Annotated in this window: 110 protein-coding genes and 1 tRNA gene (2 of these 111 only partly in view); 35 read left to right on the top strand and 76 right to left on the bottom strand. The window is 71.1% G+C overall.

The window, feature by feature from the left end; all coding sequences use genetic code 11:
• From KV394_RS09100 to KV394_RS09060, 9 genes are all read right to left on the bottom strand, one after another.
• Positions 1-17, bottom strand: partial view of a bile acid:sodium symporter family protein gene (locus tag KV394_RS09100; protein WP_240744573.1) — the 5' end (the start) only. The gene continues 868 nt to the left of window position 1, outside the view; 17 of the gene's 885 nt are visible here — the first part of the coding sequence; the start codon lies at positions 15-17; the stop codon falls past the left edge of the window.
• A 105-nt stretch (positions 18-122) separates the two neighbouring features.
• Positions 123-207, bottom strand: a tRNA-Tyr gene (locus KV394_RS09095).
• An 86-nt stretch (positions 208-293) separates the two neighbouring features.
• The gene (locus KV394_RS09090) at positions 294-1,223 is read right to left on the bottom strand and encodes a PfkB family carbohydrate kinase (RefSeq protein ID WP_247981283.1); all 930 of its coding nucleotides are present in this window, start codon (positions 1,221-1,223) and stop codon (positions 294-296) included.
• Between the two features lie 203 nt (positions 1,224-1,426).
• A complete protein-coding gene (gene rpoC, locus KV394_RS09085; RefSeq protein WP_136045924.1) occupies positions 1,427-5,302 on the bottom strand; it encodes a DNA-directed RNA polymerase subunit beta' in 3,876 nt (1,291 codons plus the stop codon).
• Positions 5,303-5,383: 81 nt separating this feature from the next.
• Positions 5,384-8,887 carry a DNA-directed RNA polymerase subunit beta gene (gene rpoB, locus KV394_RS09080; protein ID WP_136031622.1) on the bottom strand — a complete coding sequence of 1,168 codons (3,504 nt, stop codon included), beginning with the start codon at positions 8,885-8,887 and terminating at the stop codon, positions 5,384-5,386.
• A gap of 208 nt (positions 8,888-9,095) precedes the next feature.
• Entirely contained in the window at positions 9,096-10,799 is a 1,704-nt protein-coding gene (locus KV394_RS09075) for an ABC transporter ATP-binding protein (protein ID WP_136035907.1), read from the bottom strand.
• Complete coding sequence (locus KV394_RS09070; protein ID WP_136031619.1) at positions 10,796-11,758, bottom strand: ABC transporter permease; 963 nt, start codon at positions 11,756-11,758, stop codon at positions 10,796-10,798. Before KV394_RS09070 ends, KV394_RS09075 begins: the two co-directional genes overlap by 4 nt.
• A 34-nt stretch (positions 11,759-11,792) precedes the next feature.
• A complete protein-coding gene (locus KV394_RS09065; protein WP_136035908.1) occupies positions 11,793-12,797 on the bottom strand; it encodes an ABC transporter permease in 1,005 nt (334 codons plus the stop codon).
• A 130-nt stretch (positions 12,798-12,927) separates the two neighbouring features.
• Positions 12,928-14,601 (bottom strand): ABC transporter substrate-binding protein, encoded by a 1,674-nt coding sequence (locus KV394_RS09060; RefSeq protein WP_136032298.1) that lies wholly within the window; start codon positions 14,599-14,601, stop codon positions 12,928-12,930.
• A 167-nt stretch (positions 14,602-14,768) separates the two neighbouring features.
• On the opposite strand from KV394_RS09060, the gene KV394_RS09055 reads away from it, so the two are divergent.
• Positions 14,769-15,692: a sugar kinase gene (locus KV394_RS09055; RefSeq protein WP_247981282.1), complete on the top strand. Its 924-nt coding sequence runs from the start codon at positions 14,769-14,771 to the stop codon at positions 15,690-15,692.
• Positions 15,693-15,713: 21 nt separating this feature from the next.
• On the opposite strand, the gene KV394_RS09050 is transcribed toward KV394_RS09055, so the two are convergent.
• From KV394_RS09050 to KV394_RS09030, 5 genes are read right to left on the bottom strand one after another with little or no spacing between them, the layout of a single operon-like run.
• A complete protein-coding gene (locus KV394_RS09050) occupies positions 15,714-16,586 on the bottom strand; it encodes a MurR/RpiR family transcriptional regulator (RefSeq protein WP_247981281.1) in 873 nt (290 codons plus the stop codon).
• 14 nt (positions 16,587-16,600) lie between these two features.
• On the bottom strand, positions 16,601-18,121 hold the full coding sequence (locus KV394_RS09045; protein WP_247981280.1) for a glycoside hydrolase family 3 protein: 1,521 nt from the start codon (positions 18,119-18,121) through the stop codon (positions 16,601-16,603).
• Positions 18,118-18,951 (bottom strand): carbohydrate ABC transporter permease, encoded by an 834-nt coding sequence (locus tag KV394_RS09040; RefSeq protein ID WP_136032291.1) that lies wholly within the window; start codon positions 18,949-18,951, stop codon positions 18,118-18,120. The genes KV394_RS09045 and KV394_RS09040 overlap by 4 nt, the downstream gene beginning before the upstream one ends.
• Positions 18,948-19,922: a carbohydrate ABC transporter permease gene (locus KV394_RS09035; protein WP_136032289.1), complete on the bottom strand. Its 975-nt coding sequence runs from the start codon at positions 19,920-19,922 to the stop codon at positions 18,948-18,950. The genes KV394_RS09040 and KV394_RS09035 overlap by 4 nt, the downstream gene beginning before the upstream one ends.
• Before the next feature lie 15 nt (positions 19,923-19,937).
• Positions 19,938-21,227 carry a sugar ABC transporter substrate-binding protein gene (locus KV394_RS09030; RefSeq protein ID WP_136032286.1) on the bottom strand — a complete coding sequence of 430 codons (1,290 nt, stop codon included), beginning with the start codon at positions 21,225-21,227 and terminating at the stop codon, positions 19,938-19,940.
• A 151-nt stretch (positions 21,228-21,378) separates the two neighbouring features.
• Between KV394_RS09030 and KV394_RS09025 the strand changes: the two genes are divergently transcribed.
• The 4 genes from KV394_RS09025 (at position 21,379) to KV394_RS09010 (ending at position 24,670) form a co-directional block, all read left to right on the top strand.
• On the top strand, positions 21,379-22,638 hold the full coding sequence (locus KV394_RS09025) for an LCP family protein (RefSeq protein WP_247981279.1): 1,260 nt from the start codon (positions 21,379-21,381) through the stop codon (positions 22,636-22,638).
• A 29-nt stretch (positions 22,639-22,667) separates the two neighbouring features.
• A complete protein-coding gene (locus tag KV394_RS09020; protein ID WP_136032281.1) occupies positions 22,668-23,528 on the top strand; it encodes a spermidine synthase in 861 nt (286 codons plus the stop codon).
• An 82-nt stretch (positions 23,529-23,610) separates the two neighbouring features.
• The gene (locus KV394_RS09015; protein WP_136032279.1) at positions 23,611-24,138 is read left to right on the top strand and encodes a hypothetical protein; all 528 of its coding nucleotides are present in this window, start codon (positions 23,611-23,613) and stop codon (positions 24,136-24,138) included.
• A gap of 43 nt (positions 24,139-24,181) precedes the next feature.
• Positions 24,182-24,670, top strand: coding sequence for a SprT-like domain-containing protein (locus KV394_RS09010; protein WP_136045618.1), 489 nt, complete (start codon positions 24,182-24,184; stop codon positions 24,668-24,670).
• Between the two features lie 60 nt (positions 24,671-24,730).
• On the opposite strand, the gene KV394_RS09005 is transcribed toward KV394_RS09010, so the two are convergent.
• From KV394_RS09005 to KV394_RS08955, 11 genes are all read right to left on the bottom strand, one after another.
• Positions 24,731-25,252, bottom strand: coding sequence for a DUF3054 domain-containing protein (locus KV394_RS09005; RefSeq protein ID WP_247981278.1), 522 nt, complete (start codon positions 25,250-25,252; stop codon positions 24,731-24,733).
• Positions 25,253-25,329: 77 nt separating this feature from the next.
• Positions 25,330-25,989 (bottom strand): 2-phosphosulfolactate phosphatase, encoded by a 660-nt coding sequence (locus KV394_RS09000; RefSeq protein ID WP_247981277.1) that lies wholly within the window; start codon positions 25,987-25,989, stop codon positions 25,330-25,332.
• A gap of 18 nt (positions 25,990-26,007) precedes the next feature.
• Positions 26,008-27,468 (bottom strand): ABC transporter permease, encoded by a 1,461-nt coding sequence (locus tag KV394_RS08995; protein WP_247638390.1) that lies wholly within the window; start codon positions 27,466-27,468, stop codon positions 26,008-26,010.
• On the bottom strand, positions 27,465-28,226 hold the full coding sequence (locus KV394_RS08990) for an ABC transporter ATP-binding protein (RefSeq protein ID WP_136029774.1): 762 nt from the start codon (positions 28,224-28,226) through the stop codon (positions 27,465-27,467). Before KV394_RS08990 ends, KV394_RS08995 begins: the two co-directional genes overlap by 4 nt.
• Positions 28,227-28,323: 97 nt before the next feature.
• Entirely contained in the window at positions 28,324-28,959 is a 636-nt protein-coding gene (locus KV394_RS08985) for a response regulator (protein ID WP_136029771.1), read from the bottom strand.
• The gene (locus KV394_RS08980; protein WP_247981276.1) at positions 28,956-30,137 is read right to left on the bottom strand and encodes a sensor histidine kinase; all 1,182 of its coding nucleotides are present in this window, start codon (positions 30,135-30,137) and stop codon (positions 28,956-28,958) included. The genes KV394_RS08985 and KV394_RS08980 overlap by 4 nt, the downstream gene beginning before the upstream one ends.
• Before the next feature lie 58 nt (positions 30,138-30,195).
• Entirely contained in the window at positions 30,196-30,987 is a 792-nt protein-coding gene (locus KV394_RS08975) for a class I SAM-dependent methyltransferase (RefSeq protein ID WP_247981275.1), read from the bottom strand.
• Between the two features lie 37 nt (positions 30,988-31,024).
• Positions 31,025-32,179, bottom strand: coding sequence for an AMP-binding protein (locus KV394_RS08970; RefSeq protein ID WP_205812773.1), 1,155 nt, complete (start codon positions 32,177-32,179; stop codon positions 31,025-31,027).
• A 23-nt stretch (positions 32,180-32,202) separates the two neighbouring features.
• Complete coding sequence (locus KV394_RS08965; protein ID WP_247981274.1) at positions 32,203-33,123, bottom strand: 1,4-dihydroxy-2-naphthoyl-CoA synthase; 921 nt, start codon at positions 33,121-33,123, stop codon at positions 32,203-32,205.
• A 74-nt stretch (positions 33,124-33,197) separates the two neighbouring features.
• Entirely contained in the window at positions 33,198-34,175 is a 978-nt protein-coding gene (locus KV394_RS08960; protein WP_247981273.1) for a permease prefix domain 1-containing protein, read from the bottom strand.
• Between the two features lies 1 nt (position 34,176).
• A complete protein-coding gene (locus KV394_RS08955; protein ID WP_136029762.1) occupies positions 34,177-34,509 on the bottom strand; it encodes a PadR family transcriptional regulator in 333 nt (110 codons plus the stop codon).
• Between the two features lie 119 nt (positions 34,510-34,628).
• On the opposite strand from KV394_RS08955, the gene KV394_RS08950 reads away from it, so the two are divergent.
• A complete protein-coding gene (locus KV394_RS08950) occupies positions 34,629-35,615 on the top strand; it encodes an o-succinylbenzoate synthase (protein ID WP_247981272.1) in 987 nt (328 codons plus the stop codon).
• On the opposite strand, the gene KV394_RS08945 is transcribed toward KV394_RS08950, so the two are convergent.
• Positions 35,612-36,235, bottom strand: coding sequence for a TetR/AcrR family transcriptional regulator (locus KV394_RS08945; RefSeq protein ID WP_136029756.1), 624 nt, complete (start codon positions 36,233-36,235; stop codon positions 35,612-35,614). The two genes, KV394_RS08950 and KV394_RS08945, sit on opposite strands and share 4 nt — an antisense overlap.
• A 131-nt stretch (positions 36,236-36,366) precedes the next feature.
• Here KV394_RS08945 and KV394_RS08940 point away from each other — a divergent pair, with 131 nt between their 5' ends.
• On the top strand, positions 36,367-39,201 hold the full coding sequence (locus KV394_RS08940) for an efflux RND transporter permease subunit (protein ID WP_247981271.1): 2,835 nt from the start codon (positions 36,367-36,369) through the stop codon (positions 39,199-39,201).
• Positions 39,198-41,171: a YhgE/Pip domain-containing protein gene (locus tag KV394_RS08935; protein ID WP_247981270.1), complete on the top strand. Its 1,974-nt coding sequence runs from the start codon at positions 39,198-39,200 to the stop codon at positions 41,169-41,171. The genes KV394_RS08940 and KV394_RS08935 overlap by 4 nt, the downstream gene beginning before the upstream one ends.
• 88 nt (positions 41,172-41,259) lie before the next feature.
• Here the strand turns inward: KV394_RS08935 and ccsB are convergent, their stop codons facing one another.
• From ccsB to KV394_RS08910, 5 genes are read right to left on the bottom strand one after another with little or no spacing between them, the layout of a single operon-like run.
• Entirely contained in the window at positions 41,260-42,240 is a 981-nt protein-coding gene (gene ccsB / locus KV394_RS08930; RefSeq protein WP_136029750.1) for a c-type cytochrome biogenesis protein CcsB, read from the bottom strand.
• Between the two features lie 4 nt (positions 42,241-42,244).
• Positions 42,245-44,011: a cytochrome c biogenesis protein ResB gene (resB, locus tag KV394_RS08925; protein ID WP_136029748.1), complete on the bottom strand. Its 1,767-nt coding sequence runs from the start codon at positions 44,009-44,011 to the stop codon at positions 42,245-42,247.
• A 37-nt stretch (positions 44,012-44,048) separates the two neighbouring features.
• Positions 44,049-44,807: a cytochrome c biogenesis CcdA family protein gene (locus KV394_RS08920; protein WP_136029746.1), complete on the bottom strand. Its 759-nt coding sequence runs from the start codon at positions 44,805-44,807 to the stop codon at positions 44,049-44,051.
• 16 nt (positions 44,808-44,823) lie between these two features.
• Positions 44,824-45,474, bottom strand: coding sequence for a TlpA family protein disulfide reductase (locus KV394_RS08915; protein ID WP_136029744.1), 651 nt, complete (start codon positions 45,472-45,474; stop codon positions 44,824-44,826).
• Between the two features lie 56 nt (positions 45,475-45,530).
• A complete protein-coding gene (locus KV394_RS08910; protein ID WP_136029742.1) occupies positions 45,531-45,935 on the bottom strand; it encodes a MerR family transcriptional regulator in 405 nt (134 codons plus the stop codon).
• A 52-nt stretch (positions 45,936-45,987) separates the two neighbouring features.
• Between KV394_RS08910 and KV394_RS08905 the strand changes: the two genes are divergently transcribed.
• Entirely contained in the window at positions 45,988-46,893 is a 906-nt protein-coding gene (locus tag KV394_RS08905; protein WP_247981269.1) for an NAD(P)/FAD-dependent oxidoreductase, read from the top strand.
• A gap of 35 nt (positions 46,894-46,928) precedes the next feature.
• Here KV394_RS08905 and KV394_RS08900 read toward each other — a convergent pair whose 3' ends face one another.
• Positions 46,929-47,570, bottom strand: a complete 642-nt coding sequence (locus KV394_RS08900) for a histidine phosphatase family protein (RefSeq protein ID WP_136029737.1) — start codon at positions 47,568-47,570, stop codon at positions 46,929-46,931.
• 1 nt (position 47,571) lies between these two features.
• Positions 47,572-47,970, bottom strand: a complete 399-nt coding sequence (locus tag KV394_RS08895) for a DUF5684 domain-containing protein (protein ID WP_240745361.1) — start codon at positions 47,968-47,970, stop codon at positions 47,572-47,574.
• A 117-nt stretch (positions 47,971-48,087) separates the two neighbouring features.
• On the opposite strand from KV394_RS08895, the gene aspS reads away from it, so the two are divergent.
• Positions 48,088-49,869 carry an aspartate--tRNA ligase gene (gene aspS, locus KV394_RS08890; RefSeq protein WP_206251732.1) on the top strand — a complete coding sequence of 594 codons (1,782 nt, stop codon included), beginning with the start codon at positions 48,088-48,090 and terminating at the stop codon, positions 49,867-49,869.
• 92 nt (positions 49,870-49,961) lie between these two features.
• Here aspS and KV394_RS08885 read toward each other — a convergent pair whose 3' ends face one another.
• Entirely contained in the window at positions 49,962-50,744 is a 783-nt protein-coding gene (locus KV394_RS08885) for a sulfite exporter TauE/SafE family protein (protein ID WP_136036377.1), read from the bottom strand.
• Between the two features lie 107 nt (positions 50,745-50,851).
• Between KV394_RS08885 and KV394_RS08880 the strand changes: the two genes are divergently transcribed.
• The 5 genes from KV394_RS08880 to KV394_RS08860 all read left to right on the top strand — a co-directional run bounded on the left by KV394_RS08880 (position 50,852) and on the right by KV394_RS08860 (position 55,480).
• Positions 50,852-51,364 carry a GNAT family N-acetyltransferase gene (locus tag KV394_RS08880; RefSeq protein ID WP_136045354.1) on the top strand — a complete coding sequence of 171 codons (513 nt, stop codon included), beginning with the start codon at positions 50,852-50,854 and terminating at the stop codon, positions 51,362-51,364.
• A gap of 159 nt (positions 51,365-51,523) precedes the next feature.
• On the top strand, positions 51,524-52,669 hold the full coding sequence (locus tag KV394_RS08875) for an ABC transporter substrate-binding protein (protein WP_247981268.1): 1,146 nt from the start codon (positions 51,524-51,526) through the stop codon (positions 52,667-52,669).
• Positions 52,666-53,604, top strand: coding sequence for an ABC transporter permease (locus KV394_RS08870; protein WP_407665434.1), 939 nt, complete (start codon positions 52,666-52,668; stop codon positions 53,602-53,604). Before KV394_RS08875 ends, KV394_RS08870 begins: the two co-directional genes overlap by 4 nt.
• On the top strand, positions 53,601-54,392 hold the full coding sequence (locus KV394_RS08865; protein ID WP_247981267.1) for an ABC transporter permease: 792 nt from the start codon (positions 53,601-53,603) through the stop codon (positions 54,390-54,392). Before KV394_RS08870 ends, KV394_RS08865 begins: the two co-directional genes overlap by 4 nt.
• On the top strand, positions 54,389-55,480 hold the full coding sequence (locus KV394_RS08860) for an ABC transporter ATP-binding protein (protein WP_247981266.1): 1,092 nt from the start codon (positions 54,389-54,391) through the stop codon (positions 55,478-55,480). Before KV394_RS08865 ends, KV394_RS08860 begins: the two co-directional genes overlap by 4 nt.
• Positions 55,481-55,553: 73 nt before the next feature.
• Here KV394_RS08860 and KV394_RS08855 read toward each other — a convergent pair whose 3' ends face one another.
• The 12 genes from KV394_RS08855 to KV394_RS08800 all read right to left on the bottom strand — a co-directional run bounded on the left by KV394_RS08855 (position 55,554) and on the right by KV394_RS08800 (position 62,964).
• On the bottom strand, positions 55,554-55,922 hold the full coding sequence (locus KV394_RS08855; protein WP_136032011.1) for a hypothetical protein: 369 nt from the start codon (positions 55,920-55,922) through the stop codon (positions 55,554-55,556).
• A 578-nt stretch (positions 55,923-56,500) separates the two neighbouring features.
• Positions 56,501-57,256 carry an amino acid ABC transporter ATP-binding protein gene (locus KV394_RS08850; protein WP_136031965.1) on the bottom strand — a complete coding sequence of 252 codons (756 nt, stop codon included), beginning with the start codon at positions 57,254-57,256 and terminating at the stop codon, positions 56,501-56,503.
• Positions 57,253-58,050, bottom strand: a complete 798-nt coding sequence (locus KV394_RS08845; protein ID WP_136031967.1) for an amino acid ABC transporter permease — start codon at positions 58,048-58,050, stop codon at positions 57,253-57,255. Before KV394_RS08845 ends, KV394_RS08850 begins: the two co-directional genes overlap by 4 nt.
• A gap of 34 nt (positions 58,051-58,084) precedes the next feature.
• Positions 58,085-58,897: a basic amino acid ABC transporter substrate-binding protein gene (locus KV394_RS08840; RefSeq protein WP_247981265.1), complete on the bottom strand. Its 813-nt coding sequence runs from the start codon at positions 58,895-58,897 to the stop codon at positions 58,085-58,087.
• A 217-nt stretch (positions 58,898-59,114) separates the two neighbouring features.
• Positions 59,115-59,312 carry a hypothetical protein gene (locus KV394_RS08835; protein WP_247981264.1) on the bottom strand — a complete coding sequence of 66 codons (198 nt, stop codon included), beginning with the start codon at positions 59,310-59,312 and terminating at the stop codon, positions 59,115-59,117.
• A 297-nt stretch (positions 59,313-59,609) separates the two neighbouring features.
• A complete protein-coding gene (locus KV394_RS08830; RefSeq protein ID WP_247981263.1) occupies positions 59,610-59,912 on the bottom strand; it encodes a Dabb family protein in 303 nt (100 codons plus the stop codon).
• A complete protein-coding gene (locus KV394_RS08825; RefSeq protein ID WP_136031972.1) occupies positions 59,909-60,205 on the bottom strand; it encodes a glutaredoxin family protein in 297 nt (98 codons plus the stop codon). The genes KV394_RS08830 and KV394_RS08825 overlap by 4 nt, the downstream gene beginning before the upstream one ends.
• Entirely contained in the window at positions 60,202-60,504 is a 303-nt protein-coding gene (locus tag KV394_RS08820) for a rhodanese-like domain-containing protein (RefSeq protein WP_136035875.1), read from the bottom strand. Before KV394_RS08820 ends, KV394_RS08825 begins: the two co-directional genes overlap by 4 nt.
• Positions 60,505-60,579: 75 nt before the next feature.
• On the bottom strand, positions 60,580-60,678 hold the full coding sequence (locus KV394_RS08815) for a 30S ribosomal protein bS22 (RefSeq protein WP_003792170.1): 99 nt from the start codon (positions 60,676-60,678) through the stop codon (positions 60,580-60,582).
• 118 nt (positions 60,679-60,796) lie between these two features.
• A complete protein-coding gene (locus KV394_RS08810; RefSeq protein WP_116242548.1) occupies positions 60,797-60,988 on the bottom strand; it encodes a helix-turn-helix domain-containing protein in 192 nt (63 codons plus the stop codon).
• A gap of 75 nt (positions 60,989-61,063) precedes the next feature.
• Positions 61,064-61,993, bottom strand: coding sequence for a cyclase family protein (locus tag KV394_RS08805; RefSeq protein WP_136045437.1), 930 nt, complete (start codon positions 61,991-61,993; stop codon positions 61,064-61,066).
• Positions 61,994-62,031: 38 nt separating this feature from the next.
• Positions 62,032-62,964, bottom strand: a complete 933-nt coding sequence (locus KV394_RS08800) for a TetR/AcrR family transcriptional regulator (protein WP_136031978.1) — start codon at positions 62,962-62,964, stop codon at positions 62,032-62,034.
• Between the two features lie 101 nt (positions 62,965-63,065).
• Between KV394_RS08800 and KV394_RS08795 the strand changes: the two genes are divergently transcribed.
• Both KV394_RS08795 and KV394_RS08790 read left to right on the top strand, forming a co-directional pair.
• A complete protein-coding gene (locus KV394_RS08795) occupies positions 63,066-63,992 on the top strand; it encodes an ATP-binding cassette domain-containing protein (RefSeq protein ID WP_168387252.1) in 927 nt (308 codons plus the stop codon).
• Positions 63,989-64,813: an ABC transporter permease gene (locus KV394_RS08790; RefSeq protein WP_240744584.1), complete on the top strand. Its 825-nt coding sequence runs from the start codon at positions 63,989-63,991 to the stop codon at positions 64,811-64,813. Before KV394_RS08795 ends, KV394_RS08790 begins: the two co-directional genes overlap by 4 nt.
• A gap of 186 nt (positions 64,814-64,999) precedes the next feature.
• Here KV394_RS08790 and KV394_RS08785 read toward each other — a convergent pair whose 3' ends face one another.
• The gene (locus KV394_RS08785) at positions 65,000-65,413 is read right to left on the bottom strand and encodes an ArsR/SmtB family transcription factor (protein WP_136031980.1); all 414 of its coding nucleotides are present in this window, start codon (positions 65,411-65,413) and stop codon (positions 65,000-65,002) included.
• Positions 65,414-65,505: 92 nt separating this feature from the next.
• On the opposite strand from KV394_RS08785, the gene KV394_RS08780 reads away from it, so the two are divergent.
• The 4 genes from KV394_RS08780 to KV394_RS08765 all read left to right on the top strand — a co-directional run bounded on the left by KV394_RS08780 (position 65,506) and on the right by KV394_RS08765 (position 70,020).
• Positions 65,506-66,936, top strand: coding sequence for a TrkH family potassium uptake protein (locus tag KV394_RS08780; RefSeq protein WP_136031982.1), 1,431 nt, complete (start codon positions 65,506-65,508; stop codon positions 66,934-66,936).
• Complete coding sequence (locus KV394_RS08775) at positions 66,929-67,600, top strand: potassium channel family protein (protein ID WP_136031985.1); 672 nt, start codon at positions 66,929-66,931, stop codon at positions 67,598-67,600. The genes KV394_RS08780 and KV394_RS08775 overlap by 8 nt, the downstream gene beginning before the upstream one ends.
• Positions 67,601-67,669: 69 nt before the next feature.
• Complete coding sequence (locus tag KV394_RS08770) at positions 67,670-68,446, top strand: ABC transporter ATP-binding protein (RefSeq protein WP_247981262.1); 777 nt, start codon at positions 67,670-67,672, stop codon at positions 68,444-68,446.
• Positions 68,428-70,020, top strand: coding sequence for a hypothetical protein (locus KV394_RS08765; protein ID WP_247981261.1), 1,593 nt, complete (start codon positions 68,428-68,430; stop codon positions 70,018-70,020). Before KV394_RS08770 ends, KV394_RS08765 begins: the two co-directional genes overlap by 19 nt.
• 12 nt (positions 70,021-70,032) lie before the next feature.
• On the opposite strand, the gene KV394_RS08760 is transcribed toward KV394_RS08765, so the two are convergent.
• Together KV394_RS08760 and proC are read right to left on the bottom strand one after the other, a co-directional pair.
• A complete protein-coding gene (locus KV394_RS08760) occupies positions 70,033-70,320 on the bottom strand; it encodes a DUF1905 domain-containing protein (RefSeq protein WP_247981260.1) in 288 nt (95 codons plus the stop codon).
• Position 70,321: 1 nt separating this feature from the next.
• Complete coding sequence (proC, locus tag KV394_RS08755) at positions 70,322-71,161, bottom strand: pyrroline-5-carboxylate reductase (RefSeq protein WP_136031994.1); 840 nt, start codon at positions 71,159-71,161, stop codon at positions 70,322-70,324.
• A 59-nt stretch (positions 71,162-71,220) separates the two neighbouring features.
• Here proC and KV394_RS08750 point away from each other — a divergent pair, with 59 nt between their 5' ends.
• Positions 71,221-72,192 (top strand): cation diffusion facilitator family transporter, encoded by a 972-nt coding sequence (locus KV394_RS08750; RefSeq protein ID WP_136031996.1) that lies wholly within the window; start codon positions 71,221-71,223, stop codon positions 72,190-72,192.
• Positions 72,193-72,226: 34 nt separating this feature from the next.
• Here the strand turns inward: KV394_RS08750 and KV394_RS08745 are convergent, their stop codons facing one another.
• Positions 72,227-72,682, bottom strand: coding sequence for a nucleoside deaminase (locus tag KV394_RS08745; RefSeq protein WP_247981259.1), 456 nt, complete (start codon positions 72,680-72,682; stop codon positions 72,227-72,229).
• 80 nt (positions 72,683-72,762) lie between these two features.
• Between KV394_RS08745 and upp the strand changes: the two genes are divergently transcribed.
• On the top strand, positions 72,763-73,395 hold the full coding sequence (gene upp / locus KV394_RS08740; RefSeq protein ID WP_136032000.1) for a uracil phosphoribosyltransferase: 633 nt from the start codon (positions 72,763-72,765) through the stop codon (positions 73,393-73,395).
• A 172-nt stretch (positions 73,396-73,567) separates the two neighbouring features.
• Here upp and KV394_RS08735 read toward each other — a convergent pair whose 3' ends face one another.
• The 3 genes from KV394_RS08735 to nadE all read right to left on the bottom strand — a co-directional run bounded on the left by KV394_RS08735 (position 73,568) and on the right by nadE (position 78,755).
• Entirely contained in the window at positions 73,568-74,371 is an 804-nt protein-coding gene (locus tag KV394_RS08735; protein WP_247982822.1) for a GNAT family N-acetyltransferase, read from the bottom strand.
• Entirely contained in the window at positions 74,368-77,847 is a 3,480-nt protein-coding gene (locus KV394_RS08730) for a TM0106 family RecB-like putative nuclease (RefSeq protein ID WP_247982821.1), read from the bottom strand. Before KV394_RS08730 ends, KV394_RS08735 begins: the two co-directional genes overlap by 4 nt.
• A gap of 89 nt (positions 77,848-77,936) precedes the next feature.
• Positions 77,937-78,755 (bottom strand): ammonia-dependent NAD(+) synthetase, encoded by an 819-nt coding sequence (gene nadE / locus KV394_RS08725; protein ID WP_136045442.1) that lies wholly within the window; start codon positions 78,753-78,755, stop codon positions 77,937-77,939.
• A gap of 109 nt (positions 78,756-78,864) precedes the next feature.
• Between nadE and KV394_RS08720 the strand changes: the two genes are divergently transcribed.
• Positions 78,865-79,422, top strand: coding sequence for a phosphorylase family protein (locus KV394_RS08720; RefSeq protein ID WP_136032007.1), 558 nt, complete (start codon positions 78,865-78,867; stop codon positions 79,420-79,422).
• 6 nt (positions 79,423-79,428) lie between these two features.
• On the opposite strand, the gene KV394_RS17385 is transcribed toward KV394_RS08720, so the two are convergent.
• The 3 genes from KV394_RS17385 to KV394_RS08700 form a co-directional block, all read right to left on the bottom strand.
• Entirely contained in the window at positions 79,429-82,425 is a 2,997-nt protein-coding gene (locus KV394_RS17385; RefSeq protein ID WP_282187157.1) for an AAA family ATPase, read from the bottom strand.
• Positions 82,426-83,595 (bottom strand): exonuclease SbcCD subunit D, encoded by a 1,170-nt coding sequence (locus KV394_RS08705; RefSeq protein WP_247982820.1) that lies wholly within the window; start codon positions 83,593-83,595, stop codon positions 82,426-82,428.
• Between the two features lie 110 nt (positions 83,596-83,705).
• Positions 83,706-84,014 carry a GNAT family N-acetyltransferase gene (locus tag KV394_RS08700; protein ID WP_136030613.1) on the bottom strand — a complete coding sequence of 103 codons (309 nt, stop codon included), beginning with the start codon at positions 84,012-84,014 and terminating at the stop codon, positions 83,706-83,708.
• Between the two features lie 330 nt (positions 84,015-84,344).
• On the opposite strand from KV394_RS08700, the gene KV394_RS08695 reads away from it, so the two are divergent.
• The 3 genes from KV394_RS08695 (at position 84,345) to KV394_RS08685 (ending at position 86,360) form a co-directional block, all read left to right on the top strand.
• A complete protein-coding gene (locus tag KV394_RS08695) occupies positions 84,345-85,052 on the top strand; it encodes a winged helix-turn-helix domain-containing protein (protein WP_136030611.1) in 708 nt (235 codons plus the stop codon).
• A gap of 100 nt (positions 85,053-85,152) precedes the next feature.
• On the top strand, positions 85,153-86,112 hold the full coding sequence (locus tag KV394_RS08690) for a DNA-3-methyladenine glycosylase family protein (protein ID WP_247982819.1): 960 nt from the start codon (positions 85,153-85,155) through the stop codon (positions 86,110-86,112).
• Between the two features lie 50 nt (positions 86,113-86,162).
• Positions 86,163-86,360: a hypothetical protein gene (locus KV394_RS08685; protein WP_136030607.1), complete on the top strand. Its 198-nt coding sequence runs from the start codon at positions 86,163-86,165 to the stop codon at positions 86,358-86,360.
• Here the strand turns inward: KV394_RS08685 and KV394_RS08680 are convergent.
• Genes KV394_RS08680 through KV394_RS08665 form a run of 4 tightly spaced genes read right to left on the bottom strand, consistent with a single transcriptional unit; the run spans position 86,357 to position 90,177 of the window.
• Positions 86,357-87,112, bottom strand: coding sequence for an iron ABC transporter ATP-binding protein (locus tag KV394_RS08680; protein ID WP_136030605.1), 756 nt, complete (start codon positions 87,110-87,112; stop codon positions 86,357-86,359). The two genes, KV394_RS08685 and KV394_RS08680, sit on opposite strands and share 4 nt — an antisense overlap.
• Positions 87,109-88,152 (bottom strand): iron chelate uptake ABC transporter family permease subunit, encoded by a 1,044-nt coding sequence (locus KV394_RS08675; RefSeq protein WP_247982818.1) that lies wholly within the window; start codon positions 88,150-88,152, stop codon positions 87,109-87,111. Before KV394_RS08675 ends, KV394_RS08680 begins: the two co-directional genes overlap by 4 nt.
• A complete protein-coding gene (locus KV394_RS08670; RefSeq protein WP_247982817.1) occupies positions 88,145-89,131 on the bottom strand; it encodes an iron chelate uptake ABC transporter family permease subunit in 987 nt (328 codons plus the stop codon). Before KV394_RS08670 ends, KV394_RS08675 begins: the two co-directional genes overlap by 8 nt.
• Positions 89,132-89,181: 50 nt before the next feature.
• On the bottom strand, positions 89,182-90,177 hold the full coding sequence (locus tag KV394_RS08665) for a siderophore ABC transporter substrate-binding protein (RefSeq protein ID WP_136045930.1): 996 nt from the start codon (positions 90,175-90,177) through the stop codon (positions 89,182-89,184).
• 105 nt (positions 90,178-90,282) lie between these two features.
• Between KV394_RS08665 and KV394_RS08660 the strand changes: the two genes are divergently transcribed.
• The 3 genes from KV394_RS08660 (at position 90,283) to KV394_RS08650 (ending at position 91,935) form a co-directional block, all read left to right on the top strand.
• Positions 90,283-91,050, top strand: coding sequence for a siderophore-interacting protein (locus KV394_RS08660; protein ID WP_136045929.1), 768 nt, complete (start codon positions 90,283-90,285; stop codon positions 91,048-91,050).
• A gap of 31 nt (positions 91,051-91,081) precedes the next feature.
• Positions 91,082-91,483: a VOC family protein gene (locus KV394_RS08655; protein WP_136030594.1), complete on the top strand. Its 402-nt coding sequence runs from the start codon at positions 91,082-91,084 to the stop codon at positions 91,481-91,483.
• A 140-nt stretch (positions 91,484-91,623) separates the two neighbouring features.
• The gene (locus tag KV394_RS08650) at positions 91,624-91,935 is read left to right on the top strand and encodes a hypothetical protein (RefSeq protein ID WP_136045928.1); all 312 of its coding nucleotides are present in this window, start codon (positions 91,624-91,626) and stop codon (positions 91,933-91,935) included.
• A 38-nt stretch (positions 91,936-91,973) separates the two neighbouring features.
• On the opposite strand, the gene KV394_RS08645 is transcribed toward KV394_RS08650, so the two are convergent.
• The 3 genes from KV394_RS08645 to sigJ are packed head-to-tail and all read right to left on the bottom strand — an operon-like array spanning position 91,974 to position 95,741.
• Positions 91,974-93,437 carry an MFS transporter gene (locus KV394_RS08645; protein ID WP_136030589.1) on the bottom strand — a complete coding sequence of 488 codons (1,464 nt, stop codon included), beginning with the start codon at positions 93,435-93,437 and terminating at the stop codon, positions 91,974-91,976.
• Between the two features lie 55 nt (positions 93,438-93,492).
• Complete coding sequence (locus KV394_RS08640; RefSeq protein WP_407665465.1) at positions 93,493-94,833, bottom strand: M20/M25/M40 family metallo-hydrolase; 1,341 nt, start codon at positions 94,831-94,833, stop codon at positions 93,493-93,495.
• A 5-nt stretch (positions 94,834-94,838) separates the two neighbouring features.
• Positions 94,839-95,741 carry an RNA polymerase sigma factor SigJ gene (sigJ, locus tag KV394_RS08635; protein ID WP_247982815.1) on the bottom strand — a complete coding sequence of 301 codons (903 nt, stop codon included), beginning with the start codon at positions 95,739-95,741 and terminating at the stop codon, positions 94,839-94,841.
• A gap of 124 nt (positions 95,742-95,865) precedes the next feature.
• Here sigJ and KV394_RS08630 point away from each other — a divergent pair, with 124 nt between their 5' ends.
• Both KV394_RS08630 and KV394_RS08625 read left to right on the top strand, forming a co-directional pair.
• Positions 95,866-96,615, top strand: a complete 750-nt coding sequence (locus KV394_RS08630) for an SDR family oxidoreductase (RefSeq protein ID WP_247982814.1) — start codon at positions 95,866-95,868, stop codon at positions 96,613-96,615.
• Between the two features lie 135 nt (positions 96,616-96,750).
• The gene (locus tag KV394_RS08625; RefSeq protein WP_247982813.1) at positions 96,751-97,161 is read left to right on the top strand and encodes a VOC family protein; all 411 of its coding nucleotides are present in this window, start codon (positions 96,751-96,753) and stop codon (positions 97,159-97,161) included.
• Positions 97,162-97,173: 12 nt separating this feature from the next.
• Here KV394_RS08625 and KV394_RS08620 read toward each other — a convergent pair whose 3' ends face one another.
• The 13 genes from KV394_RS08620 to KV394_RS08560 form a co-directional block, all read right to left on the bottom strand.
• The gene (locus KV394_RS08620) at positions 97,174-98,688 is read right to left on the bottom strand and encodes a helix-turn-helix domain-containing protein (protein WP_247982812.1); all 1,515 of its coding nucleotides are present in this window, start codon (positions 98,686-98,688) and stop codon (positions 97,174-97,176) included.
• Complete coding sequence (locus KV394_RS08615) at positions 98,685-99,713, bottom strand: S-methyl thiohydantoin desulfurase domain-containing protein (protein WP_136031746.1); 1,029 nt, start codon at positions 99,711-99,713, stop codon at positions 98,685-98,687. Before KV394_RS08615 ends, KV394_RS08620 begins: the two co-directional genes overlap by 4 nt.
• Positions 99,714-99,723: 10 nt before the next feature.
• The gene (locus KV394_RS08610) at positions 99,724-100,824 is read right to left on the bottom strand and encodes a DUF917 domain-containing protein (protein ID WP_247982811.1); all 1,101 of its coding nucleotides are present in this window, start codon (positions 100,822-100,824) and stop codon (positions 99,724-99,726) included.
• The gene (locus KV394_RS08605; protein ID WP_247982810.1) at positions 100,821-101,921 is read right to left on the bottom strand and encodes a DUF917 domain-containing protein; all 1,101 of its coding nucleotides are present in this window, start codon (positions 101,919-101,921) and stop codon (positions 100,821-100,823) included. Before KV394_RS08605 ends, KV394_RS08610 begins: the two co-directional genes overlap by 4 nt.
• A gap of 1 nt (position 101,922) precedes the next feature.
• A complete protein-coding gene (locus KV394_RS08600; RefSeq protein ID WP_241115047.1) occupies positions 101,923-103,470 on the bottom strand; it encodes a hydantoinase/oxoprolinase family protein in 1,548 nt (515 codons plus the stop codon).
• 39 nt (positions 103,471-103,509) lie between these two features.
• Positions 103,510-104,850, bottom strand: a complete 1,341-nt coding sequence (locus tag KV394_RS08595; RefSeq protein ID WP_136031737.1) for a purine-cytosine permease family protein — start codon at positions 104,848-104,850, stop codon at positions 103,510-103,512.
• Positions 104,851-104,967: 117 nt separating this feature from the next.
• Positions 104,968-105,558 (bottom strand): TetR/AcrR family transcriptional regulator, encoded by a 591-nt coding sequence (locus KV394_RS08590; RefSeq protein WP_247982809.1) that lies wholly within the window; start codon positions 105,556-105,558, stop codon positions 104,968-104,970.
• Between the two features lie 3 nt (positions 105,559-105,561).
• Positions 105,562-106,845 carry an ABC transporter permease gene (locus KV394_RS08585; protein WP_247982808.1) on the bottom strand — a complete coding sequence of 428 codons (1,284 nt, stop codon included), beginning with the start codon at positions 106,843-106,845 and terminating at the stop codon, positions 105,562-105,564.
• Positions 106,842-107,555, bottom strand: a complete 714-nt coding sequence (locus tag KV394_RS08580) for an ABC transporter ATP-binding protein (protein ID WP_247982807.1) — start codon at positions 107,553-107,555, stop codon at positions 106,842-106,844. Before KV394_RS08580 ends, KV394_RS08585 begins: the two co-directional genes overlap by 4 nt.
• 112 nt (positions 107,556-107,667) lie before the next feature.
• On the bottom strand, positions 107,668-109,071 hold the full coding sequence (gene thrC, locus KV394_RS08575; protein WP_247982806.1) for a threonine synthase: 1,404 nt from the start codon (positions 109,069-109,071) through the stop codon (positions 107,668-107,670).
• Positions 109,072-109,161: 90 nt separating this feature from the next.
• Positions 109,162-109,941, bottom strand: a complete 780-nt coding sequence (gene erm / locus KV394_RS08570) for a 23S ribosomal RNA methyltransferase Erm (RefSeq protein WP_247982805.1) — start codon at positions 109,939-109,941, stop codon at positions 109,162-109,164.
• Between the two features lie 221 nt (positions 109,942-110,162).
• The gene (locus KV394_RS08565) at positions 110,163-110,765 is read right to left on the bottom strand and encodes a response regulator transcription factor (protein ID WP_136031725.1); all 603 of its coding nucleotides are present in this window, start codon (positions 110,763-110,765) and stop codon (positions 110,163-110,165) included.
• Entirely contained in the window at positions 110,762-111,979 is a 1,218-nt protein-coding gene (locus KV394_RS08560; protein WP_247982804.1) for a sensor histidine kinase, read from the bottom strand. Before KV394_RS08560 ends, KV394_RS08565 begins: the two co-directional genes overlap by 4 nt.
• A gap of 158 nt (positions 111,980-112,137) precedes the next feature.
• Here KV394_RS08560 and KV394_RS08555 point away from each other — a divergent pair, with 158 nt between their 5' ends.
• The 3 genes from KV394_RS08555 to KV394_RS08545 all read left to right on the top strand — a co-directional run.
• Positions 112,138-112,689, top strand: coding sequence for a small multidrug efflux protein (locus tag KV394_RS08555; RefSeq protein ID WP_136045289.1), 552 nt, complete (start codon positions 112,138-112,140; stop codon positions 112,687-112,689).
• 84 nt (positions 112,690-112,773) lie between these two features.
• The gene (locus KV394_RS08550) at positions 112,774-113,109 is read left to right on the top strand and encodes an ArsR/SmtB family transcription factor (RefSeq protein WP_136031719.1); all 336 of its coding nucleotides are present in this window, start codon (positions 112,774-112,776) and stop codon (positions 113,107-113,109) included.
• On the top strand, positions 113,109-113,673 hold the 5' portion of the coding sequence (locus KV394_RS08545) for a cation transporter (protein WP_247982803.1). The gene runs 119 nt beyond the window's last position; only the first 565 of its 684 coding nucleotides appear in the window; the start codon lies at positions 113,109-113,111; the stop codon falls past the right edge of the window. Before KV394_RS08550 ends, KV394_RS08545 begins: the two co-directional genes overlap by 1 nt.

Here is a 113,673-nt window from a genome sequence, read left to right as displayed (position 1 = left end):
AGTCCGATGGTGGTCAACGCTGATCCCATGGCACTCAGTGTGGCGGACGGAGGGCCTCGGTGTCACGGGTTCGTGAGACGCGCGCCGAAACGGAAGAAGCCCCCGACGAGCGGGGGCTTCCGTGGTGGCGAGTGAGGGATTCGAACCCCCGAAGTCGAAGACGGCTGATTTACAGTCAGATCCCTTTGGCCACTTGGGTAACTCGCCAGAGCGCACCCGTCCGACTTCAACAGCCAACCGGGGGCACGAAGATCCATCATACCCGCACGATGCGGGGTCGAGAAATCGAGGCGTCAGCTGCCGTGCACCCCGCGGTCGGACTCGGCGAGCGACTCGGGCGTGCGCAGCAGACCGCCCTCGGCCCTGCACGTCGCGGCCGCGATGTCCATGGCCCGTCGCAGCAGGGCGTCCCACTCCCCTGCGGCCTGCGGAGCAGCGGCGACCAGACCGGCCGCGACGGCGGCGAGCGTCGCATCGCCCGCCCCCACGGTGTCGACGAGGCGCCCGGGCAGCGCGGAGATCGGGGCCGTCGAGGTGCCGGCGTCGGACTCGAGCACCGCGCCGTCCGCACCCGCGGTGGCCAGCACCGCGCGCACGCCGAGCCCCCGGAGACGGGAGCGCAGCGCGTCGAGGTCGCCGTCGTAGAGCACCGCCGCGTCGTCGGCGCCGACCTTCACGACCTCGGCCTGCGCGGCCAGACGCTCGAAGCCGCGCACGAACTCGTCGCGGTCGCTCAGCATGCCCGTGCGCGGGTTCGGATCGATCGCGAGGCGCGCACCGTCCAGGGCGGCCGCGAGCGCGTCGACCTCGGCGGGTGCGTCGAACGGGAAGCAGCTGACGACCGCGAGGTCGGCGTCCGCGATCGCGGCCACCGCCTCGTCCGAGTAGCGGATCGTGCGCTCCTGGGCGGCACGGTTGAAGACGTAGCTCGGCTCGCCGTTCGCGGCCCGGGTCACGACGGCGCGCGACGACCCGTGCGGCGCCGCGCTCGCGATCAGGCGCACGCCGTGGTCCGCCACATACTCGCGGATGTGCGCGCCTGCGACGTCTTCTCCGACCATCGCGATGAGCGTCGTGGGGATTCCGAGCCGCCGCAGACCCACCGCCACGTTCAGGGCGGCTCCGCCGACGAACTCGCGGACGCCGCTGTCATCCCGGATCTCGTCGATCAGGGCGTCTCCGATGACGACGGCCGAGCCGCCGGGGGAAGTCTCAGTGCTCACTCGCCGACCCTACCGCGCCCGCCCGCGCTCCGGAGCGCTGCCGAATTGCGCGCACAACTCAGGAGATCTCCGTCCCCACGCTTCTGCAAGCGCACGAAGGCGGCCTGCCGCCCCGGATCTCCTGAGTCGCGCACACCCGCACGCGCCGAGGGACGACGAAGGCCCCGGGCGATGCCCGGGGCCTTCGTTCACTCAGTCACACCTCAGTTGTAGGTACCGGGGGTGATGTCGTCCGTCGAGAACGCGTCGAAGTCGACGTAGCCGAAGTCGCCGTCCGCGTACGCGCCGTCGGATGCGAAGATCCGGTTCGGGTAGCGCTCGCTCTTGGCTTCCTCGGTGGCCTCGACCGTGACGTCGCGGTACTTCGAGAGACCGGTTCCGGCGGGGATGAGCTTACCGATGATGACGTTCTCCTTGAGACCGACCAGCGGGTCGCGCTTGCCCTCCATGGCGGCCTGCGTGAGCACGCGGGTCGTCTCCTGGAAGGACGCGGCGGACAGCCACGACTCGGTCGCGAGCGACGCCTTCGTGATACCCATCAGCTCCGGGCGACCCGACGCGGGGCGCTTGCCCTCGGCCACGGCCTCGCGGTTGATCTGCTGGTAGCGCTTCAGGTCGACCATCTCACCCGGCAGGAGGGTCGTGTCGGCGTGGTCGACGACGGTGACCTTGCGGAGCATCTGGCGGACGATGACCTCGATGTGCTTGTCGTGGATCGGCACACCCTGCGAGCGGTACACGCCCTGCACGCCGCCGACGAGGTACTTCTGCACCTCGCGGGCACCCATGACGCGCATGACCTCCTTGGGGTCGAGCGTGCCGACCTGCAGGGGCTGACCGACCGAGACATGCTGGCCGTCCTCGACGAGGAGCGTCGCACGCTTCAGCACCGGGTAGACGACGGGCTCGTCGCCGTTGTCGGGCGTCAGGATGACCTTCTTGGCCTTGTCGGTCTCGTCGATCGTGATGCGGCCGTCGGCCTCGGCGATCGGCGACGCACCCTTGGGGGTACGAGCCTCGAACAGCTCCTGCACACGGGGCAGACCCTGCGTGATGTCGTCGGCCGACGCGGAACCACCGGTGTGGAAGGTACGCATCGTCAGCTGGGTACCGGGCTCACCGATCGACTGGGCCGCGATGATGCCGACGGCCTCGCCGATGTCGACCGTCTTGCCGGTCGCGAGCGAACGGCCGTAGCACTGCGCGCACACGCCGACGGCGGAGTCGCAGGTCAGGACCGAGCGGACCTTGATGGTCTCGACACCCGCAGCGACCAGCTTGTCGATGAGCACGTCGCCCACGTCGTCGCCGGCCGAGGCGAGGACCTCGCCCGCCGCGTTCACGACGTCGGAGGCCAGCGTCCGGGCGAACACCGAGTTCTCGACGTTCGCGTCGCGCACCAGCTCACCCTGCGAGTTCGGCGCGGCGATCGGGAGCTCGAGGCCCTTCGACGTGCCACAGTCCTCTTCGCGGATGATGACGTCCTGCGAGACGTCCACCAGACGACGGGTCAGGTAACCCGAGTCGGCGGTACGCAGAGCGGTGTCGGCCAGACCCTTACGGGTACCGTGCGTCGCGATGAAGTACTCCGCCACCGACAGACCCTCGCGGTACGAGGAGATGATCGGACGCGGGATGATCTCACCCTTGGGGTTGTTCACCAGACCACGCATACCGGCGATGTTCCGGATCTGCAGCCAGTTACCACGGGCGCCCGAGGACACCATGCGGTTGATGGTGTTGTCCTCCGGGAAGTGCGCCTTCATCGCGGCCTGCACCTCGTCGGTCGCCTCGGTCCAGATCTTGATGAGCTCCTGACGACGCTCGGCGTCGGTCGTGAGGCCCTTCTCGTACTGGGACTGGACCTTCGCGGCCTGCTTCTCGTAGCCCGCGACGATCTCCGCCTTGTTCGGCGGGGTGAGGATGTCGCTCAGCGCGACGGTGACACCCGAACGGGTCGCCCAGTAGAAGCCGGCATCCTTGATGCGGTCCAGCGTGGCGGCCGTCTCGACCTTGGGGTACTCCTCGGCCAGCTTGTTGACGATCTGCGACAGCTTGCCCTTGTCGGCCTGCTCGCGGACGAAGGGGTAGCCCTTCGGCAGCGCGTCGTTGAAGATCGCCTGACCGAGCGACGCGTCGACCAGACCGTGCTTCTCGTAGCCCTCGGGAGCCTCGCCCTCCAGGAAGGCCAGACCCGGGATGCGGATGCGGACCTTCGCCTGCAGGTCGAGCGTGCCCTCGTCGTACGCGAGCTGCGCCTCACCGACGGAGCCGAACGCACGGCCCTCGCCCTTGGCGCCGGCCTTGACCGTGGTCAGGTGGTGCAGACCGATGATCATGTCCTGCGAGGGCAGGGTCACCGGACGGCCGTCCGACGGCTTGAGGATGTTGTTCGACGCGAGCATCAGCACGCGGGCCTCGGCCTGAGCCTCGACCGACAGCGGCAGGTGCACGGCCATCTGGTCACCGTCGAAGTCGGCGTTGAACGCCGCGCAGACGAGCGGGTGCAGCTGGATGGCCTTGCCCTCCACGAGCTGCGGCTCGAACGCCTGGATGCCCAGACGGTGCAGGGTGGGTGCACGGTTGAGCAGCACCGGACGCTCGCGGATGATCTCCTCGAGCACGTCCCAGACCTCGGGACGCGTGCGCTCGACCGCGCGCTTCGCGGCCTTGATGTTCTGCGAGTGACCGAGGTCGATCAGGCGCTTGATGACGAACGGCTTGAACAGCTCGAGCGCCATCTGCTTGGGCAGACCGCACTGGTGCAGCTTGAGCTGCGGGCCGACCACGATGACCGAACGGCCCGAGTAGTCGACACGCTTGCCGAGCAGGTTCTGACGGAAACGACCCTGCTTTCCCTTGAGCATGTCGCTCAGGGACTTCAGTGCACGGTTGCCGGTACCGGTGACGGGGCGACCACGGCGGCCGTTGTCGAACAGCGCGTCGACGGCCTCCTGCAGCATCCGCTTCTCGTTGTTGACGATGATCTCGGGGGCGCCGAGGTCGATCAGGCGACGGAGACGGTTGTTGCGGTTGATCACGCGGCGGTACAGGTCGTTCAGGTCGGAGGTCGCGAAGCGGCCACCGTCGAGCTGCACCATCGGACGCAGCTCCGGCGGGATCACCGGAACGACGTCGAGCACCATCGCGGCCGGGCTCATGCCGGTCTCGAGGAACGAGTTGACGACCTTGAGGCGCTTGATCGCACGGATCTTGCGCTGGCCCTTGCCCTCCGAGATCTGCAGGTGCAGGCTCTCGGCCTCGGCGGTCAGGTCGAACGCGGCCAGGCGACGCTGGATCGCCTCGGCACCCATGTAGGCCTCGAAGTACTGGCCGAAGCGGTCCTGCAGCTCGTGGAAGACGTCGTCCTCCGGGCGCAGGGCACCGACCTCGAGCGTGCGGAAGTCCTCCCACACGCGCTCCAGCTTCAGGATCGCCTCGTCGGCACCCTTGCGGATGAGCGACATCTCCTTCTCGGCGGCGTCCTTGACCTTCTTCTTGGCGTCGGCCTTGGCACCCTCGGCCTCGAGAGCCGCGAGCTCCTCCTCCAGCTTGGCCAGGCGCTCCGCGATCTTGGCGTCGCGGCGGTCGCCGAGCGTCTTCAGCTCGAGGCGGATGTTGTTCTCCTGCGTGCCCAGGTCGCGGTGACGAGCATCCTCGTCGACCGAGATGACCATGTAGGCGGCGAAGTAGATGACCTTCTCGAGGTCCTTCGGCGCCATGTCGAGCAGGTAGCCGAGGCGCGAGGGCACGCCCTTGAAGTACCAGATGTGGGTGACGGGAGCGGCGAGCTCGATGTGACCCATGCGCTCACGGCGGACGGAGCTCTTGGTGACCTCCACGCCACAGCGCTCACAGACGATGCCCTTGAAGCGGACGCGCTTGTACTTGCCGCAGGCGCACTCCCAGTCACGGGACGGGCCGAAGATCTGCTCTCCGAAGAGACCGTCCTTCTCCGGCTTGAGGGTGCGGTAGTTGATGGTTTCGGGCTTCTTGACCTCGCCGTAGGACCACGCGCGGATGTGGTCTGCGGTCGCCAGGCCGATGCGAAGCTCATCGAAGGTTGTGGACTCGAGCACTAGTTCTCCTGTGTCGGAAATTCTGTTTGAGAAGTCTGCTTCGGTGAGCCGGGGACACGGCGGTCCCCGGCTCCCGAAGGATTAGATCTCGTCGATCGAGGCGGCCTCGAAGCGGCTGGAGATGTTGATACCGAGTTCCTCTGCGGCACGGAACGCCTCGTCGTCGGTGTCGCGGAGGTTGACCAGCGTGCCGTCGGCCGAGAGGACCTCGACATTCAGGCAGAGCGACTGCATCTCCTTCATGAGCACCTTGAACGACTCCGGGATGCCGGGCTCCTGGATGTTCTCGCCCTTGACGATCGCCTCGTACACCTTGACGCGGCCGAGGATGTCGTCGGACTTGATCGTGAGGAGCTCCTGGAGGGCGTACGCGGCGCCGTAGGCCTCGAGGGCCCACACCTCCATCTCACCGAAGCGCTGTCCACCGAACTGCGCCTTACCACCGAGCGGCTGCTGGGTGATCATCGAGTACGGACCGGTGGAGCGGGCGTGGATCTTGTCGTCCACCAGGTGGTGGAGCTTCAGGATGTACATGTAGCCCACGGAGATCGGCGCCGGGAACGGCTCGCCGGAGCGGCCGTCGAACAGCTGCGTCTTGCCGCTCGAGTCGATCAGGCGCAGGCCGTCCCGCGTCGGGAGCGTCGAGTCGAGCAGACCGGCGATCTCCTCCTCGCTGGCGCCGTCGAACACCGGGGTCGCGACCTTCGTGCCGGGGGCGGCCTCGAAGGCCTGCTCCGGCAGCTTGGCGGCCCACTCCGGGGTGCCCTCGACCTTCCAGCCCTGCTTCGCGATCCACCCGAGGTGGGTCTCGAGCACCTGGCCGAAGTTCATTCGACCCGGAATGCCCAGCGGGTTGAGGACGATGTCGACCGGCGTGCCGTCCGAGAGGAACGGCATGTCCTCGACGGGCAGGATCTTCGCGATGACACCCTTGTTGCCGTGACGGCCGGCGAGCTTGTCACCCTCGGTGATCTTGCGCTTCTGGGCGATGTAGACCACGACGCGGCGGTTCACGCCGGAGCCGAGCTCGTCGTCGCCGTCCTCGGCGTTGAACTCCTTGACGGCGATGATCGTGCCCTGCTCACCGTGCGGCACCTTCAGCGACGTGTCGCGGACCTCGCGGCTCTTCTCGTTGAAGATCGCGCGGAGCAGGCGCTCCTCGGCCGACAGCTCGGTCTCACCCTTCGGCGTGACCTTGCCGACGAGGATGTCGCCGGGGCGGACCTCGGCACCGATGCGGATGATGCCGCGCTCGTCGAGATCCTTCAGCAGCTCGGGGCTGACGTTGGGGAGGTCACGGGTGATCTCCTCCTTGCCGAGCTTGGTGTCGCGGGCGTCGACCTCGTACTCCTCGATGTGGATCGACGAGAGGGTGTCGTCCTTCACCAGGTCCTGGCTCAGGATGATGGCGTCCTCGAAGTTGTAGCCCTCCCACGTCATGAACGCGACGAGGAGGTTCTTGCCGAGGGCCAGCTCGCCGTTCTCGGTGGCGGGGCCGTCGGCGATGACCTCGCCGACCTCGACGCGCTCACCGGCCGACACGACGACCTTCTGGTTGTAGGAGGTGCCCTGGTTCGAGCGGTCGAACTTGCGCAGGTGGTACTCCTGCGTGCCGCCCTCGTCGAGCATGACCACGACGCGGTCGGCGGAGACCTCGGAGACGACACCGGCCTTCTCGGCGGTGATCACGTCGCCCGCGTCGATGGCGGTGTAACCCTCCATACCGGTGCCGACGAGCGGCGAGTCGCTGCGCAGCAGCGGCACGGCCTGGCGCTGCATGTTGGCGCCCATGAGCGCGCGCTGCGCGTCGTCGTGCTCGAGGAAGGGCACGAGCGAGGTCGCGACCGACACCATCTGGCGCGGCGAGACGTCGATGTAGCCGATCTCCTCCGGCAGGAACAGGTCGACCTCACCGCTACCGCCCTTGGGGCGCGCGAGCACGTGGCTCTCGCGGAAGCGACCCTTCGCATCGAGCGGCGCGTTGGCCTGCGCGATGTTGAAGTCGACCTCCTCGGACGCCGTGAGGTAGTCGATCTGCTCGGTCACGACACCGTCGACGACCTTGCGGTACGGGGTCTCGATGAAGCCGAACGAGTTGATGCGCGCGAAGGTCGCCAGCGCACCGATCAGGCCGATGTTCGGGCCTTCCGGTGTCTCGATCGGGCACATGCGGCCGTAGTGCGAGGGGTGGACGTCACGGACCTCGACGCCGGCGCGGTCGCGGCTCAGACCACCGGGGCCGAGGGCCGAGAGGCGGCGCTTGTTGGTCAGACCCGCGAGCGGGTTGTTCTGGTCCATGAACTGCGACAGCTGCGAGGTTCCGAAGAACTCCTTGATCGCGGCGACGACGGGGCGCACGTTGATCAGCGTCTGCGGCGTGATGGCCTCGATGTCCTGCGTGGTCATGCGCTCGCGGACGACGCGCTCCATGCGGGACAGACCCGTGCGGACCTGGTTCTGGATCAGCTCGCCGACCGCGCGGATGCGACGGTTGCCGAAGTTGTCGATGTCGTCGGTCGCGAGACGGATCTCCGTCTTCTTGCCGCCGCGGATGCCCTCGAAGGTCTCCTCGGTGCCGGCGTGCAGACGCACCAGGTACTTGATGGTCGCGACGATGTCCTGCACCGTCAGCACCGACTCCGTCAGCGGGGTGTCGAGACCCAGCTTGTGGTTGATCTTGTACCGGCCGACCTTGGCGAGGTCGTAGCGCTTCGGGTTGAAGTAGAAGTTGTCGAGCAGCGCGCGGGCGGCCTCGGCGGCCACCTGCTCGCCCGGACGCAGCTTGCGGTAGATGTCGCGCAGCGCGTCTTCCTTGGTGACGATCGTGTCCTTCGCGAGCGTCTCCTCGATGGAGGTGTAGCCGGCGAACTCGGCCAGGATCTCCTCGCTGGTCATGCCCAGCGCCTTGAGGAAGACCGTGACGGACTGCTTGCGCTTGCGGTCGACGCGCACGCCCACCTGGTCGCGCTTGTCGATCTCGAACTCGAGCCAGGCACCGCGGCTCGGGATGACGCGCGCCGAGACGATGTCCTTGTCGGAGGTCTTGTCGGGCGTCTTGTCGAAGTAGACACCGGGCGAGCGGACGAGCTGCGACACGACGACGCGCTCGGAGCCGTTGATGATGAACGTGCCCTTGTCGGTCTGCAGGGGGAAGTCGCCCATGAAGACCGTCTGCGTCTTGATCTCACCCGTGAGGTGGTTCATGAACTCGGCCTCGACGTACAGCGGCGCGGCGTAGGTCTTGCCACGCTCCTTGCACTCCTCGATCGAGTACTTCTCCGGCTCGAGGTACGGGTTCGTGAACGACAGCTGCATCGTCTCGCCGAGGTCCTCGATCGGGGAGATCTCCTCGAAGATCTCGCCCAGACCGCTGTTCTCGTTCACGTCGGTGCGACCGGCGGCCTTCGCCTCGGCCACGCGCGCCTTCCAGGCGTCGTTGCCGACGAGCCAACCGAAGGACTCGGTCTGCAGAGCGAGAAGGTCGGGGACCGTCAGCGTGTCGGAGATCTTGGCGAACGAAAGACGGGAAGCTCCGCGTCCGTTCTTGGTGGTGGTGGATGTGGATGCGTTGGGAGCAGCAGCCAAGGGAATAACCTCCGTGAGCCCCGCAGGGCTTCTCGATTCCTTTGTCGTCAGGTGGAGTTCGCGCTCGAGAGCTCAACGGATGCCGACCACCATATGAGGGCAGGGAGGAGCGAGCGCAACTACCAACTATACCCACGATTCCGCGACATGGCAAGCACAGTCCTTGACCAATCTCAGAACCTGCGGTATTGGCGCTCGCTCCCCCGTGTCAGGACGCGATGCCGAGCTCGTTGCCCGGGATCGAGGCGAGCAGGCGCCGCGTATAGGGGTCGCGCGGATTCGTGAAGATCTCCTCCGACGTCGCCGCCTCGACCAGCTTCCCGTCCTTCATCACGCACACGTAGTCGCTGATGAGCCGCACCACCGCGAGGTCGTGCGAGATGAACAGGTAGCTCAGGCCGTACTCCCGCTGCAGGTCGCCGAGCAGCCGCAGGATCTGGTCCTGCACCAGCACGTCGAGCGCCGACACCGGCTCGTCGCACACGATGAGGTCGGGCGAGAGCGCGAGCGCCCGGGCGATCGCGACGCGCTGCCGCTGACCGCCCGACAGCTCCGACGGGTAGCGGCGCAGCATCGACTGCGGCAGCGCCACGTCGTCGAGCAGCTGCCGCACGCGCTTGCGACGGTCGGCGCCACTCCCCCGCCGATAGAACTCCAGGGGCTCGGCGATCAAACGCTCGATCGTGAACATCGGGTTCAGGCTCGAGTACGGGTCCTGGAAGATCGGCTGCACGCGCTGCCGGAACTCCTTCGTCTCCGCCCTGCTGAGCGTCGAGACGTCCTTGCCCTCGTAGCGGATGAGTCCGCTGGTGGGCTCGATCAGCTTGAGCAGCATGCGGGCGGTCGTCGTCTTGCCCGAGCCGGACTCCCCGACGATCGCGACCGTCTCGCCGCGCGGGATCGCCAGCGACACGTCATCGACGGCCACGAAGTCCTCGTGCTTGCCCCGCACCGGATACACCTTCGTGAGGTTCTCGATCTCGACGATGTGGTCGCGCGGCTTCTCCTCCGCTGCGGGCAGCTCGGCGGCGGACGTGTCGCGCACGAACGCCTCCGGCCGCAGCCGGGCGACCGCGACCGAGGGCGCCGCCTTCACGAGCGACTGCGTGTACGGGTGCTGCGGGTCCTCCAGGATCTGCCGCGCCGGCCCCTGCTCGACCACCTTGCCGCGGTGCATCACCACGACCCGCTCCGCCCGCTCGGCCGCGAGACCGAGGTCGTGCGTGATGAGCAGCACCGCCGTGCCGAGCTCGCGCGTCATCTCGCCGATCTGGTCGAGGATGGTCTGCTGCACCGTGACGTCGAGCGCGCTGGTGGGCTCGTCGGCGATCAGCAGCCGCGGCTTGCACGCCAGCCCGATCGCGATCAGCGCGCGCTGGCGCATACCGCCGGAGAACTCGTGCGGATACTGCTTGGCGCGGCGCTCCGGATCGGGCAGGCCCGCGGCCGTGAGCGCCTCGACGACCTTCCCCTGCACGTTCTGCCGCGTGGCCAGGCCATGCGCGAGCAGCGTCTCGGCGACCTGCGTGCCGATCTTGGCGACCGGGTTGAGGTTCGACATCGGGTCTTGCGGGACCAGGCCGATGTCGCGCCCCCGGATCGTGCGCAGCTCGTTCTCCGAGGCGTGCGCGATCTCGCGGCCGTCCAGGCGGATACTGCCCGCCGCGACCTTCCCGCCCCCGGCGAGCAGCCCGATGATGGCCATCGCGGTGGTGGACTTGCCCGACCCGGACTCGCCCACGATCGCGACCGTCTCGCCCGGTCGGATCTCCAGGTCGACGCCCTCGACCGCGTGCACGACGCCGTCCATGGTGGCGAAGTCGACCGCCAGTCCCTCGACCGACAGCAGCGGCTCGTCCGACATGCGGTCCTCCCTCGCGGCGCGCGCGGCGCCCTCGTCTCGCGTGTTCATCGTGCCCTCGTCCTCGGGTCCATGGCCTCGCGCAGCGCCTCACCCAGCAGGGTGAAGCCGAGCGCGGTGACCGCGATGCAGATGCCGGGCAGGAACGCCAGCCACGGCGCGATCGCCAGCTCCGCCTGGGCGTAGGTGAGCATGCGCCCCCACTCGGCGGTCTCGGGGCGGCCGCCGCCGAGCCCGAGGAACGACAGCGCCGCCGCGTCGATCACCGCGGTCGCCAGCGTCAGCGTGCCCTGCACGATCACGGGGCCGATCGCATTGGGGAGCACGTGCGACATCGTGATCCGGCCGCGGCCGAGGCCCAGCGTCTGCGCCGAGAGCACGTAGTCGCTGGAGCGCTGCTGCAGCATCGACGCCCGCAGCAGCCGCGCGAAGATCGGCACCTGCGAGGCACCGATCGCGATCATGACCGCGAACGGCGTCTGGCCGAGGATCGCCGCGATCGACACCGCCAGCAGCAGGTTCGGCACGGACAGGATGATGTCGACCACGCGCATGATGACCGTGTCGACCCAGCCGCCGAACGTGCCGGCGATGAGCCCGAGCAGCATGCCGCCGACGAGCCCCATCGCGGTCGAGACGACACCGATGAGCAGCGACGCCTGCGCGCCCCAGATCAGCTTCGAGAGCACGTCGCCGCCGAAGCGGTCGAGCCCGAGCGGGAACTCCGGCAGCTCGCCCGGTCCGGGGATGTGCGTCGGGGTGATGAACTTCGCGCCGGGGAGCGCGGTCTCCGGATACGGGGCGATCACCGGTGCCAGCAGGGCGATCGCCAGGAAGACGAGCACGATGACCGCGCCGATCCATGCGGTCGGGTTGCGGCGGAGTCGACGGAACACGTCGCTCCAGAAGCCGCCGCCGTTCTTCAGATCGGCCTGGGCGATCGCGACGGTGTCGATGCTTCCCCCGCTCTCGGCGGAGGGTCCCTGTGCGGGTGGGAGGGCGATGCTCATGCGACCGCCTCCTTTCGGACGATGAGGAGAGACATCACTGCACCCTCACTCTCGGGTCGATGAAGCTGTAGGAGACGTCCACCGCCAGGTTGATCAGCGCGTACGCGATCGCGATGAAGATGATGAAGCCCTGGAGCACCGGGAAGTCCCGCGTGAAGATGGCCCGCGCCAGGAACGAGCCGATGCCGGGGAACGCGAACACCGTCTCGGTGAGCACCGCCCCCGAGATCAGCAGTCCCGTCTGCAGACCGATCGTGGTGATCACCGGCAGCATGGCGTTGCGCAGGATGAAGCGGCTGCGCAGCGTCGACGAGCCGACGCCCTTCGCGCGCCCGGTGCGGACGTAGTCGGCGTTCTGCACCTCGAGCACGCTCGCCCTCGTGATGCGCACGATGATCGCCAGCGGGATCGTGCCGAGCGCGAGCGCCGGGAGGATGAGGTGCAGGATGGCGTCCCACGCCGCGTCGAACTCGCCGGTGATGATGCCGTCCCACACGTAGAACCCGGTGGGATGCGTCGCGTCTATCCGCGGGTTCTGCCGCCCGTCGGACGGCAGCCAGCCCAGCTGCACCGCGAAGACGTACTTGAGGATGAACGCCAGGAAGAACACCGGGATGGTGATGCCGATCAGGCTCAGCACGACCGAGGCGTGATCGGTGAACTTGCCGTGTCGCCGCGCGGCCCAGTAGCCGAGCGGGATGCCGACGCCCACCGCGAAGATGAGCGCCATGACGCTCAGCTCGATCGTCGCGGGGAACCGGCGGAAGAACTCCTCCACCACCGGACGGTTGGTCTGGATCGAGGTGCCGAAGTCGCCCTGCAGCAGGCGCGTGATCCAGATGAAGTACTGCTCGATGAGCGGCTTGTTGAAGCCGTAGAGCTCGTTGACCCTGGCGATCGCCTCGGGTGTGGCCTTCTCGCCGAGGAGGGCGACCGCGGGGCCGCCGGGAAGGGCCCTGACCCAGGCGAACAGCAGGATGCTGAGCCCGAACAGGGTGGGGATGAGGAACAGCAGTCGCCTGCCGATGGTGCGCAGCACGAAGATCTCCGTCGATCAGGCCCGTCGTCTCGCTCCGCTCGTTCAGGGACCGAACCGGGATGGTTTCCCGATCCGGCCCCTGAGCGAGGAGCGGAGCGACGAGACGAAGGGGTCTCGGTCGGTCAGGCCGTTACTTGGTGAGGACGATGTCCGTGAAGACCTCGTCGTTCACCGGGCTGGCAGGGTAGCTCTTCACGCGCGGGTCGAACGCGAGCGTCGGAGCCGGGTGCGCGAGCGGGACGCCGGGGATGAACTCCGCCACCATCTCGTTGATGTCCTCGTACAGCGCGGTCTGCTCCTCCAGGTTGGACACGCCGCGAGCCTCGGTCAGCTTCTGGAACAGCTCGGGGTTGTCGAAGCCCCACTCCGAGCTCTGCTGGCCGAAGAACACGCCGACGAAGTTGTCGGTGTCGTTGTAGTCGCCCGTCCAGCCCAGCAGGTGGATGCCGTGGTCGGAGGTGCCGGTCGTGCGGTCGAGGTACTCGACCCACTCCTCCGACACCGGGGTGGTCTCCACGCCGACCTCGGACAGCTGCGACGACAGCACCGTGAAGATCTGCTCGGGGTCCGGCATGTAGGGACGCGACACGTTGACCGGGTAGTTGAAGGTGAGCTTCAGCGGGTTCGACTCGTCGTAGCCGGCCTCCGCGAGCAGGGCCTTGGCCTTCTCGGGGTCGTAGTCGTAGGTCGTGACGTCGGGGTTGTAGCCGTTGACGACCTCGGGCACGAACTGCGTGGCCTTCTGCGTACCCTCGGGCAGCACCTGGCTGATCAGCGCGTCCTTGTCGACCGCGTACGAGAGGGCCTCGCGCACCTTCGGGTCCTGCAGCTCGGGCACGGCCTGGTTGAACGCCAGGTACAGGATCGTGAACGGCGGGCGCGACACCATCGTGAAGCCGTCGTCCTCGAGCGCCTTGGTGTCGGCGGGACCGACGAGGTCGTAGCCGTCGATCGAGCCGGACTCGAGCGCCTGGCGGCGGGCCGTCGGATCGTCGATCGTGCGGAAGATGATCTCGTCGACCTGACCCGCGTCGCCCCAGTAGTCGTCGTAGGCCTTGAGCGTGACCTGCTCGCCCGGCGCCCACTCCTCGAACTGGTAGGGGCCCGTGCCGACCGGGTGGCCCATCGCGTACTCGGACAGCTGCGGCGCCTCGGCCGACCCGCCGACCTCATCGGCGCCGAACTCCTGCATCGCGGACGGGCTCTGCATGCCGAACGCGGGCAGCGACAGCGAGGCGATGAATCCGGCGAACGGCTTGTTCAGCTCGATCGTGACGGAGTTCTCGCCGTCGGGCGTGCACGACTTGTAGACGGCGTCGGCGGGGTTCGACGCGTAGCCCTTGAAGAGCTTGTTGTAGTAGTAGCCGAACGCCTCGGAGGCGGCCAGACCGGTCCAGTTGTACCAGCGGTCGAAGTTGTAGCAGACCGCCTCGGCGTTGAACGGGGTGCCGTCCTGGAACGTCACCCCCTCCTTCAGCTGGAACGTGTGCGACATGCCGTCCTCGGACGACTCCCACGACTCCGCCAGCAGCGGCGCGGGGTCGGCGGTGCCCGGCTCGGTGCCCACCAGACCCTCGAAGATCTGGCGGGAGACGCGGAACGTCTCGCCGTCCTGCGCGAACGCGGGGTCGAGGCTCGCCGGATCGGACGACGCGGCGAAGACGAACGTGCCGTCGACGTCGCCCGAGCCCTCCGAACCGTTGTCGCCGCGCTCGCTGGCGACGCATCCGGCGAGAGCGAGAGCCGCGATGGCCGCTCCGGTGACGGCGACGATCCCTCGCCGACGCATGGCTGACTGGTGCATTGTGTGACCTTCCCTGTCGGGCGCTTCGATGCGCGTACCCGGGGCGTCGTCGCCCCGGAGACGGTGATTCCTCGAAGGTACCCAGCCGGATCGCGGATGCCAAATAGCCGGAGGTTGCGATCCGGTATCGACACGCGCGGGACTCGGGATCGGGTACCGTCGAGAACGTGCCAGAGTCCACCCCGCTCGCCGTCTGCTTCGGCGAGGGCATGGTCGCCCTCGTCCCGGCCACCGCCGGTGCCCTGGAGATCTGCCGCACGTTCGACCGGTCGCTCGCGGGCGCGGAGTGGAACACCGCGATCGCGCTCGCCTCGGCGGGAGTCGACACGGCCGTGGTCTCGCGCGTCGGCGACGACGGGTTCGGCCGGTTCCTGACGGGCGAGCTCCGCGCCCACGGCGTGGACGACAGCGCGATCGAGGTCGATGCGGACGCGCCGACCGGGCTGTACGTCAAGGAGCTGTCGCCCCGGCAGGACGGCACGGTCGAGGGCACGATGCACTACTACCGGGCAGGGTCGGCCGCCGCCGCACTGTCTCCGCGCACCCTCGAGACGCCCGCGGCCGCTGCCCTCCTCGCCCGCGCCGCGCTCGTGCACACCTCGGGCATCACGCCAGCCCTGTCGGACTCGGCCGCCGCCGCGCAGGATGCGCTGTTCCGCGACCACCGTCCCGCTCACGCGCTGCTGAGCTTCGACCTCAACTGGCGCCCGGCGCTCTGGCGCGGGAGGGAAGACCACGCGAAGCGCCTGCTGGGCGGACTCGCCCGCGACGCCGACGTGCTGTTCTGCACCAGGCCGGACGCCGCGGCGGTGTTCGGCACGAGCGACCCCGACGCCCTCCGCGCGCTGTTCCCCGAGCCGCGGTTCGTCGTGGTGACCGACCCGGCCGGCGCCGTGGCGTTCGACCGCGGGGATCGCGCGCAGAGCGACGCCCTCGACGCGCCCGTCGTGGAGACGATCGGCGCGGGAGACGCGTTCGCCGGCGGCTTCCTCGCCGGGGTGCTCGCCGGGCTCTCGCTCAGCGGCAGCCTGGCCCGTGCGCACCGCATCGCCACGCGCGCGATCGCCAGCACCCGCGACCACGTGGACTGAGCCCCCCCTGCCGTCACCCCCCTACGCGCGGCGCGGACGGCGCGGCGGCACGGCATCGTGCGTGCGCTGCAGGGACACGGCCACCGGCTCCCCGCGGTGCTGCACCACGCGCACGAACAGCACGTCGATCAGGGCGAGCTGTGCGATCCGACTCGACATCGCCGCCATGCGATACGGCGACTCCTGCGCCTGGCTGAGCAGCACCACGTCCGCCACCGCCGCGAGCGGGGAGTCCGCATCGCTGGTCACGGCGACCGCGAGCGCTCCGGTGTCGCGCGTCACCTCCAGCGCCCTGACCGTCTCGGCCGTCTCCCCGCCGTGCGAGAAGGCGATCGCGACGTCCTCGGGCGAACGCAGCGACGCGGTCGTGATCGCCAGGTGCGGATCGGCGGAGTGCGACACCGAGCACCCGATGCGCGACAGCTTCAACTGCAGGTCCTGCGCCGTCAGCGACGACGCCGCCTGACCGAACAGGTCGATGTGGCGGGCAGCCACCAGCGCACGCGCGACCCGGTCGAGGGCGGCCTCATCGAGCGCACGGGCGGTCTTCTCGATCGCGTCGATCTCCTGCGCCGCGAGCTTCGCCGCGATCACGCCTGGACCGTCGTGCGGATCGATCGCGGTGGTGTCCAGGCCGAAGCGCGCCTGCTGCGCCTGGGCGAGCGTGACCGAGCGGGCGACCGCGACCCGCAGCTCGCGGTAGCCGCTGAACCCCAGCGACTGCGCGAACCGCGCCACGGTGGACAGCGACGTGCGGCACAGCTGCGCCAGATCGTTGATCGCGAGGTCGACGACGAGCGTGGGGTCGCCGAGGATGGTCTCGGCCACGCGGCCCTCGGCCGCGCTCAGCCTGGGCAGGGAGCGCCGCACCGTGGCCAGAACGTCGTCGTCCATGCGCTGATCCCGTCTCAACCGGCGGTGGTCGACCTCTGCCGTAGCGGGAAGCGACCCAGGAGTGCCTCCCGTGCGGTCTGCGCCCCGAGCCTGCTGGCCGCCCCGACCTCGACGGTCGGCAGGGGAAGCGGCGTGCGGGCGGGCAGCCCGACGTTCACCACGACCGCGCGCGGGTCACGGGCGGCCGTGCGCTCGACGAGGGCGCGCTGTGCCGGCTCCGCGTCGGGGCGGTCGACCAGGACCACCGTGGCGCCCGGGGCCGCGACGACCTCGGCGATCACGTCGTCCTGCTCCGTCACGGGTCGCGCGGCGACGTCGAGCCGGACGCGCACACCGTCGCCCGCGAGGGCACTGGCCACGTACGACGCGGCGCTGTCGACGGCGAGGGTCGAGCGACGACGGGCGTCGATCACCGCGAGCGCCTCGGCCGACTCCGGCGCGGCGCCGACGAGGGCCACGGCGCGGCGGGCGATGTCCTGCGCGTCGAAGCCGTCCACGGGCTGCTGCCCGGCGTGCTCGCGGGCGGCCTGCGCCTGCAGCTTCGCGGCGAGGGCGGCCACGCGTCCCGCGGCCTCCTCCACGCGCTCGCGCGACAGCGAGCCGTCGCGCAGCGCAGCCACGATCCCGTCGCGCGCAGCACGGAAGTCGCGCAGATCCTGGTCGGGCAGCGCCGCCTCGCCGGGGTTGGTCGGATTGCCGATGCACAGCAGGTCGACGCCGGCGGCGAGGGCGCGTGCCGCGCCGCCGCCGAGCCCGACGGTCTCGCGGATCGCGGCCATGTCGAGCGCGTCGGTGATGATAACGCCGTCGAAGCCCCAGTCGCGCAGGATGCCGAGCACGCGCGGGTTGAGGGTCGCCGGAGCGTCGCCCCACCCGGGAACCACGATGTGCGCGGTCATGACGGCGTCGACGCCCGCCTCCACCGCGGCACGGAACGGCTCCAGGTGCTCGCGCTCGTACTCGTCGAGGTCGAGGTCGATCCGGGGCAGCGCATGGTGCGAGTCGACGTGGGTGTCGCCGTGACCCGGGAAGTGCTTCACGCACGCCGCCGCCCCGCCGTCCTGGATGCCGTCGAGCATCGCGACCGCGTGGCGCGACACGAGCTCCGTGTCCGCGCCGAAGGACCGCACGCCGATGACCGGGTTGCGATGATCGGTGTTGACGTCGGCGACCGGGCCGAGCACGACGTTCCCGCCCACCGCCCGCACGCGGCGGGCGAGCTCCGCACCGGTGCGCTCCGAGGCGACGAGATCGTCGAGCGTGCCGAGCTGCGCCGCGCCGGGGAGCGTGGAACCGGTGGCCGACTCCAGGCGCGTGACGCTGCCGCCCTCCTCGTCGACGCCGATCAGCGCCGCGGGGTTCGCGTCGAGGATCTGGGCGCTCAGCGCCGGCAGCCCCTCTCCGACGTTCTGCCCGAAGTACACGACACCGGCCAGTCCATCGCGCAGCTCATCGAGAAGCCACGCGGGCGCCTCCGTACCGAGGAAGCCCGGCCACAGCACGCCGTTCGCCAGGCGCTCCAGTTCGTCGGTCATCCCTTCACCGCCCCGGCGACCATGCCGGCGGAGAGCCGACGCTGCACGATCACGAAGAAGATCATGACCGGCACGGTGATGATGGTCGATGCGGCCATGATGCTGCCCCAGTCGTTGGAGTAGAGGCCGAAGAACGACTTGAGGCCGATCGACACCGTGTACTGGTCGGTCTGGGCACCGAGGATCGTCATCGCGAAGATGAACTCGTTCCAGGCGGTGATGAAGCTGAAGATGCTGGTCGCGACGAGACCCGGCATCACCAGCGGCAGCAGCACCGAGCGGAACATGCGCCACCAGCTGGCGCCGTCGATGTACGCGGCCTCCTCCAGCTCGACGGGCACGGCGGCGACGAAGCCGCGCAGCATCCAGATGCCGAACGCGAGCGACAGCGCCACGTACACCACCATCAGACCGATGATGCTGTTGAGCAGGCCGAGGCTCTTCACCTGGAGGAACAGCGGGATCACGAGCGCCTCGAGCGGCACCATCTGCACGACCAGGATCATCATGAGGATCGTGGTGCGGAACTTGAAGCGGAAGCGCGCGACGGCGACCGCCGCGAGCAGGCACACCAGCGCGCTGACGAGCACCGTGACGAGCGCGACGATGGCGGAGTTGCGCAGGTAGGTGCCGAAGCCGCCCTCGGTGAGCACGAACGCGAAGTTGTCGAACGTGAACTCCTGCGGCAGGAGCGACTGCCCACCGCTGGAGGCCTTGCCGTCGAGTGCGCTGGAGACCATCCAGTACACGGGGAACAGCGTGAAGATCAGGACGGCGGCGACGCCGATCCCGAGACCGATGCGGGAGCGGAGCCGGGGGCGCGGGTTCACAGCTCGTCCTCCTTCATGAGCGACCGGATGTACACGATCGTGATGCCGATCAGGACGAGGGTGAGCAGCACCGCGAGTGCGGCGCCGAAGCCGTAGCGGTTCTGCCCGAACGACTCCACGTACGACCACACGCCCAGGTTCAGCACCTGGCGGTTGCCGCCGCTTCCGCCGGGCATCAGGTAGACCTGCGCGAAGACCTTGAAGTCCCAGATGGTCGACAGGATGATGACGACCGAGAACACGGGCTTGAGCGTGGGGAAGATGATCTTCCAGAACCGGCGCCATGCACCGGCGCCGTCGAGGGCCGCGGCCTCCAGCATCTCCTTCGAGACGCCGAGGAGCCCGGCGAGGACCGTGATCGCCACGAACGGGAAGCCGTGGTGCACGACGTTGAGCAGCACGATCGCGTAGAACGACCACTGGTTGGTGAACCAGTTGACCTGGCCGTCGATGAGGCCGAGGTCCTGGAGCACCGAGTTGAAGATGCCGCGGTCGGCATCGAAGATGAACGTCCAGACGTAGGTGCCGGTCACGGCGGGCATCGCCCACGCGACCATGATGCAGCTGGACACGATGGTGCGCCACACGGTGCCGAGGCGCGCGAGCAGCAGCGCGACCAGGGTCCCGAGTGCGACGGTGGTGAACACCGCGACGGCCGCGAAGCCGACCGTGTTGGGGAGCACCACCGTCCACAGGGTCGGGTTGGTGAGCGCCTCGACGTAGTTGTCCAGGCCGATCCAGTTGTTCTCGCCGGTGTTGATCTCGCGCAGTCCGTAGTCCTGCAGCGAGTAGATGAACACCTGGACGAGCGGCCAGAGCATGAGCACCGCGAGGATGATCAGCCCGGGCGCGAGGAGAAGCCAGGGACGGGCCGTGACGAGCGAGAGTCCTCGCTTCTTCCGGCCGCCGGCCACGGAGGCGGAGGTGGATTCCGCCTTCGTGGCCGGCAGTGGCGCTTGCACCATCGACATGGAAGGAGTGGTTCCTTACTGGTTGAGCAGTTCGGTCATCTCCGCAGCGGCGTCCTTCGTCGCGGTCGCGACGTCCTTCTGCCCGCTGAGGATGGCCTGGATCATGGCGTTGGTCGTCTTCTTCGCCTGCACGGCGCCGAAGTTCGGGGTGACCGGGACGGACGCGCCGCCGTCGACCATCTGCTCCGCGAACGGGGCGACGAGCGGGTCGGTCGAGGCGAGGGCCTCTTCCATCGCGGACTGCACGCCGGGGAAGTAGCCGGTCTCGTCCGACCACTGCTCGGCGAACTTGCCGGTGGTCATGAGCTTGACGAACTCCCACGCCAGGTCGGCGTTCTTGGTGGTGTTGAAGATCGACAGGTGCGAGCCGCCGAGCACGGACGGGGCGATGCCGCCGTCCTGGCCGGGGATGACCGCGGCGCCGATCTTGCCCTCGAGCTCCGGGTTGGCCTCGACGAGCGCGTTCGGGGTCCACGATCCGGAGAGCATCATGGCGACGTTGCCCTGCGTGAACGCGTCACGGAGGTCGGTCTCCTTCCAGGTGGTGGCACCCGCGGAGGAGAAGCCGTGCTCGGTGGCCAGGCCCGTGTAGAACTCGATGCCGGCCTGCGACTCGGCGCTGTCCAGCTCGCTCGTCCAGGTGTCGCCGTCCTTCGTGGCGATCTCGCCGCCGGCGCCCCAGACCCAGGGGTAGACCTGGAACTCGGCGTCGCCCGCGACCGGGAAGGGCAGCATGTCGGGCTTGGCGGCCTTGATGGCCTCGCCCGCGGTGACGATGTCGTCCCACGTCTTCGGCGCCTCGAGCCCGAGCTCCTCGAAGACATCGGTGCGGTAGACGATCGACCGGACGCCGGCGTACCACGGCATGCCGTAGAGCTCGTCGTCGTACGTGCCCGCGACAGAGAGGCCCTCGACCAGGTCGTCGCGCAGGCCCTTCTCGCCGTCGACGTACTCGTCGATCGGGAGGAGCGCGCCGGCGTCGGCGAACTCGGCGGTCCAGGTGGTGCCGGTCTCGGCGATGTCGGGGGTGGTGCCGCCGGCGATCGAGGTGACGAAGCGGTCGTGGGCGTCGGCCCACTGGATCTCCTCGATCTTGACGGTCGCGCCGGTCTCCTCCTCGAAGGCCTCGGAGACCTTGTCGTAGAACGCGGTCGCGTCGGGGTTGGTCCCCTTCATGATCCAGACGGTGAGCTCCTTGCCCTCACCGTCGGCCGAGCCGTTGTCGCCACTGCCGCCGGCACAGCCGGCCAGGGCGATCGTGGCGGCGGCGCCGAGCGCCACTGCCGGAAGAATGCGCTTGTGCATGAAGGGATCTCCTCTTTGAAAAAGTCCAGGTAGGCATCGGGTGCAGACCGGGGGATAGGAAAAAGTATCCACGACTAACTAATTCCCTGCAAGTTCCTCCCAGAATCGTCACACCCCCGTAACATCGGGCTCCGCCGGTAGGCTCGCGCCTATGCCACGCCGCGGACACGACGCCGATCGCCCGACCATCGCCCGCCACGCCCCGCAGCGCACGCGCAGCACCGCCGGACGGGTCTTCCGGCTCCTCGGCATCTCCCTCGCCGTCGTGCTGGTCTCCGTCATCGGCGTCGGCACGTTCCTGATCGTCGACCTGTTCGCCCGCATCGGCGACGACGCCGTGGTGCTGGAGGGAGCCCCCGAGGTCGACCCGCCCACCATCGGCGCCTACCCCGCCGACAAGTCCTTCAGCATCCTGATCGCCGGGACGGACGAGTGCGGAGAGCGCGCGACCGCGCTGTTCGCGGAGCGGTGCGAAGAGGCCGACGGACTCCGCCGCAACGACGTCACCCTCCTCGTGCACGTCTCGGCCGAGCCCCGCAACGTCACGGTCGTCTCGCTCCCCCGCGACCTCGGCGTCGAGGTGCCGGAGTGCACCCGGCCCGACGGCTCCGTCGCATCGGCCATGCAGAAGGCGCGCATGAACTCCCTGTTCGAGCACGCCGGGCTCTCGTGCGTCGCGAAGACCGTCAGCACGCTCGGCGACATCCCGATCGAGTTCGCCGCCGCCATCAGCTTCGACGGCGTGATGGCCGTGACCGACGCGATCGGCGGCGTCGAGGTGTGCATCGCGGGAGAGGGCATCCGCGACCGGCACACGGGCATCGACTGGCCCGCGGGCATGCGCACCGTGTCGGGCGTCGAGGCACTGCAGTTCATCCGCACCAGGCACGGCGTGGGCGACGAGAGCGACCTGGCGCGCATCTCCAACCAGCAGCAGTACATGTCGCGCCTCGCGAAGAAGGTGCTCAGCGAGGAGACGCTCACCGATGTGCCGACGGTGCTGCGCATCGCGAACGCCGTGGCCGACAACATCGACCCCAGCGAATCACTCAACGACCCGCTCCGGCTCGCGCAGCTCGCGCTCGCCCTGAAGGACGTGAAGTTCAGCGACTTCGTCTTCGTGCAGTACCCCAACGTCGTCGACCCCGACGACGACGACCGCGTGGTGCCCAACGAGGCCGCGGCCGAACAGCTGTGGGCGGCCATCAAGTCCGGACAGCCGCTGCAGCTCACCGGCGACGTGGCGACCCGCCGCGGCGTGGAGCTCGTGACACCGGCGCCGGGCGAGACCGACGCCACCGCCGCGACCCCCGCGCCGACCGAGACGCCCGACGCGCGGGCCACCCTGCCCCCGGACGTCTCCGGTCAGACGCTCGAGCAGGAGACGTGCGCGGTCGGCAACCAGCGCTGAGCGGTCGGCGCAGCGCGTAGGCTCGGAGCATGGGCCGGACGCGCGCGCGAGACACCGAGCACCCGCAGACCCGGCTCGATCACGGCGGCATCGCCCGCATCGTCCCCTCCGAGTTCACGAGCGGCTTCGAGCTCATCGTCGACGACACCCCGCAGTCGCACGTCGACCTCGACGACCCGACCCACCTGCACTTCGAATACATCGTGCGGATGGGCGCCGTGATCGACCAGCTGCCCGCCGGTCCGCTCACCGCCGTGCACCTCGGTGCCGGCGCGCTCACGATCCCCCGCTACATCGAGGCCACGCGACCCGGCTCGCGTCAGCAGGTGATCGAGCTGGAGGCACCGCTCGTGCAGCTCGTCCGGGAGCACCTCCCCCTCCCGAAGGGCGCGGCCATCCGGCTGCGCATCGGCGACGCACGGGAGGGTGTGGGGCGCCTGCCCGCCGCACTGCACCATGCCTGCGACCTGGTGGTGTCGGACGTGTACTCCGGCGCGCAGACGCCCGCCCATCTCACGAGCGTCGAGTTCTACCGCGAGCTCTCCGGGCTGCTCGCCCCCGGTGGCGTGCTGCTGGTGAACGTCGCGGACGGACCGGGGCTCGCGTTCGCCCGGCGCCAGGCCGCGACGATCGCCGCCGTGCTGCCCGAGCTCGGCATCCTCGCCGACACGCAGGTGCTCAAGGGACGGCGATTCGGCAACCTCGTGCTCGCGGCATCCGCCGCGCCGCTGCCCACCGAGTGGCTGCCGCGACTGCTCGCGGCCGGACCCCACCCCGCCAAGATCGCCCAGGGCGCGGAGGCGGAGGCGTTCCTCCAGGGAGCTCGCGTCGTGACGGACGCGGACGCCGTCGCGTCGCCCCGCCCTGACGCATCGCTGTTCCTGCGCTGACCAGGGCGCGCCGCCTTCGAGACCGCGCAGACGCCAGGCACACTGGACGGGGACGCGGCGGGGACGCATCAGAAGGAGAGCAATGAGTTTGATCCGGGGTTACGACCGGGAGACCCTCCGCGAACTGGTCGATCTCGACGAGTGCGCTGCCCGCCTGACCGAGATCGAGGAGCAGCGCTCCCTGCCCGCACTGCTCGAGCGCGTGTGGCTGCTGAAGGTGCTCGACCGTCTCGACGAGGCGCTCGTACTCGCCGAGGAGACCGTGCGCCAGGCGCGGATGGCCGGAACCCGCCGGGACGTGCTGCGCGCCCGCGTGCTGCACGCCACGATCCTGCAGTACCGCGGCGCCCATGCGGCCGCCGAGCAGGAGCTGGCCACGTGCGCCTCCGAGGCCGAGGGGCAGCGCTGGCTGTCGATCGCCGCGTTCGCCTACCAGCACCACGGCAAGAACGCCTACGAGGCCGGCGACTTCGACACCGCGCGGGAGAGCTTCAAGCAGTCGCTGTTCCTGCGGCGCGAGTCGGGCGCGGCCGACAGCGAGCTGGAGACCGTGCTGCTGGCGATCGAGGCCGCCGAGCGGCACCGACCGTCGCAGCTCATCGCGGGCTGAGCCGCAGCACCCCGATGTCCCCGCCGTGGATTACCCTGAGCCCATGGCGGAACTGACCCGAGTGCGCGTCTGGGGCGAGGCACTGATCCGGCTGCACCTCGACGACAGCTGGACGTTCGACTTCGACCATGCCAAGCGCCGTGCCGGGCAGTGCGACTACACGAACAAGCGCATCACGGTGTCGCGCTACCTCGCCGCCCGCTTCGAGGACGACGAGATCCACCAGGTCCTGCTGCACGAGGTGGCCCATGCGCTCGCGGGTCACGCGGCGGCGCACGGCCCCGCGTGGAAACGCGTCGCCGCCGACCTGGGCTACGTCGGCGGCACCACCCACCACGGCGAGACCGCGGTCGAGCTGGCGCCGTGGGTGGGGCACTGCCCCGCGGGGCACGTGACCTATCGCCACCGCCGCCCGACGCGGGCCACCTCGTGCGCCCGGTGCTCGCGCACGTTCGACTCCCGGCACCTCTTCGCCTGGACGCGCCGCGAGATCACCACGGACGCCCGAGTCGCGGCGCAGCTGCCGCGCTGACGACGCCCGCGGCTCCGCGGCTCCAAGTCTCCGCGCAGTCGCCGTCCGCCGTGACCCGGCTCAGGCGGGATCGGGGTCGCGCGACTCCGGCGCCTCGGCGGGATCGTCCGCCGCCGACGCCTCCGGGGCACGCGTGGCCGCCGCACCCGGTTCCGGCACGGCCGCGGGGAACGCCGCCGCCGACGGGCGGGTCTGCGGCGCGGAGGCCGAGCTCCGGTCGGACGACGCGCGCAGACGCCGCACCAGCGCCGCGAGCCCCCGCCAGCCCACCAGGAACAGCCCCAGCACGATCGACGCGACCACGATGAAGGGCACCTCGGCCGTGTCGCCGCTCAGCACCCGCAGCAGCATGCCGCCCGCGACCGTGACGACCCACACGACGGCACCCCACGCCAGCGACCACGGTCGCCGCGGTCGTGCCGGGAGCAGCAGCGCCACCGCGTATCCGACCAGCAGCGCGACCAGGAAGGGCCAGGCGGTGAGGAGGAACCCGGCCGGGTCTTCCTGATGGGATGCCCGCCCGATCGCGGCGAAGACCAGGACGAGCACGGCGTCGACGATGAGAGCGGGGAGGTATCTCATGCCCCGACCCTACGCCGCGCCACCGTCATCGGCTCGTCGGCGCGGCGGTCCGCCGTGCGACCGGTGGCACCGCGCGCTCAGGTGTGACGGACGAACCGCCCCTCGCGCAGCACCGGCACCGCGTCGATCGCATCCAGTGCCGCAGCCTCGACGGGGGCGAAGGGGGTGAGCCCCGCAGCGGTCAGGCGCTCCGTGGCCGCGACCCCCGCCGCGAGCTCGCGCGCGGAGCCGGTGGCCCCCACCAGGTGCCGCAGCGCCCGCCGCAGCGCCCGGAAACCCTCGGCCGCGACGGCCGCATCGGGTGCCGTGTGGTCGATGCCGCGGTCGGTGAGCGCCGCCGCGATCGCTCCGGCCCCCAGCAGGTCCTCCGCGGCGAAGCGCAGCTCCCCTGCCTCGTCGAGCTCTCCCGCCGGGATGATCGCGACCGAGGTGCGGCCCTGACGACGCTCCTGCTCCGCCTGCACCGCTGCGGCCACGGCCCGGGCGTTGCGCAGCGAGCCGAGCAGCACCGTGGCCTCGGCCGGAGCAGCGGCCGCCACCGCCGCCCCGTTGCGCGACCACTCGAGCGCTCCGGCCAGCGGGACCTCGGCGCCCTCCGCGACAGCCTCCGCCACGACGGACGAGAACCGCAGCACGTCGACCACCACGATCACGTCGGACGGCGCGAGCCGCCGGAGCCCGGCGACCCCCCAGTCGAGGCGGACCTGATACGTGGACTGATCGAACGGCGACGGCACCCGTCCAGCCTAGGGGCGTCAGTCCGCGGCGAGCGCCTCGACCGGTGCCACGCGCGTCGCGAGGCGCGTGGGCGTCGCGGCCGCCACGAGCGTGAGGACCGCGGTCGCCGCGACGATGATCACGACCGGCAGCCACGGCACCTGCGGGGCGACGAGGCCGGCCGGGGTGAACTCCGGCAGCGTGGGCACCGAGCCGAGCAGCGACTGCGCCGCGATCCAGCCGTAGGCCACGCCGAGCACGAGCCCGGTGAGGGTCGCGGCGACCGTGATGTGCGTCGCCTCCAGCAGCACCAAGCGGCGCACCTGTCCGTTGGAGAGGCCGATCGACCGCAGCAGCCCCAGCTCACGCCGACGCTGCACGACCCCGATCGTGAGCAGGTTGACCAGACCGACCGCGGCGATCACCGCCGACACCGCCACGAGCACCATCATGATGGCCGCGAAGGCGTCGAACGGCGCGAAGAACTCTGGCGGGATCTCCTCGGTGGTCTGGCTCATCATGAGGCGCTTGGCGGACTCGAGGGCCACGGCGAACATGGTCACGAGGGTCACGCCCATCACGACGCCGATCGCCATGCGCGACGAGCGCTCCGGGTAGCGGAGGGCGTTCTCGGCCGCGAGCCGTGCGGTCGCGCTCGATCCGAACAGGCGACCGACGAGCCGCAGCACGGGCGGCATGAACAGCACCGACCCGAGCGCGAGCCCGGTGAACGACAGGATGCCGCCGAAGAACGCCACGACCACGCCGAGCGGGGTAACGAGCCCGAGGATCACGCCGCCCGCGAGCAGCGCGGCACCCGAGATCAGCAGCACCCACGCCCCCACGTGGCGCCCCGTCCGGCCCGAGACCTCATCGTGCGTGCGCTCGACCGCTCCGCCGAGCGCCTGCAACGGCGTGACCGCGAGCACGCGGCGCGACCCCACCCACGCGGCCGCCCACGTCGTGAGCGCGACGCCGATCGCCGGGAGTGCGAGCGCGGGCTGCGCGAGCGTGAAGTCCGTCGGGGCGTTGGCGACGAACCGTCCCCCGATCTCGACGGCCGCCGCGGAGAGCGCGAGACCGGCGAGGAGCCCGATGGCGGCACCGAGCAGACCCACCATGAGTCCCTGTCGTCCGACCTGTCCGCGCTGCGAGCGCGCGGTGGCACCGATCAGGCGCAGCAGGGCGATCTGACGGGTGCGGCCGGCGATGATGGTCGAGAACGTGTTGGCCGTGACGATCGCGGCCACGTACATCGCCACCGCCGTGAGCAGCACCGAGAGGATCGCGACGACGACGGCGAGGGTGCCGCTGTCGCCGATGAACGGGTCGGACTGGAGCACCGCGCCGATGTAGGCGGTGATCTCGACGAGGAAGACGCCGAAGGCGGCGGACAGCGCCGCGACCAGGATGCTCGCACCCATGCCGCGGTCGCGCAGCCAACCCAGGCGAGGACCGGTCGCCCTGGTCTCCGGGACGACGGTCGCGACGGCGGTCATGCCGTCACCTCGGCGGCCAGCATGTACGCGGAGATCTGCTCGGCGGTCTGGCGGGGGTGGTCGGCGACGATGCGACCGTCGCCCAGGTACAGCACCCGGTCGGCATGGCTCGCGGCGATCGCGTCGTGCGTGACCATCGCGATGGACTGGCCGTGCTCGCGGCTCGCGGAGGCGAGCAGGCGCAGCACCTCCCGGCCGGTCTTCGAGTCGAGGTTGCCGGTGGGCTCATCGGCGAACACGAGGTCGGGGGCCGTGGCGAGCGCCCTGGCGATCGCGACGCGCTGCTGCTGGCCGCCCGACAGCTGGTGGGGACGGTGCCCGAGGCGCGGCCCGAGACCGAGGGTGTCGATGAGGCCGTCGATGCGGGCCCGCTCGATCGCGCTCGGCCGGCGACCGTCGAGCTCGAACGGCAGCAGGATGTTGCCGAGGGCGTCGAGCGTGGGCACCAGGTTGAACGCCTGGAAGATGAAGCCGACGCGGCGGCGGCGGAGCAGCGTGAGGTCGAGGTCGCTCAGCCCCGTGATCTCGGTGTCGCCGATCCACGCCCGGCCCTCGGTGGGGCTGTCGAGCCCGGCCATGATGTGCATGAGCGTGGACTTGCCGGAGCCGGACGGCCCCATGATCGCGGTGAACTGGCCGCGGCGGATGCCGACGCTCACGTCGTCGAGCGCGTGGACCGTGCCCTCACCGGAGCCGTAGGTCTTCTTCAGGTGCTGGACGCGGGCGGCGAGCCCGAGGTCGCTGGTCGTGATCTCCATGTCCTCGACGCTATTTCCGCCGTCCAGGGCACCGCGTCGGCCATCGGGAGCATCCCGATACATCGGAAGGATGATCTCGTGGAGGACGCGGTCGCGCTCAGGCCAGACCGTGCTCGAAAGCGAACACCACCAGCTGCACGCGGTCGCGCAGCGCCAGCTTCGTGAGGATCCGGCTGATGTGCGTCTTCACGGTCGCCTCGCTCAGGAACTCCCGCGCCGCGATCTCCGCGTTCGACAGACCCCGCGCGGCGAGCGCGAAGATCTCCCGCTCGCGCTCGGTCAGCTCGCCGTACTGCGGCGGGACGGGGCGGGGCGCCTCGGCGAAGTGCGCGAACAGCTCGCGGGTCGCCGACGCCGCGATCACGCTGGACCCCGCGTGCACCGTGCGGATCGCCGCGAGCAGGAACTCCGGATCGGCGTCTTTGAGGAGGAAGCCGCTCGCGCCCTGCCGGATCGCGCGGGCCGCGGCCTCGTCGAGGTCGAACGTGGTGAGCATCACGATCCGCGGAGGCTCCGGCCGGGCGAGGATCTCCGCGGTCGCGGTCAGGCCGTCCATCACCGGCATCCGGATGTCCATCAGCACCACGTCGGGCCGCGTCGTGGCGACCACCGCGAGCGCCTCCCTGCCGTCGCCCGCCTCCCCCACGACCTCGAGGTCGGGCTGCGAGGCCACCAGCATGCGGATCCCGGCGCGGAACAGGGCCTGGTCGTCGACGAGCACGACTCTGATCACTGGGAGGCTCCGATCGGCAGGCTGCTCTGGACGACGAACTGCGCACCACGGCGCTCGGTGTGCAGACTACCGCCGACCAGCTGCGCGCGCTCCCGCATCCCGATCAGGCCGTGCCCACCCGGTGCGGACGGCGGGGCGTCGGCCGCCACCGTGTTGCGCACCTGGATGTCCACGCGGTCGGGGAGCCAGGCCAGGTGCACGTCCACCGCCCCGTCGCCGTGCCGGATCGCGTTGGTCAGGGCCTCCTGCAGGATGCGGTAGACCGCGAGCTGGATCGCCCCCGGCGGCTCCCCCGGCGGCATCGGGTCGACCGTGACGCGCGGCTCGATACCCGCCTGGCGCACCTGCGCGAACAGCGTCTCCAGATCCGCGAGGGTGGGCTGCGGACCGTCGCCCTGGCGGTGCCGCAGCTGGGTGAGCAGCATCCGCACGTCGCTCAACGCACCGCGGGCCGTCTGGGCGATCGTGCCGAGGGCCTCGGTCGCCATCTCGGGCTTCACGGCCGAGGCGTACCGGGCCCCGTCGGCCTGCGCGATCACGACCGCGAGCGAGTGCGCCACGATGTCGTGCATGTCGCGGGCGATGCGCACGCGCTCCTGCTCCTCCGCCGCGAGCGCCTCGGCCTGCAACTGCGCCGCCCTGGTGCGCCGCGATCGCAGCACCACGCGCCACAGCAGACCGCACACCCACGCGAAGCCGAGGGCCATGATGGATGCCGCGAGCAGCAGCGTGCCGCCCGTCACGAGCTCCCACCCGGTGCCGGTGCCGAACGCGACCCCGCTGACGAACACCATGTAGAGCGCCGCGATCACGCCGCCGACGATCACCGAGCCGAGGCCCCACCACAGCACGCGGCGCGACCCCCAGGCCGACGTGGCGTACAGCACCAGCAGGATCGCGAGGTCGATCGGCAGCGGCCCGAAGCCGGCGAGCATCTGCACGATCGCGCCGGCCCAGGCGCCCACGAGCGCCAGCCCGGGAGACAGCCGGCCGATCGCCACCGCGCCGAACATCAGGAGCCCGGCGACGACCACCGCCGCCACCGCGGCGCCCGCGACCGGCTCTCCGGTGACCGGCGGCGCGTAGAACACCACCGACATCGGAGTGAAGATGACGAACAGCAGCACCGCCCCGACGATGTCGAGGATGAGCGCCGTGCGGGAGAGCGGCCGGATCACTCCCCCACGCTACGCGAGCACGCCGGGCGAGACATCCGTCTGCCGATGTATCCGCCGCTCACGCCCGCGCGAGGATCTCGCCGTGCGGCACGAGGAACCAGCCGTCGCCGTCGCCCGCCCACCGCCGCCACGCCTCGCTGATGTCGCGCAGGTCGGCCGGGGTCGCCAGGCCCTCGTCCACGAGCTGCCGGGCGAGGGCGGACTCCAGGATGCGGTCGGCCCACATGCCGCCCCACCAGTCGCGCTCCTCCGGGGTCGCGTAGCACCACGTGGACGCGGTCGCGGTGACCTCGCGGAAGCCCGCCGCGCGGGCCCACGCCAGCAGCCGCCGCCCCGCGTCCGGCTCGCCCCCGTTCGCACGCGCGGCCCGGCGGTAGAGGTCGAGCCACCGGTCGAGCTCCGGCAGCACCGGGAACCACAGGAAGCCCGCGTAGTCGGCATCGCGCGCGGCGACGAGGCCGCCCGGCACGGTCACACGCCGCATCTCCCGCAGCGCCTGCACCGGATCGGCCACGTGCTGCAGCACCTGATGCGCGTGCACCACGTCGAACGTGTCGTCGGCGAAGCTCAGCGCGTGCACGTCCTCCACCGAGAAGGAGAGGTTGTCGAGGCCGCGCTGCGCCGCCAGGTCGCGCGAGAGCGACAGCGCCGACTCGTCGATCTCGGTCGCGGTGACGTGTGCGACCGCCCCGGCGAAGTCGACCGTGATGCTGCCGGGACCCGCCCCGACGTCGAGCAGTCGCGTCTGCGCGGTGAGGTGCGGGCGGAGGTACGCGGCCGAGTTGGCGATGTCGCGCACGTTGTGCGAGCGGAGGACGGATTCGTGGTGTCCGTGCGTGTACGTGGCCATGCGCCCCAGTCTGGCAGGACCGCGGGCGGGCGACGCGTCAGTGCAGTTCCGCGACCGACCGGCGGATCGCCTCGCGGTCGGGCTTCCCCGACGACAGCACCGCGAGCTCGTCGACCAGGACGAGACGCGAGGGACGGGCGTGCGCGCCGATCTCGGCCGCCACCGCCTCGCGCGCCTGCCCCAGCTGTTCCGCCTCGCTGCGCCGCAGCACCTCGCCCCGCGGCGCGACGATCACCGACGCCTCACCCCAGCGCTCGTCCGGCACCGGCACCACCACCGCCTCGTGCAGCCCCGGCACGCGCCGCACGATGCGCTCCACCCTGTCCAGCGAGATGTTGATCCCGCCCGACACGATCACGTTGTCCGCCCGGCCGTGCACGCGCACGACCCCGTCCTCCACGAGGCCGAGGTCGCCCGTGCGGTACCACCGGATGCCGTGCTCGTCGTGCAGGAAGGTGCGAGCCGTGAGCGAGCCGTCGCCCAGGTAGCCCTCCGCGAGCATGGGTCCGGCGATGCGGAGCTCGCCGTCGACCACCCGCACCGCGACCGTGTCGAGCGGCACGCCGTCGTACACGCAGCCGCCGCTGGTCTCGGTCGAGCCGTAGGTGCGCACGATCCGCACGCCCAGGTCGCCCGCGCGCTCCCTGAGCGGCTCCGGCAGCGCCTGCCCGCCCACGAGGATCGCCCGGTACGCCTGCAGTGCCGCGCGCACGGCGGTGTCCTCCGCCGCGTCGAGCAGCGTGGCGATCTGGGCGGGCACGAGCGAGGTGTACAGCTCGGGAACACCCGCCGCACCCGCCGGGCGCAGCATGGCCAGCGTCGCCTCGGCAAACGACACCGGGGAGAAGCGTCCCTCGATCTGCCGCGGCTCCGTCCCGGCGAGGAGCGAGCGCACCATGACCTGGAGCCCGGCGACGTAACCGGCCGGGAGCGCGAGCAGCCACCGTCCCTCGCCGATGCGCGCGGCCGTGGCCTCGGCGCTCGCCCGCAGCGCCTCCGCGCTCAGGGCCACGCGCTTGGGGATGCCGCTCGACCCCGAGGTCGCGATGACCGCCGCTATGCCGTCCGCCACGTGCTCCGGAGCACCGCCCAGCATGCCGAAGCCGAGCGCCGGGCCGCCGTCGAGCGCCCGCTGGAGTGCGTCCCGCAGCTGTCCCGTGTCTTCCGCATCGGTCGGGATCAGGGCGGTCATGCGTGCCTCCGGGATGTGCTCGGTCAGTAGTGCCAGGGGAAGGAGGACCAGTCGGGCGCGCGCTTCTCCAGGAACGAGTCGCGACCCTCGACCGCCTCGTCGGTGCCATAGGCGAGACGGGTGGCCTCTCCCGCGAACACCTGCTGGCCCACCAGCCCGTCGTCGACCGCGTTGAACGCGAACTTCAGCATGCGGATCGCGGTGGGCGACTTGGTGAGCACGGTGCGCGCCATCTTCAGCGCCTCGCGCTCCAGCTCGGCGTGCGGCACCACACGGTTCACGGCGCCCGCCTCGTACGCCCGCTGCGCGGAGTACTCCTCGGCGAGGAAGAACACCTCGCGCGCGAACTTCTGCCCGGCCTGGCGCGCCATGTACGCGGAGCCGTAGCCGGCGTCGAAGCTCCCCACGTCGGCGTCGGTCTGCTTGAACCGCGCCTCTTCGGCCGACGCGATCGTGAGGTCGCACACGACGTGCAGCGAGTGTCCTCCGCCGGCCGCCCATCCGGGCACGACCGCGATGACCACCTTCGGCATGAAGCGGATCAGGCGCTGCACCTCCAGGATGTGCAGGCGCCCGACGGCCGCGCGCGACTGCCCGTCGATCAGGGCGGTCTCGGAGTCGGAGTACTTGTAGCCGTCGCGGCCGCGGATGCGCTGGTCACCGCCGGAGCAGAACGCCCAGCCGCCGTCCTTCGGGCTCGGGCCGTTGCCGGTGAGGAGCACCGCGCCGATGCGGGCGTCCTGCCGGGCGATGTCGAGGGCGCGGTAGAGCTCGTCGACCGTGTGCGGCCGGAACGCGTTGCGCACCTCGGGCCGGTCGAACGCGATGCGGGCGACACCGCCGTCGCGCGACACGTGCGCGGTGATGTCGGTGTAGTCCTCGGCGCCGGGCGCGAGCACCCATTCGGACGGGTCGAACAGGTCGGAGACGAAGGCATCGGTCACGTCTCCCAGCCTATTCCCCGCCTCCGAGCGACACGGAGTGCACCCACCCGGTCCGGGTGGGTGCACTCCGCGGGTCAGCGCCGGCGAGCCTTGCGCCAGCCGTCGACGATGTCCCAGCCGACGCCCAGTGCGATGCCGAATCCGAGCAGCACGGCGAGGATGCGGAAGATCCCGCCCTCGTCGGCGGCCTCGGCGTCACCGGCGGCGAATCCGTCGCCGCCCGCCGCGACGATGTGCGCGAGGAAGTCCGGGTTCACCAGGTCGCCGGTGAGGAGCAGGGTCAGGGTCCAGGCGAGGAAGGCCACGGCGAGGACCGTGTTCACCACGGCGAGCGCGGTGCTCCACCCGCGGCGACGGTAGACGACGATCGCAAACACGGCCTCGGCGACGATGAGGAGGAACAGCACACCGATCCCCCACGGCCACAGACCGGGGTCGAGGATGGGCAGTGCCTCGCCGTCGACCACCACGAAGCCGCGGAACCGATCCCAGAGCAGGGCGCCCACCGCGAGCCCGAGGAACACGAGCGAGGCGATCAGCTCGTTGCGGCCGACGCCGTCGTCCGACGCCTCGGGCAGCTGGTCGACGTCCCATTTCATCCCGGCGTCGGTGCCCGACCGTTCCAGGATGACGAACACGAGCGTGGTCCAGAAGCAGACGTGCAGGATGGTGCCCCCGGTCGCCAGGACGGCGCTGGAGATCACCTCGCCGACAGGGGCTCCCGCGATCGTCTGTCCGAGCGCCACGCCGCCGAGCGCGCAGACCGGCACGATCATCAGCAGCAGCTTCAGCAGCCGCCACCAGGCGAGGTAGTACCGCGGGCCGATCAGGTGCAGCGGGCGGTCGGCGTATCCCGCGGCGAGGGCTCCGGGATCCCCCAGCGCCGTCAGCGCGGCGCGCTCGGCCTCCTGCGGGTCCTCCCCCAGGTCGATGCGGGCTTCGACGGCGTCGGCGATGGACGCCTCGAGCTCGGCACGCACGTCGCCCTGCGTCTCGGGCGGCAGACTGCGGATCGTCGCGCTGATGTAGCGCTCGGTGAGAGTGGCGGTCATGTCAGTTCTCCTCGGTGGTGAGGGAGGCGATCGCGGCGGTGAGCGCGCGCCATTCGTCGGTGAGGGTGTCGGCCAGGCGCATGCCGGCCTCCGAGGTGCGGTAGAACTTGCGCGGCCGTGCCTCGTCGGTGTTCCACTCGCTCGTCAGGTACTCCTGCTTCTCCAGCCGGCGGAGAAGGGGGTACAGCGTGTTCGCGTCGGTCGCGAAGCCGCGGCGCTCGAGCTCTTCCAGCAGCCCGTAGCCGTAGCCCGCCGTGCGCAGCAGCTGCAGGCAGGCCAGCACCACGGTGCCGCGGCGCAGTTCCTGCAGGTGCGTGTCGAGCGTCTCGTTCATGTCGATCACATTACTGTGCGTCACACACCATTGTCAATGGCACTTGTTCGTGCGGCGCACGCTCGGGGTCGTCGGCGCGTGGATCCGTCGCCGCGCGGCCCGTGGCGCAGAATGAGGGCATGATCCCTCCGCTCGCAGAACTGCTCGACACGGCCAGGGTCGTCGCCCTCCCGATGCACACCCGGTTCCGCGGCGTCGACACCCGCGAGGCGCTGCTGTTCGAGGGGCCGGAGAGGTGGGCCGAGTTCTCGCCGTTCGTGGAGTACGACGACGCCGAGGCCGCCACGTGGCTCGCCGCCGCGATCGACTACGCCTGGCGCGCGCAACCGGCCCCCGTGCGCGATCGCATCGGCGTGAACGCGACGGTGCCCGCGGTCGAGCCCGGCCGGGTGCCGGAGGTGCTCGCCCGCTTCCCCGGGTGCCGCACCGCGAAGGTCAAGGTCGCCGAGCCGGGACAGCTGCTGGCCGATGACGTCGCCCGGGTCCGCGCCGTCCGCGAGGCCATGGGACCGGAGGGGCGCGTCCGCATCGACGCCAACGGACTGTGGAACGTGGACGAGGCCGAGCACGCGGTGCACGCCCTGGCGGAGTACGACCTGGAGTACGTCGAGCAGCCGTGCGCGACCGTGCCCGAGCTGGCCGAACTGCGCACCCGCGTGAAGTACATGGGCATCCCGGTGGCCGCCGACGAGAGCATCCGCAAGTCGGACGACCCCCTCGCCGTCGCCCGCGCCGGGGCCGCGGACATCGTCGTGATCAAGGCGCAGCCGCTGGGAGGCGTCACCCACGCGCTGCAGATCGTGACGGCAGCGGGACTCCCGGCGGTCGTGTCCAGCGCGCTCGACACCGCGGTCGGTCTGTCACAGGGCGCCGCACTGGCGGCCGCGCTGCCCTCACTCGGCTTCGACTGCGGCCTCGGCACGGGCTCGCTGTTCCTCGACGACGTGACCGACCTCCGCCCGGTCGACGGCGCGATCCCGGTCGGGCGCGTCACCCCGGACGCGGATGCACTCACGCGCCTCGCCGCGGCGGACGAGCGGCGCGAGTGGTGGCTGGCCCGCCTGGCCCGCTGCCACCACGAGCTCGCGACGCGGAACCCGGGCTAGGACTCGACGAGCAGTTCCACGAGGCGACCCAGCTCCTCGCCGCCGGAGTGGCGCAGCTCGGCGTCGTCGCGGCCGGCCATCGCTCCGCGCACGGTCATGCCCTCCCAGATGATCATGAGCATGCGCGCGGCGTCGGTCGCGGGCAGGCGCAGCCGCAGCGACCCGGCCTCGACGATGTCCTCCACGATCCGGGCGATGCTGCCGACCATCTCGCGCTCCTGCGCCAGATAGGCCTCACCGAACGCGGGATCGCGCAGCGCGCGGATGCGGATCTCGCTCATGAGCATCACGCCGAGCCGGTCGTCGCTGCCGAGCTCCATGATCTGCTGCACGAGGTCGGTCGGGTCGCACCCGTCGCCGAGCTCGCCCTCCGCGCGCATCTGCTCGACGCGCGTGCGCACGGCGGCCACGCGGGCATCGGCCACCCGCGCGGCGAGCATCAGGAACAGCTCGTCCTTGGAGTCGAAGTTGGAGTAGAACGCGCCGCGCGTGAAGCCCGCGCGCTCGCAGACCGCCTCGACCGACGCCCCCTCCAGGCCCACCTCGGCGAACACCTGCGCCGCCGCGTCGAGCAGGCGCGCCCTCGTGTTCTCACGGCTGCGCGTGGCCGTTGCCGCCATGCGTTCCCTCCCGGTGCGATTCGCCTCGTGTTCACACCCGGCACACAGAATCGCGATGCCGGATCACCTTACGATACATCTATGTATTGGATACACCTGTGTATCCAGCTCACCCCCACCGAGGAGAACCCGTGTCCACACTCCTGTCGTCCCTCGGACGCTGGTCGTTCCGGCACCCCTGGCGCGTGCTGGTCTCCTGGCTCCTCGCCCTCGGCATCGCCGGCGCGGGTGCCGTCGTGCTCGGTGCGGGCACGGACAACACGTTCTCCATCCCCGGCACGGAGTCGCAGGCGGGCCTCGAGCAGCTGTCCCGCTCCTTCCCGCAGGTGAGCGGCACCAACGCGCAGTTCATCGTGGTCGCCGCCGACGGCGACAGCATCGACGACGACGCGTACCGCGAGCCCATCGACGACGCCGTGTCCGCCCTCGGCGATCTCGACCAGGTGCTGGCGGCGACCTCGCCGTACGACGAGATGGTCGACGGCATGATCAACGACGACGACACCGCGGCGATCGTGCGCGTGCAGTTCGACGGCGAGTCCACCGACGTGTCCGACGAGACGAAGGACGCCCTGCGCGCCGTGGTCGCTGACCTCGGCGCCGAGCTGCCCGATGGCGCCCAGACGTCGCTCGGCGGCGACCTGTTCGCGATCTCCATCCCGGGCGTCACGCTCACCGAGGCCGTGGGGCTGCTGATCGCCCTGCTCGTGCTCATCGTCACGTTCCGCTCGTTCGTGGTCGCCGGGCTGCCGCTGCTCACCGCGATCCTCGGCGTCGGCATCTCCATGGCGGGCATCTTCACCGCGACCGCGTTCGCCACCGTCTCGTCCACCACGCCGCTGCTCGCGCTCATGCTCGGGCTCGCCGTCGGCATCGACTACGCGCTCTTCATCGTCGCGCGGCATCAGGATCAGGTGCGCGACGGCGTCGACCCCGAGGAGTCCACCGCGCGCGCCGTCGGCACCGCCGGTTCCGCCGTCGTGTTCGCCGGCGTCACCGTGCTCATCGCGCTGATCGGCCTCGGCTTCGCCGGGATCCCCTTCCTCACCACGATGGGCATCGCCGCCTCGGTCGCGGTCGCGGTGGCCGTCGCGATCGCCGTGACCCTCACGCCCGCCCTGCTCGGCTTCCTCGGCCACCGCGTCGCCGGGCGCCCGAAGAAGCCCCGGGCGAACACGTCGCGGAAGACGAAGAAGGTCAGGGCGGCCACGGCCCGCGCGGCGTCGGAGGCCTCCGACGGCGCCGAGGCGCCCCCGGCCGAACCCCGCCCTCGGGGCAGCCGCCGCTGGGTCGCCGGCGTCACCCGGCGCCCGATCCTCGTGTCCCTCGCGATCGTCCTCGGTCTCGGCGTCGTCGCCGTCCCGGCACTCAGCCTCGACCTCGCGCTGCCGAACGCGGGCGTGCTTCCGAAGGACTCCGAAGCGCGGCAGACCTACGACCTCGTGGGCGAACAGTTCGGTCCCGGGTTCAACGGCCCGCTCATCCTCACCGGCACCATCGTCACCTCCACCGATCCGCTCGGTCTGATGGAGGACCTGGGCGACGCGGTCGCCGACGTCCCGGGGGTCAAGGAGGTCGCGCTCGCCACCCCCAACGAGACCGCCGACACCGGCATCGTGCAGATCATCCCGGAGACGGCGCCCGACGACCCCGCCACCGCCGACCTCGTGCGCGAGCTGCGCAGCCACCACGACGAATGGCTCGACGAGTTCGGCATCGACCTGAAAGTCACCGGCTTCACGGCGGTCGGCATCGACATCTCCGACCAGCTCGGAGCCGCCCTGCTGCCGTTCGGCATCTTCGTGATCGGCCTGTCGCTCATCCTCCTCACGATCGTGTTCCGCTCGCTCTGGGTGCCGATCACCGCGGCCGCCGGTTACCTGCTGTCGATCGTGGCCGCGTTCGGCGTGGCGGGTGCCGTGTTCGAGTGGGGCTGGTTCGCCGACGCCCTGCACGTCGCGAAGGTCGGCCCCATCATCAGCTTCATGCCGATCATCCTGATGGGCGTGCTGTTCGGCCTCGCCATGGACTACCAGGTGTTCCTCGTCTCGCGCATGAGAGAGGACTTCGTGCACGACCCCGACGCGAAGAGCCCGGACCGGACGACCCGTCGCGCGGCCGCGCTGCGCGCCGTGCGGAGCGGCTTCTCCGGCTCCGCGAAGGTCGTCACGGCCGCCGGACTCATCATGTTCGCGGTGTTCGTGGCGTTCGTGCCCGAGGGCGACTCGTCGCTCAAGCCCATCGCGCTCGGGCTCGCGGCCGGCATCGCGATCGACGCGTTCCTGGTGCGGATGACCCTGATCCCCGCCCTCATGGCGATCCTCGGCGAGCGCGCGTGGGAGATCCCGGCCTGGCTCGAGCGCATCCTGCCGAGCGTGGACATCGAGGGCGAGGCGGTGGAACGCGAACGACACCTCGCCGCGTGGCCCGGCGACGGCTCCGTCGTGGCAGCCGACGACCTCACGGTGGGCGGCGACATCGCCGCGCTCGACGGCCTGTCGCTGCGCCTCGCACCGGGGAGCGCGGTGGTGGCCACCGGGCTCGACGCCGCCACGCTGCGGGTGCTCGCCCTCACGATCGCCGGACGGGTGCCGCCGGGCGAGGGTCGCCTGCGCGTGGCGGGGCACCTGCTCCCCGGTCGCGCCGCGTGGGTGCGTGCCCACGTCGGCTGCGTGCTCGTGGACGACCAGGACGCGACGGCCCCCGACCTCGCCGAGGCGCTGCGCGGACGCACCGAGCTCGTGGTGCTCGACGGCATCGACCGCCTCGACGGCGCCGCCCGGGATCAGCTCGCGGCCCGACTGCGCGACACCGCGGCCCGCCGCCCCCTCGCCGTGTTCGCCACCGCGGTCGACGAGACCGCGGCGCGCTCCCTCCTCGCGGACGCCGGATGGTCGTCCGCCGACACCCTGGACCTCCGCGACCCGCACCGGGCCGCCGCCGACGCCACCGAGGTGACCGCATGACCCTCCCCCTCGAGCGCGCGCGCTCCCGCAAGCCCATCACGTGGCTGACGATCCTCGGCGTGCTGCTGCTGCCCGCCGCGATCGGCGGCATCCTCATGGCCGCGCTGTACAACCCCACGGAGCGGCTGGAGTCGATGACCGCCGCGATCGTGAACCTCGACGAGCCGGTCGAGATCGACGGGCAGGTCACCCCGCTCGGACGACAGCTCGCCTCCGGGCTGGTCGAGGGCTCCGACGACCTCGACTCGAACCTCACGTGGGTCATCTCGAACGAGGAGGATGCGGCCGACGGGCTCGCGGACGGCTCGTACCAGGCCGTCATCACGATCCCCGAGGACTTCTCGGCCGCCGCGACCTCGGGCGGGCAGGCCGTGGCGGACGGCGGCGGCGACGCGGAGCAGGCGACGATCCGCGTCACCACCCCCGACGACGGTCTCGTCGCCGACGACCTCATCACGAGCCAGATCGCGAACGTCGCCGCGTCGACCCTCGGCACCATGCTGTCGGAGGCCACCACCGAGAACATCCTCGTGGGCTTCACCACGATCGGCGACCAGATCGGCGACGCCGCCGACGGTGCACTCCAGCTCGCGACCGGCGCCCGCGACGCCGCCACCGGGGCGGCGGAGATCCCCGACGGCGCGACACAGCTTGCCTCCGGCGCTGCACAGCTCGGCACCGGCGCCTCCTCGCTCGCGTCGGGGCTCGACACGATCGCGGGCAAGACGCGCGAGGCCGCGGCCGGCGCGGGGCAGATCGGCAGCGGACTCACCGCGGGTGCCGCGCAGCTCCAGGCCAGTGTCGCCCCGACGCAGCAGCTCGTCGGCGGGATCCAGTCCGCCGCCGGGTCGGCGCAGACGGCCGGCACCGACGCAGCGGCGCTCGCCCAGAGCCTCGGCGCCCTCGCGGCGGGCGCGTGCACGCCGCCCGTGACCGACCAGGCGCAGTGCGACCAGCTCACCGCGCTCGCGACCCAGGCCGGGTCGGTGGCGCGGTCGGCGGGCACCGCGGCGGGCATCCTCACCAGCCCGGAGGTGTCGGGCGGCGTGGCGGCGCTCCCCGGCACCCTCGGCACCCTCGCATCGAGCATGGGGCAGGCCGGGACCGGGGCGACCCAGCTCGCGGACGGCCTGACCCAGCTCGCCAGCGAGGGCATCGGCCCCTCGGCGGCCGGGGCACGGGCTCTGGCGACCGGCGCGACCCAGCTCACGGACGGCGCGAACCAGCTCGCGGAGGGTTCCACCGAACTCGTCGCCGGCCTCGACACGCTCGCCACCGGCACGGGCGATCTCGCGGGCGGCCTGCGCACCGCGGCCGACTCGCTCCCCTCGTTCAGCGACGACGAGTCCACCTCGCTCGCGTCGGTGATCGCCGACCCGGTCGCGGCGGACGCCCCGGAGAACGCGATCTTCGGCCCGACCGCGATCCCGCTGCTCACCGCGGTCGTGCTGTGGTTCGGCAGCCTGGCGTCGTTCCTGGTGCTGCGCGCCCACACCGCCCGCACCCTCACCTCCCGCCGCTCCTCCGCGGCCCTGGCCCTGCGCGGGTTCTGGCCCGCCGCGGCCATCGGCGCCGCGCAGGGCCTGCTGGTGTCGCTCATCGTGCAGACCGTGGCGAGCTACGACGCCGCCCAGTGGTGGGCCTTCGCCAGCACGGCCGTGCTCGCCGGGGTCGCGTTCGCCGCCGTGAACCAGGCGCTCGTGGCCGTGTTCGGCGGGATCGGGCGCTGGATCGCCGCGCTCGTGGGCGTGCTCGCGGTCGCGACCGGCCTCATCTCGACCGTGCCCGGCTGGCTCGCCGCGATCGGTGCCGCCCTGCCGACGGCTCCCGCGTTCACGGGCCTGATCTCCGCGAGCGGCCCGGCGGTGGCCGCGCTCATCGTGTGGGGCATGCTGTCGCTCGTCGCCACGACCGTGGTGGTCGCGGTCCGCCGCACCACCACGGCGACCGCGGTCCTCGCCCCCGCCTGACTCCCGTCAGCGCAGACGAAACGCCCCGGCCCTCTCAGGGGCCGGGGCGTTCTCGTCGCGGTCGCTTCTGCTGCCCGGGGGCAGCGGATCAGCTCAGGCCGGAGTATGCGTGCAGGCCCTTGAAGAACACGTTGACGATCGTGAAGTTGAAGATCACCGCGGTGAAGCCGACGATCGACAGCCACGCCGAGGGGTTGCCGCGCCACCCGCGCGTCGCCCGCGCGTGGATGTAGCCCGCGTAGAGCACCCAGATCACGAACGTCCAGGTCTCCTTCACGTCGAAGCCCCAGAAGCGGCTCCACGCGTAGTACGCCCAGATCGACCCGGCGATGAGGGTGAACGTCCACAGGATGAAGCCGATGATCGAGAACATGTACGCCAGGCTCTCCAGGCGCTCCGCGGTCGGGAACGTGCGCAGGAAGCCCGGTCCCGTCTTGGCGGCGCCCTCGCCGAGCAGACGCTCGCGGCGGGACTGCATCAGCTGGATCACCGACAGCGCGAACGCCAGCGCGAAGAACGCGGTCGCCAGCGACGCCACGAACACGTGGATGATGAGCCACACGCTCTTGAGCGGGTCCATCAGCGGCGAGACCTCGACGTAGAAGTTCGTCGCCCCCAGCCCGAGGAGCACCACCACGAGCCCCGTGATGAACGTGCCGAGGAAGCGCAGATCGAGGCGCGTGAGCACCACGAGGTACACCGCGATGATGAGCAGCGTGCCGACCATCGCGAACTCGTACAGGTTGGCCCACGGCACCCGGCCGGCGGCGATGCTGCGGGTCACGGTGGCCGCGAGGTGGAACACGAACCCGAGCACCGTGAGCGACGTGCCGATGCGCGCCATCACGAAGCGCTGCGGGGCAGCGGTCGCGGCCGGGGCCCCGGTCGCGGGGGATGCCGCGCCACGGACGCCGCCCGCCGCCACCAGTTCGCCCTCCCGCACGGAGACGGCGTCGGCGGAGGCCTGGGAGCGGCGCGCGAGATCGAAGGCGTACGCCACGAAGGCGGCCGCATAGATCGCGATCGCGGTCCACAGCAGGACAGGCGAGATCACGGTGAGCTCGAGCATGGTGTCAGTCTACTTTCGTGGTGTCGGCGGCCGGGGGTGCGGTTTCCGCGGACGCGGTCTCGGCCTCCGCGTCGTCGGGGGTGCGGGCGACGGTGCCGCCCGCGGCGTCGAGCAGTCGGGCGTGACCGTCGCGGATGTCGTCCACGGCCCGCGCGAGCGTCGGGTCCTCGCCGCGGGCGAGCGCCGCGTACTCCAGCTCCACCGCGCCGTCGGCGGCCGTGGCCTTGACCCACACGCGCCGTCGCGGCACGAACAGCGCGAGCATGAGCCCGGCCAGCGCGAGGATGGCGAAGCCCAGCACGAACACGCCGGATTCGTCGCGGTGGATCTGCAGGGAGGCGAAGCGCTTCACCGACTGGGAGGCATCGGTCGCGCCCTCCGGCGACTCGTCCTCGAAGGTGACCGAGCCGAGCCCGTTCGGCAGCTCCGCGGTCTCGCCCGGCGCGAGCTCGATCGACTCGACGTCGGTCGAGCGCCCCGTGAGCTTGGTCATGTCGGACGTGTCGAGCACGTACACCGAGCGCGGCACCCCGTCGTTGATGCCGAGGTCGCCCGTGTACACGTCGAGCGTGAGGGTGGGGTTGGTCAGGTCGGGGTAGCCGGAGAAGAACGCACCGGAGTCGAGCACACCCGTCGTCGGGTAGAAGAAGCCGACGAGGCCCACCTGCTCGGCGAGGCCGTCCGGCACCTTGAGCACCCCGAGCGAGGTCATGTTCGTGTCCTGCGGGAGGAACGGGGTGCTGCCCGTGAACACGACCGTGCCCTCGGGGTCGCGCACGGTGACGGTCGGCGCATAGCCGTTGCCGAGCAGGAACACGTCGTCGTCGGCGACGCCCAGCGGCTCGTTCACCTTGACGGAGCCCTCGCGCTCCTCGCCGTTCTCGAGGATGGTCATGTTGGCCGAGAAGTTCCCCGCCTGACCCGAGCCGGGCTCGCCGAACGGCTGGTACGTCACGTCGAACGAGTCGAGGCGCATCGAGTAGGGCGCGAACGCGTCGTCGGTCACGAAGCGGCCGCGGTTCATGGAGTCGTAGTCGAGCAGGGTGTTCGCGAACGTCTCCCCCTCCACCAGCACCCGCTGCCCGGTGTACGCGAAACCGCCGCCGACGCCGATCGTCACGAGCACGCCGACCAGAGCCAGGTGGAACAGCAGGTTCCCGGTCTCGCGCCAGTACCCGCGCTCGGCCGACACCGAGAACGTGCGGCCGCGGTCGTAGCGCTCCACGCGGTAGCCGAGCGCCTTGAGCTGCGTCGTCGCGACATCGATCGCGGCGGCCGCCTCCGCCTCCGCGTCACCGGTGCCCGTGCCGGAGCCGGCGACCGGGTCGCGCGTGACCGACCGGTGGTCCTCCAGGCGCTGGAGCCGGGCGGGAGTCCGCGGCGGACGCGCACGCAGCGCCTTCGCGTGGTGCTTGATGCGCGGGATCACGCAGCCCACGAGCGACGTGAACAGCAGCAGGTAGATGGCGGAGAACCACGGCGACAGGTAGACGTCGAACAGCTTCAGGCCGTCGAGGATCGGGAACAGGTCGGGGTTGTCGCGTTCCCACTGCGTGACGCCGTTCGGGTCGGCCATGCGCTGGGGGAAGATCGAGCCGGGGATGGCGGCGATCGCGAGCACGAGCAGCAGGATCAGCGCGGTACGCATCGACGTCAGCTGACGCCAGCCCCACCGCAGCCAGCCGACGACCCCGAGCCGCGGCTGGGTGATCGAGTCGTCGCCGTCGACGTGGTCGGACGGACGGAGCGGATCGCTGGAGTCGCTGTTCACGGCACCCTTGTTCTTCGTGGTGGTGTGCTCTGCGCGGTCAGAGCGGGAGGATGACACTGCCGATCACCGCCGTCAGCCGGGACATGATGTCGGTCCACAGCCCGGTCACCATCAGCACGCCGAGCAGGATGAGCATGACGCCGCCCACGATGTTCACGATGCGCACGTGGCGGCGCAGGAAGCCGATCGCCCTGGTCGCCCAGCCGAAGCCGAGGGCGACCAGCAGGAACGGGATGCCGAGGCCGAGGGAGTACGCCAGCCCGAGGAAGCCGGCGCGCACCGGGTCGCCGGCGTTGAACGACAGCGCCAGGATCGCGGCGAGCGTCGGCCCCATGCACGGCGCCCAGCCGATGCCGAGCGCGACACCCAGCAGCGGAGCGCCGATGATCCCGGCCTTGGAGTCGACGTGGAAGCGGAACTCGCGCTGCGCGAAGCCGAACAGGCCGAGGAACACCAGCCCCATCGCGATGATCACGACGCCGAGGATGCGCGTGATGAGGTCGCCCCAGCGCAGCAGGAACGCGCCCGCCGTGCCGCCGAGCACCGTGAAGAGGATGAACACGACCGTGAAGCCGAGGATGAACAGCAGCACGCCCAGCACGAGGCGACTGCGGGTCGCGGTCTGCGTCGTGCCGTCGGCGGAGCCTCGCGGGGCGACCGCTCCGCCCAGGAATCCGAGGTAGCCGGGGACGAGCGGGAGCACGCACGGCGACACGAACGACACGAGCCCGGCGAGCATCGCCACGGGCAGCGCGAGCCAGAGGGCGCCGGAGCCGATGATGACGTCGGGGTTCACGGCGCCTCCGCGCGGGTCACGAGTCCTCCGCGAGGGCGTCCTTGACGAGCGTGGAGAGCACGGAGGTCCCGTCGATCGGCCCGATGATCTTCGCGGCCACGCGGCCCTGCTTGTCGAGCACGAGGGTGGTCGGGGTGGCCGAGATCGGCACGGCCTCCGCGAACGCGAGCTTGGCCTCCGCGGTGTCGACGTCGATCAGGCTCGGGTACGTGACGCCGTACTCCTCCGCGAACGCGGTGGCCGTGTCGGCCTGGTCGCGCGTGTTGACGCCGATGAAGGACACGCCCTGGTCCTCGTACTCCTTCCAGACGCTCTCCAGATCGGCCGCTTCGAGGCGGCACGGGGCGCACCCGGCGTACCAGAAGTTGACGACGGTGACGTCGCCGGCGACGTCGGCGCTGTCGAAGTCGTCACCGGTCTCGGTGACCCCGCCGAACTCGACGGGTTCGCCACGTTCGGCGACCGGGATCTCGACGATCGCGCCGTCCGCGGCGACGTAGCCGGTGTTCTCCCCGCTCAGGAAGGATTCGCTGACGGCGTCGGGGGCGCACGCGGTCAGGCCGACGGCGAGCACCGCGGCGAACGCGGCTCCGACCGCTCGGCGGGCATGCCGGGGGTGGGAGGTGCGGCCGCGGCGAATCGGAGGGATTCTGGGGGCGAGGGGCACGGCTCCGAGTTTACGCAGAGCATCCTATGCATCGGCCGGGTACCCCCCGGGGGGAATCAGAGGCGCGCGAGCACGTCGGCGACGCTCGCGCGGAAGCGCGGGCACGTCGCGATGTCGTGCGCACGGCAGCCCATCGCGTGCTCGGTCATCTCCCGCGAGCGCCGCATCTCCTCCATGCGCCGGTCGAGGTCGTCGAGGTGCTGCTGCAGCACCTGGTGCCGGCCCGCGCTGCCGTCGTCGAGCAGCACGGCGATCTGCTCGAGGCTCATGCCGGCCGCCTTGCTGCGCTGGATCACGGCGATCCGCACGACCTCGTCCTCGCCGTAGCGTCGCCGACCTGCCGCATCACGCGGCGGGCGGAGCAACCCGACCGACTCCCAGTGCCGCAGCACGTGGGTGGGCAGGTCGAAGCGGGCGGCGACCTCGCCGACGGACCAGGGGTGGCTGTCGCTTGACTTCATGTTGACATGAAGTCACACACTGGCGAGGAAGGCAAGAAGAGAGGACGACACCATGCACGACGCGATCGTGATCGGGGCGGGACCGGCCGGGCTCCAGGCGGCCCTGACCCTCGGACGCATGCACCGCTCGGCGCTGCTGCTCGATTCGGGCGAGTACCGCAATGGGACGGTGCAGCACATGCACAACATGATCGGCGAGGACGGCACACCCCCGGCGGAGCTGCGCGCCCGCGCCCGGCGGGAGCTCACCGCCTACGACACGGTGACCGTGCGCGACACCGCGGCGCGGCGCATCGAGGGTTCCGCCACGGAGGGCTTCCGCGTGACGCTCGCCGACGGCTCGGTCGAACGCGGACGACGCGTGGTGCTCGCGACCGGCGTGGCCGACGACCTCCCCGCGGTGCCGGGACTCGCGCCGCTGTGGGGGCTGAAGGCGTTCACCTGCCCGTTCTGCGACGGCCACGAGCACGCCGGTCGTCCGATCGCGATCCTCGGCCCCGCCCCGCGCGCGGAGCACCTGATCGGACTGCTCGGGCCCGTCGTCGGCGACATCACCGTGGTGCCGGTGGACGCGCCGCTCGGCGACGACGACCGCGCTCGGCTCGAGGGCCTCGGGGTGCGGGTCGCCGGGCCTGCGGCCGAGGTCTCGGAGCACGGCGCGGGGGTGCGCGTGCGCACGGCCGACGGCGACCTCGACGTGGCCGGAGTCTTCGTCGCCGCGGCCTCGGCGCGCCAGCGCGCCCCCTTCGCGGCCGACCTGGGACTGCGGATGCTCGACTCCGGCTCGATCGAGATCGACGAGCTCGGACACACCTCGGTCGGCGGCGTCTTCGCGGCGGGCGACCTCGCCCATCGCGCGACCCTCCCCGGGCCGATGGCCGCGGTGCTGCTCGCCGCCGCGGCCGGTCAGCTCGCGGCGATCGGCGTCATCCGGTCACTGCTGGAGGACGCCCACTGAGCCCGAGGCCACGGGCGCGGGGTGACGGCGGCGGGTCAGACCGCGCCGACGTCGACCGCGTCGCCCGTGGCGGCGGGCTCCGCGTAGGCGACCTCGCGCCACACGTCACCCACGCGCTCGAACGAGGTGACGCTCGACAGGGCGCAGCGCCGCGTGCGGGGGTCGTGCTGCAGCGGAAGCCCCGCCACGCGCAGGTGCGTGATCCAGATGGGCGCCTGGTGCGACACCATCACGATGTCGCCCTCGGTCGTGCTCTCCAGTGCGGCCGTCCACGCCTCATCCATGATCCCGAGCATGCGCTCCGCGATCGACGCGTACGGCTCGCCCCAGCTGGGGACCGACGGCTGCCGCAGATGCCACCAGTTGAGCGGGTTCATCAGCGACCGGCGCATGCGGGTGCCCTCGAAGACGTTCGTCGGCTCGATCAGACGGATGTCGATCTCCGGCACCAGGTCGAACCGCTCGGCGAACGGCTCCGCCGACTCCTGCGCGCGCTCCAGCGGCGAGGCGTACAGCGCCGCCACGGGGTCGCCGAGCTGCGCCACGTGCGCGGCCGCCGACGCCGCCATCCCGCGGCCCGCGCGGCTCAGGTGATAGTCAGGCAGCCGGCCGTACAGCACGCGGGCGGGGTTGTGCACCTCACCGTGCCGCACGAGGTGCAGTCGCGATACCCCCACGTCAGATCTCGCGGTAGCGGGAATCGCCGAAGCCGAGGATGAAGTATCCGATGAACGAGAACACGAAGAGGAGGAAGAAGGAGAAGACGCCGCCCTTGCCGAAGCGGGCGCCGACCTTCACGGCCACGACGATCGCGAGCACCACGTTGGCGATCGGCACCAGGTAGAGCAGGACCCACCAGCCCGACATCCCGGCGATGCGCAAAAGGAAGATCGCGTTGACGATCGGGATGAGGGCGAGGATGCCCGGATATCCGGCCTTGGTGAACACCTTCCACCAGGCGACGGCGAGGAGGATGTAGAAGATCAACGCCACCACGCCGGTGGTCCCGGAGAGGAACTGGCCGAGGAAGTCGGGGACGACCGGGACGTCGGCCGCGGGGACGAGAGCGAGGTTCATGGGGGCACCTTCCGTTCACAGACACCCTACTGAGGGACGGGCCGTCCCGTGAGAAGGGGCCGCGCACCCCCGTAGACTGGGCGGGTTCTCCATTTCCCAGATCAGAAGGAATACTCCGTGCTGCGCACCCACACCGCAGGCTCCCTGCGCGCCGAGAACATCGGTCAGACCGTCACCCTCACCGGGTGGGTCGATCGTCGTCGTGACCACGGAGGCGTCGCGTTCATCGATCTGCGGGATGCCTCGGGCATCGCCCAGGTGGTCATCCGCGACGAGGAGGTCGCCCACCCGCTGCGCAACGAGTTCGTGCTCAAGGTCACGGGCGAGGTCTCGCGCCGCCCCGAGGGCAATGCCAACCCGAACCTCCCGTCGGGCGAGATCGAGGTCATCGCGGCCGAGGTCGAGGTGCTGAACCCCTCGGCTCCGCTCCCCTTCCAGGTCTCCACGGCGCTGGCCGACACCGAGACCGTGGGCGAGGAGGCGCGTCTCAAGTACCGCTACCTCGACCTTCGCCGTCCGGCCGCGGCCTCCGCGCTGCGTCTGCGCTCCGACGTGTACAAGGCCGTCCGCGACGTGCTGCACGCCGACGGCTTCACCGAGGTCGAGACCCCCACCCTCACCCGCTCCACCCCCGAGGGCGCCCGCGACTTCGTGGTGCCGGCGCGGCTGCACCCGGGCAGCTGGTACGCGCTGCCCCAGTCGCCGCAGCTGTTCAAGCAGCTGCTCATGGTCGGCGGCGTGGAGAAGTACTACCAGATCGCCCGCTGCTACCGCGACGAGGACTTCCGCGCCGACCGGCAGCCCGAGTTCACGCAGCTCGACATCGAGATGAGCTTCGTCGAGCAGGAAGACGTGATCGCCCTCATGGAGTCGCTCATCGTGGCGATGTGGAAGACGATCGGCGTGGAGGTGCAGACCCCGCTGCCGCGCATCACCTACGCCGAGGCGATGGCGAAGTACGGCTCCGACAAGCCCGACCTGCGCTTCGGGCTCGAGCTCGTCGAGGCGACCGAGTACTTCGCGGACACCCCGTTCCGGGTGTTCCAGGCCGAGTACGTCGGCGCGGTGCGTATGCCCGGCGGCGCCTCGCAGCCGCGCAAGGTGCTCGACGCCTGGCAGGACTGGGCCAAGCAGCGCGGCGCCCGCGGTCTCGCCTACGTGCTGTTCAACGAGGACGGCACCCTGGGCGGCCCCGCCGCGAAGAACCTGTCCGAGGCGGAGCAGGCGGGTCTCGCGGAGTTCGTGGGCGCCGAGCCGGGCGACTGCGTGTTCTTCGCCGCCGGATCCACCAAGGAGAGCCGGGCGCTGCTCGGCGCCGCGCGCGTGGAGATCGGCCGCCGCCTGGGTTACCTGAACCCGGACGAGTTCGCGTTCACCTGGGTCGTCGACGCCCCGATGTTCGAGCCCGCCGCCGACGCGGTGGCCTCGGGTGACGTCGCGGTGGGCGCGGGCGCCTGGACGGCCGTGCACCACGCGTTCACCGGCCCGAAGCCCGAGTTCGAGGACACGTTCGACACCGACCCCGGCTCGGCCCTCGCCTACGCGTACGACATCGTGTGCAACGGCTCCGAGCTCGGCGGCGGCTCGATCCGCATCCACCGCGAAGACGTGCAGAAGCGGGTCTTCGAGGTCATGGGCATCAGCGACGAGGTCGCGCAGGAGCAGTTCGGCTTCCTGCTCGACGCGTTCTCGTTCGGCGCTCCCCCGCACGGCGGCATCGCGCTGGGCATGGACCGCGTGCTGCAGCACCTGTCGAAGACCGAGTCGATCCGCGACGTCATCGCCTTCCCGAAGTCGGGCAACGGGTACGACCCGCTGACCTCCGCGCCCGCCCCGATCACCCCGGAGCAGCGCGCCGAGGCCGGCGTGGACTACGAGCCCGACGACGACGCGGCCTGAGCCGCTCGCGCACGATCAGGCACTCGCGCCGGGTCGGGCGGTTCCCCACGGAACCTGCCCGACCCGGCGTCGTCGTGTGAGCCGCGGACGGTTCAGCGGAGCGAGGCGAGAGCCGGGACGATGTTCTCGTTCCACACGTCCACGCCCAGCTTCGCGATGAGCGCGACGACCACCACGAGGAACACCACGCGGATGAACGTGGTGCCGCGCGAGATCGCCATGCGCGACCCCAGGTAGCTGCCCGCGACGTTCGCGACCGCGAGGATGCCGCCCAGCAGCCACAGCACCGACCCGTGCGGGATGAACAGCAGCAGCGCGCCCAGGTTCGTGGCGAGGTTCACGATCTTCGCCTTCGCGCTGGCCTGCAGGAAGTCATAGCCGAGCAGCGCCACGAGGGTGATCACCAGGAACGTGCCGGTGCCCGGCCCGATCATCCCGTCGTAGAAGCCGATGCCGAGGCCGGCGAGGCCCGCCATGAGGTGGTGCTTGTGGCCGTGGAAGCGCAGCTGCGTCGCGGCGCCGAGCTGCGGGCGGAGCGCCGTGAACAGGGCGACCGCGAGGAGTGCGACCACGATGATCGGCTTGAACGCGGCGGGCGGAAGCACCGTGGCGACCGCGGCTCCCCCGAACGAGCCGAGCAGCGCGATCACCGCCATGGGCAGAGCCGTGCGGATGTCGGGTTTCGCGCGACGGTAGTACGTGACACTGCTCGTCGCCGTGCCGAACACCGACGCGAGCTTGTTGGTGGCCAGGGCCTGCACCGGCGCGATACCGGGGATCAGCAGCAGCGCGGGCAGTTGCAGCAGACCCCCGCCGCCCACGACCGCGTCGATCCAGCCGGCGCAGAACGCCGCGACGATCACGAGGATCAGCATCCCCCAGGTGAGCTGCTCGAGCCCGAGCACCGTGCCGATATCCACCCGGCCATGATTCCAGAGAGTGCACCCTCCTCCCGCATCCGCGCCCCTGAGAGACTGGTGCCATGCTCGACGCCCTCCCCCTGCCCTTCCCCTTCCCGTCGCGCGTCGGCGAGGCCGTCCTGCGGCGGGCCACCCTGGACGACACCGATGCGGTGATCGCGCTGCTCGCCGACGACCCCATCAGCGCCGCCCGCGGTGATGTGGCCTCCGACGAGGATCGCCCCGCCTATGAGCGCGGCCTGACGGACATCCTCGACGACCCGTCCAACGACCTGCTGGTGGTCGAGCTCGGCGGGGCCGTCGTCGGCACGTTGCAGCTCACGTCGATCCCCGGCATGGCACGCCGCGGAGCCCGTCGCCTGCTGGTCGAAGCCGTGCGCGTGCGCAGCGATCTGCGTTCGGCGGGTCTCGGCGGGGCCGTGATGCGCTGGGTCGGGGAACAGGCCGCGCCCGCGCTCGGCGCCGCGATGGTGCAGCTGACCTCCGATGCCGCCCGCACCGACGCGCACCGCTTCTACGAGCGTCTCGGCTACGTCGGCTCGCACCGCGGCTTCAAGCTCACCGTCCCGCACTGACCGGCGGCCGCGCCGGCCCGCCTGTCGGTCCCGCGCCCGCGCGCCACCCATCGGACACCGTCCGTTCACCGCGGCCGCCACGAGCGGCAACCTCCGGCTCGTAGTGTCCTCTCGCAACCCGACCCCGGCGAACCCGCGCCGGGCACCGAGAGGATACTCATGGCACGCTTCACCCGCCGCGCGCGCATCGGCGCCGGCATCGCCCTCGCCACCACGGCCGCGCTCGCACTGAGCGCCTGCTCCGGCGCCGCCGACGCGTCGGGCTCCGGCTCCGGAGAGTCCGACGTCGACGCGTCGGCGGCCACGTCGGTGGCCGACTTCGGCACGTTCGCCGATCTGGAGGCCGCCGCCAAGGCCGAGGGACAGCTCAACGTCATCGCGCTCCCGCGCGACTGGGCGAACTACGGCGAGATCCTCGATCTCTTCGCCGAGAAGTACCCCGAGATCACGATCAACGAGGCCTCGCCCGACGTGTCCAGCGCGGAGGAGATCCAGGCCGCCGAGACGAACAAGGGCCTCGACACGGCGCCCGACGTGTTCGACCTCGGCCTCACCGTGGCCCTGCAGAACACCGACGCCTTCGCGCCGTACACGGTGCAGACGTGGGACGACATCCCCGACGAGCTCAAGGAGCCGAGCGGGCTGTTCGTGGGCGACTACGGCGGGTACATGTCGATCGGCTACGACTCGTCGAAGTACGACGCACCGTCCGAGCTCGACGACCTGCTCTCCGCCGACTACAAGGGCGCGGTCGCGATCAACGGCGACCCCACGCAGGCCGGTGCCGCGTTCGCCGCGGTGGGCCTCGCGACCGTGCAGTCGGACGGCACGCTCGACGACTTCCAGCCCGGCATCGACTTCTTCTCCGAGCTGCAGAAGGCCGGCAACCTGCTCAAGGTCGACGTGACCACCGCCACCATCGCCAGCGGTGAGACCCCGGTGGTGTTCGACTGGGACTACCTGAACGCCGCCCACACGGCCGACAACCCCGACTGGAAGGTCGTCGTGCTCGACGGCACCGGTTACGCCGGCTACTACAACCAGGCCATCAACGCCGACGCCCCGCACCCGGCCGCCGCGCGACTGTGGCAGGAGTTCCTCTACAGCGACGAGGTGCAGAACCTGTGGCTGAAGGGCGGCGCCCGTCCGGTGCGCATGGAGGCCATGACGGAGGCGGGCACGATCGACGCCGACCTCGCCGCCGCGCTGCCCGAGGCACCGGCGGAGACCGTCGTGCCGACCGAGGAGCAGTCGACGAACGCCGGCACGCTGCTCGGCGAGAAGTGGGCCGCGGCGGTCCAGTGACCACCGTCGTCGCACCGGGGGCGGACGTCGCGGCGTCCGCCCCCGCCCCCACCGCCGGGCCCGCGCGTGACGCGGGGGCCCGGCGGTCCGCGCCGTCGTTCGCGTGGCTGGGGCTGGTCCCCTTCGCGGCCTACGTGGTGCTGTTCCTCGCCGTGCCGACGGTGCTCGCCGTCGGCTCGGGGTTCTTCGATGACGACGGCGCGGTCACGATGGCGAACGTGGAGGCACTGGGCGACCCCGTGGTCCTGAGGACGTTCGCGAACTCGGCCGGGCTGTCGCTGCTCACGGCCGCGGTCGGAGCGGTCGTGGGGGCCCTGGTCTGCTACGCGCTGCTCGGCGCTCCGCCCGAGGGCGCCGTGCGCCGGGCGGTCGATGCGGCAGCCGGGGTGCTCGCCCAGTTCGGCGGGGTGATGCTGGCGTTCGCGTTCATCGCCACGATCGGCATCCAGGGGGTGGTCACGGTCTTCCTGCGCGACACGCTCGGCGTCGACATCTTCGCGAACGGCACCTGGCTCTACGAGCTGCCCGGGCTCGTCCTGCCCTACATCTACTTCCAGGTGCCGCTCATGGTCATCACGTTCATGCCCGCCCTCGCCGCCCTGCAGCCGCAGTGGGCCGAGGCGAACCTCACGCTGGGCGGCACGCGGGCGAGCTTCTGGCTGCGCATCGGCCTGCCCGTGCTCGCGCCCTCGTTCCTCGCCAGCCTGCTGCTGCTGTTCGCGAACGCCTTCTCGTCGTACGCGACCGCCGCGGCGCTGGCCAGCCAGGGCTCGCAGATCGTGCCGCTGCAGATCCGTACCGCCCTCACGAGCGAGACGCTGCTGGGGAGGGAGAACCTCGCCGGGGCGCTCGCCCTCGGCATGATCGTGGTGGTCGGCGTGGTGATGGGCCTGTACTCGCTGATCCAGCGCCGGGCTGCGCGGTGGCGCTCGTGAACCGTCTCGCCCCGTCCCGCACCACGCGCTGGGTGATCGGTGTGCTCGTCGGCGCTTTCTTCGCTGTACCGCTCGTGTCGACGTTACTGTTCACGCTCCGTGGTGCCGACGGACCGTCGTTCGAGCACTGGGCCGCGCTGTTCGACCCCGCTGCGACGGCCGCGCTCCGGCCGATCTGGACGGGACTCGGCAACTCGCTGATCCTCGCCGTCGTGACCGTCGCGATCGTCCTGCTGGTACTGGCCCCGACGATGATCCTGGTGAACCTGCGCTTCCCGCGGCTGAAGCCCGCGTTCGAGTTCCTCGCGCTCCTGCCCATCTCGATCCCGGCGATCGTGCTGGTGGTCGGCCTCGCACCCCTCTATCTGCAGATCGGTCGCACCCTCGGCACCGGCACCTGGACGCTCGCGTTCGCCTACGGCATCACCGTGCTGCCGTTCGCCTTCCGGTCGATCCAGGCGGCGATCGACGCGGCCGACCTTCGCACGCTGTCGGAGGCGGCCCGTTCCCTCGGCGCGAGCTGGCCGGCCGTGGTGCTCCGCGTGCTCGCGCCGAACCTCCGCCAGGGGCTGCTGGCCGCGTCGCTGCTGTCGATCGCCGTGGTCCTGGGAGAGTTCACGATCGCCTCCCTCCTGAACCGTCCGGTGTTCCAGACGGCGATGCTCGTCGTGCAGAAGCAGGACCCCTACGCGCCGACGATCTTCACCCTGCTGGCGCTGCTGCTCGTCTTCCTCCTGCTCCTCCTGATCGGCCGCGTCGCACGCGGCTCCCGAAAGGCCCGCTCATGACCCTCGACCACGCCCTCCCCCGCACGAAGGACAACCTGCTGCTCGCGCGGGCCGGCGAGGGCACCCGCGTGCAGCTCGAGGGCATCGTGAAGCGCTACGGCGGCACGACCGTGCTGCACGGCGTCGATCTCGACATCGCGCCGGGCGAGTTCGTGTCGCTGCTGGGCCCGTCCGGATGCGGCAAGACCACGCTGCTGCGCGTGCTCGCCGGGCTCGAGGTCGCGGATGGCGGTGCGGTCCTGCTCGGCGGCGGAGACGTCTCTCGGGTGGCGACCAACAAGCGCGACATCGGCATGGTGTTCCAGTCGTACTCGCTGTTCCCGCACCTGCGCGTGGTCGACAACACGGCCTTCGGTCTGCGACGCCGCGGAGTCGGCCGGGCCGAGGCGGCACGACGGTCGCTCGACGCCCTGGCTCTCGTTGGTCTCGCCGACCTCGCCGATCGCTTCCCGCACCAGTTGTCGGGTGGGCAGCAGCAGCGGGTCGCCCTCGCGCGGGCACTGGTCGCCGAACCCCGGGTGCTGCTGCTGGACGAGCCCCTGTCGGCGCTCGACGCGAAGGTGCGCGTGCAGCTCCGCGACGAGATCCGCCGCCTCCAGCTCCGACTGGGCATCACCACGGTCTTCGTCACGCACGACCAGGAGGAGGCGCTGGCCGTGTCCGACCGCATCGCCGTGATGAACGCGGGGCGCATCGAACAGATCGGCACCCCGGAGGAGCTGTACACCGCTCCGTCCACGGCGGGGGTCGCCGCGTTCGTCGGGCTGTCGAGCGTGGTGTCCGGTGTCGCGGAGGGCGACCACGTCGTGGTGTGGGGGCAGCGCCTGCCGTTGCAGACGCCGGCCGACGGCCCGGTCGACGTGTACCTGCGACCGGAGAACGTGCACTTCGCGTCGGAGGCGGACGCGGCGACCGATGCTCTGGTGGAGGAGAGCACGTTCCTCGGCAGCATGCGCCGCACGCTGGTGCGCACGGAGTCGGGCGAGCTCGTGCGCGTGCAGCACGCGCCGGGTGTGCACCCCGCGTTCGGCGACCGCGTCCGCATCGCGGTCGACCCGGAGCCCGTGGTGGTCCATCCGCGCGGCTGAGCGGCGGAGGCCCACCTGGAACGTCGGAGACCCCGCGGCCGTCTGGCCGCAGGGTCTCCGTTCGGTTTCCAGGTCAGATGGTGATCTGCCCGGCGACGGTGGCGAGCTTGTGGCGGGCGAGCGCCAGGTTCGCCTTCGCCTTGTCGAGCACCAGGTAGACGAAGAGTCCTTCGGTGCCGCTGCTGCTGAGCACATTGATCAGGTGGTACTGGTCGTCGAGCGTGATGAGGATGTCGTCGATCCGACTGGCGATGCCGAGCTCCTTCATCGTCTGCAGCTTCGCGCGGACGACATTGGAGTTCCCGGCCGCGGCGACACCGAGGTCGAAGGCGGGGTGACCGCCCTGCGCGAGAGCCATGCCGGACGCGGAGTCCGCGATCGCGACGCCCACGGCGCCGTCGATCGTCAGAAGCTCCTGCACGGACTGTTCCAGTTGTGCCATTCGTTCTCCCTGAGGTTCTGTACGGGTGCGGTCGAGCGAGGTGTCCCGCTCGATGAGGGGTGTGCCCGGGGTCGGTGCGATCGGGTCATCGCCGCCGGGCGTGAGGGTCGGAAGGAGCGCCGGGCCCGCGTCGCGGTCGACGAGTGCGTGCGCGCGCAGCGCGGGGCGCGGAGGCGGTGGCGGGAGTGTCGAGAACAGGTCCTCGAGCGCGCGGAGCGCGTCGTCATCGGGCGCGGCGGCGTCGGCCGATTCCGCGCGTGTGTTCGCAACGTCGATCTCACGTCGACGACGGCCGAAGACAGCCATCGGTCCCCCTTGTGTCACCACGAGTCGTCGCCGATCCGTCCCGGATCGCCGCCGACTTGTCCCCAGATTCCGTCGACCGCCCCAGCGATCGACCTGCACACGATACCCGGCGAACCTCCGGATCCACGCCTCCGAACGCCCTTCCGCCGCGTTGTATATCGGTAGCGCGTCTCCGGCCTCCCCGCGGAGGTCGTCGCAGCCGAGGGACCGCGGTAAGAAGAACGAAACCCCCTGTCGCCATCCCGGCGGCAGGGGGTTCGTTCGTCGGTGCTTCAGAGCACGCGGGACAGGAAGTCCCTGGTGCGCTGGTGCTGCGGATCGGCGAGCACCTCGTGCGGGTCGCCCTCCTCGACGATGTGACCGCCGTCCATGAAGATCAGCCGCGAGCCGACCTCACGCGCGAAGCCCATCTCGTGGGTCACGACCAGCATCGTCATGCCCTCGTCGGCGAGCGACCGCATGACCGACAGCACCTCGCCGACCAGCTCGGGGTCGAGCGCGGAGGTGGGCTCGTCGAAGAGCATCATGTCGGGGTTCATGCACAGCGCTCGGGCGATCGCGACGCGCTGCTGCTGCCCGCCCGACAGGTGACCCGGATAGGCGCCCGCCTTCTCGGCCAGGCCCACTCGCTCCAGCATCGCGTGCGCGACCTTCTCGGACTCCGCCTTCGACCGCTTCTTCACCCGCTGCTGCGCGATCGTCAGGTTGCCGAGCACGCTCAGGTGCGGGAACAGGTTGAAGCTCTGGAACACCATGCCGATGCGGGTGCGCACCCGGTCGATGTCGACGTCGGGGTCGGTGATGTCGATGCCCTCGATCAGCACCTTGCCACCGGTGGGCTCCTCCAGCAGGTTCACCGAGCGCAGCAGCGTGGACTTGCCGGAGCCGGACGGGCCGATCACGCAGACGACCTCGCCTGCCGTGACCGTGAGGTCGATGCCCTTGAGCACCTCGTTGTCTCCGAACGTCTTCACGAGCCCCTGGATGTCGATCGCGGGCGCGTGGACGTCGATCAGATCGGTGGTCATCGGCTCCTCGCCATCCGTCGCTCCAGCCACGCGCTGAACCGCGTGAGGGGGATCGTCACGATCAGGTACAGGATCGCAGCCATGATCAGCGGCGTCCCGTTGGCGTTCTGCGTACTGGCGTCGCGGGCGAACGTCGTGAGCTCCTTCGACCAGATGAACGACCCGGCCACGAACAGCAGCGAGGTGTCCTTCAGCAGCAGCACGAACTCGTTCGTCAGCGGCGGGATGATGATGCGGAAGCCCTGCGGCACCACGATCCAGAACGTCGTCTTCATGGGCGACATGCCGAGCGAGCGGGCCGCCTCGGTCTGCCCCTTCGGCACCGCCTGCAGGCCGGCGCGAATGGTCTCGGCCATGTACGCCGATGCCACGAGGATCAGACCGATCAGCCCGAGGACTACCGGCCCGCCGAGCTTCGTACCGGGGATACCCATGCCGATCGGCACGATGTAGGCGATCGCGAAGATCGTGAGGATCGCCGGGAGTCCGCGGAACAGTTCGATCCAGCACGTCGCGATCCAGCGGAACGGCCCGATCTCCGACAGCTTCATCAGCGCGAGGACCACGCCGAGCAGCAAACCGCCCACGAACGCCACGGCGGTGAACCACAGGGTGTTCACGAGCGCGGTGGTGATGATCCCCGGGAGCATCTTCGCCGCGATCTCCGGGTTGAAGTACATCGTGGCGATCCGCGCCCAGTCGGTGCTGATCGCCGCCCAGATGACGAGAGCGATCAGCACCGCATAGACGGTGTAGCGGTACAGCTTCTTCTTCGTGGTGCGCCTCAACGCCATTGTCAAGGTCCTCCCGACCGACTCAGTTCCGTCTTCAGTTGGCCGTGAAGTACTCGTCGTAGATCTTCTGGTACTCGCCGCTGTCGCGGAGGTCCTTCAGCGCGCCGTTGACCGCCTCGAGAAGAGCATCCTTCTCGCCCTTCGCGAACGCGAAGCCGTAGGACTCGTCGGTCTCGTACGTTTCCACGATCTTGTAGGCGGAGTCGGCCTTCTCGTGCTCGAGGTTCACCGGCTGGTCCTGCAGGATCGCGTCGATCTGCCCGGCCTGCATGGCCGGCCACAGCTCGCCGTCCGACGGGTACTGCACGAGCTGAGCGCCCTTCGCGTTCTCCCCGGCGTAGGACTCACCCGTCGTGCCCTGCTGCACGCCCACGTTCTTCCCGTCGAGGTCGTCGATCGACTCGATGCCCGAGTCGGTGCGCACCAGGAGCGACTGCAGCGAGTCGTAGTACGGGTCGGAGAAGTCGATGTTGGCCTTGCGCTCCTCGGTGATCGTCATGGCCGAGGCGCCGACGTCGCACGTACCGGCCGCCAAGGTGGTCCCGGACTGCAGAGCTTCGAAGCCCACATCCTGCACCGAAAGCTTCAGGTCGAGCTGCTTCGCGATCGCGCCCAGCAGGTCGATGTCGAAGCCCGTGTACTCTCCATCGTCGCCCTGGAACTCGAACGGCGGGTAGGGGATGTCGGAGCAGACAGAGAGGGTGCCCGCCTCGATCAGACCGTATTCGTCGCCGGCCGCGGGAGCGTCGCTGCTGCCCGCGTCGGTCGATCCGGTGGCGCATCCGGCGAGCGCGAACGTGGCGGTGGCCACGAGTGCGAGACCGGCGAAGAGGGTACGACGAGGCATGTCGACTCCTGGGGTTCGGGGGCGGGTGCGCCCGCGGACGGGTAGGAGATCATCTAAACATGCGGCTCGTCGCGTGACCAATGACACGGGCAGACGACCGCATTACGTTTGTGTTTCGGTGCGAATCGCAGCCCAGCCAGCTACCCGACGCACCCCGCGGCGGCTGCCTCAACAGCATCCGCCGCGGGCTGACATCAGGGGAGACAATCGTCGCGACCTACCAAGCCGCTCCGTAGTACGCGTACTTGTTCAAGGGCTTGTACACCGTGAGTTTCATATCCCCGCCCGGCACACTCGGGCAGACCTTCGAACCCGAGGCACCTGTGCCTTCGAGCGTGCACTGATAGTTGTATGGCCCGAAGAGCGTCACTTTGAGTGTCGTCGTGGCGTTGGTGTTGTGCCAGTTGATGGTCACGTTGCCCGAACTTGTATGCGTCTTGATCGTCAGGACACAACTCGTCACTGTAGTACCGCAGCTAGCTCCGGCCGAGTCCGCGGCTTGTGCTGGCGCTGAGGTCCCCGCCGCGAGGGCAAAGATCGCCGCCGCACCAAGGATGGACTTCCATTTCCGCATTTCAACGTTCCTCTCGTCACAGCCCGCTCACTCTGAGCGGTGCTTTGCGAAGGAGTCTGGTCTGCGGCTCACGCGAATTGAGGGGTCCCACCAATCAATGTGGGAATTACGTATGCGGCAGGCATGCCGGTGCGAGCGTCAGACCTCGAAGTCGACGGCGACCCGGGACGCGACCACCGAGCGGATGTATCCCGCGACCTCCACGTGCGCGGGGTGCACCTGGTACTCCTCGAGCGCCGTGAGCGACTCCACGTCCGCGACCAGGGTCACGTCCCAGTTCAAGTCGGAGTGGGCGACGTTGGCGCCGGCGGAAACCCGGAGCAGCTGGGGCACGACTCCGTCGAGCGCGTTCAGCCGGCGGGCGACCTCGGCCGCCTGGTCCGCGCGGGTCTGCGCATCGTCGGCGGCGAGCTTCCAGGCCACGACATGGCGAATGGTCATCGGGGTGTCTCCTGATCGGTCAGGGCGTCGGCGCTCACGGCTTCCTCCAGCGCCTCGCGCAGGCGGTCGGGCGAGACGCGCCAGTGGGCGTGCAGGCGGCCGTCGATCAGCACCACCGGGATCTTCTCCCACCACTGCTCGTACAGCGCGGGGTCTTCCGCGATCGACGCCTCGACGATCTCGATCCGCTCGGCGGCGGCGTCGGGCAGCTCGGCGACCACGGCGTCGACGACCTCGGAGGCCACGTCGCACAGATGGCAGTCGGGCTTGCCGATCAGGGTGAGCGTGGTCACGCCGACGGCACCTCGACCTCGCGACCCTGCGCGATCCACTCGCCCGTGCCGCCCTCGACGTTCGTCGCGTCATAGCCGCGCGCCTCGAGCGCCTCGACCACGCGAGCCGAACGGCCGCCGGCCTGGCAGATCACGTCGAAGGACTCAGCGGGCAGTTCGTCGAGACGGTTGCCGATCTCGGACATCGGGATGTTCACCGCGCCCGGCACGTGGCCGGCGGCGAACTCGTGCACCTCCCGGACATCGATGAGCGGGGTACCGGAGCGCTCGGCGAGCTCGGCGACGGTGATCGACTTCATGACATCCTCTCGGCGGTGCGGCACGGCAGAGACACAAAGCGCCCGTCCGAAGACAGGCGCTCGGTGTCTGGCCGCTTACTTCTTGTTGCGGCGCTGGTGGCGAGTCTTGCGAAGCAGCTTGCGGTGCTTCTTCTTCGCCATGCGCTTGCGGCGCTTCTTGATGACAGAACCCACGGAAACCTCACTAAGTCAGGGGCTGGGTGTCGCCGAATCGGACACCCGGGTACGGGCACGAAAAAATGCCTCGGATCATCCTAGCAAACCCACGGGCCGCCTCGCGCCGCCCTGCGGATCAACCCGCGTCGGCGATCGGTCGCTGCAGCGCCTCGGCCACGGCCGACTCCGGGACGCGGTAGCTGCGGCCGAAGCGGATGGCGGGCAGCTCTCCGGAGTGCACGAGCCGGTACACGGTCATCTTGGACACGCGCATGAGCTCGGCGACCTCGGCCACCGTCAGGAATCGGACATCTGGAACCTCGGGCATCCCACGTACCCCTTTCTCGATGTGCACACTCTATGGGTTTCCTGGGACGCGTGTAAACCCATGTGACTCGTGTGATCAGTGGGACGCGGGCACCGTGGCGAACGCCCGCACCGGGAAGGTGCCGAACCCGCGGATCGCGGGCGGGGCCGCGGTGAAGCGGGCACCCCGCGAGGGCACCGCGTCGAGATCCGTGAGGTGCTCGACCACGTGCACGCCGGCGGCGAGGAGGATGCTGTGCGCCGGACGCTCTCCGCCGCTCTCGGTGTCGTCGATGTTGAGCGAGTCGATCCCGACCAGGCGCACCCCCGCCTCGACCAGGAAGCGGGCGCCGTCCTCCGTGAGGTACGGCGCCCCCTCCGCATAGTCGGGCGTGCCGAAGAGCCTGCTCCACCCCGTGTCGAGGAGGACCGCCGAGCCCCGCAGGTCGCGGTCCGCCAGGGTCGCCGCACGGATGCCGCGGCGCTCGGGCGACCAGGCATCGCGCAGGTGGAATACCTCGGCGGGGAGGCCGACCAGGGTGCGCAGGTCGAGTGCGGCGAGATCGTCGCCGTCGCCGTAGCGGTGCCAGGGGGCGTCGAGGTAGGTGCCGGTGTTGCCGATCATCGTGATCACGTCCATCGCGAACTCGGTCCCCGGCGCGTAGCGCTCCCGGGATGCGGCGCGCGTGAGGAACGGGGCGATGGTCGGCGCCGGCAGCCCGGGATAGGTGATCATCCCGGCCTCGATGGGGTGGCTGAGATCCACGATGCGGTCCTCGGCCCCACCGCCGCTCGGTGCCTCGACTCCGCGGCTTCCGCGATGCGGCTCCTCGACGATGCGCAGGTCGCGGAGGTGCACCTCGTCGACCAGCGCCAGTCCCAGGTGGCGGACGAGCAGGGTGCCGATCTCCTCGGCCGAGAGGTCTTCCCGGGGAAGGTCGAGGCGGAACCCCTCCCCGTGCATGCCGCCGCCGTTGGCGAACGTGATCGAGAAATCGAAGTGAGCGCGGTGCGGAGCGGTCGTCATCCCCCCATCCTGCCCATCCGGCGCGGCGCCGGGGTCGCTCAGCCGGACTTCCTGGCCTTCGCCACCCGTTCGCGCGCCTCGCGAAGAGCCTGACGCTCGAGCTTGCGCGCCGCGCGCAGCGCCTTCTCGGCATCACGGCTGGCCTTCTGCGCCTCCTTGAGGCGCTTGTCCCCGGCGAGCTCCGCCGCATCGAGGGCGACCCACTCCTCGGAGACCCGGTGCTGCTCCCCACGATCGAGACCGTCGAGGTAGGCCGCGACACCGTCGAGCGTGCGCTCCACGGCGAAGCGGAACGGATCGGCCGGCGACAGGAACACGCCGTCCTCGATCGCCCGGCGGAGCGCGGGGAACTCCTCGGCCGAGATCACCCGATCGAACAGCGACGCCTCCCGCATCGCCACCTCTTCGGCGGAGAGACCGGAGGAGCGGGACTGCTCCGAGTACCCCGCCTGCACGATGCCGCACCAGCGAGCGTGGCCGGTGATCGCGAGGGCGACGGCCATCCGCTCGTCGGCGGTGAGCGGTGTGTCATCGAGCGCGGCGAGACTGGCGTCCAGCCAGGCGGAGCTGTTGGGGGTGATCGGCGAACCCGAGATCGGCAACGACAGGATCCACGGGTGGCGCAGGTAGACGAGGATCTGGGCCTCGTACAGCGCGAGCAGCCGCGCGCGCCAGCCCTCGACCTCGAGGTGGCTCTCCGGAGGAAGTCCGGTCGCCTCCTCCTGCATGAGCAGCAGGAGGTCGTCCTTCGCGGAGACGTAGCGGTACAGCGACATGGGGGTGAAGCCGAGCCGGGCGGCCACCGCTGCCATGGAGACGGCGCCGATGCCCTCGCCGTCGGCGAGTTCCACCGCGGCCTCCACGATCTTCTCGACACTCATCTCCCGCTTCGGCCCGCGCTGGGGATTCGCCGCGACGCCCCAGGCAAGGGCGATGCCCCGGGGGAGCTCGGGAGGCTCGATGTCGGTCATCCGCCCATCCTACTTCTGTTTATTTCATAAACAGTGTGTTACCGTCATACACAATTGCGTTGCCCATACACAGTTTTCGCGATACACAGAAAGGGATCCTGATGGAGACAGCCATCCAGGTGCGCGACCTGCGCAAGGCCTTCGGGCCGAAGCCCGTGGTCGACGACCTCGCCTTCGAGGTCGCCCGCGGCGAGGTCTTCGCTCTGCTCGGACCGAACGGCGCGGGCAAGACGACGACCATCAACATCCTCACCACCCTCACCGCCGCGGATGCGGGATCGGCGACCGTGGCGGGGTGGGATGTGCGCTCGCATCCCGACGAGGTGCGCCGGCGCATCAGCCTCACCGGGCAGGCGGCCGCCGTGGACGACGCCCTCACCGGTACCGAGAACGTCGTCATGTTCGCGCGCCTCTCGGGACTGGGGCGGGCGGCCGCGCGGCGCCGCGCCGAGGACCTCATCGCCCGGTTCGCACTGACCGACGCGGCGTCCCGCGCCGTGCGCACCTACTCCGGCGGCATGCGCCGTCGCCTCGACCTGGCGCTCAGCTTCGTCGTGACCCCGGAAGTGCTGTTCCTCGACGAGCCCACCACCGGGCTCGACACCCGTAGCCGCCGCGACCTGTGGGACATCATCCGCACGGTCGCGGGTGCCGGCACGACGGTGTTCCTCACCACCCAGTACCTGGAGGAGGCGGATCAGCTCGCCGACCGGATCGCCGTCCTGCACGACGGCCGGATCGCGGCGCTGGGCACCGCCGCCGAGCTCAAGGCGCGTATCGGCGGCGACACGGTCGAGCTCCACGACAGCCGGGGAGAGCTGCGGCGCGAGATCCCGACCGACGGCACGGTCGCCGGGCTGCGGCGCGCCCTCGATCGGCTCGACACGGAGGGGGACGACGGCGTCGTCACGCTCCGACGGCCCACCCTCGACGACGTGTTCCTGGCGGTCACGTCGTCCCCCGCGGGCCGGCCCGTATCCGGAGAGCCGGTCGACGCCGGCTCACCCACCCTCGAGGAGCTCGCATGAACACCGCGGTCACCACCCCGATGCCCCCGCACGCCTCCCCCACGCCGACGCCTCGACCGCGCCTGCGCGGGCTGACGGCCGAAGCCGTCTTCGTCGGACGCAGCCTGCGGCACTCGCTGCGCGACGGCGAATCACTGCTCATGGCGATCATGCTGCCCGTCATGCTCATGCTCATGTTCACGTGGGTGTTCGGCGGGGCGATCGACCCCTCCGGCGCCTACGTCGACTACGTCGTGCCGGGCATCATCCTCACGTGCGCGGGGTTCGGGGCGTCCTCCACGGCGGTGTATGTCGCGAACGACATGCGCTCCGGCATCATCGACCGGTTCCGCACCATGCCGCTGCGCGCCGGAGCCGTGCTCACCGGGCACGTGGTGGCGAGCGTCCTGCGCAACCTGGTCGCGACGGCCATCGTCATCGGCGTCGGGGTGCTGGTCGGGTTCCGCCCGACCGCGTCACCGGGCGACTGGATCGCGCTGGGCGGGCTGATCACGCTCTACATCCTCGCGATCACGTACCTGTTCGCGGCGATCGGCCTCGCCGCCGGCAGCCCCGAGGGTGCCAACGGCTACGGCTTCGTGCTGCTGTTCCTGCCCTACCTGTCCAGCGCGTTCGTGCCGGTGGCGAGCATGCCGGAGTGGCTGCAGCCGGTCGCCGCGCATCAGCCCATCACCCCGATCGTCGAGACCATCCGCAGCCTGCTCCTCGGCACCGACGCCGGAACGCAGCCGTGGTGGGCGGTGCTGTGGTGCGTGGTGATCCTCGGCGTCGCCGTCGTGTGGGGCGCGTGGCTGTTCCGCCGCAAGGCGGGCCGCCGCTGAGCCCGTCCCGTCCAGCCCGCGCATAGCCGCCGCACGCCGGTCGCCCAGACAGCTCTGGCACTGTCGATGCAGGACTTGTGCCGGCACCGCCGAGTCCGTTGCGGAGCTGGGGTCCGTGGATCGCCCCTGACGACATGCCCCCCGGTCGTCAGGGGCGATGTCCGTTCCGGCGCGGCTGCGCGCGCGTCAGGCGCCGAGCCGCTTGAGCGCCGTGGTCACCACGTGCTTGGCCGATGCGGCCGCGCGTCCGACCACCTCGGCGGCGTGTGCCGCACCATCGGGAAGACCACCCGGGTAGGCGATGTCCGGGGCCGCGTCACCGTAAGCGTCGACGAGGAACGGGACCAGCCAGTCGTCGACGACCTCGAGCGGCTCGACGGCGAGGCTGTAGAACCGACGCTGCCCGTCCTCGCGCACGGTCACGAGCTCGGCATCGCGCAGCACCTTGAGGTGCTTGGAGACGGTGGGCTGGCTGATCCCCAGGTCGGCCACGATCTGGCTCACGCTGGTGCCGGACTCGCCTTCGGACGTTCGCCGGAGCAGGAGCTGGAGGATGTCGCGCCTCGTACCGTCTGCGATCACGTCGAAGATGTCCGTCATGGCATCAGGGTAGTCGCCCCCGGCACGGAGTACCATGACGAGGGCTCGGCGGGCGGCGTCGTGCACGGATGGATTCGAACGAGGGGGCAGCGATGTCGGGCATCGTTTCGGCGTCGTCGCCCCGACAGCGGTTCCCGGGGTCGGGCGGGCGCTTCAAGCACCTCATCACGTCGTCGCCGTCGCGGTTCGCGATCTCCGTGTTCGCGCTGCTGATCCTCGTCTTCACCGTCCTCTTCTCGCTGCCGATCGCATCGGCCGACCGCACCGTCACGCCGCTGAGCGACGCCCTCTTCACCGCCGTCTCCACGATCTGCGTCACGGGTCTGGCGACAGTGGACATGGCCAACCACTGGTCGCCGTTCGGGCACGTCCTGGTGTTCATCGGCGTGAACATCGGCGCGCTGGGCGTGCTGACCCTCGCCTCGCTGATGGGCATGCTCATCTCCAAGCGCCTCGGGTTGCGCGCCAAGCTCATGGCCGCGGGCGACACGAACCCGCTGCGCGCGCACGGCGGCGTCGTGAACGAGAGCCAGACGGTGCGGCTGGGCGAGGTCGGGCAGCTCCTCACCACGGTCGCCGTCTCGGCCCTCATCATCGAGGCCTCCCTCGCCGCGCTCCTCTACCCGGCCCTGGTGATGGCCAAGGTCGACCCGATCGCCGCACTGTGGGAGGCGCCCTACTTCGCCGCCATGGCGTTCACCAACACCGGCTTCGCCCCCAACGACGGCGGCGTCGCGGTGTTCGCCGACGACTACCTCGTGCTGTTCCTGCTCATGGTGGGCGTCTTCCTCGGCAGCATCGGCTTCCCCGTGATCTACACGCTCGCCAAGCACGTGTGGCACGTGAAGCGGTGGTCGCTGCACTCCAAGCTCACGATCGTCACCACCGTGCTGCTGTTCGTGGTCGGTGCCGCCGCGTTCCTCATCCTCGAGTACGACAACCCGAAGACGTTCGGGTCGATGGACGCCGCCGACACGACCTTCCAGGCGTTCTTCCTCTCCGCGATGACGCGCTCCGGCGGCTTCAACGTGATCGAGATGGACGATCTCAACGGCTCCTCCCTGCTCGCGGCGAGCATGCTCATGTTCGTCGGCGGCGGCTCCGCGTCGACCGCGGGAGGCATCAAGGTGACCACCCTCGCCGTGCTCGCGATCGCGGTGTGGTCGGAGGCGAAGGGACGCCAGTCGGTCGAGGCCTTCGGGCGGCGCATCCCGAGCGACGTGCAGCGCGTCGCCCTCAGCGTCGTCGCGTGGGGAGCGACCATCGTGGCCCTGTCGACCATCGTGATCGCGCAGATCACGAAGGCCGACATCAGCCACGTGCTGTTCGACGTCATCTCCGCGTTCGGCACCGTCGGCCTCTCGACGGGCCTGACCGGCGAGCTGCCGGATTCCGCCTCGTACGTCATGGCCGCGACCATCTTCATGGGGCGCGTTGGTACAGTGACTCTCGCCGCGGCAGTCGCCGCGACGTCGCGAACGCAGTACTACTCACTGCCGGTGGAAAGGCCGATCGTTGGTTGAAGTCCTGCGCGGAGACGCCCCCGTCCTCGTCATCGGCCTCGGCCGGTTCGGTGCGGCGTGCGCCGGTGAGCTCGACCGTCTCGACCGCGAGGTCCTCGCGATCGACGACAATCTCGAGCTCGTGCAGAAGTGGTCGGAGCGGGTCACCCACACCGTGCAGGCCGATGCCAGGAACATCGACGCCCTGCGCCAGATCGGCGCCCAGGACTTCCAGGTCGCGGTCGTCGCGGTCGGCTCCTCGATCGAGGCATCCGTGCTCATCACCGCGAACCTCGTCGACCTCAAGGTCCCGCAGATCTGGGCCAAGGCCGTCTCCCAGTCGCACGGCAAGATCCTCGCCCGCGTCGGCGCCAATCACGTGATCTACCCCGAGCGCGAGGCCGGCGAGCGCGTCGCCCACCTGGTGAGCGGTCGCATGCTCGACTTCATCCGCTTCGACGACGACTTCGTGCTCGCCAAGATGTACCCGCCGAAGTTCATCCGCGGCGTCGGCCTGAACGAGTCCGGCGTGCGCTCGAAGTACAAGGTCACCGTCGTCGGCGTGAAGAGCCCCGGCAAGCCGTTCCGCTACGCCGAGGCGAATACCATCGTCACCAACCACGACCTCATCATCGTGTCGGGCACCAACAGCGATATCGAGCGCTTCGCCGCCCTGGACCGCTGACCGCGCCCCATCCCGACTCCCCCTCGCGGTGGATGCGTCCCTCGACTCCCGCGTGATGGGATGGGGGCCATGACCGACCACGCCCCGGCCCCTCCCGTGCTCGCCCTCCGCGGGCTCCGCAAGCAGTTCGGCCAGAAGGTCGCCGTCGACGGCCTCTCGCTCGACGTCCCCGCCGGATCGATGCTCGGCGTGCTCGGCCCGAACGGTGCGGGCAAGACCACCACGCTGGCGATGACGACGGGGCTGCTGCGTCCGGACGCGGGCTCGGCGTGGGTGCTCGGACACGACGTCTGGCAGGACCCGGCCCGGGCCAAGGCGCTCATGGGTGTGCTCCCCGACGGGATCCGCATGCTCGACCGCCTGACGGGTGCCGAGCTGCTGCGCTACACCGGCCTGCTCCGCGGCATGCCCGAGGCCGAGGTGCACACCCGCACCGGCGAGCTGCTCGACGCGCTGGGCCTCGGCGACGACCGCGACACCCTCGTCGTGGACTACTCCGCCGGCATGCGCAAGAAGATCGGCCTGGCGTGCGCGCTGATCCACGCGCCGCGGCTGCTGCTGCTCGACGAACCGCTGGAGGCCGTCGACCCGGTGTCGGGTCAGACCATCCGGCAGATCCTGCGCGCCTTCGTCGACAGCGGCGGCACGGTGGTGCTGTCCAGTCACGTCATGGAGCTGGTCGAGTCGATGTGCGACCGCGTCGCGATCGTCGCCGAGGGGCGACTGCTGGCGCACGGAGAACTCGACGAGGTCCGAGCCGGGATGACGCTGCAGCAGCGCTTCCTGTCGCTCGTCGGTGCCCACGACCTGGGAACGGAGACGCTCGCATGGTTGCGCTCCTCGTAGGCCTGCGGCTGCGTCAGCTCGGTCACCAGCTCGCGCGCAACCCGTGGATGATCGTCACGCTCGTCGTGGTCGGCCTCCTGGCCGTCGGCATCCTCGCGACCCTGACGGTGGGGGTCGTGCTGCTGCGGATCGGTGCGCCAGACGCCGCCGTGACCGCGCTCGTGCTGACGGGAGCCGTGATCGTGCTCGGCTGGTGGATCGGGTCGATCCTCGTGAGCGGCGACGACGCCCTGGCGCCCGACCGGTTCGCCCTGCTGCCGGTCACGGCGAAGCGGATGCTCCCGGGGCTCGTGGTCGCGGGCGTCACCACGATCGGCGGCATCGGCACCGCACTCGCCCTGCTGCTGATGCTCCTCGGCTGGTCGGTCGACGTGCTCGCCCTGCTCGCCGCGTTCGTCCTCATCCCGGTGGCCCTGGCGACCTGCGTGCTGGGCGCCCGCGTCGTGAGCGGGCTGCTCGGGAAGTGGCTCGCCCGGCGCCGCACCCGCGACCTCGTGCTCACGGTGGGTGTCGTGCTGCTGGCGTCGTCCGGACTGCTGCTGAACATCGGGCTCCAGGCGCTGACGACCGTGCACGACGTCGGCGGGGCGTTCGCCACCGTGGCCGAGGTCGCCGCCTGGACCCCGGTCGCCGCCGTGTTCGGGGTTCCCGCGGCGCTCGCGCAGGGGGCGGTGGGGGTCGCACTGCTCCGGCTGCTCATCGCCGTCGGCACGGTCGTGCTCCTCTGGGTCGCGGCCCGCGTCCACCTCGACGCCCGCCTCACGGCACCCCTCGTGTCCAGCGGGGGCGGCCGGGTCCGCTCGGGCGGCCTGCTCGACCGGATGCTGCCGGCGGGACCGGTCGGTGCGATCGCGGGCCGCACGCTCCACTACTTCCGCCGCGACCCGCGCCAGGTCGTCAATGTGGTGATGCTGCTGATCCTGCCCGCGATCTTCCTCGGTCTCGCCGTGATGAACGGCCTGCGGGAGGAGTCCGTGGGACTCGCTCCCGCCATCGTGCTGATCCCGGCCATCAACGCTCTCCTCGCGGGGAGCATCGTGCAGCTGGCCATCGCCTACGACAACGACGCGGTCGCCCTGCACATCCTGACCGGTGTCAGCGGCACCGCAGACCGGGCGGGACGGCTGCTCGGCTTCGGGCTGATCGGCCTCCCGGTCACGATCGCCCTGTGCGTGGCGACGTGCCTGGTCGCCGGACGACCGGACCTGCTGCCCGCGAGCCTCGGCGCGGCGCTCGGCCTGATGGCGGTGTCGGCCGGCGCGGGCGCGTGGGTGGGCGCGTTCCTCCCCGGTCGCGCTCCCGCTCCCGAGGCGAACCCGTTCGGTCGCGGATCGGCGGGCGGCGCACAGTCCTTCCTCGCGATGCTGATCATGTCGCCGATCACGCTGATCCTGGGCGGCCCGGCTCTGGGCTTCGGGATCGCCGCGATCTGGATGCCGCCGCTGGGCTGGGTGAGTCTGGCGTGTGCGGTCGTGATCGGGACCGCCGCCGTGTGGGGCGGGGCCGTGCTGGGCGGCAAGACGCTCGAACGGCGGTGGCCGGAGGTGCTCGCGGAGGTGTCGAGCGAGAGCTGAGCCCCGCGGGGGTCAGGCGTCGATGTCGAGGACGACCTCGACCGCGTCGCCCACGCCGAGTTCCTCCCGATCCTGCAGCACCTTCTTGATCGGCACGATGTAGCCGCCGTCCTTCGGCCACAGCGCGGTGGTCACGGTCGTGCCGCCGATCGTCACCGTCGCGGGGATCATGCCCCAGCCATAGGTGACGACGGCGGCGACATCGTGGATCATCGCGCTCTCGACCGGCGGCACCGTGACGAAGTGGAACGGCGCCGGCCCGCGCCAGAACCAGATCTCCCCCTCGACCCGCAGCCGCATGTCACGCCCCCGCCGCGAGCTCCTTCGCGCGGGCGAGCGCGGCCGCGGCAGCCTCGGCGAAGGTCCGGTCGAGGTGGGCGTCCTGCAGCACGGCGACCGCGCGCTCGGTGGTGCCCTTGGGACTGGTCACACGGCGCCGCAGCTCGGCCGGGTCTTCGCCCGACGCGTCGAGCAGGGCGGTCGCACCGATGAAGGTCTGCTCGACCATGAGCCGCGCATCCGCCTCGGTGAACCCCATCCCGATGGCCGCCGTGGTGACCTCCTCGATCAGGAGGAACACGTACGCGGGGCCCGAGCCGGAGATCGTGGACAGCGCGTCGATCTGCGATTCCGGCACCTCGATCACCGCGCCGACCGTCTCGAACAGGCGTCGCACAAGCGCCACGTCGTCCGCGGTCGCCGCGGCCCCGGCGGCGAGGCCGGTCACGCCCTTGCGGACGGTCGACGGCGTGTTCGGCATCGACCGGATCACGCGGGCTCCGGTGCCCAGGTGGTCGGCGAACGTCTGCAGGGTGACCCCGGCGGCGAGGCTGACGACGATCGTGTCGGCGGTCAGGTGCGGAGCGATCTCGCGCAGCAGCTCCGGCACCATCGCGGGCTTGACGCCCACCAGCACGATCCGGGCGCCCGACACCGCCTCGGCGTTGCCCTCCGGCCGCTCGGACAGCGCGATGCTGGTCACCCCGTCGAGCCCATCGAACGACGCCGCCTTCTCCGTCGTGCGGTTCGTCGCGGTGATCCCGCCGTCGACCGGGACGCCCGATGCGAGCACGCCGCGGAGGATCGCCCCGCCCATCGAACCGGCACCGAGGAACGCGAGGGAGGGAAGTGAGTCAGCCATGTGGTCATCCTACGGCGGGCGCTCCGGCGTCCCCCGACCGGCGGTTCTAGACTCGACGCATGAGTGCATCCGGAGGAAGCAAGGCCATCGTCGCGGCGTTCCTGGCGAACCTGGGCATCGCTCTCGCGAAGTTCCTCGCGTGGGCCCTCTCCGGCTCCGCCTCCATGCTCGCGGAGGCCATCCACTCGGTCGCCGACTCGGGCAACCAGCTCCTCCTCATGCTCGGCGGACGCAAGGCCCAGCGCCGAGCCGACCGCGCGCACCCGTTCGGCTACGGACGCGAACGCTACGTGTACGCCTTCGTCGTCTCGATCATCCTGTTCTCGGTCGGCGGCCTCTTCGCCATCTACGAGGGCGTCGAGAAGCTCACGAACCCCCACGAGCTCGACAAGACCTGGTGGTGGCTGCCTCTCGTCGTGCTGCTGATCGCGATCGGCCTGGAGTCGTTCTCGCTGCGCACCGCCGTGAAGGAGAGCAACCTCGTGCGCGACCGGGGCCAGTCGTGGCGGTCGTTCGTGCGGCGCGCCAAGGCCCCCGAGCTTCCGGTCGTGCTGCTCGAGGACGTCGGCGCCCTGACCGGTCTGACGTTCGCGCTGCTCGGCGTGGGCCTCACCCTCCTCACCGGCAACCCCCTCTTCGATGCGCTCGGCACCGTCATGATCGGCGTGCTGCTGGTACTGATCGCGATCGTGCTCGGCGTCGAGACGAAGAGCCTCCTGGTGGGCGAGGGAGCCACGCAGGCCGACGAGGACCGCATCGTGGACGCGATCACGGACGGCCCGGAGATCGAGAAGATCATCCACCTGAAGACCCTGTACCTCGGGCCGGACGAGCTCATGGTCGCCGCGAAGATCGCCCTCAACGCCGACAAGCCCCTGCGCGAGGTCGCCGACGACATCGACGCGATCGAGAGCCGCATCCGCGAGGCCGTTCCGGTGGCGCGCGTCGTCTACATCGAGCCCGACGTGTACCGCCCCGCGATCGACCCGGAGCCCTCGACGGACGTGTTCGTGCTCAAGTCCTCGGACTGAGGCGAGGCGGTCGCGCAGTGATCCGACCCGGCAGTCACCGCCGCTGCGCGAAGAAGTCACGCAGCAGCGCGGTGGACGCCTCTTCGTCGACCCCGCCGATGACCTCCGCACGGTAGGGAAGACGCCGGTCTCGCAGCACGTCGTACATCGACCCGGCCGCACCCGCCTTGTCGTCCCACGCGCCGAACACCACGCGCCCGACGCGCGCCTGCAGGATCGCGCCGGCGCACATGAGACACGGCTCCAGCGTCACCACGAGCGTGCAGCCGTCGAGGTTCCACGAGCCGAGCGCCGCCGCGGCCGCCCGCAGGGCCACGACCTCGGCGTGACCGGTCGGGTCGAGCGTGGTCTCCCGCGTGTTGCGGCCCTCCGCGAGCATCCGCCCCTGGGCGTCGAGCACCACGGCGCCCACCGGGATCTCGGCGTCTGCGGCGGCCTCCGCGGCCAGCACGAGCGCGCGCTGCATCGCAGTGCGGTCGGCGGCGGTCATGCGTCGAGCCTACGGCAGCGCCAGCGGCGCCCCGGAGGACCGATGTCGTGCGCGCGGTCGCGGCGCATTAGCCTGTATCCATGCGTGTTCACGTCGCCGACCACCCCCTCATCACCCACAAGCTCTCGGTGCTGCGCGACGCGCGCACCCCGTCGCCCGTGTTCCGGCAGCTGACGGAGGAGCTCGTGACCCTCCTGGCGTACGAGGCCACGCGCAACGTGAAGGTGTCGCCGGTGGAGATCACGACCCCGGTCACCACCACCACGGGCGTCAAGATCTCCGAGCCGCGCCCCATCGTCGTCCCCATCCTGCGCGCCGGCCTCGGCATGCTCGAAGGCCTCGTGAAGCTGCTCCCGACCGCCGAGGTCGGCTTCCTCGGCATGGTCCGCGACGAGGAGACGTTCGAGCCCACCACCTACGCCGAGCGGCTGCCGGACGACCTCAGCGACCGCCAGTGCTTCGCGATCGACCCGATGCTCGCAACCGGTGGATCGCTGGCCGCGGCCATCCAGTTCCTGTTCGACCGCGGCGCGAAAGACGTCACGGCCATCTGCCTGCTCGGCACCCCCGAGGGCGTCGCCGCGATCGAGGCGATGGCCGGCGACCGGGATGTGACCCTGGTGCTGGGTGCCCTCGACGAACGCCTGAACGAGAAGGGCTACATCGTGCCCGGCCTCGGCGACGCGGGCGACCGCCTGTACGGCACCGTCTGACCCGGGCGGCCCGACCCCGGGCGGCCCGAGGCTACGTCAGCGCGTGAGCACGGCAGCACGGCAGCGCGTCAGCACGACAGCGCGGGAGCACAGCAGCGCGGCAGCGCGTCAGCACGGCACCGCGCGAGCATGGCAGCGCGTCAGCGCGTGAGCACGGCACCACCACAGCGGGTCAGCGCGTCAGGCGGTACGCGCGCTCGTCTCCGTACCGCGTGAATCCGGCCCTGGCGAGGATCGGCGCCGAGGTCGCGACGCGGCCCTTGACCAGCGCGGTCGCCGCACCGCGCGCCGCGCTCTCCCGCAGCCGCTCCGCGAGCACGGCCCGATAGGCACCACGCCCTCGGTCGCCGTCGAGGGTCGCCGCACCCCACAGTCGCGTGAACCCGTCGACGATCGTGCACCCGCCCGTGCTCACCGCGCGACCGTCGATGCGACCCAGCACCCGGAACCCGGTGCCCGCATCGAGGGCGGCCGTCAGCTCCGCGAACTCGGCGCGAAGCTCGTCGCCGTCGAGCGGCCGTTGCTCCCAGACGGGGACGTTGATGTCATCCACCTCCCGAAGCTGGTCGACCGTGCGCACGACCTCGACCGAGACGCCCGGCGGCACATCGACCGCGCCCTCAGTCGTCGGACGGGCGAACACCGTGACGGTGTCGACGTGCTCGGCCCCGCGGCCCACCAGCTCCTCTTCGAGGTCGGGCTCGTCGGCCGGGTTCGTCCAGAACGTGAAGACGGTCTCGCCCCAGGCCTCCACGCGCTCCAGCGCCCGCTCCACGACCTCCGCGGCGGAACGCGTCGACGACACCTGCGAGCCGCGCACCCCGCCCCCGAAGCGCTCCGGGTAGCGCACGAGGAGCAGGTCGTCGCGGACGTGCTCGCTTCCCCGCGGGAACCACGCCCACCCGGCGGCGGCACGGAGGACGTCTTCTGCCGCGGGTATGCCGTCGGCACTCGGCCGCGCATCGGTCGGCGTCATGAGTCCTCCTCCGCCGCACCCACGAGCCGCGCGAAGGCGCTCAGCCGCGCGACGCCCTCGGGCGTGTAGGGCAGATCGTCGAGCAGCGCGGGCGAGTGGATGAGGTAGGCCAGCACCTGGGCGCGCGAGATCGCGACGTTCAGCCGGTTCTGCAGCAGCAGGAACTCCGGCCCCCGGGGCGCGTCGCGGCCGCTCGACGCCGCGAGTGAGGTGATGGAGACCACGGCCTCCTTGCCCTGGAAGTTGTCGACCGTGCCCACCGGCACCTCACCGAAGCCCGCCGCCTCGAGCGCGTCGTGCACCAGCTGACGCTGGGCGTTGTACGGCGCGACCACGATGATGTCCGCCGGGGTGAGCGGCCGCGCGGAGCCCGCCGGATCGTTGTCGCGGAAGGGGCGACCGACCAGGTCCCGCACGATGCGGACGACCTCCGCAGCCTCCTCGGGCGACTGGGTCGCGTTGCCGCGATGGCGCAGGGGGACGATGTGCAGCCCCGGGTCGACGCCCTCGATCGACCGCCGCTCGGTACCTTGCGCAGACGCGAGCTTGCCGGCGTACGCGAGCTGCGACACCGGGGCGGCCACGAACGGATGCATGCGCCACGACTGCGCCAGGAAGTAGCCGTACTCCGGTCGTACGACGGGATCGCCGTCCATCACCCATCCGAGCGCGGACGTGTCGACCGGCTCGGGGTGCGCCCCCTGACTCACCTGCGGAAGCTGCTGCGGATCGCCCAGGAGAAGCAGCCGTTGCGCTGCGGCTGCGACCGCGATCGTCGACGCGAGCGAGAACTGTCCCGCCTCATCGATCACCAGGAGGTCGAGGCCCCCGCGCGCCACGCGCTGCGTGTTGCTGAAGTCCCACGCCGTCCCGCCGACCACGGCCCCCTCACGCTCGTGCTCGGCGAGGAACGCCGCCATGCCGTTCTTGGGGATGACAGTGTACGAAGGATCGCCGCTGTCGTCTTTCGGGGCCTTCGCGACCTGAGCGGGCGCGACGCCGTCGGCCACGATCCGCTCCAACAGCGTCTCGATGATGGCGTGCGACTGCGCTACCACGCCGACCCGGAAGCCGTGCTCGTTCACCAGACGCGCGATGACCCGCGATCCCGTGTACGTCTTGCCCGTACCGGGAGGGCCCTGCACGGCGAGGTAGCTGCGATCGAGGTCGAGGACCCCGCGGACGATCGCGTCGATCGTGTCGCTCCCCGGCTCCGGCAGCGGAGCCCCGGAGACCGTGCGAGGCGGGCGCCGCCGGATGATGTCGGTCGCCGCATCGTCGGGGAACCCCGGGGCGGCCGCATGCACCGCATCGGCCCACTCGTCGATCGCCTGTTGCAGCGACACCACCCGCGGGGGCGCGGCCGGGGTGAGGGCGACAGGCAGCTCGTCCCACGTCTGCCCCTGCACCGCCGACTCGACGATCAGATAGCCGTCGTCGAGCACATCCCGCACGCTCACGGTGTGCGGCACGTGCACGGCGCGCGACGGCACCTCGGTGTCGAACGGCGCCGGCGCGTCGTACAGCGCGAACGGCTGAGCGCCGGGGCCGAGGGTCGTGCCCGGTGACACCTCACCCCGGATCTCGACCTCGCGCGACATGACCCTCCGGCCCTCGCCGATGCTCCAGTCGCTCCGCACGCGCGAGGATGGCGCATCGACCTTGACCACGTCGCGCGTGCCATCCCACATGGTCACCGGCTCGCGGAGTCGCTGGAAGTGCGACACCCAGAAGCTCTTCGCCTCCCGGGGGAAGTAGTCGATCGCCGCCGCCGCGATCCGATGCACGAGCCCGTCGCCGCCGGCCTCCACGTCCCTCTCGGCATCACCGAGCAGGGCCAGCGAGCGAGGCGACGGCTCGTAGATCACCTCGTCGGCGTCGTCCGGAGGCGCCGGCGTCACCCCCTCTCGGCGCGCGATCTCGATCAGCCAGTTGCGCAGCCGCCTCGTCGACACGCAGTCGTAGCGGTTGTAGTCGGCGAGGTCGGCGAACACCGCGTCGGCCTCCGCCTGCGCGCCCGCCGCCGCCAGCTCCCGCGCGGCCACGTACTGCACGATCGAGTCGTCGCCCTTCTGCACGTCGCTCGTGCGCACGTCGTCGCCCATGTAGAGCGGCTCGAGCTTCTTGATCGAGTAGGAGCGCGACCCCACGCGGACCGTGCGCAGCACCAGCGGATACAGATCGACGAACACGCCCTCGCGCAGCAACCGGTCCACCTCGCCCTCGCGGACTCCGTGGCGGGCGGCCATCGCGACCAGGTGCGACGTCTCGTACGGCGCGTAGTGGTAGATGTGCATGCCCGGGTGCGCGGCCCTGCGGAGCTTCACGAAATCGAGGAACGTCTCCAGCGCCTGGCGCTCCTCGGCGAACGTGTGCGCCCACAGCGCGGTGTACTGATCGGCGTTGTCGACCCACCCGAACAGGTAGTCGATGCCCCACTCCGACTCTCCGTCTGGGGCGGGTTCGGTGTACAGCGGGTCTCCCTCGAAGTCGAAGAAGATGTCGCCGTGGCTCGGTACCGGCAGCGTGTGGATCGCAGGGGCGTAGTGCACGTCGTACGTCGGTACCCCCTCGGCATCGGCGCGGAGCTGGAGCTTCGCCTGCGACCGGAGGTTCTCGAACGTGTCGACGTTCATGCCCTCCGGGGCTCCGGACGCCGCGGCCAGGTCGTCGATCGTCTCGATGCCCGCCGCGCGCAGCCGCGCGCGCTGGACGGGCCGCATCCGCGCGACCATCAGCAGGTCGCGGTGGGCGATCACCTGCTCCTCGCACGTCGCACAGCGTCCGCACGCCACGATGCGGAGATCGCCGCGGTCGTCGCCCCACGCCAGCGGCTCTCCCTCCTGCCCCTCGGCCACGGCCCGATCCGCGATGAGCGCGCGCAGCCGCGCCCGACGCACCCGGAACAGCGGCAGCAGGTCGTCAACCGCGTGCGTGCTGACGCTGTGGTCGCCCAGGATGAGGTCGACCTCGTCGGCCCGGGGGATGCCGAGGCGATCGAGCTGATCGACATATGCCGCGAGCTGCATGAGCGCCGTGACGCGGGCTTTCCGCGCCAGCTTGGAGTCCTGCACGCGCCACCGCCCGTCGGCGTCTTTGCGCAGGAAGTCCGCGAAGCCGACGAAGTCCTCCGTCGCGAACGCCGCCTGGAACACCACCAGCGCGTCGGAGCGCAGGGCCTCGATCGTCTCGCCGACGGCCGCGGCCAGAGCTTCAGGATCGTTCGAGCGGATCTTGTCGACGCGGTGCACCCGCTCCCGCCCGAGCTCGCTCAGGTACCGGTCGAGCACGTTCTGCTCGTGCACGTCTCCCAGCTGCGCGGCCCGCTGCAGCGTCGCATCCTCCGGCTCCTCGACCACCGGCACGCGGCCGAGCTTCGCGTCGATCGCTCGACACCAGGCGAACTCGCACTCCGCCGCCGCCTTGAGGTCGCTCGCGCTCCAGACGACCCGCTGCGCCTCCGTGTCGATCCGCACGATTCTCCCGTTCTCTCGGATGCTTCGACACTATCCGCGGCATCCGACACGGGCGAAAGCGAGCGCGACCGCGCCCTTCCCTCGACGCCTCAGCGCCACCAGGTGTCGTCGGGAGTGACGGGGAGGTGGCGCTTGTGCTGGGTCGCGAGGTAGCGCGACTCGATGCGACCGGCGACGTCAGGGTCGACCTCCTCCCCCTCCAGGAACGCGTCGATCTGCTCGTACGTCAGCCCCAGCTCGTCCTCGTCGGCTCGTCCGGGCTGGCCATCGAGGAGGTCGGCCGTGGGCACCTTGAGCGCCAACCGGTCGGGCGCGTCGAGGAACTGCAGCAGCGAGCGGCCCTGTCGCTTCGTGAGGCCCGACAGCGGCAGCACGTCCGCGGCGCCGTCGCCGAACTTCGTGTAGAACCCCGTCACGGCCTCGGCCGCGTGGTCGGTGCCGATCACGATCAGGCCGTCGTGTCCCGCGAGGGCGTACTGCGTCACCATGCGCAGTCGCGCCTTGATGTTGCCGCGGTTGAAGTCGGTGATGTCGCCGGAGACCGCCGCCTCGATGTCGCGCTCCACGCCGTCGACGCCGTTCTGGATGTTCACCTCGACCGAGGAGTCCGGGGCGATGTAGTCGAGCGCGGCCTGCGCATCGTCCGCGTCGTGCTGCACGCGATACGGCAGCCGTACCGCCAGGAACGTGGCCTCGCCGCCTTCGGCCCGCACGCGCTCGACCGCGAGCTGCGCGAGCCGGCCGGCGAGGGTCGAGTCCTGACCGCCCGAGATGCCGAGCACGTACCCCCTGGCACCCGTCGTGCGCAGGTAGTCCGCGAGGAAGCCGACCCTCCGCTCCACCTCCGACTCGGGGTCGATGTCGGGCCGGACACCCAGGTCTTCCGCGATCTGCTTCTGCAACGACACGTGATCCTCCGCTCTTCGCCTGGCCCCAGTATCCTCCCTCCGCGCAGCGGCGGGGCGGCGGCGCGGCGCTCGCACGCGGCATCCAGCCGAGACCTGAGAGAATGAGGCAGTGAAACTCCTCGTCGCCGCGCTCGCGTCCGAACTGTCCGCCTTCCCCGACGAGCTCGACGGCTTCGACCGGCTGGTCACCGGCCCCGGCAAGCTGCAGGCCACCTACGCGCTCACCCGCGCCCTCGACGCCCGGCGCTACGACGAGGTCGTCGTCGTCGGAACGGCGGGGGCCATCGAGCCGGGGCTCGAGGCCACCGTCCACGAGATCGGCTCCGCATTCCAGCACGACGTGACCGACCTCGACGGCGTCTCCGGCCAGCACGTGTCGCTTCCCGCACGCGTGAGCACCGGCCGTGACGGCGTGCTGATCGCGACCGGAGACCACTTCGTGGAGGACGCCGAGGTGACCGCGGTCATCCGGCCCACCGGTGCCGCCCTCGTCGACATGGAGACCTACGCGTACATCTGGGTGGCCGGGCAGTTCGGGGTGCCGATCCGCGCGTTCCGTGCCGTCTCCGATCAGGCCGAGGACGGCGCCCTCACCGACTGGCGCGCCGCGGTCGCGCGATGCAGCGTCCAGCTGCGCGACGTCATCCGCGCCGAGTACGGGGTCTGACCCGCGTCAGCGCGCCTCGATCACGCTCGGACCGTTCGCCAGCGCCCGCACGGTGAGCTGTGCGGGGATCTGCTCCTGCATGGCCTCCACGTGACTGATCACCCCCACCGTGCGACCGCCCTGGCGCAGTTCGTCGAGTGTGCGCATGGCGATGTCGAGCGTGTCGCCGTCGAGTGAGCCGAAGCCCTCGTCGATGAACAGCGTGTCGAGGCGGATCCCTCCGGCGCGCGCAGTGACGACCTCGGCGAGTCCGAGCGCGAGGGCGAGCGACGTGAGGAACGTCTCGCCGCCGGACAGCGACTGCGGAGGTCGGGTCTGGCCGGTGAAGGCGTCGGCCACCACGATCCCGAGGCCCGACGCGGCCCCTCGCGCCGCCAGTGCGTCGGAGTGGCGCAGCTGGTAACGCCCCTCCGACATGTCGTGCAGGCGACGGTTGGCCGCCTCGACGATCTCCTCCAGCTCCGCGGCGAGCACGAAGGTCTCGAGCGTCATCTTGCGGGTGTTCGCGCCGCGCCCGGCGATCGTGTCGGCGAGGTTCTTCAGCACCTCGAACTCCGCCGCGTCCTCGGCCGTGCGCGCGTGCTCGTCCCCGGCCGCGGCGAGGAGTCCGGACAACCGGGCGGCGTCTCCAGCGGCGACGGTCGCGGCGTCGACGGCGGCCGACCAGAGCGCCCGGGCCTCGCTCGACACGCGTTCCGCGGCCGCGGTGTCGATCGGCTCCTCGGGCAGCGTCTTCAGCTCGAGGTCGAACAGGATCTCCCGTTCCTTCTCCCGCTGCACCGTGTGCTGAGTGATGCGGGCGTCGAGCGCCTCCTGCTCCGCCGACGAGCGCAGAGCCTCCTCCGCATCCGAGACCTCGGCGAACACCGACGCGAGCAGCGCGGCATCGCGCTCCCGGTCGGCCTCGACGACCGCCCTCTCTCGACGAGAGCGCTCCGCGCGCGCGTCCGCCAGCCGCCGGGCGACCTCGGTGCGGGCGGTGGTCTCGGCGATCCGCTCGGCGACCGATCCCGCGTCGCCACGGGCCTGCGCGATCTGCTCGTCCGCGTCGCCGTTCCGTTGCACCAGCAGCGCCAGGTGCTCGCGCGCCTGGGCCAGCGCCGCTGCGGCCGTCGCGACCTCGGAGTCCTGACGCTCCTTCCGAGCCAGAAGATCGGCGCGCACGGCCTCGAGCTCTGCCGCTCGCTGCTCCGCCTCGACCGCGGCGGTGTGCTCGTCCTCGGCGGTCCGGTACTCGCGCTCGGCGCGCTCAGGATCGCGTCCGTCGGCCTTCGCCGTCGCGGCCGCGAGCTCGGCACGGAGCCCGGCGCACGTGTCGCCGGCGGCGCGCTCCCCCGCCGCCGCCGCGTCGCGGGCGGACTCGGCCAGGGCGATGTCGTCGACCGAGACGGGGTCGGTGTGGGTGGCCGGCGCGGGATGCTCCGTCGAGCCGCAGACGGCGCAGGCCTCACCCTCCACCAGGGCCGTGGCGAGCTCCCCCGCCATCCCGTCCATGCGGCGCTGGCGCAGCTGCGCGAGCCGGGACTGCGCCGTCGCGTGCTCCGAGGTCACCCGTGCGAGCTCGGCCTCCGCTGCGTCGCACGCCGCGGCGAGACGCTCGGCCGTCCTGGCGGCATCCCACCGGTCCTTCGCGGCGAGCAGTGCGGCCTCCCGCCCCGGTCGCCCCGCGGCGAGGTCTCTGGCGGCGGCACGCTCCGCCTCCACCTCGGCGAGCTGGACCGGAAGGGCGTCGCGCTCGGTCTCGGCCGTCTCGACCCGCGCCTGCGCCGAGGCCGTATCGGCCTCCGCGGCCCGCTGCTCGGCGTCGCGCTCGGTCGCGTGCCGCTCCAGCACGACCGCGCGTTCCCACCCGCCGATCTCGCGCAGGCGCTCGGTGACCCACGCCTCCAGGTCGTCCACCTCGATGCCGTACGCCGTCCACTCCTCCGCGGCGCGCGATTCGCCTGCAACAGCCTCCGCCAGGGCCTCACGCGCGCGAGCCGCGGCCGCGATGGTCGGTCGCAGCGCCTCAGCGGCACGTGCGTTCCCGAGCTCGACCCTGGCCTCCGCGATCCGGGGCTCGTCGGCGTCGAGGCGGGCGAGGGCCGCGCGTGCCCTGTCGCGCTCGACCTGGGCGCGGCGATCCTCCCGCCGCGCCGCCAGCGCCGCGTCCGCCTCCGCCGACCGCCGCTCGGCGTCGGCACGCTCCGAGGCCCGACGCTCGGAGCGGTACTCGGCGCGAGCGAGTGCGCGCCCGAGCGCGTCGAGCCGATCCTGCACAGTGGGCGTCGTCGCGGTCTCCGTCGTTTCGCCGCCGATGTCCTCACCGCCGCCGTTCTCCCCGCCCAGGCCCGCGTCCGTCACCAGGCGCTCGGCCTCCTCGAGTCGCGCGACGACCGTCGCCAGCCGCGAACCCAGCGCCTGCTCGGCCTGTCGGCGCCGCTCGTCGAAGCGCGCCTGCACGTCTTCGAAGCGCTCGGTGCCGAACAGCCGCCGCAGCAGCGACTGCCGGTCCCGGCTTCCGGCCAGCAGGAACTCCGAGAACCGGTTCTGCGCGAGCAGGACCACCTGCAGGAACTGCTCCCTGCTCAGCTGGAGGATCTCATCGAGCTCCTGTGCCACATCGACGGCGCGCGCCGCTCGGCCGACCCACCCCGATGCGGTCGACTCCTCGAGCGAGACGGCTGCGGCCTGCTTCGTCATGCCCCCACCGCGGCGCGCGGGGCGGAGGTACTCCGGCGACCGGGTCACACGGTAGCGGCCGGACGGCGTGCTGAACTCGACCACCACTTCCGACGGGTCGTCCGGCTCGCAGTGGTCGCTGCGCAACCGCTTCTCGCCACCCTCGTACCGGGGCACCCCGCCGTACAAGCCGAAGCACACGGCGTCGAGGATGCTCGACTTCCCGGCGCCCGTGCGACCGGCGATCAGGAAGATGCCGTCGTCGGCGAACGCGTCGAAGTCGACGATCTGGCGTGCGCGGAAGGGTCCGAATCCCTCGACCTCCAGGCGGTGCAGACGCATCTAGACGAGAGCCTCCGCTCGGACGCGGTCGTCGAGCACCTCGCGGATCAGCTCGCGCTCGACCTCTGTCGCGCCCTGCCCGGCGCGCACGTGCTCGAGGAAGGCCCCGATCCGGTCGGCGTCGGTGACCGCGGAGCGCAGGCGCTGTGCGTACGAGTGCTCCTCCGTCTCACCCGTGACGATCGGCTGGTGCTGCACCATGGCGCAGTGCGGGTACGCCTCGCGAAGTCGTCGCATGGGCTCGGACTGCGGCACGGCATCGGTGTACACCGCGCACACCCAGTCGTCGGCATGGGCGGTGACGTTCTCCGTGGACAGGATCTCCGCGAAGCTGCCGGTGAGCGTGACGAGACGCCGCGGCACCGGCAGCTCCCGCCACTCGACCCGGGCGAGCCCGTCGGCGTCGAGGTCCACGAGCCAGGACCCTCGGGGCTTGTGCTGCTCGCCGAAGCTGTAGTGCAGGGGCGCTCCGGCGTACCGCACGCGCTCGCTCACCTGCTGCCGCCCGTGGATGTGGCCGAGCGCCACATAGTCGGGACCGTCGAACACGCTCAGCGGCACGACATCGAGGCCGCCCTGGCGCACCTCGCGCTCCAGGCCCTCGGTGGGCTCGACACCCGCGGCGAAGCAGTGGGCGATCGCGACGGAGCGCCCGTCGTGCTCCTGCATCCCCGCGCGGACGAGATGCATCGCATGGGCCATGGTCTGTGCCTGCGTGCGCAGCTGCCGCCCGTCGGCGTCACCCTCCGGCCAGTGCTGCCGCACGATGGCGGGCTCGAGGTACGGGATGCCGAAGAAGTGCACGGGGCCGTGGTCGTCGGCGATCGTGACGGGCCGCCCGATCGCGAGCGGATCGGTCAGCACATGGATGCCGTCGCGCAGCAGCCGCGACTGGAAGCCGAGTCGCGCCGCCGAGTCGTGGTTGCCGCTGGTCACGATGACCCGCGCGCCCGTGGCGTGCAGCGCCACCAGCGCGTCGCCGAGGAGCGTGTACGCCGCGGCGGACGGCGTCGCCGAATCGAAGACGTCGCCCGCGACGACCACGACGTCGACCCCCTCCTGCTCGACCTGGACGGTCAGGGCGGCGAGCACCTCGGCGAGCGCCTCCAGCGTGGAGTTGCCGTGGAAGGTCCGGCCGATGTGCCAGTCCGAGGTGTGCAGGATCCGCATACTCACACCGTACGAACGACCTCCGACATTCGGTCTGAGGCCCGCCGCGGGCAGCCGAGCCGGCCGGAGGAAGCACGACCGTGCACGTAACACGGCGTCATACTCGCGCCTCAGCGGCGGCGGAGGACTCCGGCTCGCTCGGGGTGCGCGGCGAACCACTCCGCCACGTACCAGCAGACCGCGTCGACCGTGCGGTCGCCCCGCTCCTCGATGTCGGCGACCGCGCCGTCGACCACGATTCCCGCGTAGCCATGGCCGCGGAAAGTCGGCACGGTGAAGGCGCGGGTCAGGGCGATCGTGTGGCCGTCGTCGCGATAGTCCAGCACGCTGACCAGCTTCCCGTCGCGCGTGAGCGTATACCGCGATGCGTCCTTCTCGTCGGTCAGGATGAAGCCGCCGACGGTGTGCGAGATCGTCATCCGTGCCACGTTACGCCCCTCCGCCACGCCCGGGCGTTTTGACATGCGTCGTCACGATCGGACATAATCCCCCCATGACCACCAACGCACGCCCTTTGTCCGCCCAGGAGGCGAACGGGACTGCCGGGATGATGATGCCCGGTCGCGTTGGCATGTGTTGCCGAATGTGTCGCTGAACGAACAGCCACCCCGCCTGACCTGACTCCTCGCCATCTGCGGGAGCAGCGTCTCGAGCATCCACCCTTGCTCGCTTCCCGGCTCCGCCGGTCATTCATGCAACGCATCCGAGCCCCCGTCGCTTCGGGCTCACGTCTTGAGGACTCCATCATCATGTCGAACTCCGCCCTTCTCGAGCGTCCCGCCACCACCGCCCCCGTCCGCACCGTCCACCCCGGCAGCGACTCCGCCGCCACCGCCGGTGCCGACCTCCCCGCCGTCCGCTCTCCGCGCGGCTTCGCCCTCTACGTCGGCCTCGACGAGATCAAGGCAGCGGAAGCCGGCGTCAGCCTCCCGCTCCTCGTCGACGCCCTCCGCCGCACCCTCGCCGAGCTCGCGCCCGGCGCCGAGACGCACGCGACCGTCGCCCTCGCCCCGCACGGCTCGGGTGGCCGCGACCTGGACGTCGTCCGGCTCGCCCTCCAGGAGCCCGGCGCGATCGCCAGGACCAAGGCCGCAGCCGAAGAGGAGACGGTGCCGGAGGAGACCGGGGTCACCGTCGACATCTCCCGCAAGCGCGTCCTGATCGACGGCGAGTCCGCCGCCTTCACGTACAAGGAGTTCGAGCTGCTGCAGTACCTCGTGCTCCGCGAGGGCCGCACGATCGAGCGCAGCGAGCTGGTCTCCGCCCTGTGGCAGGCGCAGGACGACGAGGCCCCCGGCGAGCGCACGATCGACGTGCACGTGCGCCGGCTGCGGGCCAAGCTCGGCCGCTACGAGGACATCGTCCGGACGGTCCGCGGCATCGGCTACCGGTTCGATCGCCACGCCGACGTCGTCATCCGCTACGGCCACGGCACCCCCTCGCCCGACCGCTTCTGAGAGCACGCCCGCGCGGCTCGGCCATCGTGCCGAGCACGGCCCCCGCGGGCCGCGGCGCACGCCGGGAGCCGATGTCAGGAGCGCCGCGTAGGGTGGGCGCATGACCCTCACCGCTCCGTCAGCGCCCCCTGCGGCCGTGCCGGCGGACCTGCGGCGGGAGACCGCCTACCGTCCGCCGCATCCGCTCGACCTCCGTCGCACGGTGGGGATGCTGCGCCGCGGTGGCACCGACCCGACCACCGTGTTCGACGGTCACGTCATCTGGCGCGCGGTGCGCACTCCGCAGGGCCCGTCCACGCTCGCGCTGCGCATGGCGGGGAACGCAGTGACGGCGACCGCATGGGGTCCCGGCGCCGACCACGCCCTTTCCCTCGTCCCCGCGCTCTGCGGCGCGACCGACGACCCCACCGGGTTCGACCCGTCGCACCACCCCCTCGTCGCCGAAGCCGCCCGGCGCAACCCCGGCATCCGGCTCGCCCGCACCGACGAGGTGTTCGACGCGCTCGCCTGCGCGATCCTGGAGCAGAAGGTCACCTCGATGCAGGCGTTCGGCGCGTGGCGCTACCTGGTCTCGCGCTACGGCGACCGCGCACCCGGCCCCACCCCGCGCCCGATGGCCGTCGCGCCGACCGCCGAGCAGTGGCGGCGCATCCCGTCGTGGGCGTGGCACCGCGCGGGCGTCGAACCCCCGCAGTCCAAGACGATCGTGCGCGCCGCCGAACGCGGCGACCGCATCGCGCGGGCCGTGCAGGCGGCGGAGACAGGAGCGGACCGCGACCGCGTGCTCACGAGCCTGCCCGGCGTGGGCGTGTGGACCGCGGCCGAGACGAGGATCCGCGCGCTGGGCGACCCGGATGCGGTCAGCGTGGGCGACTACCATCTCGCGCACGAGGTCGGCCACGCCCTCGCGGGTCATCGCACGGACGACGCGGGGATGATCGAGCTGCTGGAGCCGTGGTCCGGCCACCGCCAGCGCGTGATCCGGCTCATCTTCGCGAGCGGCCTGGTCGAACCGCGACGCGGACCCCGGCTCGCCCCCGAGGACCACCGTCGCCGCTGAACCGCGATACGGCCGCACGCCCACGGGGCGCCGGGACGTATGCTGAGGCCATGTCCCGCGCCGCGCTCCGGATCACCGTCACCCTCGGCCTGCTGATCGTCGGCGTGGTCGTCGGTCTCATCTTCCAGAACGTGTGGCTCGGGGTGCTGCTCGCCGCGATCGTCTGGCTCGGGTGGTTCCTGGGCTACGAGTCGCGCCGCGGCCACAACGCCGGCGTGAACGACGAAGACCACGGCATCGAGCTCTAGTAGTACACCGCGAGGGGACCGGAGGGTCCCTCGACCACCCGCACCTCGGTGTCGAACACGCGGGTCAGCACGTCGTCGGTCATGATCTGCGCGGGCGGGCCGAACTCCACCACCCGCCCGTCCTTCATGGCGCAGATGTGGTCGGCGTAGTGACCGGCGAAGTTGATGTCGTGCAGCACGATGACGATCGTGCGCCCCAGCTCCTCGGCCGCCCGCCGCAGGTGCTTCATCATCTGCACCGCGTGCCGCATGTCGAGGTTGTTGAGGGGTTCATCGAGCAGCACGACCTCCGTGTCCTGCGCGAGCACCATCGCCACGTAGGCCCGCTGTCGCTGCCCTCCGGAGAGCTCGTCGAGGTAGCGCCCCTCCAGCGCGCCGAGGTCGAGGAAGTCGATCGCCTGGCTGATGACCTCCTCGTCGTGCCGGTTCAGGCGCCCCTGGGAGTGCGGGAAGCGCCCGAACCCGACGAGCTGGCGGACGGTGAGGCGCGTGACGAAGTGGTTCTCCTGCCGCAGGATCGACACCACCTTCGCCAGGTCCTTCGACTTCGTGGACGCCACATCCAGTCCGGCGATCTCGATGGCGCCGGCGTCCATGCCGTTGAGCCGACCGATCATCGTCAGCAGCGTGGACTTGCCCGCGCCGTTGGGTCCGATGAGGGCGGTGATGCCGCCCGCGGGGATGCGGAGGTCGACGGGTCCGATCGCGACCTCGCTGCTGTAGTCACGGCGCACGCCGTCGAGTGCGATCACAGTCTGCCCTTTCGGAGGATGACGAGGAGGAACACGGTGCCGCCGACGATCTCGATCAGGATCGACACCATGCCCTGCGCGTAGAACACGTTCTTCATCACGAAGTACGCCCCGGCGAGGATCGAGAACGCGGTGAGCACCGCGACCGGGAAGATCAGCCGATGGTCGTGCGAGTCGGCGAACTGGTAGGCGAGCGTCGCGACGAGGAACCCGAGGAACGTCATCGGACCGACCAGGGCGGTCGAGGTCGCCATGAGCACCGCGACCAGCGTCAGCACGAGGAACTGCTCGCGTCGGTGATCGATCCCGAGGGAACGGGCCGCGTCGGGACCGAGCGCGAGCACGTTGAGCCGACGCGACCGCGACCACAGCAGCAGCGAGGCTCCGGCGACCAGCGGGATCGCGAGGGGGAGGTACGCCGGGTCGGCGTTCGACACGTTGCCGAACAGGCGGGCCGCGAGCACGTCGAACTCGCTCGGCGTCAGCAACCGCTGCATGAACGTGGCGATCGCGCCCAGCCCTCCGCCGATCACGATGCCCACGAGCAGCATGATCTGGAGATTGCCGTAGCGCCCCGAGAGCAACCACCCGTAGAGGACCACGGCGAGACCCACCATGATCACGACCTGGAGGGCGAACTGTCCCGCCCCCTGGACGGCGACCAGCCCCGCGACGCCGAACAGGTACACGGTGGTGGTCTGCACCACGCGATAGAGCGACTCGAAGCCCATGATCGACGGCGTGATGATGCGGTTGTTCGTGACGGTCTGGAAGCTCACGGTCGCCACGGCCTGGGCCACGGCGACGACGGCCATCACGACCACGGCGGTCGCGCGGTGCTGGGCGATGCGCCAGAACCCCGGCGTGCCGACGGGCATCGGGTTGTCCCACGCCAGGAGTCCGAACGCGGATCCGGCGGCGAGAACGGCGAGCACGACCAGCACCACGACGTAGCGGCGGCGCGCGCGCGGCGTCGTGAAGGAACCGGCCGACCGGGTCGTCGCGTCCGGCCGGGACTCCGTCGCCGTCCGCTCAGCCACGACGACGCTGCCTCAGCAGGAGGAGCACGAACACGACCGCCCCGACGACCCCGAGGATCAGCGACACGGGCACCTCGAAGGGCATGATGATCGCGCGGCCGATGATGTCGCACACGGTGACGATCGCGATGCCCAGCAGGCAGACCCAGGGCAGGTTGCTGCGCAGGTCGTCGCCGCGCACCATCGACACGATGTTGGGCACGATCAGTCCGAGGAAGGGCAGGTTGCCGACGACGACCGTCACGACGCCGGTGGTGACGGCGATCAGCACGGTGCCGAGCAGGATCATCCGGTTGTAGTTCACCCCGACGTTCGTCGCGATCTCCTCCCCCAGTCCGGCGATGGTCAGCCGATCGGCGACGAGGAACACGATCACCCCGATGAGCGCGACGATCCACAGCATCTCGTACTGGCCGCGCATGACCGACGTGAAGCTGCCGGCGAACCACACGCCGATGATCTGCAGCGAGTTCGTGACGAGCGCGAGGTAGGTGGTGATCGCGCCGACGACCGCCCCCAGCATGATGCCGACGATGGGGACGATGAGCGAGGACTTGAGCGCCACCCGCCGCAGGAAGGCGAAGAAGACCATCGTGCCGACGAAGGCGGCCAGCACGGCCCCGGCCATGCGCAGCGGCAGGGACGGCTGCGGCACCAGCAGCATCACGGCGAGCAGGCCGAGGCCCGCCCATTCGGTCGTGCCGGTCGTCGTCGGCTCGACGAAGCGGTTCTGGGTGAGCAGCTGCATCACCAGGCCCGCCATCGCCATCGCGGCCCCGGCCAGCACGAGGGCGATCGTGCGGGGCACGCGGGTGATCTGGAACATCTGCGCGCCGTCGTCGGCACCGGCGATGTCGTAGACGCCGGTGACGAGCGAGAGCGCCAGGAGAACCGCGACGACGAGCACCCCGAGGAGCAGCTTCGGGTCGAACAGCCGCGCGGACGATCGCGGCGTCGGGGCGAGGAGAGGAGAGGTCATGGGGGGATGCCGGTGGCGGCGCCCTGATCGCGGGCGCCGCCACCCGGCCCTTACTTGTCGGCGCTCTTCTCGAGCGCGTCGGCGAGGTCGTTCAGGAACGCGGTGTACGTCTGGATGCTCTCGTTCAGGTACGTGTCGGTGGGCATGTAGACGATCTGCTCGTCCTTCACCGCGGTGACGCCGGCGAGGGCCTCGGAGCTCTCCAGGATCTCGGCGGCCTGCACGTAGTCGGGCGTCTCCGCCGCGAACACCGCGTCGCGGTCGAGCACGAGGATCCAGTCGGGGTTCGAGGCCGCGATCGCCTCGACCGAGATCTCGTCGCCCTGGTGGTCATCGCTCGCGTCGTCGACCTCGAGGGCCGGCGTGAGGCCGAGGAGGTCGTAGATCGGGCCGAGCGAGCGGCCGACGGTCGGAGCGAGGTAGCCGATCTGGCCGCCCGAGGTGTTGACGGCCATGACGGTGTCGGCCTCGTCGTAGGCGGCCTTGGCCCGCTCGACCGCGGCGTCGAACTCGTCGACCAGCTTCTGCGCCTCGTCCTGCTTGCCGAAGATCTCGCCGAGCACGGTGGTCTGGCGCGTGAGTTCGGCGTCGAACGCCTCGCCGTCGCGCGGTTCGAGGTCGATGATCGTGGCGTCGGGCACGAGCTCGGCGATCGCGGCGTTGTGCTGCGTGAAGCGCTGACCGCTGATGATGAGATCGGGGTCGGCCGCGACGATCGCCTCCAGGTCGGGCTCGGTGTGCAGGCCGATGTCGACGATGCCGTCGTCCTTCGCGTACGACACGGTCTCGGGCATGAGGGAGACGGCGCCGGCGGAGAGCTCGATGCCCCAGTCGGACAGGGTCTGGAAGGTGCGGTTGTCGAGGGCGACGACCGAGGCGGGCGGGGTGGCGATCTCGTGTTCGCCCGTGTTGTCCTCGACGGTCACGGTGCCGGAGGCGGCGGCGGTCTCCTCGGGTTCGGCTTCGGTGCCGGTGGCGCAGCCGGAGAGCGCGAGCAGGCCGACCAGGGCGACGCTGGTGGCGGTGAGGGTTCTGGGCACGGACATGGAGAGACTCCTGTTCTGCGGGGTGGTCGCGCACTCGAGGGCGCCGGTCAGACGGAGCGGATCGCAGGGAACCATCCGTCGTGCTTTTTAGGTTAGCCTTACTTTATGAGCGATACGAAATCCGGCTTCACGATCGAGCGCCGCGGCCTCGAGCTGCGCTTCCGCACCGTCACCCTGACCGCGCGCGAGTGGCTCGCCCCGGACTTCGTGCGCGTGCGCCTCGCCGGGCCGGACCTCGCCGGATTCGACTCCCCCGGCGCCGATGACCACATGCGCCTGTTCTTCCCGGACGGCCCCGTGGAGTCGGTGGAGGAACTGCGCGCCGCGCCCAGCCGCGAGTACACGCCGCTCGCGTGGGGCGAAGACTGGCTCGACGTCGAGTTCGCGGTGCACGGCGACCAGGGCGTCGCCGCACCGTGGGCCGCCACCGCGCCCCTCGGCGCCGAGATCGGCGTCGGCGGTCCGCGCGGCGCCGCCGTCGTCACCGGCACCCCCGGCTCCTGGCTGCTCGTCGGCGACGAGACCGCGATCCCCGCGATCCGCCGTTTCGCCGCGCTGATCCCCGACGACGCCCCGGCCCGCATCGTGATCGAGACCGTAGCCGAGAGCGGCGAGCTCGACCTCGCCGCCCCGGTACCGGTGCAGTGGCTGCACCGCGGGGACGACCCGGCCGGCTCGGCGCTGATCGCGTTCCTGGAGTCGCTGTCGGGAGACGACATCGTCGGCACCGATCCGTTCGTGTTCATCGCGGCGGAGCAGTCGATCGTCAAGCCGGGTCGCGCGCTGCTCGACCGGTGGGGCGTCGACACCGCGAAGGCCGTCGTGAAGGGGTACTGGAAGCGGGGCGAAGCCGAGTATCACGCTCCCCACTGACACCGTCCGCGATCGCTGACAGACTGGGCCGATGGCACTCCTCGATCACCTGGGCATCACCGTCGGCGACCTCGAGCGGGGGCGGGCGCAGTTCCATCCCGTCCTGACCGCGCTCGGCTACGAGTCCGGCGGGGAGGACGACCACTCCATCTCGTGGCACAACGGCGACGAGACCGAGATCATCCTCTACACGTGGGACGAGGACTCGGAGCCGCACCGGCACGGACGCATCGGGTGGCAGCACCTCGCCTTCGCGATGCCGTCGCGCGCGGAGGTCGACCGCTTCCACGCGCTCGCGCTCGACGCCGGGTGGAGCGCGGTGCGGGAGCCCAAGGAGTATCCCCGCTACTCGGAGCGCTACTACGCCTCCTTCGTGGAGGACGCCGACGGCATCCGCGTCGAGTTCATGTACAACCCGCCGAAGGACGCCTGACCGCGCCGTCGCAGGACCACTCTCTCTGCACCGATACGCGCCGAGCAGCCCGTCCCGCGGTTCTCGGAGACGTGGCCGGAGCCGGCACCAGGATGCTGGCAGGGTGGATCATCCGATGCGACGATGAGGAGATGGAATCGATGGATGCGGCACAGATCTGGACGATGATCGGCGCGTTCACCGCCCTGATGTGCGGCACCCTGACCGTGATGTCGACGATGTTCGTCCGCGTGCTCCGCAGCGAGGTCGGCGGGCTCCGCAACGAGATGAACGGCCGCTTCGATGCGGTCGACGCCCGCTTCGCGACGGTCGACGCCCGGTTCGACGCCGTCGACGCGCGCTTCGATGCCGTGCACACCCGCATCGACGCCGTGCACACCCGGATCGACGGTCTCGACCGCGACGTGCAGGCCCTGGTGAAGCGCACGTTCGGCCTCGACCGCGACGCCTGACGCGGCCGATCCGTCCGACCGCGCTGCTCGCCCGGCCGTCAGGCGACCGGTGCCGCCTCAGCCTCGACCGCGCGATCCGTGAACGCCTGCTTCGGCACGAACAGCAGGAGCACCGCAGCGGCGAGCGCGGTCGCCCCGCAGACGACCCACACCGTGACATACCCCGCGAGCGACCCCGCCGTCCCGTCGGCGACCGCGCCCGCACCACTCGCGACGCCGTGCAGGAGTGCGATGCCGAAGACGCACGAGGCGATCGCACCGCCCACGGTCTTCACGGAGTTGGTGAGCCCGGTCGCGACGCCCGTCTGCGTCGCCGGAGCCGCCGACGCCGCCGCGGCCGGCAGCGCCGCCACGAGGGCGCCGGAGCCGAGCCCCACCACGACCATGTTCGCGATCACCTGCCCATAGGCGTCGTGGAACGGCAGGAACAGCAGGAAACCGATGCCCACCAGCACCGACGCCCCGAGGAGCGTGATCCGTGGCGACGCCCAGCGCGCCACGACCGGGAACAGCAGCGCGCCCGCGATCATCGCGACCAGGTACACCCCGATGATCAGCGACGTCGCGAAGCCGGTCGTCCCCAGCCCGTAGCCGTACACCTCCGGGTCGGTGCGCGCGAAGGTCGACAGCGGCGCCTGCGCGCCCAGCACGCTCACCCCGAACAGTCCCGCCGTGAGGAACACGGGCCCGAGCGCCGGAGACCGGAACATGCGCACGTCGATCAGCGGGTCGTCGCAGCGCAGCTCCCACCGCACGAACGGCACGACCAGCAGAAGCCCCAGCGCCACGACCGCCCACGACCACGGGTTGCCGAGGCCGCCCTCGAGGCGCAGCAGGCTGAGCCCGCCCGTGAAGCACAGCAGCGCGAGGGAGATCAGCACCAGGCCGACCGTGTCGAACACGCCGCCGGTCGGCTCGGGCGACTCCCGCACGCCGAACAGGATCACGAAGAAGCACACCACGATCAGCACGGCGGGCACGAGCAGCACGACCGTCAGCGGGAGGGCGTCGATCAGCGCGCCGCCGACGAGGGCGCCGATGATCGCCCCACCCTCCAGGGCGGCGACCAGGAGGCCCGCCGCCTTCGCCGTGATCGACGAGCGCCCCTCCATGCGCCGTGACCGCGACCAGATCAGGGCGATCTCCAGCGGCAGCCACACCACGTAGAAGCCCATGAGCGACCAGGCGAGCAGGAACACCGCGAACGAGTCGGTGAACGGCAGCACGAGCGCGGCGGCCGCGGTCACGGCGGTCGAGATCAGCAGCATGCGCTTGTGGCCGAGCATGTCGCCGAGCTTCGCGAACGCCGGCACCACGAGTGCCGACAGCATCAGCTGCGACCCCTCCAGCCAGTTCACGTCGGCGTCGTGGATGCCCAGGTGGCGGGCGATGTCGCTGAGCATCGGCGTGTAGTACCCCTGGAGCACGCCGCTGGTGAACTCGACGAACGCGAGGAAGCCGACGACCACGGCGAGGGTGCCCAGGGTGCGGGTGCGCGTCATCGCGTCTCCTGCTTCGAGAGGTCGGGTGCCGGGGTGGATCCCGGAGGGGGTGAGATCACCCTAGTCGTTCGAGGAGGGAGCGATGGAACCGCTCCCCCCGCTCCAGCGCCGCGATCTCCACGCTCTCGTCGACGCCGTGGATCGATGCGCGCTGCGCATTCGACATGTCCAGCGGCGCGAAGCGGTACACGGCCGGGGCGAACCGGTGGAAGTGCCGGGAGTCGGTCGCCGCCATCATCACGTACGGCACGGCGGGGACGCCGGGGTGCGAGACCTCGAGCGCCGCGGCGAGCAGGGCGAACTGCGCGTTCTCGGTCGACGACTCCGGCGACGGCTCACTGGCCTCCACCACCTCCACGGAGACGAGCGGATCGCGCACCCGTCGACGCACGCGGTACACGGTCTGCTGCGTGGTCTCGCCGAGCGCGATGCGCAGGTTCACCGTGGCCGACGCCTGCGAGGGCAGCACGTTCGCGGCGGTGCCGCCCGACTGCATGGTGGGCGCGACCGTCGTGCGCACCAGCGCCGCGGGCTCGCCGCCCAGCGCCGCGAAGAGCCGCGCGGTGAGCGGTGGCGTCGCGGCGAGCAGCCGCAGGAGGTGCCGCGCGGGTCCCGGCGTCTGCGCGCCGAGCACGCCGAGCATGCGCAGCACCGCGGTCGAGGCGCGCGGCCGGAAGGTGTCGGGGCCGAGGCGGTCGACCGCGCGGGCCACGCGGCGCACGGCCGTGAGTGCGGGCGGGGCGGAGGCGTGCCCGCCGTCGCCGCGCGCCGAGAGCCGCAGCGTCATCACGCCCTTCTCACCGACACCGATCATCGCGGCACGCCCGGGGACGAAGGGCAGCGGTGCGTCGACGACCGCCCCGCCCTCGTCGATCACGAGCCACGGCACGATGCCGCGGGCGCGCAGCACCCGCGCGATCTCCTCGGCCGCCCGCCCGTAGGTCTCCTCGTTCCCGCCGAACGACAGGTACACGTCGCGCGGCGGACGGAAGCCGTCGGCGAGCAGGTTCTCGACGGCCTCGAGCACCACGATCAGCGGCCCCTTGTCGTCGAGCGCCCCGCGCCCGTGCACCGAGCCGTCGGCGATCACCCCCGCGAACGGCGGATGGGTCCAGGCGTCGCTCTCGTCGACCGAGACCACGTCGTAGTGCGCCATCAGCACGACGGGTCCGTCCGTCACCGCTCCCGTGCCCGCCCAGTGGAACAGCAGCCCCAGGTCGGTGTGCCGCTCGAGCGTCAGCGCCGCGTGCGTGCGCGGGTACAGCTCGGCGAGCAGCGCCGCGAACTCCTCGAACGGCGCGAGGCCGCGTTCGTCCAGCTCCGCGGAGACGGTGGGGAGGCGGATCATGCGGGCGAGGCGCTCGGCGATACCGGGACGCACGGTGGGGGTCGTCACCCTCGTCATGCTAGCGACCGCGAGGATCCCGGCCACTGCGTGAGCTTGTCGGGGTTGCGCACCGCGAAGACCTCGGCGATCCGGTCGCCGCGCACGACGAACGAGAACACCGCGTCCGCATCCCCATCGAGCGTCGCGAGCAGTGCGAGCCCGTCCGGCGCAGGCACGAGGGCGACCTCGGCCTCGGGGTTGCGGCGCGCGATGCCGAGCACGAACCGGGCCACGTGGTCGGCCCCCACCACGGGTCGCAGTGCCGCGGACTTCTTGCCTCCGGCGTCGGAGCGGAGCACCACGTCGGGGTCGAGCAGCCTCACGAGCCGGTCGAACTCACCCGTGGCCGCCGCGCCGAGGAACGCCCGCACCACCGCGTCGTGCTGAGCTCGGTCGGCGACTCCGGATCGCCCAGCCCGCACGCGTCGGCGCCCCTGCGAGGCGAGCTGCCGGACCGCGGCGGGGGTGCGTCCGACCGTCTCGGCGATCTCGGCGAACGGCACGCCGAAGACGTCGTGCAGCACGAAGGCCACACGCTCGGCGGGCGTGAGCGACTCCAGCACCACGAGCAGCGCCAGGCCGACGGATTCGTCCAGGGTGAGGCGGTCGAGCGGGTCGGGGTGCGGCGGCCCGGCGAACGCGGAACCGTGCGGCACCGGCTCGGGCAGCCACGGGCCGACGTAGGTCTCGCGGCGGGCACGCGCCGATCCGAGCACGTCGAGACAGACGCGCCCGGCGACCCTCGTCAGCCACGCGGCCGGGTTAACGATCGCCGCTCGCTCCGCGGGCGACATCCGATACCAGCGCGCGTAGGTCTCCTGCACGGCGTCCTCCGCGTCGGCGACCGTGCCGAGCAGGCGGTACGCGAGGGCCAGCAGGGGTCGCCGCTCGGATTCAGGGGCTTCGAGGTCGTCCATCGTCTCCTATCCTGGCCCTGCGTGACGCACGCGGGCACGGCGGATGTCGCCGATCGCCTCACATTCGGGCGGGCTGCATCGTCGGAGAGGCAGGACCATTCCCGAGACGAAGGAGAACGCACGCATGAGAATCGCTGTCGCCGGTGGCACCGGCGTCGTGGGCAGGCACACCGTGGACGCGGTCCGGGAGGCGGGGCATGACGCGGTGGTGCTCAGCCGCTCGACCGGCGTCGATCTGGTGAGCGGGAGAGGGCTGTCCGAGGCGCTGCGCGGAGCGGACGCGGTGATCGACGTCGCGAGCATCGAGACGCTGAAGGCGAGCGCGGCGATCGAGTTCTTCACCGCGGCGACAGGCAACCTGCTGTCGTCCGCCGCCGACGCGGGCGTGCGACACGCGGTGCTCCTCTCGATCGTCGGCGTCGACCGCATCCCCTACGACTACTACGCGGGCAAGGTCGCGCAGGAGAAGATCGTGGAGGCGTCGCCCGTGCCGTGGACGATCCAGCGCGCCACCCAGTTCCACGAGTTCGCCGCGCAGATGTTCGCCCGCGCGACGCTCGGCCCGCTCCACGTGGCACCCCGGGCCCGCACGCAGCCGGTGGCCGCCCGCGAGGTCGGCGAGCGTCTCGCAGCTCTCGCCGTCGGGGAGCCGCGGGGTCGCGTGGCGGACGTCGCCGGGCCGCGAGAGGAACAGCTGGCCGACATGATCCGGGCATTCGCGCGACACCAGGGCTACCGCGGCTGGGTTCCGGCGCTGAGCGTGCCCGGCCCGCAGATGACGGGGATGCGGGAGGGCAAGGCGCTTCCGGGACCCGATGCCGACCTCGGCCGGCAGACGTTCGCGGAGTGGCTCGCGGAGACCGCGCACCCCTGACCCTCCCTCCGGCACCGCACCTCCGGGACGGGGTGTCGGCGCGGTCGTGCCCCTGCTCTTGCGACGGCGCGCGACGGAGCGGAGACTGAGGCGCGGCGGGGATCCTCAGCAGTCCGAACACGACCAGGAGCAGTCATGCCCAATCTCAACCCGTACCTGTCGTTCCGCACCGAGGCCCGGGAGGCGATGGAGTTCTACCGGAGCGTCCTCGGCGGTGAGCTCGACATCAGCGTCTTCGGCGAGTTCCCCGGCATGGTGCAGAGCCCGGAGCAGCAGGACCTCGTGATGCACGCGCAGCTCACCACCCCGGACGGTCTCGTGCTGATGGCCTCGGACACCCCCGACGGCATGACCTACGAGAAGCCGCAGGGCATCTCCGTGTCGCTGAGCGGCAACACCCAGGAGGTCACGCAGCGCGTGTGGGACCGGCTCTCGGAGGGTGCGACCATCACGATGCCCCTGGATGTGCCGCCGTGGGGCGGGACGTTCGGCATGCTCGTCGACCGGTTCGGCATCGTCTGGATGCTGCACGGCGACCCGGAGTAGGCAGCGGCGGGGTCAGCGCGGCAGCACGGCCCGGCACGCCAGGTGCAGCGCGAGCCGGGCCTCCGGATCGCTCATGTCGATCCCGAGCAGCTCCTGCACCCGACGGATGCGCACCATGACGGTGTTGCGGTGCAGGCCGAGGGCGGCCGCGGTCGCGGCGATCCCCGACTCGTGGTCCAGGTAGGCCGACAGCGTCGTGAGCAGCTCGCCGCCCCCGTCCGCGAGCGGCGCCAGGAGCGACTGCGCCGCCGGCACGAACGTGTCGTTCCCGGTCCAGGCGAGCAGCAGCTGCTCCAGACCGAGACTGTCCACCCGCACGAACCAGCCCGTGGCGGAGCGGTCGGCCGCGATGCGTGCCGCGTCGCCCGCCTCGTCGAGCGTGGCGGCCAGCCCCTCCGGGCCGCTCTGCAGCGAGCCGACACCGGTCGCCACCGCGAAGTCGCGCAGCGCGCCGAGGTGCACGTCGCGCAGCGCCCCGACCGCGCGCTCCACCCGGTCGGGCCCCGGAGCCTCGGCGAACGACAGCCAGCCGCTGACGCCGCGCCCCGCGGTGGTGGCGTGCGCCTCGGCGTCGATCGCGCTGAGGGCCGGGCTGATCGAGCGCAGCAGCGCGAGCGGGTCGAGCCGGCCGCGCGCGACCGTGCGGAAACCGAGGTGATGCCCGCCGGTGCGCCACCCGCGCTCCGCCATCCGCCGCTCCACGTCGGTGTCGGCCGTGCCGCGCAGCTCCACGAAGTCGCGCAGCAGCCCCGACGATGCGGCGACGTCGTTGACCGCGGCGATCTCGTCGATCAGGATCCGCGCGGCGACGGCCGGCATCGCCACCTCGGCGGCGACGATGAGCGACTGCAGCTGTGCCTCGCCGAGACCGCGACCGAACAGCACGAGCCGCAGTCCGGAACGGCCGGGACTGTCCACGCGCACCGAGGCCGCAGCGTCGCCGTCGGCCCGGGCGGCATCGGTCCACGCGTCGAAGCGGATCCGGTGGCGGAGTGCATCGGCCAGGTGTCCCCCGGCTTCGCGCAGAACCCCCGCGCCGTCGATGAGCGCGACGCCGAGGCCGAGATTCGCCGCGAGGTGCCCGAGCAGGTCGCCGAGGTCGTCCGCCGCGTACTCGAACGACTGCGCGACCTTGCGCACGCGGGTGAGCGTGAGGGCGTCACGCGCCTCGATCAGCATCCAGCAGGCCCGGGCGAGCTGCACCGGCCGCTCGACGTCGAGCAGGGTGAGCCCGAGCCTGGCCGCGAGCCGGACGGCGCCGCGGTCGACGTCGGCCGCGCCGGGCAGCGCGAGTCCGGTGAAGCCGCGGTCGCGCACCCGGCGCAGCATCGCATCCTGCTGCCAGGTCGCGCGCGGCGCGGCGGCCGTGAGGATCGCGAGGCCGCTGCGGCTCTGCGCCGGGAGGTCGGCCTCCTCCGCCTCCACCGACACCGCGTCCCACTCGGCGTCGGCGGGCCCGGCGACGAGGCGCACAGCCCCGTTCTCGCCCTGGGCGAGCAGTGCGGTGAGGGGAAGCGCGGCGCTCATGCCGCGTCCAGCCCGTCGAGACCGTAGGCCGACGGCACGATGCGGGCGCGGCGCTCGGGGCGCTCGCTCCACCAGTCGGGCGCGGGCAGGGCGAGCACGACGACGTGCCGCGCCAGGCTGAGGTCGGTGACCTCGAGGATCTCGCGGGACACGGCGTCCAGCACCACGATCACCTCGGGGGCCGCGGCGACCAGCAGCCCGTCGCTGAGCACCGCGAGCGTCTCCGACCGCGCGACCACCCGGTGCACGGTACCGCCGATGCCCGCGACCTCGATGGCGCTGACGTGCGGATCCGTCACGGACGGCGCGACCGACAGGATCCGGCCCTCGGCGAGCAGCTCGCCCCCCAGGGCCTCGGCCAGCAGCGGCGGCGCGAGCCGGGCGTGCGCGAGGAACGCCCGCCCCAGGTCGAGCGCCCGAGCCAGGTGCCCCTCGATCGCGTGCTCCCGCAGGTCGCCCACCGTGAAGCCGGCGAGCACCGCGCAGCCCACTCCCCCGGCCTGGATGATGGCCGACCGCACCACCCGCTCCGCGTCGATCGCCCTGGTCGCCTCGACCAGGGCGACTCCGTCCGCGCCGGTCTCGCACGCGAACACGAGCCCGGGCACGCGGTCGACGAACAGCGACATCTGGTCGAGACCGGGCACCGCGCGACCCGTGCAGTCGGCGTCGACCACGGTGTGCGTCTTCGCGAGGGTGAGGGGCGCCAGCCCGTTCATCCCCCCGCCCTCGAGCGAGCAGACCGCCGGCACGGGGTGTCCGAGCCAGCGCTCGACCGCCCGCAGCAGTGCGCCGAACGGCTCTGCGCCCGGCATCCGTTCGCTCAGGAGCATGGTGGAGCCGACGAACGCGACACCGAGGCACGGGGTCGCGGGGTCGAGCGCCGACACCGGCGTGACGTCGATCGGCCCGTGGTCGGCGGCGCCCAGCATGAGCTCGAGCATCGTGGTCGAGCCACCGCCGCCGGAGCCGAGGAGCGCGTAGCCGCGGGCGAGCGCCGCCACGTCGTCCCGCTCCAGCCTCATGCCGTCCAGCCTAGGACGCGGGGGTCCCCTCGACCGGGCGGAACGGCTCCGTCAGGCCGAACGCCGTGGGACCGAACGCGGCCAGCGCCTCGGGCGTGCGCATCATGTCGGGCGTGGAGATGCCGAGCACGCGCACCCGCTGCCCGTAGCGCAGTCCCTCGGTCGTGATCGGTTCCGCGGTCTCGTGATCGACCACGCAGATGAGGTCGGGCACGATCGCCAGCAGCTCCCCACCGCGGTAGGCCGTGAGGTTCTCGTTCTGGAACGCGATCTCGACCGCGTCGCCCTCGGCCCCCAGTGGAGCGATGACGGCCCGGCCCTTCGCGAAGCCCTCCGTCGTCCGCCGCTCGACGTCCACGACCTTCCCGACGCCCAGTTCCCGCACGTGCGGGTAGAGGGTGGTCGCGAGGGTGTCGGCGATCGCCTCGAACGGGGACCGGTGCTCCTCGCGGGCCAGGCGGATGGCGCGGCCGAGCGCGAGCGCCATCGAGATGGTCCGTGGCACGGCCGTGCGCCGCACGTCGGCGCCGGTCATGGCGTACTCGGCGATGTGGCCGACGCCGCCCAGCCGGATCGTGATGCCGCGGGCGAGCCACTCCATCTGCCGGTCGTCGTCGCCCGTGTCGATCACGACCTTCTCGCCCCGCTCCCCGGCGAGCGCGAGCGGCGAGCCGGGCACGCCGTACACCGCGAAGGTCTCCATCGACAGCTCGGGGAACGCTCGTCCCATGCCGTCCGCGTCCACCACGGGCAGCCCGGTCTCGGCCGCGACGATCAGCGGGATCATGGAGTTGATGCCGCCGCACTCGATGGGCATGGTCGCATCGGCCGTCCGCCCCAGGTGCTCCTCGAGCGTGCGCAGCGCCAGCGTGGGCTCGGTGCCAGCGGGGATCTTCTCCACCATCACCGTCGGGGCGCCCATCTGCGCGGTGGGGATCACGAAGAGGTCGTCCGCCAGCTCGTCCGGGTCGAGGATCGTGATGCTGCCGTCGCCGAGCACCCGTTCCACGAGCATCTTCCCGATGTACGGGTCGCCGCCGCCGCCCGTGCCGAGCAGCGTCGCGCCTCGGGCGAGGTCGGGGAGGTCGGCCGCGGTGAGCTGCCAGCTCATGCGGCCGCCCCCGTCGCGGCGTCGGCGGCGGAGACGGTGCCGTCGAAGCGGTGTGCTGCGAGGTCGTAGCCGAAGTAGCCGGGGCCGACCATCGCGAGGGCCTCCGCGGAGTGCCAGCGCTCGTCGGCGGGGGCCACGATCACGCGCACGCGCTGGCCGTAGCGCAGCCCCTCGGTGGTGATCGGCTCGCCCGACTCGCCGTCGAGCACCATGATGAGGTCGGGTGTGGTCGCGAGGACCGCGCCGTCGGCCTCGGCGACCAGGTGCTCGTTCTGGAACCGGAGGGTGAGCGTGGTGCCGCCGTCGCCGTCGATGCGGGCGCGCCCGCGGGCGAACCCGGTGGTGGTGGCGCGGTTGACGTCGACGACCTTGCCGCCGAACAGCTCGCGCCCGCCGAGCAGTTCCACGACCGCCGCGACCGGGTCGGTCTTCTCGTCGCGCGCGGTGGCGATGCTCCGGCCGATCTCGATGCAGCGCGACAGCGACCCCGCCACGAGCGACTCCCGCGCGGCGGTGCCCGACATCGAGAAGCCCGAGATCATGACGGAGCAGCCCATCTCGACGCACGCCACTCGGGCGATGCGCTCGGTCCAGGAGTTGTCGGCCGTCTGCAGCACCCCGGTGTTGCCCTTCTCGTCGCTGAAGGCGAGGGGCGAAGCGGTCACGCCGTACAGCGTCGGCAGCACCATCTGCAGCTCCGGGAACGCGCGCCCCATGCCGTCGGCGTCGACCAGCGGCAGGCCGAGCGCGGCGGCCGCGGCGATCGGGATCGTGGAGTTGACGCCGCCGACCTCGGCGCACGCGATGTGCGTGACCGGGCGGCCGAGGTGGATGCCCAGCGCCTTCACGGGCTCGATGACCTCGGCCAGACTCGGCAGCTTCTCGACCATGACGGTGGGCGCGCCCATCATCGCGACGAACAGCACCAGGGCGTCGTCGGGCACCTCGTCGAGGGCGACCACGGTGACGTCGCCGCTCGCGAGGGCCTGCCGGGCGAGGAGCGCGCCGATGTACGGGTCGCCGCCGCCACCCGTGCCGAGCACGGCAGCCCCGCGCGCGAGTCCGTCGATGTGGGCGGGTGTGATGGTCCAGCTCATGTCAGACCCCCATGTCGAGGTCGCCGACGGCCTTGACGCGGATGCGCGTGGCGTTGCCGGGAAGGTACGGGATGGGCACCTCGTCGAAGTCGATGATCGACACGGTGGACGGCTTGGCTCCCGCGGCGATGGCCTTGTCCACGGCCTCGGCCCGCACCTCGGCGAGGGTCTCCTCGCGGCGGCCCGGCTCGATCGCGTACACCTTGTCGATTTCGCCGCCGACCTGGGCGATCGAGGCGCCGATGGCGTTGGCGACCGCGTAGTTCTCCGGGCGGTGCACGGTGCCGAACAGCGGCAGCTCGTCGGGCAGCAGGATGGAGCCGCCGCCGACCGCGACGACCGCGATCGGCTCGGGCGAGGTGCGCATGCGGTCCACGGCCTCGGACACCCGCTCGGCGATGCGGTCGAGCACGCGCTGCACGAATGCGGGGTCGAGGTGGGCCACGCGGCTCGGGTCGCCCACCTGTGCCCGGCCGGCCGCGACCGCGATGTCGGTCGCGGTGAGGGTGGAGCCGCCGAACACCAGCGCCTCGGTCGTCAGCTTGTACCCGACCGATGCGGGGCCGACCTCCGCGGTCTCCTCGTCGACGATGCTGCCGCCGCCGATGCCGAGGGAGAGCACGTCGGGCATCCGGAAGTTGGTGCGGATGCCCGCGACCTTCACCTCGTTCGCGGTCTCGCGCGGGAAGCCGTTGATGAGCAGTCCGATGTCGGCCGTCGTGCCGCCGACGTCGATCACGGCGCAGTCGTCGAGGCCGCTCGTGGCGGCGGCACCGCGCATCGAGTTCGTGGGGCCGGAGGCGAAGGTCGCGACCGGGTAGCGGCGCACGTAGTCCTCGTCCATGAGCGTGCCGTCGTTCTGGCTCAGGAAGATGGGCGCTTCGATGCCCTGCGCGCGCACGGCCGAGGTGAGCCCGTCGACGATCTCGGACGCGAGCTCGCGCAGCGCCGCGTTGATGATGGTCGCGTTCTCCCGCTCCAGCAGCCCGATGCGTCCGATCTCGTGCGACAGCGAGATCGCCGCATCCGCCCCGAGCACGTCGGCCACGATCTCGGCTGCCCGCACCTCGAGGTCGTGGTTGACCGGGCTGAACACCGAGGAGATCGCAACCGAGCGGATGCCGTGGGCCTTCATGTCCTCGGCGTGCGCACGGATCTCCTCCGGGTCGAGCGGCGAGATGGGTCGCCCGTCGAACTCGTATCCGCCGTGGGCGAGGTAGCTGCGCGCCTGCGTGGCCTCGACCAGCACCTCCGGCCAGTCGATCAGCGGCGGCAGCGCGCGCGTGGCGGGGAGCCCCAGCCGGAGCGCCGCGACCGGCGCGAGCCGGCTGGCCTGCACGAGCGCGTTGATGAAGTGCGTCGTGCCGATCATGACCGCATCGATGTCTGCACCCTCGAAGGAGTGACCGGCCCGCAGGTCCTCGATGGCCTGCACGATCCCGCGGGTCACGTCGGGGGTCGTGGAGTGCTTCACCCCCGCCAGGGTGCGGGTGCCGTCCATGAGGACGGCGTCGGTGTTGGTGCCGCCGACGTCGATGCCGATGTGCATGATGCTCGCTTTCGTGTGGGGTGGTTCTGTCGCGGTCGCTCAGACCGCCGCGGGGGCGCTGTCGACGGGGCTCGCCTGGCGCGTGGTGGCGACGCCGACGCCGCGCACCCAGCCGAGCTTGCCGACGACGATGTACAGCACCATCGACAGGAAGAGGCTGAGCAGCGACGGGATGCCCCAGGTGACGAAGTACCCGACGAGGGACGAGACCAGCCAGACGACGATGGTCGCGGGGACGATGCGCGGAGCGGTGGCCGGAAGCGTGCCCTGCTCGCGGGTCGCGTCGAGCTCGGGACGCCAGCGCCGCACCACGTAGTACTCGGCGACCATGATGCCGGCGATGGGCGGGAACGCGACGCTGAGCACGATCAGGAACTCGGTGAACTGCCCGAGGATGCCGACCGCGGCGAGCACCGAGCCGACGACACCGAGCACGATCGTGGTGGTCACGCGGTGCAGGTTCTTGCCGAACGCGGTGGAGATGAAGTTCACCAGGCCGAGGGTGGAGGAGTACAGGTTCCAGTCGTTGATCTTCAGCGTGCCGGTCAGCACGATGAACAGGCCGATGAAGCCCACCGACGAGGTGACGATCGCGACGATGTCGCCGGTGGCGGCGGCGTGCGCGAGGAGCACGCCGGCCAGGCCGATCACGAACTCGCCGAGCGAGACGCCCAGCACGGTCTGCTTGACGACGTCGGCGCGCGAGCGGTTGAAGCGGGTCATGTCGCCGGTGATGATGGCGCCGACGATGAGGCCGCCCGCGACGATGCCGGTGCCCGCCCACACGCTCATGGTGGGGCCGGGGGCCGGACCGGTCAGCAGTTCACCGATGTCGTGGCGGCTCAGCTCGGAGATGACCGACCATCCGACCAGGATCAGGAACAGCGGCACCGTGATGTTCGCGAGCCACTGCATGCCGACGAAGCCGAAGGCCACGATCGCGGTCACCGCGAGGCCGAAGATGAGGCTCCACGCCCACACCGGCAGGGCGCCGGGCATGAGGGCGTCGAGCGACTGCGCCGAGATCGCCGACTGGATGCCGAACCAGCCGATCAGGCTGATGCCGATCGCGAGGCCGACCAGCGAGGCGCCGATCTCGCCGAAGCCGGTCCAGCGGGCGAGGAGGGCGGTGTTCAGGCCTTCGCGCTGGCCGATGAAACCGACCACGCACATGATCACCTCGAGGATGATCGAGCCGAACAGGAAGGCGAGGACGGCCTCGCCGAACGTCATGCTGTAGCCGAGGGTCGCGCCGAGGAGGAACTGCGAGAGGGCCGAGACCTGTCCGAATCGCTGCACTGCGATTCCGAACCAGGGCTTGCGGGCCTCCGGCGTGACTCGGGAGAGCGCGAAGTCGTCTGCGTGCGCCGTGCGTGCCATGAGGATCCTTCGGGAGGAGGGGGAACGGGTTGCCGCCACCGTAGCCACCGCGCCTCACCGCCCGACATGTGCGATCCGCACGAACATCGCCCGTCGCTGTGCACTCTGCACGCGACGTCAGAGCAGGCGGTCCCAGATCCACCGGAGATCGTCGAGGCCGGGCTCCGCCTCGCCCGCCCGCCCGGCTTGCAGTACGAGCGTGCTCGCGATGCGGGTGAGCACGGATGCGGCGGCGTCGATGCGCTCCGCCGCCTGGTCGGGGCCGACGGCACGCAGCTTGAGGCGGATGACCTCGGTGACCTCGCGCGCCAACGGCAGCAGCCGACTCGCCTGGCGCTCGGCGAGGGCCGGCGAAGCGGCGAGGACGCGCATGCGAGCTGCCGCGAGGTCCTCCTGCCCGTCGGGGGACGCCGGCAGCTCGACCAGACCCAGAGCGCCGCTGAGCACACCCACCGTCGCATCGCTGAGGTACTCGCGCACCCGCTGCTCGTTGAGCCGGGGCAGCGCGCTGCCGAGGAGCGCGTCCTCTTTGGTCGGGAAATGATTGAAGAACGTGCGCTGCTTGACGCCGGCCGCCGCGCAGATCTCGTCGACCGTCAGCGCGGCCGGCCCCTTCTCCAGGGCCAGCCGCACCGCCGCGGTCTCGATCGCGCGCGCCGTCGCCCGTCCGCGGGCGTTGCTGCTGTGCGGGGTTGCGGGCGCGGGCATGCTCTATTCGTATCGCAGCGCGTCGATGGGTGACTTCAGCGACGCGCGTCGCGCCGGTAGCGTGCCCGCCAGGAATGCGATGACGACGATGAGCGCGACGACGCCCAGCATCCCCTGCGGCTGGAAGAGCAGCAGGTCAAGACCGGCGAGACCCGAGAGCGGCCCCTGGGCGAGAGCCGCATTGAGCGGCAGTCCCACCAGCACGGCCACGACGACGCCGAGCACGCTGCCGAGCACGCCGATGATCGCCGCCTCGATGCTGAAGAGCGCGAACACCCGTCCGTTGCTCATCCCCATGGCCTTCATGAGCCCGATCTCGCGCGTGCGCTCCTGCACGCTCATCAGCAGCGTGTTGATGATGCCGAAAGCGGCCGCGAGCAGAGCGATCACGGCGAACGCGTTGAGCACACCGGTGATGCCGCCGATGACCGTCTGCACGATGCCGAGCTGGTCCTGGATCGTCTGCGCGGTCATCCCCGCGTCAGCGACCCGGTCCTTCAGGTCGCGCACGTCGTCGGCGCTGGCGTTCGGGTCGAAGGAGGCCACCGCGACCTGGAAGCGCTCCGGCGCCGACGACCCGGCGCGCTGCTCCGCCGCGATCGCGTCGACCAGAGCGGCGTTGGCCCCGGCGCCGGCAGTGAGCAGGCTCGTGTTCGAGACGCCCACGACGGTCGCCTCGATGGTGTGGGGGCCGCCGAGCACGTCGGTGAACCCCAATTCGACCCGTGCACCGACCGCGTCGCCGGGGTCGGCCCAGCCGAGCGGCTCGACGTCGTCGAGCGGGAGGGTGATCTGGTTCTCGGTGGCCTCGGCATCCAGCTGCGAACCGGCGACGAGGTCCGCCCGCGCGATCGACGAGGTGGGCGCGATCGCGAACTCGTACTTCTGCGACCCCGGTCCCTGGATCCAGTCGACCGCGACGGCCGAGACGGGCGACACGTCACGCAGTCCGTCGATGCCCTCGAGCGCGGAGATGTCCTGCGGCGTCAGCGCTCCCCCGCCGGTGAGTGGATTGGCAGGACCCCCGGAGGCCGTGGAGGTCGCGGGATCGTACGGCTGGGGCCCGGCGTCGGTCGCCGTACCCGTCCCCGCCGAGATGAGCAGCACGTCGTCGGCGCCGAGCGACGCCACCTGCTTCGCGACGTAGTCGGAGACACCGGCGCCCAGTGCGGTCGTGAGGGTGAGCGTGAACGCTCCGACGAACAGCGCCAGCACGGTCAGCGTGGTGCGCAGCTTGCTGCGGAACGTGTGCGACACGGCGGTGCGCACCAGGTCGAGCGCGTTCATGCCGCCACCCCCGTCGCATCCTCCAGGCGCCCGTCGCGCACCACGACCCGGCGGTCGCATCGTGCGGCGAGGTCGTCGTCGTGCGTGACGATGACGAGGGTGATTCCGTGGTCGCGCTGGAGCGCGAAGAGCTCATCTTCGACGACGGCGCCGGTCGCGCTGTCGAGGTTTCCCGTCGGCTCGTCGGCGAAGATGACCTCGGGCTCCGACACGAGCGCCCGAGCCAGCACGACGCGCTGCTTCTGCCCGCCGGACAGGTCGTTCGCACGGCCCCGCGCCTTGTCCTCCAGGCCGAAGCGGCGCAGGGCCTCCATGCCGCGGCGTCGCCTCTCGGCGGCGGGGATCCCCGCGATCGTGAGCGGGAGGATGACGTTGTCGAGCACCGAGGCACCGGGGGTGACGAAGAACTGCTGGAAGACGAAGCCGAAGCGGCGGTTGCGGATCCGGTTCACCGCCCGCGGCGACAGCGTCGCCGCATCGGCGCCGTCCACCCGCACCTCTCCGGCGTCGGGGCGGTCCAGAAGCGCGAGGAGGTGCATCAGCGTGGACTTGCCCGACCCGCTCTTGCCGACGATGGCCAGGGACTCGCCCCGCCGCACCCGCAACGACACGTCGTCGAGAGCCAGGAATCTGCTCTCGCCCTTCCCGTAGGACTTGGACAGATGACGCGCCTCGATGGCCGTCGGGACGGAGGCCGCACGTTCATTCATGCAGATACAGTAACAACTCTTGGCAGTTACTGCCTGATAAATTCCCCTAGAAGGACGAAGACCCCCGACCGCGCCGGCGGTCGGGGGTCTTTCGCGATGAAGGGCCTCGGTGTCAGTGCAGGGCGTTCTCCGCGATGAACGCGCGCAGGGCCTGCTCGTCGTCGGCCATCTCCGTCACGTGCTGGGGGGCGTCGAGCATCGCGCGCAGCTCGGGCGAGTAGCCGAGCTCGACGCCGATCGCCTCGTGGATGGTCTCCGCGAACTTCTCCGGCTTGGCGGTCTCCAGCACGAGCATCGGAACGCCCGGCTCCACATACTCGCGCGCGACCTTGACGCCGTCGGCGGTGTGCGGGTCGATCACTTCGCCCGAGGCCTCGTACACGGAGCGGATGGTGGCCAGCCGGTCCTCATGGGTCGAGGTGCCGCTGACGATGCCGAACTCCTCCGCGAAGCGCTCCTGCTCCGCCGAGAAGTCGACGTAGCCCTGCGCCTCCAGGTCGTCCCACGCGCCGACCACCCGCGCCGGGTCGCGGTCGACCAGCTCGAAGATGAAGCGCTCCAGGTTCGAGGCCTTCGAGATGTCCATCGAGGGGCTCGAGGTGGCGAGGGTCTGCGCGGCGCTGCGCGGCCGGTAGACGCCCGTGCGGAAGAACTCGTCGAGCACGTTGTTCTCGTTCGCGGCCAGCACGAGGCGGCGGATCGGCAGGCCCATCCGCTTCGCGAAGAAGCCCGACAGGATGTTGCCGAAGTTGCCCGAGGGCACGGTGAACGACACCTCGGCCCAGCCGCCCGCGTCGGTGGCCCGCAGCCACGCCCAGAAGTAGTAGACGGTCTGCGCGGTGATGCGCGCGAGGTTGATGGAGTTGACGGCGCCGAGGTGCTGGGTGCGCTTGAAGTCGAGGTCGCCGGCGAGCTTCTTGACCAGGTTCTGGCAGTCGTCGAACACGCCCTCCACCGCGATGTTGTGCACGTTGGCGTCGTCGAGCGAGAACATCTGCGCCCGCTGGAACGCGCTCATGCGGCCCTGCGGCGACAGCATGAACACCGACACCCGCTCCTTGCCGCGGAGGGCGTGCTCGGCCGCCGACCCCGTGTCGCCCGAGGTTGCGCCGAGGATGTTCAGCACCGATCCCTGACGCTCGAGGGTGTACTCGAGCACCTGCCCGAGGAACTGCATCGCCATGTCCTTGAACGCCAGCGTCGGCCCCTCGGAGAGACCGACCAGCGTGAGGTCGTCGTCGATGCGGCGCAGCGGCACCACCCCGTCGGGGAAGTCGGCGTAGGCGGCGGCCGTCATGCGCGCCAGATCCTCGCGGGGGATGTCGGTCGCGAACAGCCCCAGCACCTCGGTCGCGAGCTGGGGGTACGTGAGTGCGCGCCAGCGCTCCAGGGTCTCACCGTCGACCTCGGGCATGACCTCGGGAACCGCCAGGCCTCCGTCGGGCGCGAGCCCTTCGAGCAGGGTCTCGCTGAAGGACTGCGGCTGCATGCCGCCACGGGTGGAGATGAACGGCACGGTGGCTCCTCGGCTCGGGACTCGGCGCCTCCATTCTCGCAGGCCGCGAAGACGCCGCCGGACGCGTGACGGAGGGGGCGCCACCACCCCTCATGGCCTCCGCCCCGCCTCGCGCCACAGCCCCGCCCACTGCTCCGGGCCCAGGTCACGGGGGAGGCGGCGGTCCTGCGCTCGCACCGAGGCGACGGCCCGGCGCGCCTGGGGCATCGACAGGCCGCCTGCGGAGGCCACGATCGCGGGGAGCGAGCTCCCGCGCCCGGTGAACATGCGCCGAACGAAGGCCTCGTACGCGCGGCGATCCGTCGCGGGCACGAGCGGCGACCCGCGCCGGGCGATCGTCAGCAGCCCCCCGTCGACGCTCGGCTGCGGCCGGAAGCCCCACGCCGGAACACGGCCCTCCAGGGCGAACACGAACCACGGCGCGGACTGTGCGGTCATCAGGGTCCCGCCGCCGACTCCGGCGCGTTTCCGAGCGACCTCCCACTGGGTCAGCAGTACCGCGTGTCGCCATCGCCCCGTCGCCAGCAGACGACGGAGGATCGGCGTGGTCAGGTGGAAGGGGACGTTGCCCACCACCACCTCGGCGTCGAACGGGTGACGTGTCGCATCCGCGGCCTCGACGCGTACCTGCGGGAGGTCGGATCGAAGCCGACGTACGCGGCGCTCGTCCACGTCGATCGCGGTGAGGGGACGACCGAGGCGGGCGAGGGGACGCGTCAGGGCACCGTCACCGGCGCCGAGCTCGAGGATAGGGCCGGACGTGCGCTCGACCAGCGAGAGGATGCGGTCGAGCGTCGGGGCGTGATGGAGGAAGTTCTGGCCGAGTTCGTGGCGGCCGCCGTGGATCGAACGAGGACGGTTGCGAGGCATGGGTGCGCTCCGGGAAGAGGATCGGAGCACCTCGGCGAGGGACGCGCGAGCGGAGTCGGCGAAAAGAGCCCGTCCCGAGGTGCGATGACATCTCTGTGGACGGCGCGCGGAGGCGTGCGGAGAGCGAGCGCGCCGTCAGGCGCGGCGGTCGCGGAACACGAGAGTGCGCCCCATCACGGGCGCGGCGCATATTGTTCCCATGCGAGCCAGCATATCGGGAGTCAGATCCAGCCGCGCTCCTCCGCGAGCAGCACCGCCTGCTGACGTGTGGCCACCGAAAGCTTGCCGAGGATCACCGAGATGTGGTTCCGCACCGTTCCGGGTGCGAGCGAGAGCGCCCTGGCGATCTGCCCCGTCGTCTCACCCCGCCGCCCGGCCCGCAGCACGTCCAGCTCCCGGTCGGTCAGCGGCGAGCGCTCGTCGCTCAGCGCATCCGCCGCGATCTCCGGGTCGACGTAGCGCGCTCCCGCGGCGACCCGCCGGATCACCGCCGCGACCTCGTCCGCCCCGCGCGACTTCGGCAGGAACCCCGACACCCCGGAGGCCAGTGCACGCCGCAGCACGCCCGGTCGCGCGTGACGGGTGACCACCACGCACCGGGTCGCGATCTCCCGGCCGAGCCGCTCCGCGACCTGCACCCCGTCGAGCCCCGGCATCTCCAGGTCGAGCAGGCACACGTCCGGTCGCAGCCGCAGCGCCTCCGCCACGGCCTGTTCCCCGTCGGCGCACTCCGCGACGACCTCGATGTCGTCCTCCAGCCGCAGCAGCGCGGCGAGTGCCGACCGGATCATCCCCTCGTCGTCCGCCAGCAGCACCCGGATCATCGCCCGCCCTCCCCCGCGGACGGCACGGTCACCACGACCACGAACTCGTCCGCGTCGCGACGCACGTCGAGCGTGCCGCCCGCGTCCGCGATCCGCCGCCGTACACCCTCCAGCCCCGAGCCGCCGTGCCCGTCCTCCACGTCGTCCGCGCCCCCGTCCCCGTCCGTGACCCCGTTGGCGATCTCGTACCGCCACCCGTCGCGCGTGCGCTCGAGCACCAGCCGCGCGCGCTCTCCACCGCCGTGGCGCAGCACGTTCGTGGTCGTCTCCCGGATCACCGGGCCGAGGTCGGCCGCGGGCGCCGCATTCGCGTCGGTCGCGATGCGCGCCTCGACGTCCAGCCCTGCTGCCCCCAGCAGGTCGCGCGCGTTCGCCAGCTCATCGCCCAGCGGGACCGACCGGAACCGCGTCGCGAGGTCCCTGGTCCCCTGGCGCGCCTCGTCCACGCTCACCCGCGCCGCGCGCAGCTGCTCCATTCCGGCGGGCGCGTCCACGGGCAGCAGCCGCTCCGCGAGCTCCAGCTGCAGCGCGATCACCTGCAGGTGATGCCCCTGCAGGTCATGGACGTCGGTGGCGACCCGCAGCCGCTCCTGGGTTGCGGCGAGCCGGGCCTCCGAGGCTCGAGCCCGGTCGAGCGTCACCAGCACGTCCCACCACCACAGCGAGCTGACGGTCATCCCCGGCAGCATCGCGGCGTACACGATCGGCAGCCACCACGGGATGCCCACCCCGAAGCCGTCGGCGGCGGTGTCGATCACGGCGAGCCCCACCAGCACGACCGTCGCCGCGACGACCACCCGCACGCGGACACCGCGCGGCCACCGCAGCAGCACGAAGAACTGCACGATCGGCATGCCCGCCAGCTCCCAGCTGCCCACGAGGAGCCCGGCCGTGCCCCCGTAGGCCACCGCCACCGCGAACGGCAGCACCAGGCGCCGCCACTCCACCCCCGGACCGGCCTCCAGCCGGTGGCGGTAGTCCAGCAGCAGCAGCAGCGTCGACGCGCACCACACCACGCCGCCCAGCCCCACCACGAGCAGCACGCCGCCGCGCAGGTCGACCGCGGCCGCGATGCCCGTCCATGCCCCGACGAGCATGAGCTCGATGAACAGCACCGCGGTCACCGTGTACCACCAGGTGGCGGTGATGCCACGGGCGAGCTGCCGGGAGCCGGGCGCTGGTTCGACGGTGGAGGCCGGGGGGATGCGGGTCACGCTCCCCACGATAGGGCCGTGACAGATGTCACGGGATCGGCGGGTGAAGCACCCGGAGAGAGGTGACGCCGCGGCACTGTCACAGCCGTCCCGCCTCCGGTGGACTGGGGTCATGGCGACGGAGAGCCCGTCCGCCGAAACTCCCGGAGGCCCCTCCCATGAACCTCGTCGAGACGTTCCAGAACCTCGTCGCCCAGGTCCCCGACCTGGTGCAGCCCCTCATCGTCGCTCTCGCCGGCGCGGTGCCGTTCATCGAGGGCGAGGGTGCCGCGGGCATCGGGATCATCGGCGGCATCCCCCCGGTGGTGGCGGCCGTCGCGGCGATGGTGGGCAACTTCGTGTGCGTGGCCGTCCTGGTGCTCGCGAGCTCGGGGGCGCGGCGCGCCATCGTCGACCGGTCGAGGGCGCGGCAGGCCGCACTCGCGGGCGGCGGGAGCAGCCTGGAGGATGACGCGGCACCCGCGCCCGCGGCCGAGCAGGGGCGCGGCTCCGCGCGGCGCGAGAAGTTCCAGCGGGCGTTCGAGCGCTACGGCGTCCCCGGCGTGAGCCTGCTGGGACCGCTGCTGCTGCCCACGCACTTCACCGCGACCATGCTCGCGGCGTCGGGCGTGGGCAAGGGACGGATCCTCGTGTGGCAGGCGGTCGCGATCATCGGCTGGACCACCGTGGTGGCCGTGATCGTCGGCGGCGCGGTGTACGCGATCCGCTGAGATCGCGGCGGGAGGGGCGGTCGCATCCGTTGCCCCTCCCGCTTCACTCTTTTCTGAATTCACTTCTTTCTGTACTGTTCAGGGGTGACCACTGCGCTCGCCTCGACTCCGCACACCGCCGCCGTCGCCCGCCTCGGGCACGCGCTGTCCGACACGACGCGCGCCGGGATCCTGCTCGCCCTCCGGTCGTCGCCGCGGTACCCGGCCGAGCTCGCGGAGGCGCTCGGCGTCTCGCGGCAGGCGATGTCGAACCATCTCGCGTGCCTGCGCGGCTGCGGACTCGTCGAGAGCACGGCCGACGGGCGACGCAGCCTCTACCGCCTGTCGGACCGCCACCTCGCTCCCGCGCTCGACATGCTGATGCGGGTCACCCTGATCGTCGACCCGGACTGCTGCGACGGCGAGGGGTGCACCTGCTGATGGCGGCCGTGGTCGCCGAGCCCCGCCGGCAGACGCTGCACCGCCGCATCCGCCTGATCGTGGGCGTCACGATCGGCTACAACGTGATCGAGGCCATCATCGCCGTCGCCGCGGGCTCCGTGGCCTCCTCCGCCGCACTGATCGGGTTCGGGCTCGACTCCACGATCGAGGTGCTCTCCGCGGCGGCGGTCGCCTGGCAGTTCACGCGGCCCGATCCCGAGCGCTGGGAGAAGCCGACGCTGCGGGTCATCGGGGTCGCGTTCTTCGCGCTCGCGCTGTACGTGACGGCGAGTTCCGTCCTGGCCCTGATCGCGCAGGAGCGGCCGGAGCACAGCACGGTCGGGATCGTGCTGACCGCGGTGAGCGTGGTCGTGATGCCGTTCCTCTCCCTCGCCGAGCGCCGGGCGGGGCGCGAGCTGGGGTCGGCCACCGCGGTCGCGGACTCGATGCAGACGCTGATCTGCACGTATCTGTCCGCCGCCGTGCTCGTCGGACTCGTGGCGAACTCGCTGCTGGGGTGGTGGTGGGCCGACGCGGTCGCGGGGCTCGTCATCGCGGGCTTCG

The organism is Microbacterium sufflavum (genome assembly GCF_023101165.1).
GTDB classification, from domain to species: domain Bacteria; phylum Actinomycetota; class Actinomycetes; order Actinomycetales; family Microbacteriaceae; genus Microbacterium; species Microbacterium sufflavum.
The sequence above is the reverse complement of the archived record's forward strand: the minus strand, read 5'-3'. Positions and strand labels throughout refer to the sequence as shown.

Excerpts from the sequence above, each read along its gene's own strand:
- KV394_RS09075 (WP_136035907.1), bottom strand. The coding sequence starts at position 10,799 with ATGAACACGCGAGACGAGGGCGCCGCGCGCGCCGCGAGGGAGGACCGC.
- KV394_RS09070 (WP_136031619.1), bottom strand. The coding sequence starts at position 11,758 with ATGAGCATCGCCCTCCCACCCGCACAGGGACCCTCCGCCGAGAGCGGG.
- KV394_RS09060 (WP_136032298.1), bottom strand. The coding sequence starts at position 14,601 with ATGCACCAGTCAGCCATGCGTCGGCGAGGGATCGTCGCCGTCACCGGA.
- KV394_RS09050 (WP_247981281.1), bottom strand. The coding sequence starts at position 16,586 with ATGGACGACGACGTTCTGGCCACGGTGCGGCGCTCCCTGCCCAGGCTG.
- KV394_RS09045 (WP_247981280.1), bottom strand. The coding sequence starts at position 18,121 with ATGACCGACGAACTGGAGCGCCTGGCGAACGGCGTGCTGTGGCCGGGC.
- KV394_RS09035 (WP_136032289.1), bottom strand. The coding sequence starts at position 19,922 with ATGTCGATGGTGCAAGCGCCACTGCCGGCCACGAAGGCGGAATCCACC.
- KV394_RS09030 (WP_136032286.1), bottom strand. The coding sequence starts at position 21,227 with ATGCACAAGCGCATTCTTCCGGCAGTGGCGCTCGGCGCCGCCGCCACG.
- KV394_RS09025 (WP_247981279.1), top strand. The coding sequence starts at position 21,379 with ATGCCACGCCGCGGACACGACGCCGATCGCCCGACCATCGCCCGCCAC.
- KV394_RS09020 (WP_136032281.1), top strand. The coding sequence starts at position 22,668 with ATGGGCCGGACGCGCGCGCGAGACACCGAGCACCCGCAGACCCGGCTC.
- KV394_RS09015 (WP_136032279.1), top strand. The coding sequence starts at position 23,611 with ATGAGTTTGATCCGGGGTTACGACCGGGAGACCCTCCGCGAACTGGTC.
- KV394_RS09010 (WP_136045618.1), top strand. The coding sequence starts at position 24,182 with ATGGCGGAACTGACCCGAGTGCGCGTCTGGGGCGAGGCACTGATCCGG.
- KV394_RS09005 (WP_247981278.1), bottom strand. The coding sequence starts at position 25,252 with ATGAGATACCTCCCCGCTCTCATCGTCGACGCCGTGCTCGTCCTGGTC.
- KV394_RS08995 (WP_247638390.1), bottom strand. The coding sequence starts at position 27,468 with ATGACCGCCGTCGCGACCGTCGTCCCGGAGACCAGGGCGACCGGTCCT.
- KV394_RS08990 (WP_136029774.1), bottom strand. The coding sequence starts at position 28,226 with ATGGAGATCACGACCAGCGACCTCGGGCTCGCCGCCCGCGTCCAGCAC.
- KV394_RS08975 (WP_247981275.1), bottom strand. The coding sequence starts at position 30,987 with ATGGCCACGTACACGCACGGACACCACGAATCCGTCCTCCGCTCGCAC.
- KV394_RS08970 (WP_205812773.1), bottom strand. The coding sequence starts at position 32,179 with ATGACCGCCCTGATCCCGACCGATGCGGAAGACACGGGACAGCTGCGG.
- KV394_RS08960 (WP_247981273.1), bottom strand. The coding sequence starts at position 34,175 with ATGACCGCCACTCTCACCGAGCGCTACATCAGCGCGACGATCCGCAGT.
- KV394_RS08955 (WP_136029762.1), bottom strand. The coding sequence starts at position 34,509 with ATGAACGAGACGCTCGACACGCACCTGCAGGAACTGCGCCGCGGCACC.
- KV394_RS08950 (WP_247981272.1), top strand. The coding sequence starts at position 34,629 with ATGATCCCTCCGCTCGCAGAACTGCTCGACACGGCCAGGGTCGTCGCC.
- KV394_RS08945 (WP_136029756.1), bottom strand. The coding sequence starts at position 36,235 with ATGGCGGCAACGGCCACGCGCAGCCGTGAGAACACGAGGGCGCGCCTG.
- KV394_RS08935 (WP_247981270.1), top strand. The coding sequence starts at position 39,198 with ATGACCCTCCCCCTCGAGCGCGCGCGCTCCCGCAAGCCCATCACGTGG.
- ccsB (WP_136029750.1), bottom strand. The coding sequence starts at position 42,240 with ATGCTCGAGCTCACCGTGATCTCGCCTGTCCTGCTGTGGACCGCGATC.
- KV394_RS08910 (WP_136029742.1), bottom strand. The coding sequence starts at position 45,935 with ATGAAGTCAAGCGACAGCCACCCCTGGTCCGTCGGCGAGGTCGCCGCC.
- KV394_RS08905 (WP_247981269.1), top strand. The coding sequence starts at position 45,988 with ATGCACGACGCGATCGTGATCGGGGCGGGACCGGCCGGGCTCCAGGCG.
- KV394_RS08895 (WP_240745361.1), bottom strand. The coding sequence starts at position 47,970 with ATGAACCTCGCTCTCGTCCCCGCGGCCGACGTCCCGGTCGTCCCCGAC.
- KV394_RS08885 (WP_136036377.1), bottom strand. The coding sequence starts at position 50,744 with ATGCTGATCCTCGTGATCGTCGCGGCGTTCTGCGCCGGCTGGATCGAC.
- KV394_RS08880 (WP_136045354.1), top strand. The coding sequence starts at position 50,852 with ATGCTCGACGCCCTCCCCCTGCCCTTCCCCTTCCCGTCGCGCGTCGGC.
- KV394_RS08875 (WP_247981268.1), top strand. The coding sequence starts at position 51,524 with ATGGCACGCTTCACCCGCCGCGCGCGCATCGGCGCCGGCATCGCCCTC.
- KV394_RS08860 (WP_247981266.1), top strand. The coding sequence starts at position 54,389 with ATGACCCTCGACCACGCCCTCCCCCGCACGAAGGACAACCTGCTGCTC.
- KV394_RS08855 (WP_136032011.1), bottom strand. The coding sequence starts at position 55,922 with ATGGCACAACTGGAACAGTCCGTGCAGGAGCTTCTGACGATCGACGGC.
- KV394_RS08850 (WP_136031965.1), bottom strand. The coding sequence starts at position 57,256 with ATGACCACCGATCTGATCGACGTCCACGCGCCCGCGATCGACATCCAG.
- KV394_RS08845 (WP_136031967.1), bottom strand. The coding sequence starts at position 58,050 with ATGGCGTTGAGGCGCACCACGAAGAAGAAGCTGTACCGCTACACCGTC.
- KV394_RS08840 (WP_247981265.1), bottom strand. The coding sequence starts at position 58,897 with ATGCCTCGTCGTACCCTCTTCGCCGGTCTCGCACTCGTGGCCACCGCC.
- KV394_RS08830 (WP_247981263.1), bottom strand. The coding sequence starts at position 59,912 with ATGACCATTCGCCATGTCGTGGCCTGGAAGCTCGCCGCCGACGATGCG.
- KV394_RS08820 (WP_136035875.1), bottom strand. The coding sequence starts at position 60,504 with ATGAAGTCGATCACCGTCGCCGAGCTCGCCGAGCGCTCCGGTACCCCG.
- KV394_RS08810 (WP_116242548.1), bottom strand. The coding sequence starts at position 60,988 with ATGCCCGAGGTTCCAGATGTCCGATTCCTGACGGTGGCCGAGGTCGCC.
- KV394_RS08805 (WP_136045437.1), bottom strand. The coding sequence starts at position 61,993 with ATGACGACCGCTCCGCACCGCGCTCACTTCGATTTCTCGATCACGTTC.
- KV394_RS08800 (WP_136031978.1), bottom strand. The coding sequence starts at position 62,964 with ATGACCGACATCGAGCCTCCCGAGCTCCCCCGGGGCATCGCCCTTGCC.
- KV394_RS08795 (WP_168387252.1), top strand. The coding sequence starts at position 63,066 with ATGGAGACAGCCATCCAGGTGCGCGACCTGCGCAAGGCCTTCGGGCCG.
- KV394_RS08790 (WP_240744584.1), top strand. The coding sequence starts at position 63,989 with ATGAACACCGCGGTCACCACCCCGATGCCCCCGCACGCCTCCCCCACG.
- KV394_RS08785 (WP_136031980.1), bottom strand. The coding sequence starts at position 65,413 with ATGACGGACATCTTCGACGTGATCGCAGACGGTACGAGGCGCGACATC.
- KV394_RS08780 (WP_136031982.1), top strand. The coding sequence starts at position 65,506 with ATGTCGGGCATCGTTTCGGCGTCGTCGCCCCGACAGCGGTTCCCGGGG.
- KV394_RS08770 (WP_247981262.1), top strand. The coding sequence starts at position 67,670 with ATGACCGACCACGCCCCGGCCCCTCCCGTGCTCGCCCTCCGCGGGCTC.
- KV394_RS08765 (WP_247981261.1), top strand. The coding sequence starts at position 68,428 with ATGGTTGCGCTCCTCGTAGGCCTGCGGCTGCGTCAGCTCGGTCACCAG.
- KV394_RS08760 (WP_247981260.1), bottom strand. The coding sequence starts at position 70,320 with ATGCGGCTGCGGGTCGAGGGGGAGATCTGGTTCTGGCGCGGGCCGGCG.
- proC (WP_136031994.1), bottom strand. The coding sequence starts at position 71,161 with ATGGCTGACTCACTTCCCTCCCTCGCGTTCCTCGGTGCCGGTTCGATG.
- KV394_RS08750 (WP_136031996.1), top strand. The coding sequence starts at position 71,221 with ATGAGTGCATCCGGAGGAAGCAAGGCCATCGTCGCGGCGTTCCTGGCG.
- KV394_RS08745 (WP_247981259.1), bottom strand. The coding sequence starts at position 72,682 with ATGACCGCCGCCGACCGCACTGCGATGCAGCGCGCGCTCGTGCTGGCC.
- upp (WP_136032000.1), top strand. The coding sequence starts at position 72,763 with ATGCGTGTTCACGTCGCCGACCACCCCCTCATCACCCACAAGCTCTCG.
- KV394_RS08735 (WP_247982822.1), bottom strand. The coding sequence starts at position 74,371 with ATGACGCCGACCGATGCGCGGCCGAGTGCCGACGGCATACCCGCGGCA.
- KV394_RS17385 (WP_282187157.1), bottom strand. The coding sequence starts at position 82,425 with ATGCGTCTGCACCGCCTGGAGGTCGAGGGATTCGGACCCTTCCGCGCA.
- KV394_RS08705 (WP_247982820.1), bottom strand. The coding sequence starts at position 83,595 with ATGCGGATCCTGCACACCTCGGACTGGCACATCGGCCGGACCTTCCAC.
- KV394_RS08700 (WP_136030613.1), bottom strand. The coding sequence starts at position 84,014 with ATGACGATCTCGCACACCGTCGGCGGCTTCATCCTGACCGACGAGAAG.
- KV394_RS08695 (WP_136030611.1), top strand. The coding sequence starts at position 84,345 with ATGTCGAACTCCGCCCTTCTCGAGCGTCCCGCCACCACCGCCCCCGTC.
- KV394_RS08690 (WP_247982819.1), top strand. The coding sequence starts at position 85,153 with ATGACCCTCACCGCTCCGTCAGCGCCCCCTGCGGCCGTGCCGGCGGAC.
- KV394_RS08685 (WP_136030607.1), top strand. The coding sequence starts at position 86,163 with ATGTCCCGCGCCGCGCTCCGGATCACCGTCACCCTCGGCCTGCTGATC.
- KV394_RS08670 (WP_247982817.1), bottom strand. The coding sequence starts at position 89,131 with ATGACCTCTCCTCTCCTCGCCCCGACGCCGCGATCGTCCGCGCGGCTG.
- KV394_RS08665 (WP_136045930.1), bottom strand. The coding sequence starts at position 90,177 with ATGTCCGTGCCCAGAACCCTCACCGCCACCAGCGTCGCCCTGGTCGGC.
- KV394_RS08660 (WP_136045929.1), top strand. The coding sequence starts at position 90,283 with ATGAGCGATACGAAATCCGGCTTCACGATCGAGCGCCGCGGCCTCGAG.
- KV394_RS08655 (WP_136030594.1), top strand. The coding sequence starts at position 91,082 with ATGGCACTCCTCGATCACCTGGGCATCACCGTCGGCGACCTCGAGCGG.
- KV394_RS08650 (WP_136045928.1), top strand. The coding sequence starts at position 91,624 with ATGGATGCGGCACAGATCTGGACGATGATCGGCGCGTTCACCGCCCTG.
- KV394_RS08645 (WP_136030589.1), bottom strand. The coding sequence starts at position 93,437 with ATGACGCGCACCCGCACCCTGGGCACCCTCGCCGTGGTCGTCGGCTTC.
- sigJ (WP_247982815.1), bottom strand. The coding sequence starts at position 95,741 with ATGGACGACCTCGAAGCCCCTGAATCCGAGCGGCGACCCCTGCTGGCC.
- KV394_RS08630 (WP_247982814.1), top strand. The coding sequence starts at position 95,866 with ATGAGAATCGCTGTCGCCGGTGGCACCGGCGTCGTGGGCAGGCACACC.
- KV394_RS08625 (WP_247982813.1), top strand. The coding sequence starts at position 96,751 with ATGCCCAATCTCAACCCGTACCTGTCGTTCCGCACCGAGGCCCGGGAG.
- KV394_RS08620 (WP_247982812.1), bottom strand. The coding sequence starts at position 98,688 with ATGAGCGCCGCGCTTCCCCTCACCGCACTGCTCGCCCAGGGCGAGAAC.
- KV394_RS08615 (WP_136031746.1), bottom strand. The coding sequence starts at position 99,713 with ATGAGGCTGGAGCGGGACGACGTGGCGGCGCTCGCCCGCGGCTACGCG.
- KV394_RS08610 (WP_247982811.1), bottom strand. The coding sequence starts at position 100,824 with ATGAGCTGGCAGCTCACCGCGGCCGACCTCCCCGACCTCGCCCGAGGC.
- KV394_RS08605 (WP_247982810.1), bottom strand. The coding sequence starts at position 101,921 with ATGAGCTGGACCATCACACCCGCCCACATCGACGGACTCGCGCGCGGG.
- KV394_RS08600 (WP_241115047.1), bottom strand. The coding sequence starts at position 103,470 with ATGCACATCGGCATCGACGTCGGCGGCACCAACACCGACGCCGTCCTC.
- KV394_RS08595 (WP_136031737.1), bottom strand. The coding sequence starts at position 104,850 with ATGGCACGCACGGCGCACGCAGACGACTTCGCGCTCTCCCGAGTCACG.
- KV394_RS08590 (WP_247982809.1), bottom strand. The coding sequence starts at position 105,558 with ATGCCCGCGCCCGCAACCCCGCACAGCAGCAACGCCCGCGGACGGGCG.
- KV394_RS08585 (WP_247982808.1), bottom strand. The coding sequence starts at position 106,845 with ATGAACGCGCTCGACCTGGTGCGCACCGCCGTGTCGCACACGTTCCGC.
- KV394_RS08580 (WP_247982807.1), bottom strand. The coding sequence starts at position 107,555 with ATGAATGAACGTGCGGCCTCCGTCCCGACGGCCATCGAGGCGCGTCAT.
- erm (WP_247982805.1), bottom strand. The coding sequence starts at position 109,941 with ATGCCTCGCAACCGTCCTCGTTCGATCCACGGCGGCCGCCACGAACTC.
- KV394_RS08565 (WP_136031725.1), bottom strand. The coding sequence starts at position 110,765 with ATGATCCGGGTGCTGCTGGCGGACGACGAGGGGATGATCCGGTCGGCA.
- KV394_RS08555 (WP_136045289.1), top strand. The coding sequence starts at position 112,138 with ATGAACCTCGTCGAGACGTTCCAGAACCTCGTCGCCCAGGTCCCCGAC.